This window comes from Enterobacter sp. 148H3 (assembly GCF_034107425.1).
Taxonomy (GTDB): Bacteria; Pseudomonadota; Gammaproteobacteria; order Enterobacterales; family Enterobacteriaceae; genus Enterobacter; species Enterobacter vonholyi.
Genome location: NZ_JAWNEI010000003.1, coordinates 285,770 through 401,112, shown reverse-complemented (window position 1 = coordinate 401,112; position 115,343 = coordinate 285,770). Strand labels below are relative to the sequence as shown.

100 protein-coding genes (2 of these 100 running past the window's edge) are annotated in these 115,343 nt (G+C 56.6%); 59 read left to right on the top strand and 41 right to left on the bottom strand.

Features of this window, described 5'->3' with window-relative positions; all coding sequences use genetic code 11:
- The 5 genes from USH94_RS06360 to USH94_RS06340 form a co-directional block, all read left to right on the top strand.
- Positions 1-152, top strand: the 3' portion of a protein-coding gene (locus tag USH94_RS06360; RefSeq protein ID WP_111965753.1) for a YnfA family protein. Its footprint begins 175 nt before the window's first position; the window shows 152 of its 327 coding nt (coding positions 176-327); its start codon lies off the left edge, out of view; it ends in the stop codon at positions 150-152.
- Between the two features lie 110 nt (positions 153-262).
- Positions 263-1,477 carry a D-mannonate dehydratase ManD gene (manD, locus tag USH94_RS06355; protein WP_111965754.1) on the top strand — a complete coding sequence of 405 codons (1,215 nt, stop codon included), beginning with the start codon at positions 263-265 and terminating at the stop codon, positions 1,475-1,477.
- A 14-nt stretch (positions 1,478-1,491) separates the two neighbouring features.
- Positions 1,492-2,511, top strand: coding sequence for a Zn-dependent oxidoreductase (locus tag USH94_RS06350; protein ID WP_111965755.1), 1,020 nt, complete (start codon positions 1,492-1,494; stop codon positions 2,509-2,511).
- A 72-nt stretch (positions 2,512-2,583) separates the two neighbouring features.
- Complete coding sequence (locus tag USH94_RS06345; RefSeq protein WP_111965756.1) at positions 2,584-3,951, top strand: MFS transporter; 1,368 nt, start codon at positions 2,584-2,586, stop codon at positions 3,949-3,951.
- Positions 3,952-4,171: 220 nt separating this feature from the next.
- Complete coding sequence (locus tag USH94_RS06340) at positions 4,172-5,635, top strand: mannitol dehydrogenase family protein (protein WP_111965757.1); 1,464 nt, start codon at positions 4,172-4,174, stop codon at positions 5,633-5,635.
- Between the two features lie 43 nt (positions 5,636-5,678).
- Here USH94_RS06340 and ydfZ read toward each other — a convergent pair whose 3' ends face one another.
- The gene (gene ydfZ / locus USH94_RS06335; protein WP_111965758.1) at positions 5,679-5,882 is read right to left on the bottom strand and encodes a putative selenium delivery protein YdfZ; all 204 of its coding nucleotides are present in this window, start codon (positions 5,880-5,882) and stop codon (positions 5,679-5,681) included.
- A gap of 287 nt (positions 5,883-6,169) precedes the next feature.
- Between ydfZ and USH94_RS06330 the strand changes: the two genes are divergently transcribed.
- Positions 6,170-6,601, top strand: a complete 432-nt coding sequence (locus USH94_RS06330) for a universal stress protein (RefSeq protein WP_111965759.1) — start codon at positions 6,170-6,172, stop codon at positions 6,599-6,601.
- Between the two features lie 33 nt (positions 6,602-6,634).
- Here the strand turns inward: USH94_RS06330 and USH94_RS06325 are convergent, their stop codons facing one another.
- Together USH94_RS06325 and ydfG are read right to left on the bottom strand one after the other, a co-directional pair.
- Positions 6,635-7,321, bottom strand: coding sequence for a GntR family transcriptional regulator (locus USH94_RS06325; protein WP_014883681.1), 687 nt, complete (start codon positions 7,319-7,321; stop codon positions 6,635-6,637).
- A 91-nt stretch (positions 7,322-7,412) separates the two neighbouring features.
- Positions 7,413-8,159, bottom strand: coding sequence for a bifunctional NADP-dependent 3-hydroxy acid dehydrogenase/3-hydroxypropionate dehydrogenase YdfG (gene ydfG, locus USH94_RS06320; RefSeq protein WP_023292548.1), 747 nt, complete (start codon positions 8,157-8,159; stop codon positions 7,413-7,415).
- A 142-nt stretch (positions 8,160-8,301) separates the two neighbouring features.
- Here ydfG and dcp point away from each other — a divergent pair, with 142 nt between their 5' ends.
- Both dcp and USH94_RS06310 read left to right on the top strand, forming a co-directional pair.
- Positions 8,302-10,335, top strand: coding sequence for a peptidyl-dipeptidase Dcp (gene dcp, locus USH94_RS06315; RefSeq protein ID WP_111965760.1), 2,034 nt, complete (start codon positions 8,302-8,304; stop codon positions 10,333-10,335).
- Between the two features lie 315 nt (positions 10,336-10,650).
- A complete protein-coding gene (locus tag USH94_RS06310; protein WP_111964733.1) occupies positions 10,651-13,233 on the top strand; it encodes an EAL domain-containing protein in 2,583 nt (860 codons plus the stop codon).
- A gap of 101 nt (positions 13,234-13,334) precedes the next feature.
- On the opposite strand, the gene uspF is transcribed toward USH94_RS06310, so the two are convergent.
- Together uspF and USH94_RS06300 are read right to left on the bottom strand one after the other, a co-directional pair.
- On the bottom strand, positions 13,335-13,769 hold the full coding sequence (uspF, locus tag USH94_RS06305) for a universal stress protein UspF (protein ID WP_023292544.1): 435 nt from the start codon (positions 13,767-13,769) through the stop codon (positions 13,335-13,337).
- A gap of 245 nt (positions 13,770-14,014) precedes the next feature.
- Positions 14,015-14,686 carry an MgtC family protein gene (locus tag USH94_RS06300; RefSeq protein ID WP_111964732.1) on the bottom strand — a complete coding sequence of 224 codons (672 nt, stop codon included), beginning with the start codon at positions 14,684-14,686 and terminating at the stop codon, positions 14,015-14,017.
- A gap of 456 nt (positions 14,687-15,142) precedes the next feature.
- Here USH94_RS06300 and USH94_RS06295 point away from each other — a divergent pair, with 456 nt between their 5' ends.
- Positions 15,143-16,351: an MFS transporter gene (locus tag USH94_RS06295; protein WP_111964731.1), complete on the top strand. Its 1,209-nt coding sequence runs from the start codon at positions 15,143-15,145 to the stop codon at positions 16,349-16,351.
- A gap of 19 nt (positions 16,352-16,370) precedes the next feature.
- On the opposite strand, the gene USH94_RS06290 is transcribed toward USH94_RS06295, so the two are convergent.
- Positions 16,371-17,360 (bottom strand): 2-hydroxyacid dehydrogenase, encoded by a 990-nt coding sequence (locus tag USH94_RS06290; RefSeq protein WP_111964730.1) that lies wholly within the window; start codon positions 17,358-17,360, stop codon positions 16,371-16,373.
- A 326-nt stretch (positions 17,361-17,686) separates the two neighbouring features.
- On the opposite strand from USH94_RS06290, the gene USH94_RS06285 reads away from it, so the two are divergent.
- From USH94_RS06285 to USH94_RS06270, 4 genes are all read left to right on the top strand, one after another.
- A complete protein-coding gene (locus tag USH94_RS06285; protein WP_111964729.1) occupies positions 17,687-18,010 on the top strand; it encodes a hypothetical protein in 324 nt (107 codons plus the stop codon).
- Between the two features lie 215 nt (positions 18,011-18,225).
- Positions 18,226-20,865, top strand: coding sequence for a YdbH family protein (locus USH94_RS06280; protein ID WP_111964728.1), 2,640 nt, complete (start codon positions 18,226-18,228; stop codon positions 20,863-20,865).
- On the top strand, positions 20,862-21,053 hold the full coding sequence (locus USH94_RS06275) for a YnbE family lipoprotein (RefSeq protein ID WP_014169918.1): 192 nt from the start codon (positions 20,862-20,864) through the stop codon (positions 21,051-21,053). The genes USH94_RS06280 and USH94_RS06275 overlap by 4 nt, the downstream gene beginning before the upstream one ends.
- 7 nt (positions 21,054-21,060) lie before the next feature.
- Positions 21,061-21,378, top strand: a complete 318-nt coding sequence (locus USH94_RS06270) for a YdbL family protein (protein WP_111964727.1) — start codon at positions 21,061-21,063, stop codon at positions 21,376-21,378.
- Here USH94_RS06270 and feaR read toward each other — a convergent pair whose 3' ends face one another.
- The gene (feaR, locus tag USH94_RS06265) at positions 21,379-22,287 is read right to left on the bottom strand and encodes a transcriptional regulator FeaR (RefSeq protein ID WP_111964726.1); all 909 of its coding nucleotides are present in this window, start codon (positions 22,285-22,287) and stop codon (positions 21,379-21,381) included. It lies immediately after the preceding gene.
- Between the two features lie 241 nt (positions 22,288-22,528).
- Between feaR and USH94_RS06260 the strand changes: the two genes are divergently transcribed.
- On the top strand, positions 22,529-24,028 hold the full coding sequence (locus tag USH94_RS06260; RefSeq protein WP_111964725.1) for an aldehyde dehydrogenase family protein: 1,500 nt from the start codon (positions 22,529-22,531) through the stop codon (positions 24,026-24,028).
- Between the two features lie 41 nt (positions 24,029-24,069).
- Here the strand turns inward: USH94_RS06260 and USH94_RS06255 are convergent, their stop codons facing one another.
- The 3 genes from USH94_RS06255 to paaZ form a co-directional block, all read right to left on the bottom strand.
- On the bottom strand, positions 24,070-25,176 hold the full coding sequence (locus tag USH94_RS06255) for a diguanylate cyclase (protein WP_111964724.1): 1,107 nt from the start codon (positions 25,174-25,176) through the stop codon (positions 24,070-24,072).
- A 118-nt stretch (positions 25,177-25,294) separates the two neighbouring features.
- Positions 25,295-27,568: a primary-amine oxidase gene (gene tynA, locus USH94_RS06250; protein ID WP_111964723.1), complete on the bottom strand. Its 2,274-nt coding sequence runs from the start codon at positions 27,566-27,568 to the stop codon at positions 25,295-25,297.
- A gap of 608 nt (positions 27,569-28,176) precedes the next feature.
- A complete protein-coding gene (gene paaZ / locus USH94_RS06245) occupies positions 28,177-30,219 on the bottom strand; it encodes a phenylacetic acid degradation bifunctional protein PaaZ (RefSeq protein ID WP_111964722.1) in 2,043 nt (680 codons plus the stop codon).
- Between the two features lie 285 nt (positions 30,220-30,504).
- Between paaZ and paaA the strand changes: the two genes are divergently transcribed.
- The 14 genes from paaA (at position 30,505) to USH94_RS06175 (ending at position 42,505) form a co-directional block, all read left to right on the top strand.
- On the top strand, positions 30,505-31,434 hold the full coding sequence (paaA, locus tag USH94_RS06240; RefSeq protein ID WP_063616970.1) for a 1,2-phenylacetyl-CoA epoxidase subunit PaaA: 930 nt from the start codon (positions 30,505-30,507) through the stop codon (positions 31,432-31,434).
- A 12-nt stretch (positions 31,435-31,446) separates the two neighbouring features.
- Positions 31,447-31,734: a 1,2-phenylacetyl-CoA epoxidase subunit PaaB gene (gene paaB / locus USH94_RS06235; protein ID WP_003857353.1), complete on the top strand. Its 288-nt coding sequence runs from the start codon at positions 31,447-31,449 to the stop codon at positions 31,732-31,734.
- Positions 31,735-31,742: 8 nt separating this feature from the next.
- Positions 31,743-32,489 carry a 1,2-phenylacetyl-CoA epoxidase subunit PaaC gene (gene paaC / locus USH94_RS06230; RefSeq protein WP_111964721.1) on the top strand — a complete coding sequence of 249 codons (747 nt, stop codon included), beginning with the start codon at positions 31,743-31,745 and terminating at the stop codon, positions 32,487-32,489.
- An 11-nt stretch (positions 32,490-32,500) separates the two neighbouring features.
- Positions 32,501-32,998, top strand: a complete 498-nt coding sequence (gene paaD, locus USH94_RS06225; RefSeq protein WP_111964720.1) for a 1,2-phenylacetyl-CoA epoxidase subunit PaaD — start codon at positions 32,501-32,503, stop codon at positions 32,996-32,998.
- A gap of 7 nt (positions 32,999-33,005) precedes the next feature.
- Positions 33,006-34,076 (top strand): 1,2-phenylacetyl-CoA epoxidase subunit PaaE, encoded by a 1,071-nt coding sequence (paaE, locus tag USH94_RS06220; protein ID WP_111964719.1) that lies wholly within the window; start codon positions 33,006-33,008, stop codon positions 34,074-34,076.
- A complete protein-coding gene (gene paaF, locus USH94_RS06215; protein ID WP_111964718.1) occupies positions 34,073-34,840 on the top strand; it encodes a 2,3-dehydroadipyl-CoA hydratase PaaF in 768 nt (255 codons plus the stop codon). The genes paaE and paaF overlap by 4 nt, the downstream gene beginning before the upstream one ends.
- Complete coding sequence (gene paaG, locus USH94_RS06210; RefSeq protein ID WP_111964717.1) at positions 34,840-35,628, top strand: 2-(1,2-epoxy-1,2-dihydrophenyl)acetyl-CoA isomerase PaaG; 789 nt, start codon at positions 34,840-34,842, stop codon at positions 35,626-35,628. Before paaF ends, paaG begins: the two co-directional genes overlap by 1 nt.
- Before the next feature lies 1 nt (position 35,629).
- Positions 35,630-37,054, top strand: a complete 1,425-nt coding sequence (gene paaH / locus USH94_RS06205) for a 3-hydroxyacyl-CoA dehydrogenase PaaH (protein ID WP_111964716.1) — start codon at positions 35,630-35,632, stop codon at positions 37,052-37,054.
- Positions 37,044-37,466 carry a hydroxyphenylacetyl-CoA thioesterase PaaI gene (gene paaI, locus USH94_RS06200; protein ID WP_008502373.1) on the top strand — a complete coding sequence of 141 codons (423 nt, stop codon included), beginning with the start codon at positions 37,044-37,046 and terminating at the stop codon, positions 37,464-37,466. Before paaH ends, paaI begins: the two co-directional genes overlap by 11 nt.
- Complete coding sequence (gene pcaF, locus USH94_RS06195; protein WP_111964715.1) at positions 37,466-38,671, top strand: 3-oxoadipyl-CoA thiolase; 1,206 nt, start codon at positions 37,466-37,468, stop codon at positions 38,669-38,671. The genes paaI and pcaF overlap by 1 nt, the downstream gene beginning before the upstream one ends.
- A 27-nt stretch (positions 38,672-38,698) precedes the next feature.
- The gene (paaK, locus tag USH94_RS06190; protein WP_024908034.1) at positions 38,699-40,015 is read left to right on the top strand and encodes a phenylacetate--CoA ligase PaaK; all 1,317 of its coding nucleotides are present in this window, start codon (positions 38,699-38,701) and stop codon (positions 40,013-40,015) included.
- A 102-nt stretch (positions 40,016-40,117) separates the two neighbouring features.
- Entirely contained in the window at positions 40,118-41,053 is a 936-nt protein-coding gene (paaX, locus tag USH94_RS06185; RefSeq protein ID WP_028016008.1) for a phenylacetic acid degradation operon negative regulatory protein PaaX, read from the top strand.
- 9 nt (positions 41,054-41,062) lie between these two features.
- On the top strand, positions 41,063-41,659 hold the full coding sequence (gene paaY, locus USH94_RS06180) for a phenylacetic acid degradation protein PaaY (protein WP_111964714.1): 597 nt from the start codon (positions 41,063-41,065) through the stop codon (positions 41,657-41,659).
- A 102-nt stretch (positions 41,660-41,761) separates the two neighbouring features.
- Positions 41,762-42,505: an SDR family oxidoreductase gene (locus tag USH94_RS06175; RefSeq protein WP_111964713.1), complete on the top strand. Its 744-nt coding sequence runs from the start codon at positions 41,762-41,764 to the stop codon at positions 42,503-42,505.
- A gap of 16 nt (positions 42,506-42,521) precedes the next feature.
- On the opposite strand, the gene USH94_RS06170 is transcribed toward USH94_RS06175, so the two are convergent.
- Positions 42,522-43,763, bottom strand: a complete 1,242-nt coding sequence (locus USH94_RS06170) for a serine hydrolase domain-containing protein (protein WP_240168088.1) — start codon at positions 43,761-43,763, stop codon at positions 42,522-42,524.
- Positions 43,764-43,900: 137 nt separating this feature from the next.
- Between USH94_RS06170 and USH94_RS06165 the strand changes: the two genes are divergently transcribed.
- The 5 genes from USH94_RS06165 to USH94_RS06145 all read left to right on the top strand — a co-directional run bounded on the left by USH94_RS06165 (position 43,901) and on the right by USH94_RS06145 (position 49,978).
- A complete protein-coding gene (locus tag USH94_RS06165) occupies positions 43,901-44,383 on the top strand; it encodes a glutathione peroxidase (protein ID WP_111964712.1) in 483 nt (160 codons plus the stop codon).
- Between the two features lie 366 nt (positions 44,384-44,749).
- Entirely contained in the window at positions 44,750-46,402 is a 1,653-nt protein-coding gene (locus tag USH94_RS06160) for a hypothetical protein (RefSeq protein ID WP_111964711.1), read from the top strand.
- Positions 46,402-47,892, top strand: a complete 1,491-nt coding sequence (locus tag USH94_RS06155; protein ID WP_111964710.1) for a hypothetical protein — start codon at positions 46,402-46,404, stop codon at positions 47,890-47,892. The genes USH94_RS06160 and USH94_RS06155 overlap by 1 nt, the downstream gene beginning before the upstream one ends.
- Before the next feature lie 174 nt (positions 47,893-48,066).
- Positions 48,067-48,921 (top strand): ETEC_3214 domain-containing protein, encoded by an 855-nt coding sequence (locus USH94_RS06150; protein WP_258525039.1) that lies wholly within the window; start codon positions 48,067-48,069, stop codon positions 48,919-48,921.
- A 190-nt stretch (positions 48,922-49,111) separates the two neighbouring features.
- On the top strand, positions 49,112-49,978 hold the full coding sequence (locus tag USH94_RS06145; RefSeq protein ID WP_111964709.1) for a hypothetical protein: 867 nt from the start codon (positions 49,112-49,114) through the stop codon (positions 49,976-49,978).
- 125 nt (positions 49,979-50,103) lie between these two features.
- Here the strand turns inward: USH94_RS06145 and USH94_RS06140 are convergent, their stop codons facing one another.
- Both USH94_RS06140 and USH94_RS06135 read right to left on the bottom strand, forming a co-directional pair.
- Positions 50,104-50,541 (bottom strand): VOC family protein, encoded by a 438-nt coding sequence (locus USH94_RS06140; RefSeq protein WP_111964708.1) that lies wholly within the window; start codon positions 50,539-50,541, stop codon positions 50,104-50,106.
- A gap of 82 nt (positions 50,542-50,623) precedes the next feature.
- Complete coding sequence (locus tag USH94_RS06135) at positions 50,624-51,784, bottom strand: MFS transporter (RefSeq protein ID WP_111964707.1); 1,161 nt, start codon at positions 51,782-51,784, stop codon at positions 50,624-50,626.
- A 130-nt stretch (positions 51,785-51,914) separates the two neighbouring features.
- On the opposite strand from USH94_RS06135, the gene USH94_RS06130 reads away from it, so the two are divergent.
- Together USH94_RS06130 and USH94_RS06125 are read left to right on the top strand one after the other, a co-directional pair.
- Complete coding sequence (locus USH94_RS06130; RefSeq protein WP_111964706.1) at positions 51,915-52,451, top strand: MarR family winged helix-turn-helix transcriptional regulator; 537 nt, start codon at positions 51,915-51,917, stop codon at positions 52,449-52,451.
- A 24-nt stretch (positions 52,452-52,475) separates the two neighbouring features.
- On the top strand, positions 52,476-53,399 hold the full coding sequence (locus USH94_RS06125) for a LysR substrate-binding domain-containing protein (protein ID WP_111964705.1): 924 nt from the start codon (positions 52,476-52,478) through the stop codon (positions 53,397-53,399).
- 47 nt (positions 53,400-53,446) lie between these two features.
- Here the strand turns inward: USH94_RS06125 and USH94_RS06120 are convergent, their stop codons facing one another.
- Entirely contained in the window at positions 53,447-53,917 is a 471-nt protein-coding gene (locus USH94_RS06120) for a hypothetical protein (protein ID WP_111964704.1), read from the bottom strand.
- 182 nt (positions 53,918-54,099) lie between these two features.
- Between USH94_RS06120 and USH94_RS06115 the strand changes: the two genes are divergently transcribed.
- Both USH94_RS06115 and USH94_RS06110 read left to right on the top strand, forming a co-directional pair.
- Positions 54,100-54,885 carry a phosphotransferase family protein gene (locus USH94_RS06115; protein WP_111964703.1) on the top strand — a complete coding sequence of 262 codons (786 nt, stop codon included), beginning with the start codon at positions 54,100-54,102 and terminating at the stop codon, positions 54,883-54,885.
- A gap of 136 nt (positions 54,886-55,021) precedes the next feature.
- Positions 55,022-55,498 carry a WbuC family cupin fold metalloprotein gene (locus USH94_RS06110; protein ID WP_111964702.1) on the top strand — a complete coding sequence of 159 codons (477 nt, stop codon included), beginning with the start codon at positions 55,022-55,024 and terminating at the stop codon, positions 55,496-55,498.
- 65 nt (positions 55,499-55,563) lie between these two features.
- On the opposite strand, the gene USH94_RS06105 is transcribed toward USH94_RS06110, so the two are convergent.
- Positions 55,564-56,106: a cysteine hydrolase family protein gene (locus USH94_RS06105; protein WP_111964701.1), complete on the bottom strand. Its 543-nt coding sequence runs from the start codon at positions 56,104-56,106 to the stop codon at positions 55,564-55,566.
- Between the two features lie 387 nt (positions 56,107-56,493).
- Between USH94_RS06105 and USH94_RS06100 the strand changes: the two genes are divergently transcribed.
- Entirely contained in the window at positions 56,494-56,796 is a 303-nt protein-coding gene (locus tag USH94_RS06100; protein ID WP_032651739.1) for a hypothetical protein, read from the top strand.
- A gap of 114 nt (positions 56,797-56,910) precedes the next feature.
- On the opposite strand, the gene USH94_RS06095 is transcribed toward USH94_RS06100, so the two are convergent.
- From USH94_RS06095 to USH94_RS06070, 6 genes are all read right to left on the bottom strand, one after another.
- Positions 56,911-57,510 carry an NAD(P)H-dependent oxidoreductase gene (locus USH94_RS06095; protein WP_111964700.1) on the bottom strand — a complete coding sequence of 200 codons (600 nt, stop codon included), beginning with the start codon at positions 57,508-57,510 and terminating at the stop codon, positions 56,911-56,913.
- Between the two features lie 74 nt (positions 57,511-57,584).
- Positions 57,585-58,178, bottom strand: a complete 594-nt coding sequence (locus USH94_RS06090; RefSeq protein WP_111964699.1) for a TetR/AcrR family transcriptional regulator — start codon at positions 58,176-58,178, stop codon at positions 57,585-57,587.
- 34 nt (positions 58,179-58,212) lie between these two features.
- Entirely contained in the window at positions 58,213-61,302 is a 3,090-nt protein-coding gene (locus USH94_RS06085; protein ID WP_111964698.1) for an efflux RND transporter permease subunit, read from the bottom strand.
- Positions 61,299-62,408 carry an efflux RND transporter periplasmic adaptor subunit gene (locus USH94_RS06080; protein WP_111964697.1) on the bottom strand — a complete coding sequence of 370 codons (1,110 nt, stop codon included), beginning with the start codon at positions 62,406-62,408 and terminating at the stop codon, positions 61,299-61,301. Before USH94_RS06080 ends, USH94_RS06085 begins: the two co-directional genes overlap by 4 nt.
- Before the next feature lie 74 nt (positions 62,409-62,482).
- On the bottom strand, positions 62,483-63,097 hold the full coding sequence (locus USH94_RS06075; RefSeq protein ID WP_111964696.1) for a TetR/AcrR family transcriptional regulator: 615 nt from the start codon (positions 63,095-63,097) through the stop codon (positions 62,483-62,485).
- 133 nt (positions 63,098-63,230) lie between these two features.
- Positions 63,231-64,142: a LysR family transcriptional regulator gene (locus USH94_RS06070; protein WP_111964695.1), complete on the bottom strand. Its 912-nt coding sequence runs from the start codon at positions 64,140-64,142 to the stop codon at positions 63,231-63,233.
- 99 nt (positions 64,143-64,241) lie between these two features.
- Between USH94_RS06070 and USH94_RS06065 the strand changes: the two genes are divergently transcribed.
- The 3 genes from USH94_RS06065 to USH94_RS06055 all read left to right on the top strand — a co-directional run bounded on the left by USH94_RS06065 (position 64,242) and on the right by USH94_RS06055 (position 66,677).
- Entirely contained in the window at positions 64,242-65,357 is a 1,116-nt protein-coding gene (locus USH94_RS06065) for an alkene reductase (RefSeq protein WP_111964694.1), read from the top strand.
- Entirely contained in the window at positions 65,354-66,073 is a 720-nt protein-coding gene (locus USH94_RS06060) for an SDR family oxidoreductase (RefSeq protein ID WP_111964693.1), read from the top strand. Before USH94_RS06065 ends, USH94_RS06060 begins: the two co-directional genes overlap by 4 nt.
- Before the next feature lie 64 nt (positions 66,074-66,137).
- Positions 66,138-66,677, top strand: a complete 540-nt coding sequence (locus USH94_RS06055) for an ester cyclase (RefSeq protein WP_111964692.1) — start codon at positions 66,138-66,140, stop codon at positions 66,675-66,677.
- A gap of 39 nt (positions 66,678-66,716) precedes the next feature.
- On the opposite strand, the gene USH94_RS06050 is transcribed toward USH94_RS06055, so the two are convergent.
- On the bottom strand, positions 66,717-67,184 hold the full coding sequence (locus tag USH94_RS06050) for a DUF1348 family protein (RefSeq protein WP_111964691.1): 468 nt from the start codon (positions 67,182-67,184) through the stop codon (positions 66,717-66,719).
- A 103-nt stretch (positions 67,185-67,287) separates the two neighbouring features.
- Between USH94_RS06050 and USH94_RS06045 the strand changes: the two genes are divergently transcribed.
- A complete protein-coding gene (locus USH94_RS06045; protein WP_111964690.1) occupies positions 67,288-67,866 on the top strand; it encodes a TetR/AcrR family transcriptional regulator in 579 nt (192 codons plus the stop codon).
- A gap of 49 nt (positions 67,867-67,915) precedes the next feature.
- On the opposite strand, the gene USH94_RS06040 is transcribed toward USH94_RS06045, so the two are convergent.
- Positions 67,916-68,695 (bottom strand): SDR family oxidoreductase, encoded by a 780-nt coding sequence (locus tag USH94_RS06040; protein WP_049121983.1) that lies wholly within the window; start codon positions 68,693-68,695, stop codon positions 67,916-67,918.
- A gap of 90 nt (positions 68,696-68,785) precedes the next feature.
- Between USH94_RS06040 and USH94_RS06035 the strand changes: the two genes are divergently transcribed.
- Together USH94_RS06035 and USH94_RS06030 are read left to right on the top strand one after the other, a co-directional pair.
- Complete coding sequence (locus USH94_RS06035) at positions 68,786-69,124, top strand: winged helix-turn-helix transcriptional regulator (protein WP_039024312.1); 339 nt, start codon at positions 68,786-68,788, stop codon at positions 69,122-69,124.
- 70 nt (positions 69,125-69,194) lie between these two features.
- The gene (locus tag USH94_RS06030; RefSeq protein ID WP_111964689.1) at positions 69,195-69,596 is read left to right on the top strand and encodes a VOC family protein; all 402 of its coding nucleotides are present in this window, start codon (positions 69,195-69,197) and stop codon (positions 69,594-69,596) included.
- A 67-nt stretch (positions 69,597-69,663) separates the two neighbouring features.
- On the opposite strand, the gene USH94_RS06025 is transcribed toward USH94_RS06030, so the two are convergent.
- The gene (locus USH94_RS06025; protein ID WP_111964688.1) at positions 69,664-70,452 is read right to left on the bottom strand and encodes a hypothetical protein; all 789 of its coding nucleotides are present in this window, start codon (positions 70,450-70,452) and stop codon (positions 69,664-69,666) included.
- Position 70,453: 1 nt separating this feature from the next.
- Entirely contained in the window at positions 70,454-70,651 is a 198-nt protein-coding gene (locus USH94_RS06020; protein WP_023311615.1) for a hypothetical protein, read from the bottom strand.
- A gap of 257 nt (positions 70,652-70,908) precedes the next feature.
- On the opposite strand from USH94_RS06020, the gene USH94_RS06015 reads away from it, so the two are divergent.
- The 8 genes from USH94_RS06015 to USH94_RS05980 are packed head-to-tail and all read left to right on the top strand — an operon-like array spanning position 70,909 to position 76,783.
- On the top strand, positions 70,909-71,343 hold the full coding sequence (locus tag USH94_RS06015) for a nuclear transport factor 2 family protein (RefSeq protein WP_111964687.1): 435 nt from the start codon (positions 70,909-70,911) through the stop codon (positions 71,341-71,343).
- Positions 71,340-72,059 (top strand): SDR family NAD(P)-dependent oxidoreductase, encoded by a 720-nt coding sequence (locus USH94_RS06010; RefSeq protein WP_111964686.1) that lies wholly within the window; start codon positions 71,340-71,342, stop codon positions 72,057-72,059. The genes USH94_RS06015 and USH94_RS06010 overlap by 4 nt, the downstream gene beginning before the upstream one ends.
- A complete protein-coding gene (locus USH94_RS06005; RefSeq protein ID WP_111964685.1) occupies positions 72,056-73,315 on the top strand; it encodes an NAD(P)/FAD-dependent oxidoreductase in 1,260 nt (419 codons plus the stop codon). The genes USH94_RS06010 and USH94_RS06005 overlap by 4 nt, the downstream gene beginning before the upstream one ends.
- Before the next feature lies 1 nt (position 73,316).
- Positions 73,317-74,039, top strand: coding sequence for a DUF1365 domain-containing protein (locus tag USH94_RS06000; protein WP_111964684.1), 723 nt, complete (start codon positions 73,317-73,319; stop codon positions 74,037-74,039).
- Positions 74,036-75,256: an SAM-dependent methyltransferase gene (locus USH94_RS05995; RefSeq protein ID WP_111964683.1), complete on the top strand. Its 1,221-nt coding sequence runs from the start codon at positions 74,036-74,038 to the stop codon at positions 75,254-75,256. Before USH94_RS06000 ends, USH94_RS05995 begins: the two co-directional genes overlap by 4 nt.
- Positions 75,253-75,738 carry a DUF2878 domain-containing protein gene (locus USH94_RS05990; RefSeq protein ID WP_111964682.1) on the top strand — a complete coding sequence of 162 codons (486 nt, stop codon included), beginning with the start codon at positions 75,253-75,255 and terminating at the stop codon, positions 75,736-75,738. Before USH94_RS05995 ends, USH94_RS05990 begins: the two co-directional genes overlap by 4 nt.
- Entirely contained in the window at positions 75,735-76,259 is a 525-nt protein-coding gene (locus tag USH94_RS05985) for a hypothetical protein (RefSeq protein WP_111964681.1), read from the top strand. Before USH94_RS05990 ends, USH94_RS05985 begins: the two co-directional genes overlap by 4 nt.
- Positions 76,256-76,783, top strand: a complete 528-nt coding sequence (locus USH94_RS05980; RefSeq protein WP_111964680.1) for a DUF3833 domain-containing protein — start codon at positions 76,256-76,258, stop codon at positions 76,781-76,783. The genes USH94_RS05985 and USH94_RS05980 overlap by 4 nt, the downstream gene beginning before the upstream one ends.
- Positions 76,784-76,785: 2 nt before the next feature.
- Here USH94_RS05980 and USH94_RS05975 read toward each other — a convergent pair whose 3' ends face one another.
- Positions 76,786-77,244 (bottom strand): DMT family transporter, encoded by a 459-nt coding sequence (locus USH94_RS05975; protein ID WP_111964679.1) that lies wholly within the window; start codon positions 77,242-77,244, stop codon positions 76,786-76,788.
- Positions 77,245-77,247: 3 nt separating this feature from the next.
- On the bottom strand, positions 77,248-77,682 hold the full coding sequence (locus tag USH94_RS05970; protein WP_045910475.1) for a DMT family transporter: 435 nt from the start codon (positions 77,680-77,682) through the stop codon (positions 77,248-77,250).
- A 95-nt stretch (positions 77,683-77,777) separates the two neighbouring features.
- On the opposite strand from USH94_RS05970, the gene USH94_RS05965 reads away from it, so the two are divergent.
- Positions 77,778-78,710, top strand: coding sequence for a LysR family transcriptional regulator (locus tag USH94_RS05965; RefSeq protein ID WP_111964678.1), 933 nt, complete (start codon positions 77,778-77,780; stop codon positions 78,708-78,710).
- A gap of 4 nt (positions 78,711-78,714) precedes the next feature.
- On the opposite strand, the gene USH94_RS05960 is transcribed toward USH94_RS05965, so the two are convergent.
- The 4 genes from USH94_RS05960 to USH94_RS05945 all read right to left on the bottom strand — a co-directional run bounded on the left by USH94_RS05960 (position 78,715) and on the right by USH94_RS05945 (position 82,181).
- Positions 78,715-79,743 carry a methionine synthase gene (locus USH94_RS05960; protein WP_111964677.1) on the bottom strand — a complete coding sequence of 343 codons (1,029 nt, stop codon included), beginning with the start codon at positions 79,741-79,743 and terminating at the stop codon, positions 78,715-78,717.
- A 23-nt stretch (positions 79,744-79,766) separates the two neighbouring features.
- Complete coding sequence (locus tag USH94_RS05955) at positions 79,767-80,741, bottom strand: DUF1852 domain-containing protein (protein ID WP_111964676.1); 975 nt, start codon at positions 80,739-80,741, stop codon at positions 79,767-79,769.
- Between the two features lie 173 nt (positions 80,742-80,914).
- A complete protein-coding gene (locus USH94_RS05950; protein WP_111964675.1) occupies positions 80,915-81,406 on the bottom strand; it encodes an Hcp family type VI secretion system effector in 492 nt (163 codons plus the stop codon).
- A 253-nt stretch (positions 81,407-81,659) separates the two neighbouring features.
- Positions 81,660-82,181, bottom strand: coding sequence for a DUF2778 domain-containing protein (locus tag USH94_RS05945; protein WP_111964673.1), 522 nt, complete (start codon positions 82,179-82,181; stop codon positions 81,660-81,662).
- Positions 82,182-82,449: 268 nt separating this feature from the next.
- Here USH94_RS05945 and USH94_RS05940 point away from each other — a divergent pair, with 268 nt between their 5' ends.
- Positions 82,450-82,989 carry a DUF2058 domain-containing protein gene (locus USH94_RS05940; protein ID WP_111964672.1) on the top strand — a complete coding sequence of 180 codons (540 nt, stop codon included), beginning with the start codon at positions 82,450-82,452 and terminating at the stop codon, positions 82,987-82,989.
- Between the two features lie 7 nt (positions 82,990-82,996).
- Here the strand turns inward: USH94_RS05940 and USH94_RS05935 are convergent, their stop codons facing one another.
- Both USH94_RS05935 and azoR read right to left on the bottom strand, forming a co-directional pair.
- Entirely contained in the window at positions 82,997-83,683 is a 687-nt protein-coding gene (locus USH94_RS05935) for an RluA family pseudouridine synthase (protein WP_111964671.1), read from the bottom strand.
- A 90-nt stretch (positions 83,684-83,773) separates the two neighbouring features.
- The gene (gene azoR, locus USH94_RS05930) at positions 83,774-84,379 is read right to left on the bottom strand and encodes an FMN-dependent NADH-azoreductase (RefSeq protein WP_008502313.1); all 606 of its coding nucleotides are present in this window, start codon (positions 84,377-84,379) and stop codon (positions 83,774-83,776) included.
- A 205-nt stretch (positions 84,380-84,584) separates the two neighbouring features.
- Here azoR and hrpA point away from each other — a divergent pair, with 205 nt between their 5' ends.
- Positions 84,585-88,487 (top strand): ATP-dependent RNA helicase HrpA, encoded by a 3,903-nt coding sequence (hrpA, locus tag USH94_RS05925; RefSeq protein ID WP_111964670.1) that lies wholly within the window; start codon positions 84,585-84,587, stop codon positions 88,485-88,487.
- A gap of 70 nt (positions 88,488-88,557) precedes the next feature.
- Here the strand turns inward: hrpA and USH94_RS05920 are convergent, their stop codons facing one another.
- The 5 genes from USH94_RS05920 to USH94_RS05900 form a co-directional block, all read right to left on the bottom strand.
- Positions 88,558-89,217, bottom strand: coding sequence for an O-methyltransferase (locus USH94_RS05920; protein WP_111964669.1), 660 nt, complete (start codon positions 89,215-89,217; stop codon positions 88,558-88,560).
- Positions 89,218-89,292: 75 nt separating this feature from the next.
- Positions 89,293-90,672, bottom strand: coding sequence for an efflux transporter outer membrane subunit (locus USH94_RS05915; RefSeq protein ID WP_111964668.1), 1,380 nt, complete (start codon positions 90,670-90,672; stop codon positions 89,293-89,295).
- Positions 90,672-91,751: an HlyD family secretion protein gene (locus tag USH94_RS05910; protein WP_111964667.1), complete on the bottom strand. Its 1,080-nt coding sequence runs from the start codon at positions 91,749-91,751 to the stop codon at positions 90,672-90,674. Before USH94_RS05910 ends, USH94_RS05915 begins: the two co-directional genes overlap by 1 nt.
- A gap of 22 nt (positions 91,752-91,773) precedes the next feature.
- On the bottom strand, positions 91,774-93,426 hold the full coding sequence (locus USH94_RS05905) for an MFS transporter (RefSeq protein WP_064790983.1): 1,653 nt from the start codon (positions 93,424-93,426) through the stop codon (positions 91,774-91,776).
- Positions 93,427-93,584: 158 nt separating this feature from the next.
- Positions 93,585-94,904, bottom strand: coding sequence for an MFS transporter (locus USH94_RS05900; RefSeq protein WP_111964740.1), 1,320 nt, complete (start codon positions 94,902-94,904; stop codon positions 93,585-93,587).
- 328 nt (positions 94,905-95,232) lie between these two features.
- Between USH94_RS05900 and USH94_RS05895 the strand changes: the two genes are divergently transcribed.
- Positions 95,233-96,027, top strand: a complete 795-nt coding sequence (locus USH94_RS05895) for a YdcF family protein (RefSeq protein WP_111964739.1) — start codon at positions 95,233-95,235, stop codon at positions 96,025-96,027.
- A gap of 55 nt (positions 96,028-96,082) precedes the next feature.
- Here USH94_RS05895 and gap read toward each other — a convergent pair whose 3' ends face one another.
- Complete coding sequence (gene gap, locus USH94_RS05890; protein WP_111964666.1) at positions 96,083-97,084, bottom strand: type I glyceraldehyde-3-phosphate dehydrogenase; 1,002 nt, start codon at positions 97,082-97,084, stop codon at positions 96,083-96,085.
- Between the two features lie 189 nt (positions 97,085-97,273).
- Between gap and cybB the strand changes: the two genes are divergently transcribed.
- A complete protein-coding gene (gene cybB / locus USH94_RS05885; protein WP_111964665.1) occupies positions 97,274-97,804 on the top strand; it encodes a cytochrome b561 in 531 nt (176 codons plus the stop codon).
- A gap of 44 nt (positions 97,805-97,848) precedes the next feature.
- Here the strand turns inward: cybB and USH94_RS05880 are convergent, their stop codons facing one another.
- Positions 97,849-98,916, bottom strand: coding sequence for an oxidoreductase (locus tag USH94_RS05880; protein ID WP_111964664.1), 1,068 nt, complete (start codon positions 98,914-98,916; stop codon positions 97,849-97,851).
- Positions 98,917-98,929: 13 nt separating this feature from the next.
- Positions 98,930-99,673: a DeoR/GlpR family DNA-binding transcription regulator gene (locus USH94_RS05875; protein ID WP_111964663.1), complete on the bottom strand. Its 744-nt coding sequence runs from the start codon at positions 99,671-99,673 to the stop codon at positions 98,930-98,932.
- Positions 99,674-100,415: 742 nt separating this feature from the next.
- Here USH94_RS05875 and USH94_RS05870 point away from each other — a divergent pair.
- Both USH94_RS05870 and USH94_RS05865 read left to right on the top strand, forming a co-directional pair.
- Positions 100,416-101,753, top strand: a complete 1,338-nt coding sequence (locus USH94_RS05870) for a TolC family outer membrane protein (protein WP_111964662.1) — start codon at positions 100,416-100,418, stop codon at positions 101,751-101,753.
- 121 nt (positions 101,754-101,874) lie between these two features.
- On the top strand, positions 101,875-115,343 hold the 5' portion of the coding sequence (locus USH94_RS05865; protein WP_111964661.1) for an Ig-like domain-containing protein. The gene runs 4,537 nt beyond the window's last position; only the first 13,469 of its 18,006 coding nucleotides appear in the window; its start codon is at positions 101,875-101,877; its stop codon lies beyond the right edge, outside the window.

Below are 115,343 nucleotides of genomic sequence, written 5' to 3'. Positions count from 1 at the left end.
TTTACGCGGCTTACGGTGGTGTTTATGTGTGTACAGCGCTGCTGTGGTTGCGCGTCGTGGACGGGGTCAAACTCAGCGCATACGACTGGGCCGGGGCGCTGATTGCCCTGTGCGGTATGCTGATTATTGTGGTGGGATGGGGGCGCGCCTGAGCCCCCGGTTTTGTGATCGTTAGCTGATTTTATGATCTTTATACTTGTATGGTAGTAGTGTAGTTGCGTAAGTTTCCAGCATCACAACGAGCGATGTAAGGAAAGGAATTATGAAGATTGTCGCGGCTGACGTGTTTGTTACCTGCCCGGGACGGAACTTTGTCACCCTTAAAATCACCACCGATGAGGGGATTGTCGGTCTCGGTGACGCTACGCTAAACGGGCGCGAGCTCTCCGTGGCCTCATACCTGAAGGAACACCTTTGCCCGCAGCTGATTGGCCGCGATGCGCACCGCATCGAAGACATCTGGCAGTTTTTCTATAAAGGCGCCTACTGGCGCCGCGGTCCGGTTACCATGTCGGCCATCTCCGCCGTGGATATGGCGCTGTGGGATATCAAAGCCAAAGCGGCCAACATGCCGCTCTACCAGCTGCTGGGCGGCGCCTCCCGGGAAGGGGTGATGGTCTACTGCCATACCACCGGCCACACCATTGACGATGTGCTGGAAGATTACGCCCGCCATAAAGAGATGGGCTTTAAGGCGATCCGCGTGCAGTGCGGCGTGCCGGGCATGAAAACCACCTACGGCATGGCCAAAGGGAAGGGGCTGGCCTACGAGCCTGCGACCAAAGGCGACTGGCCGGAAGAACAGCTCTGGTCCACCGAAAAATACCTCGATTTCACGCCGAAGCTGTTCGACGCGGTGCGCAGTAAATTCGGCTTCAATGAGCATCTCCTGCACGACATGCACCACCGCCTGACGCCCATTGAAGCGGCGCGCTTCGGCAAGAGCATCGAGGAATTCCGCATGTTCTGGATGGAAGACCCAACGCCTGCGGAAAACCAGGCTTGCTTCCGACTGATCCGCCAGCACACCGTCACGCCGATTGCCGTGGGGGAAGTGTTTAACAGCATCTGGGACTGCAAGCAGCTCATCGAAGAGCAGCTCATCGACTATATCCGCACCACCATTACCCACGCGGGCGGGATCACCGGGATGCGTCGCATCGCGGACTTCGCCTCGCTCTACCAGGTGCGTACCGGTTCGCACGGTCCGTCTGATCTCTCGCCCGTGTGCCACGCCGCCGCGCTGCATTTCGACCTGTGGGTGCCGAACTTTGGCGTGCAGGAATTTATGGGCTACTCCGAACAGATGCTGGAGGTCTTCCCGCACAGCTGGCGCTTTGATAACGGCTATATGCATCCTGGGGATAAGCCGGGGCTGGGCATCGAGTTTGATGAAAAGCTGGCGGCGAAATACCCGTACGATCCGGCCTATCTGCCGGTGGCCCGTCTCGAAGACGGCACGCTGTGGAACTGGTAAGCGAGGAGAGAACGATGAAAAGCGTAGTGATTCAGCAGCCGAACGAACTGGTGATTGAAGAGCGGCCACGCCCGGAACCAGGCGCAGGCGAAGTGCGCGTCAAGATTAAACTGGCCGGGATTTGCGGTTCAGACAGCCACATCTACCGCGGGCATAACCCGTTTGCTAAGTACCCACGCGTCATTGGCCACGAGTTTTTTGGCGCGATCGACGCCGTGGGTGAGGGCGTTGATGCTGCCCGCTTGGGCCAGCGCGTCTCGGTTGACCCGGTGATCAGCTGCGGGCACTGCTACCCGTGCTCGGTGGGAAAACCGAACGTCTGTACCTCGCTGGTGGTGCTGGGCGTTCACCGTGACGGCGGCTTCAGCGAATATGCGGCAGTACCTGCACAAAATGCCTGGCCCATTCCGGATGACATTCCTGATAAACACGCCGTTATGGTGGAGCCCTTCACCATCGCCGCCAACGTGACGGGGCAGGCCAGTCCCACCGGGCAGGACGTCGCGCTGATTTACGGCGCAGGCCCGATGGGGCTGGTCACCGTGCAGGCGCTGAAAGGCGTCTATCAGGTGAAGCAGGTTATCGTGGTTGACCGCATAGACGAGCGCCTGGCGATGGCCCGGCGCAGCGGCGCGGATTGGGTCTTTAATAACGGCGAGCAGTCGCTGCAGGCCGCGCTGGACGAAAAGGGCATCAAACCGACGTTAATCATTGATGCCGCCTGCCATCCAGCTATTTTGCAGGAAGCGATAACCCTGGCCTCTCCGGCGGCGCGCATCGTGCTGATGGGCTTTTCCAGCGAGCCGAGCCAGATTGTTCAGCAGGGCATCACCGGCAAAGAGCTGGCGATATTCTCCTCCCGCCTCAATGCCAATAAATTCCCGGTCGTCATCGACTGGCTGAAGAAAGGGCTGATCGACCCGGAAAAACTGATCACCCATACCTTTGACTATCACCATGTAACAGACGCCATCGAACTGTTTGAAAAAGACCAGCGGCAGTGCTGCAAGGTCTTACTGACGTTCGGTCAATAATCAAATACGCGGTAAAGAGCCTGCGCAGACAGGCTCTGGTGGTACGCATCTTACCTTTCAGAGATAGCCATTATGACGCAAGCACAACCTCAAAGAACCACCTCCGATCTGGTGAAAGCCGCCGTTTCCGGCTGGCTGGGCACCGCTCTGGAGTTTATGGACTTTCAGCTTTACTCGCTGGGGGCCGCCCTGGTCTTTCATGAGATCTTCTTCCCGGAACAGTCCGCCGCGATGGCGCTGATCCTGGCGATGGGGACCTACGGCGCAGGCTATATCGCACGCATTGTCGGCGCCTTTATCTTCGGCAGAATGGGCGACAGCATTGGCCGTAAGAAGGTGCTGTTCATCACCATCACCATGATGGGGATCTGCACCACGCTGATTGGCGTCCTGCCGACCTACGCGCAGATCGGTATTTTTGCTCCCGTGCTGCTGGTGACGCTGCGCATTATTCAGGGCCTTGGCGCAGGGGCTGAGATCTCCGGGGCCGGGACCATGCTGGCGGAGTACGCGCCAAAAGGGAAACGCGGCATCATCTCCTCGCTGGTGGCGATGGGCACGAACTGCGGGACGCTCAGCGCCACGGCGATCTGGGCGGTGATGTTCTTTGCTCTCGATCGAGAAGAGCTGATTGCCTGGGGCTGGCGCGTGCCGTTCCTCGCCAGCGTCGTGGTGATGATCTTCGCCATCTGGCTGCGTATGAATCTCAAGGAGAGCCCGGTCTTTGAGAAAGTAAACGATGCACAAAGCGTGCAGCCGGATACCTCGCTGGGTTCCATGGTGAAAAGCAAATCCTTCTGGCTGGCGACCGGCCTGCGGTTTGGTCAGGCGGGTAATTCGGGTCTGATCCAGACGTTCCTTGCCGGGTATCTGGTCCAGACGCTGCTGTTCGATAAGGCCATCCCAACCGATGCGCCGATGATAAGCTCCATTCTCGGGTTTATCTCCATCCCGCTGCTGGGCTGGCTTTCCGATAAAGTGGGGCGCCGTCTGCCGTACATTATTCTCAATATCTCCGCCATTCTACTCGCCTACCCGATGCTGTCGATCATCGTCGATAAGAGCTATGCGCCGGGGACGATCATGCTCTCTATCATCATTATCCATAACTTCGCCGTGCTGGGGCTGTTTGCGCTGGAAAATATCACTATGGCGGAGATGTTTGGCTCGCGAAATCGCTTTACGCGTATGGCCATCTCCAAAGAGGCGGGCGGTCTGGTGGCGGTGGGCTTTGGCCCGGTGCTGGCAGGGATCTTCTGCAATATTACCGGCTCCTGGTGGCCCATTGTTGCCATGCTGGTGGCCTATTCCGCGATTGGACTGGTCTCGGCGATCCTGATGCCGGAAGTGCGCGACCGTGATTTGAGCGCGGCGCATGACGCAGCAGAGTCTGCGCCAGAAGAGAGTGTGGGTTACGGTGCTGTCTCTTCGCGACGCTAGTGGTTTACAGCCTGCGCGACCTGTCACACAACTTTATTTTTATGTCACACCAGATGAGCAAAAGTTAATATATATCAAAAAATCAAACGGCAGTATCGGTATGGTTGATGGCAGTTCTCTTTTTACTCCAGCTGCCATTCTAGTTGGTGTAGTCAGCAGGCGCTGCCGCTTCAGAAAGAGCGGCAGCGATCCACAGCTTTCTAATTAACGAGTCTTAATCATGGAAAACACGTTATTACAGGCCAACGCGACGCTGCCTCAGTACGATCGCGACAGCCTCAAAGCACGCATTGTACATTTAGGCTTCGGCGCATTTCACCGGGCGCACCAGGCGGTGTACGCCGACATCCTTGCCGCTGAACACGGCAGCGACTGGGGCTACTGTGAAGTTAACCTGATTGGCGGCGAGCAGCAGATTGCCGATCTGAAGGCCCAGGATAATCTCTATACCGTGGCGGAGATGTCTGCCGATGCGTGGACTTCCCGCGTAGTTGGCGTAGTCAAAAAGGCGCTGCATGCGCAGGTTGACGGGCTGGAAACGGTGCTGGCGGCGATGTGCGAACCGCAGGTGGCGATTGTCTCGCTGACTATCACCGAGAAAGGGTACTGTCACTCACCGGCAACCGGGCAACTGATGCTCGATCATCCGTTTATCGTCGCAGACCTGCAAAACCCGTACCAGCCAAAATCCGCGCCGGGTGTCGTCGTGGAAGCGCTCGCGCGCCGTAAGGCGGCGGGTCTGCCAGCGTTTAGCGTGATGTCCTGCGACAACATGCCGGAGAACGGTCACGTGATGCGCAATGTCACCTGCGCGTACGCCCGAGCGGTAAACGCTGAGCTGGCGGACTGGATCGAATCCCACGTCACCTTCCCGTCAACTATGGTGGATCGCATCGTGCCCGCGGTCACTCCCGATACGCTGGATAAAATCGAACGGCTGACCGGCGTGCGCGATCCGGCGGCGGTGGCCTGTGAACCGTTCCGTCAGTGGGTGATCGAAGATAACTTTGTGGCGGGTCGTCCTGCGTGGGAAAAAGCCGGAGCCGAGCTGGTGTCGGACGTGATCCCGTTTGAAGAGATGAAGCTGCGCATGCTCAACGGCAGCCACTCATTTCTGGCGTACCTGGGCTATCTGGCGGGCTATCAGCATATCAACGACTGCATGGAAGATAAGAATTACCGTCTTGCCGCGCACGCGCTGATGCTCAACGAGCAGGCGCCCACGCTGAAGGTCAAAGGCGTCGATTTAGGGCGCTATGCCGATCTCCTGATTGCCCGCTACAGTAACCCGGCCCTGCGCCATCGGACCTGGCAAATTGCGATGGACGGCAGCCAGAAGCTTCCGCAGCGCATGCTGGATTCCGTGCGCTGGCACCTGGTGCATCAGAAGCCTTTCCCGCTGCTTGCGCTGGGCGTGGCAGGCTGGATGCGCTATGTCGGCGGCGTGGACGAGCAGGGTAACGCGATTGACGTAAGCGACCCGCAGCTGGCGGTGATTCAGGCGGCGGTGAAGGGCAGTGCGGAAGGGGAAAGCCGGGTCAGGGCGCTTCTCGGCATTGAAGCCATCTTTGGCAAGGAGTTACCGCGTGAAGCCGTCTTTGTTGATGCGGTGATGAAGGCCTACCTGACGCTGCTGCAAAAGGGAGCGAAAGCGACCGTGGAGCAGTATGTGTCTCAGCGGTAATTCAGCACATGCCGCCGTTTGCGGCGGCATGTCCGCGCACCGCTTAGTGCATACCCAGGCGAATCAGCTCAATCGGTTCGAACTTACCTTCGCATCCTTCCACTTCAACCGTTTTGCTGCGGCGCACCTGCGCGGCATCCAGCCCGTCGCTGTGGATCGCTTTAATCACGCCAGTTTTGCCCGTGCCGCTAATCATGACGCGGCAGCCGGTGGTGATTGCATTGCGGTTACGGTCGTATGTCATCATGGTATTTCCTCCTCTCTAACCTGTTCGTTACGGCGTTATTTCAGGGTTGCCGTTCACGGAGCATATAAATACGCCTGTCTGCATCACATGTTTTTGTTTTTGATCAAACTCACACTTTTTTCTTTATTGTGCCGGGCGCTGACGGTTCACTACAGCAATTTACAAAGCAGACCGTTATTTTCATTAAATGATAGTTTCAGCAGGGAAGCGTTGAGGGTTGGTTTATATTACTAATGCCATTCTGGGTACAGGAAATAACCCTTTCATCGGAATAAGGAGTCAGGCTTATGTATAAGAAGATTTTGATGCCTGTTGATGTGTTTGAAATGGATTTGAGCGACAAAGCGGTTCGCCACGCGGCAAACCTTGCGAAGGCTGAGGGCGCCTCGATTACCCTGGTCAATATTCTGCCGGCCAGCAGCCGATCCCTGCTGCGTGGATTTAACGCCGATATTAAAAAGTTCGAAGAGTATATGACGGAGGAATCCGGTAAGAAAATGAACGCGTTAAAAAGACTTTTCGATATTTCGCCGGAGAAAATTGACAGCCTTGTTCGCTTTGGCAACGTCCGCGATGAAATTATCAGACTGAGCAAAGAAGGGGAATATGACGCGATCGTCATCGGGTCGAAAAATCCGGGCATCAGCACCCATCTGCTGGGGTCAAATGCGGAATCTATCCTGCGCTACGCCACTATTCCAGTGTTAGTCGTTCGCTAAACCCATCGCCGCGTCCGAAAGGGGCGGCGAATATTACTCTTCGCTAAACCACTCGCTATTTTCCTGACGAATCAGCTGCACGGATTCGCTAATTTCCTGCAGATGCAGCGTCATCGCTTTTTCCACGCCGTCCGGGTCGCGTTTTTCCAGCGCGCTGAAAATATCATGATGCTGTCGGAGCAGCATTTCCGGCGGGGAGACGTGATCGAGGCTCATATAACGCACGCGGTCGATGGTGGCCTTGATGTTTTCGATGGTGTCCCAGGCAAGCTGGCAATCCGCAATCTGCGCCAGTTTCTGATGGAATTCATCATCAAGCTGGAAGAAATCATTCAGCTGCTTACGGTCAATCGCAATTCGCTGCTGATGCAGGTTTTGCTCCAGCAGATAACACTGGTTGTCGTTGATGAGCGTTGCGGCACGGCGCGCCACCGCGCATTCAATGGCCTGGCGAACAAAACAGCCGTTGCGCACCTGAGAGAGAGAAATTTTGTTCACGTAGCTGCCGCGCTGCGGGCGGATCTGAATCAGACCGTTTTCTGCAAGCTTAATAAACGCTTCACGCACCGGCTGACGGGAAACGTCAAAACGCACGGACACCTCTTTTTCAGAAAGCGGCGTTCCAGGTGGGATCAGGCAATGGACAATATCACGTCGCAAAATGCGATAGATTTGCTGGTTTACGGGCTGGGTGGGGTTGAGTTGCGATTCAGCGGCCATGAGTTGTCATTTCTCAGAGAGTTAGCCTGAACATACTACCATTCTTTTATAGACCGAAACAGACCCGGCCCGCAGGCCGGGAAGGGCAGATTTAGCCACGATGGACGCTAAGTCCGGCAAAACTTTGGCTGACCGGCATCATTTCTACGGTATTGATGTTGACGTGTTTTGGCAGCGTCGCCACCCACCAGACCGTTTCGGTGACATCTTCCGGCGTCAGGGCGTTAGCGTTTTCGTAGGTTTTGTCTGCTTTCGCGTCATCGCCCTTGAAGCGCACGTTGGAAAACTCGGTGCCGCCCACGAGGCCCGGCTCGATGTCGGTGACGCGAATGGCGGTGCCGTGCAGATCGGTCCGCAGGTTAAGGCTGAACTGGCGCACAAACGCTTTCGTCGCGCCGTAGACGTTGCCGCCCGCATAAGGCCAGCTTCCGGCGGTGGAGCCGATATTGATAATGTGGCCGCGATTACGTTCAACCATGCCCGGCAGCACCGCGCGGGTCATATAGACCAGCCCTTTATTGTTGGTGTCGATCATGTTTTCCCAGTCTTCCACGCTGGCTTTATGGGCGGGCTCCATGCCCAGCGCCAGACCGGCATTGTTGACCAGCACGTCGATGGCGCGCCACTCGGCGGGCAGGTTAGCAATCATCTCTTCAATCGCCGCGCGGTTACGCACGTCCAGCTGCGCGGTCAGGATGCTGTCGCCTAATTCGTCCTTCAGCTCCTGCAGACGTTCCTGACGACGGCCGGTCGCAATAACCTTGTGCCCGTTGGCGACGAAGCGACGCGTGATGCTTTCACCAAAACCTGCCGTTGCCCCGGTAACTAAAATAATCATCTCACTGTTCCTCAACGCTTTTTGTGTTGTACTAACATAGCACGGCCGCAGAGGGTGCGTTAAGGCAACATTTGTATGACGGCGTTGCAGGGGATGGCGGCCTGGCCTACTCTGGGAGGATACCCGTACTCAGGAGTGAAAGATGACGGCCACGAATCCCTTTTTTGAAATCAGTCTGCTGCCTTACCAGGCACCCCATTTTGATAAGATCGACGACAGCCACTATCGTCCGGCCTTCGATGAAGCCCTTCGCCAGAAGCGGGCGGACATCAACGCGATTATCTCTCAGGCCGCTGCGCCTGACTTCACGAACACCGTGCTGGCGCTGGAGAAAAGCGGCGCTTTGCTCGCGCGCGTCAGCAGCGTGTTCTTCGCCATGACTTCCGCGCACACCAATCCGTATTTACAGGAGCTGGAAGAACAGTTCTCCACCGAGCTTGCCGCGCTGGCAAACGATATCTGGCTGAATGACGTGCTGTTCGCCCGCGTGGAAAGCGTCTGGCAGGACCGTGCCGCGCTGGACGCCGAATCTCGTCGTCTGGTCGAGGAGACGTATCAGCGGTTTATTCTGGCCGGTGCGCGTCTGAATGAGACGGAAAAGGCCGAGCTGAAGGCACTGAATACCGAGGCGGCCTCCCTGACCAGCCAGTTTAACCAGCGCCTGCTGGCTGCCGATAAGACGGGTGGGCTGGTGGTGGATTACGCGCACCAGCTTGACGGGCTCAGCGCCGGTGAAATCGCGGACGCCGCGCAGGCTGCCGCGGAGCGAGGGCTGAACGATCGCTGGCTGATCCCGCTTCTGAACACCACCCAGCAGCCCGCGCTTTCCGCGCTGCGCAATCGTCAGACCCGCGAGAACCTTTTCAACGCAGGCTGGACGCGCACCCAGAAAGGGGATGAAAACGACACTCGCGCGCTGATCCTGCGTCTGACGGCGCTGCGCGCGCGGCAAGCCCGCCTGCTGGGCTTTGAGGATTACGCCAGCTGGAGTATCGCCGATCAGATGGCGAAAACCCCGGCCGCCGCGCTGGAATTTATGCGCGGCATTGTGCCTGCCGCCCGCGCCCGCGCGGAACGCGAACAGGCCGATATTCAGAAAGTCATTGACGATGAGCAGGGCGGTTTCACCGTCCAGGCCTGGGACTGGGCGTTTTATGCCGAGCGCGTGCGCCAGGCAAAATATGCCCTTGATGAGTCGCAGATCAGGCCCTACTTTGCGCTCAATACCGTGCTGCAGGATGGCGTTTTCTGGGCCGCCAGCCAGCTGTTTGGCATTCGCTTCGTCGAGCGCTTTGATATCCCGGTGTATCATCCGGACGTCCGCGTATGGGAAATTTTCGACCACACCGGTGAGGGCATGGCGCTGTTTTACGGCGACTTCTTCGCCCGTGATTCCAAGCAGGGCGGGGCATGGATGGGGAATTTCGTCGAACAATCCTTCGAGTTTGCTTCCCGTCCGGTTATCTACAACGTCTGTAACTACCAAAAACCGACGAATGGCGGGATCGCGCTTCTCTCGTGGGATGACGTGATCACCCTGTTCCACGAGTTTGGCCATACGCTGCACGGTCTTTTTGCCAGCCAGCGTTTTGCTACGCTTTCCGGCACCAATACGCCGCGTGATTTTGTTGAGTTCCCGTCGCAAATCAACGAGCACTGGGCCAGCCATCCACAGGTGTTTACCCATTATGCGCGCCATTACGAAACCGGGGAGCCGATGCCGGACGCGCTGCGGGAAAGCATGCTCAACGCGACCCATTTCAACAAGGGTTATGACATGACGGAGCTGCTGGCTGCCGCGCTGCTGGACATGAACTGGCACGGCATCGGCGAGGCCGTTTCGGACGTTGAAGGATTTGAAGCGGCAGCGCTGCAAAAAGAGGGGCTGGATCTGCCCGCCGTACCGCCGCGCTACCGCAGCAGCTATTTTGCCCATATTTTCGGCGGTGGCTACGCGGCGGGGTATTACGCCTACCTGTGGACGCAGATGCTGGCGGATGATGGCTATCAATGGTTTGTCGAGCAGGGCGGCTTAAATCGTGAAAACGGGCAAAAATTCCGCGAGGCGATTTTGTCTCGTGGTAACAGCACGGATCTGGCTGAACTTTATCGCAGCTGGCGCGGGCGCGATCCGAAGATTGAACCGATGCTGGAGAATCGCGGGTTGAGCCAATAGAGACAGTCTCGTCAGAAAAAAGAGCCGGGCTTTACGCCCGGTTTTTTAATTTCATCTTGCTGGTAAATGCTTCAGCAAAAAAATTTTACAGGCGTTCTTTATAAATAAAAAATGTGAGATTAAAACGCGCTTCTACCGGTATATATAATTTACCGAGAGTAGTCTGTAAATGAGTGAGTAATTAATACTTTGATCTGGATTGTAAAAATAAAAAAACTTTTAACTGCCAATTTTTAGCTATAAATTTTTATTATTTTGTGCCGATAAATGAAAATGGCATAAGAATCGACGCAGTAGCAGTCAAGAAGGCGAAAGATGACCCTACCTTTGAACAATCCGGGCTTCACGGATACCGAGCCTTCTAAAGGCCTGATAAATAAAACTTTTACCTATATAGTAACGTTGTTGATAAGTATTTTTATTGCAGCAATAATTTCCCTGCTCATAATAAAAGATAATGTTAATAAAATCAGCGACAAGCACGATGAATTTTTGTTAAGGAAGGCCCTGGATACCCGCCAGGAAAACATGCGAAGTCATTTGAAAGACAATGCCGAGTGGGGAGATGCCTACAAACATCTTCATCTGACCACTGACATTCACTGGGCATGGGATAAGCAGAATCTGGGCAAGTCCCTGTATGACAACTTTGGCTACGAAGGGGTGTTTGTTCTCTCTCCTGAAGGGAGCACGCGATACAGCGTGGTTGACGGGAAACTGAAGCTTCAGGATCTGGAGCGCTGGTTAGACAAATCAACCAAAGACCGTTTACTGCGTGAGATAAGCATTAAAAATGGATTGCCGGTTTCTGTGCTAACGCTTATCAATTCGGTCCCGGCCATTGTTTCTGCTGAATGGATAACGACCGGTGATGATACGAGCGTGCAACCCTTACCGGGGAAACCTTCGACAATGGTGTTTATAGATAAGTTAACGGCTAAAAAACTCCTCACGATTGGGCAGGATGCCGGCATTCTGAATGTTCGTACCTCACCGGCTACAGTGACTTCCCAAATAAATAATCAGACGGAATTTACCTTAAGCACCCAGAATGGTGATGTGCAAATTATCTGGGACGGTGAAAATCCCGGCCAGGCGTTGATAATTTATTTTTTGCCATTACTCATTCTTTCAGTCGTTCTGACGATATCAATGACGCTAATATTAATGCGTCATATTATGCACAAGGCGAGAATGCTTGACGAAAATAGCTTTCTCCTTGAGCAGGCGCGATTAAATCTAATTACGAGTGAAAAACGATTCCGGGACGTCAGTGAAACAACCAGCGACTGGTTCTGGGAAACAGATTTATCGTTAAAGATAACATGGCTGTCAGGTCGTTTTACTACAATAACGGGATATGAAAATAGCAAATGGATAGGCCGCAGCCTGGATGAACTCTTTCCGTCGACAAGCGGGTTATCACATGCCTGTGCCAGCCAGCGGGACTTAACTGAGCGCTTTGAATTTAAAAACTGTCCTTATACTCACGCGCATCAAACCACGTCATATTGCACGCTCCTGGCAAAATTTTCTGCTCAGCCTGATGGAACGGTGGTTTTGCGAGGCGCGGCAACCGATGTCTCTCAGGAAGTTGAAGCAACAAAACGTGTGGAGTTTCTGTCACGTCATGATGAATTAACCGGTCTGCCGAACCGCTATCATATTAAGGAATTTCTGGCAGGCCAGCTGGCTAAAGAAGACCTTAACCATTATCCCTTTGCCATGATTTGTCTCGATTTAGACAAGTTTAAACCCGTCAATGATATTTTTGGGCACTCTACTGGGGATGCTCTGCTCGGTGAGGTCGCTTCACGTCTTAAATATTGCGTTCGACGAGGTGATTTTGTCGCACGGCAGGGAGGGGATGAATTTATGATTCTCCTCGGCAACACCAGCCAGCAAGACCAGATTGAAGAGGTGTGTCGCCGCATTGTGCAAGAACTGAACCGACCTTTTTCCATTGAAGGGAATGAGGTAGCGATAGGCGTAAGCATGGGCATTGCACAGGCTCCCCGGGATAGCATCAGCGCAAACGATCTTCTACGCTATGCAGATATTGCGCTGTATCAGGCAAAGCAATCCGGCAGAAACCGATGGGTCTATTATCGCCCGGATATGTCGGAAAAGCTGACCGAACGCAGGAAACTGGAATTAGAGCTGAAGACCGCGATTCGCGAAGAACAACTCTACCTGGTTTACCAGCCCCGTTATAACCTCCGGTATTCTAAAATAGAGGCCGTCGAAGCGCTGGTACGCTGGCAGCATCCGACTCGGGGGACCATAATGCCCGACCAGTTTATTCCGCTGGCAGAAGAAACCGGGCTTATTATTAGCCTGAGCAACTGGGTCATACGCAAAGCGTGTGCGGAAACGAAAGATAAATTGCCGGGATTATCGGTATCCGTAAATATTTCTGCTATCGAATTCCAGGCAAGCGATCTTGCTGAAAGGATAAAAGAGTTACTTCACGAAACAGGGCTTGAATCCAACCGGCTGGAAATAGAAGTGACGGAAAACGTAACGCTTTCCGATCCTGAAAAAACGCTGCAGACCATGAAGTCTCTCAAAAAAATGGGCGTCCGCATTCTGATTGACGATTTCGGAACCGGCTATGCCTCTCTGAGCTATCTGCGAAAGTTTCAGTTTGATGGGCTTAAGCTCGACAAGAGCTTTATTTTTACCCTGGGTGACTCGCCGCAGAACCAGTCAGTCGTGGAGAAAATTATTGACCTGGGGAAAGCCTATTCCATGGCGGTAACCGCAGAAGGGGTGGAGACCGCCGAACAGCTCTCTTTTCTTAAAGAAAATAAATGTGATGAGGTTCAGGGCTACCTGCTTGGAAAACCGGCCGCCATTACGGACTTAAATTTAAACGCAAACAGAGTAAATCTCTAAATCGCGCTTTCACTCAGGAAAGCGCAAATGAAAAACCGGGCTTCTCGCCCGGTTGTTGTTATTCGCTCTCCGTTCGTATCCACGATCGTAAACGCCGCTTTCTATCTTACGACCAGGACAGGGCATTTCGCATGCCGAACCACTGCCGCAGCGTTCGAACCCAACAGATACGTAGATATGTCAGGTTTGTGGGAAGCGATGATAATCAGGTCGGCATCGATCGTGTCAGCGAGCTTAAGGATTTGATCCTTTGGAGAGCCCGTCACGGCGTGAGTCTGTATCTTGTCTGGAGGAATTTTGAATTGCTTAACGATCTCATCCAGCTTTGCTAAGGCTGCGTGCTGGAACTCTTTCAGCTTCGGCATTTCGACCGAGTAGGCCAGGCCTAATGATGAATAATACGGAAGCGATGGAATGACAGTAAGAAAGTGAACTTTAGCTGTGTTAAGTGCTGTATGTGCCTGAACGAAGGGGATAACCATGTGCGTCAGGCTATCCTCCGAAATGTCAATTGGAACTAAAATTGAGTTGTACATTTGTCCCTCCTGAGTGTTTTTGACACAATTCAGGGTAGACCGTTAATTTCAGGAAAACAGAGAGCAGGGTGTCATAACGGGGACAAATTTCGGTTATGTGATAGGCGTACATTCGAACCTGTCCGTGATCTTGCCAACGTGGCGTGACAACGAACAGGGACATCCGGGGATGAATCTCTCCGCGTCACGGTCCGTTTTCTGCAAAACGCCAAAGCCTCAACCGGGCGCAATGCCCGGTACCTTGTTCATATTGCGTGACAGCTGACGGACGCGATAATTTTATTCCCGCCCATATTGCCCATAATCAGTTCGAGTAATTTTCGGTATTCTTCACGGGTCATCACCTCAGCCCGAATTTCGGTTTTTCCCTCAGCCTGAGCCGTGGCGGAATAAATCGCTTTCAGACTTAACGTCAACTCTTTCGCCATATTAACGATGCTCTGCCGCACCGCATCTTCATGCTCGTCAGCACAGGTGATTTTCAGAACATAGCTTTTTTCGCCTTCATGGAGCACGGGCAGCTGATTAATCCGCTGCGCGGCTTCGCGAAGCAATATGTTGGCGCAGAGAATAATTAAGCTGGCCATGGCGGCATTCCAGAACTGGCCTAAACCACATAGCACGCCAATTCCGGCCGAGCACCACAGCGTGGCGGCGGTGTTCAGACCACGAATATTCATTCCTTCACGCATAATGACGCCTGCGCCAAGAAAGCCGATACCGGAGACGATCTGCGCTGCGATGCGCCCCGGGCTATCAGGAGAGGTGGATACCGAGCTTAAGATGAACACTGCCGCGCCCGTGGCAACCAGTGCATTGGTACGAAGTCCGGCCATACGCTGGCGCCACTGTCTTTCCGCGCCAATAATTGCGCCCAACAGCATCGCTGCGAGCAGATGAGAGATATAAGGGAACATCAGCCTGTCGCCTGTAAACGTTATTAAATAATAAGCGTCAGTGCCTTGCTAAGCACATTATAACGCCGTTTAAATGCTAAACGTGTCAGGACGACGGTGGCGGAAAGAGTGAATGTGTAAACATGAACATGCGATGCCCCACAAAATGAGTGGTTTTACTATTTCGGGATACAATCGCTTAAAGAGGATTGCTGCCCACCCTTTCAGGTAAGCAGCGAGAAAATTGCGCTAGCTTACCTTCGTATCGACGATAAAATGACTTTCCAACGAAGGTCTCCTGTGAAAATTTATTGCCAGTATAGTCAGGCGAAATAATGAGTAAAGCGAAAAAACAGCCTCCGTTATGAATTGTTTAAGTTCGCAAGGCATATTTTTTAAGACGTCATCTGATTTTAAAAAATACCCGCTATACTACATTTCCTTTTTTACAGGCGATAACAGACAAAGGCAGGAAGTATGTCTCTTCGTTCGCTGCGGGCATTGTGCCTGACAAGTTTTTTCATCGCGGATGTCCGCGATGGCCTGGGGCCTTTTCTCGGTATTTTCCTGACCGAACGCCACTGGACCCCTGATGATATCGGCATCCTGATGACGGCCGGTGGGCTGGCGGGATTACTGGCCACGCTGCCGGCGGGATTCATCACCGACACCTCACGCAGCAAGCGTACCGTGCTGGCGCTGGTGTGCCTGCTCATCACCCTTAGCACGCTCCTGCTCTGGTTTAGCCAGCAGAGCGGCGTTGTCGCCGTGTCGCAAATTGTCTCCGGTATCTGTGCGGCGTTTGTCGGGCCGCTGATCGCCGGGATTACGCTGGGGCTGACCGGCCAGAGCGGGTTCAGCGCACAGATGGGCAAAAATGAGGCATTCAATCACGGCGGCAACTTTGTTACCGCACTGATTGCAGGGGGCATTGCCTGGTACTGGGGCGTCGGCGGAATTTTCCTGCTGATGACCTGTACCACGCTGTTAACGCTCTGCGCGCTGCTTGCCATTCGCAACGGGGATATCGATAACGACGCGGCTAGGGGGCTCTCTTCTTCAGCGAGCCTGCCGGTCCCCGGTTTTGCAGTGCTGATGAAAAACCGGGCGCTGTTTGTGACCGGGCTGACGCTGCTGCTGTTTCACCTGGCGAACGCCGCGCTGCTGCCGATGCTGAGCATGAGGGTGGCCGCCGCGCCCGCCTCGATCAACCCCGGTTTGTACGCGGCGGGCACCGTTATCATCTCTCAGGCCGTGATGATACCCGTCGCCATCTGGGTCGCCCACCGAATAGACCGCTACGGCTACTGGCGCTTGATTATGCTGGCGCTGCTGGTGATGCCGGTGCGCGCCGCGCTGGCGGCGTCTACGGACGCGCCGCTCATGATGATCCCGGTACAAATTCTTGACGGGCTGGCCGCAGGGATCCTGGGCGTCGCGGTACCGTCGTTTATCGTGGTGCTGCTGCGCGGTAGCGGGCACGTCAATGCCGGGCAGAGTGTGGTGATGCTAATGCAGGGGATTGGGGCATCCATGAGCCCGGCGTTAACCGGCACGATTGCAGGTCATTACTCATTTGCCACGGCATTCAGTGTCCTGAGCGCGATTGCGCTGGTGGCCGTCCTGCTCTGGTGGTGCTTTGCGCACCGGACCTGGGAAACGGACAGTACGCCGGGTGGCGCATAGCCGCCACCCGGCGTCACGCTTATGCCAGTTCGTTAGGGCACGCTTCGCCCTTTTCCAGCTGCTGCAGGTTCCCCAGCGTGGTTTCCGAAATGCTGATCAGCGCTTCGGCAGTCAGAAACGCCTGGTGGCCGGTAAACAGCACGTTATGGCAGGCAGAGAGGCGACGGAATACGTCGTCCTGGATCACATCATTCGACTTGTCTTCAAAGAACAGATCGCGTTCGTTCTCGTACACGTCCATCCCCAGCGCGCCAATTTTCTGGGTCTTCAGCGCTTCGATAGCGGCCTGAGAATCAACCAGCCCGCCGCGGCTGGTGTTGATGATCATCACGCCATCCTTCATCTGGTCAAATGCCGCCTGGTTCAGCAGGTGGTAGTTCTCCGGCGTCAGCGGGCAGTGCAGGGAGATCACGTCGGACTGCGAGAACAGCGTCGGCAGGTCGACGTATTCCACGCCCAGATCCAGCGCTGCGGCGCTTGGGTACGGATCGAACGCCAGCAGACGCATGCCAAAGCCTTTCAGAATGCGCAGGGCAGCCACGCCAATTTTACCGGTGCCGATCACGCCGGCGGTTTTGCCGTACATGGTAAAGCCGGTCAGTCCTTCCAGCGAGAAGTTAGCGTCACGGGTACGCTGATAAGCGCGGTGAATACGACGGTTGAGCGACATCATCATGCCAATCGCATGTTCAGCCACCGCTTCCGGGGAGTACGCCGGAACGCGCACCACCTTCAGACCCAGCTCTTTCGCCGCGTCGAGATCCACGTTGTTAAAGCCCGCGCAGCGCAGGGCGATGTACTTCACCCCTTGTTTTTTCAACTCTTCCAGCACCGGGCGACTGCCGTCATCGTTTACGAAAATGCAGACGGCTTCACAGCCGTGCGCCGTTTTGGCGGTTTTTTCGGACAGCAGAAAGTCGAAAAATTCAAGCTCAAACCCGTACGCCTCGTTAACATGTTGCAGATACTTTTTGTCGTACTGCTTTGTGCTATATACCGCGATTTTCATAAGACTTTCTCCAGTGATTTTGCATTCACGTTAGCATGATTAAAATTATCTTACAATTTCTAAAATATTATTGAATTCAATAAGTTCTATGAATTATTCTAGAGCATGTCTACATCCTAACTCCATGATATTGTTGCTACGAGGAATCTTTGGCTTGAATCTGCTCAGGGCATGTAGAGAAAAATGCAGTGGGTTGAGGATGCGAAAAAAGCCTGTCTGAATTACGTTAAAGAATGGCAAGAGGGTGTGAAAACTGCAATCCTTCTGGATGTGATGGGACGATATCAGGAACCGGGTGAGTTTCTGATAAAGAGGGAGAATGATGCATGTCGCAACAGCTGGGGTTGTCCTTATCTCCGCCAATGCTGCCCGCTTTGTACTATTTCATTGTATCTATAGTAGTTTTTTTCTTGTTATATATCGGGAAACAGAAGGTTAACCGGCTACGAAAATACCCACTGTTCATAGCCTATACGCTGTTTGTGATAGCCATTGCAGCCATCCAGATTAACGTTTTTGCCAACGGCTATGAGTTTGTTCGCGGTTTTTTACATATCGATTTTGATCCCTGGCGGTACGATTCGGTGTACTGGGGGTCATTGATATTCGCAATGCTTTACCTGCTGGCAATGCCCAAGAACAGGTATTAGTTTCGCAGTGTTTTCCTTTTTTACGCCTGAAATGATGCGTAACCCACTGAATATAAAATGTGTTCTTTAGGTTACGCATAGCAAAAAAGTTACCTCATACTATTTCCAGCATCTATCCTTAATCCTGGCGTTAACTTCAACTCAACCGCTAAACATGCGACAATGCTCGGCACTGCCGGCTTAATTCTTTCGCTAAATCAGGATATTAACTGCCCATGAAGGGTAAATACAAAGCCGCTCTTGCGCTTTTACTGCTGTTCATACTGTTGCCGCTGACGCTGCTGATGACGCTCGCCCAGTGGGTCCCGACGCTCGCCGGGATCTGGTTGCCCGTGGGGACGCGCATCGCGTTCGAAGAAAGCCCGAAACTGACCCGCCACGCGCTGGTGATCCCCGATCTTCGCTATCTGGTTGAAGACTGCGAAATTGCCCGCATCGATAACGTGACGCTGTCACATCCGAGCCGCTGGAAGCTGGATATCGGCGCGCTGGATTTAAATTCCTTCTGTCTGAGCAAAATTCCCCAGTCAGCGCCCTCAACGGTCGCCCCGAAAACGCTCGCGCAATGGCAGGCAGTATTACCCAATACCTGGCTCACGATTCACCGTCTGACGCTCTCTCCCTGGCAGCAGTGGCAGGGCGAGCTGCGTGCGTCGCTGACCCCGTCCAGTCAGGAGATTGCCTATAAAGGCGAGCAGGTCAGCATTAAAGGCACGCTTCGCGGTCAGACGCTCTCGGTCAGCCAGTTCGATGTACAGCTCCCGGACCAGCCGCAGCCGATTAAGCTGGTGGGCGAATTTACCCTGCCGCTGGTACCGGATGGCGTACCGGTGAAAGGCCACGCGGTCGCGACCTTTAACGTGCCACAGTTGACGTCTCTGGTCGATGCCGATCTGGACTGGGAAGACAATCAGGGACAGCTGGTGGTGATGGCGCGGGACAATCCCGATCCGCTGCTCGACCTGCCGTGGCAGATCACGGCGGAACAGCTGAACATTAGCGACGGGCGCTGGAACTGGGATCTCTCGGGTATGCCGCTGAGCGGGCGGGTGTCCCTTCGCGCCGACAACTGGCAGCAGGGGCTGGATAAAACCACCCTGACCGGACGGCTGAATGTGCTTACCCACGGTGATGCGGGGAAAGGCAACGCGGTACTGAAGATCGGGCCAGGCAGGCTCAGCATGGAAAACAGCGACATGCCTCTGCACCTGAGCGGCGAGGCAAAGCAAAACGATCTCATTCTTTACGCTAAATTGCCCGCAACGCTGACCGGCAGCCTGTATGAACCGCAGCTGGCCTTTGAGCCGGGCGCGCTGCTCCGCTCGCGCGGGCGCATCATTGATTCACTCGATATCGATGAAATCCGCTGGCCGCTGGCGGGCGTGAAGCTCACCCAGAAGGGCGTGGATGGCCGTCTGCAGGCTATCCTGCGCGCCCATGAAAACGAGATGGGCGATTTTGAACTCCACCTGGACGGTCAGGCCAGCGACTTCTTACCCGATAACGGCCTGTGGCAGTGGCGCTACTGGGGGAAAGGCGGTTTTACGCCGATGCATGCCCGCTGGGATGTCGCCGGGAAAGGCGAATGGCGCGACAACCTTATTGAGCTGACGGCGCTCTCCACCGGTTTTGACAAGCTCCAGTACGGTACGATGGAGGTCAGCAAGCCTCGCCTGGTGCTGGAACAACCGGTGCGATGGTTGCGTGACCCCGAAAAACCGACCTTCAGCGGTGCGCTCTCACTTAACGCCGGGCAAACCCGTTTCGCCGGCGGCAGCGTGTTGCCGCCATCGGTCCTGACCTTTAGCGTCGACGGCAGCGACCCGACTATTTTTCAGTTTAAGGGCGACCTCCACGCGGACAAAATCGGTCCGGTACAGGTAAACGGGCGCTGGGATGGCGTGCGCCTTCGCGGGCAGGCCTGGTGGCCGAAACAGTCTCTCACCGTATTCCAGCCGCTGATCCCGCCGGACTGGAAAATGACGCTGCGCGACGGGGAACTGTATGCGCAGGTCGCTTTCTCGGCGGCGGCCGATCAGGGTTTTGAAGCGGGTGGGCACGGCGTGCTGAAATCCGGCAGCGCCTGGATGCCGGATAACCAGATTAACGGCGTCGATTTTGTGCTGCCGTTCCGCTTCAGCGACGGAACCTGGTCTCTGGGCACGCGCGGTCCGGTGACGCTGCGTATCGGCGAAGTGGTAAACCTCGTGACCGCACGAAACATTACTGCCGATCTACAGGGGGACTATCCCTGGACGGAGGACAATCCGCTGCTGCTCACCAACGTGAAGGTGGAAACCCTCGGCGGGAAGATCACCATGCAGCAGCTGCGGATGCCGCAGCACGATCCGGCCCTGCTGCGGGTGGATAATATCTCTTCGAGCGAGCTGATTAGCGCCGTTAATCCGAAACAGTTTGCCATGTCGGGGCCAGTCAGCGGGGCGCTGCCGTTCTGGCTGGACAATGAAAAATGGATCATTGAAGATGGCTGGCTCACCAACCCGGGCCCAATGACGCTGCGCATCGACAAAGATACGGCCGACGCCATCGTCAAAGATAATATGGTCGCGGGTGCCGCGATTAACTGGCTCCGCTATATGGAAATTTCGCGTTCGTGGACGAGAATCAATTTAGATAATCTGGGTGAGTTGACCATGCAGGCGACCATCAAGGGGAACAGCCGGGTGGATGGCAAAAGCAGCTCCGTCAACCTGAACTATACCCATGACGAGAATGTCTTTACCCTCTGGCGTAGCCTGCGCTTTGGGGACAACCTGCAAACCTGGTTTGAGCAACATGCGGCGATACCTGCTCCCCGCAGTTTGACCGGCAAGGAAAGTGAGGAACAACAATGAAAAAGATGGCTGGTGTGCTCACCGTTGCCGTTGCCGCGCTACTGACCGGCTGTACGCCGCGTATTGAAGTCGCTGCGCCAAAGGAGCCGATTACCATCAATATGAATGTCAAAATCGAACATGAGATCCACATTAAGGTCGATAAAGACGTCGAAACCCTGCTGAAATCGCGCAGCGATCTGTTCTGAGGACGCCATGAAACGAGTAGCTCTGATTTTGCTGGCGCTGGGGATGAACGTACAGGCGGCTACGCTCACCCTCAACGATGCCCGGGCCCAGGGGCGCGTGGGGGAAACCCTCAGCGGTTATCTGGCCCCGATTCAACAGGATGCCGAAACGCTGGCGCTGGTCAATCGCATCAACGCGGCGCGCACGGAAAGCTACCAGAAGCTGGCTGACAGCAATAATTTGCCGGTCGATGAAGTGGCCAAAATGGCTGGGCAAAAACTGGTTTCCCGCGCGCAGCCGGGCGAGTACGTGAAGGGTATTAACGGAAAATGGCTGAGAAAGTAGCTAGCGGTAGCGCCTGCGGTATTCACCCGGCGAGACGCCAAAACGCTGCTTAAACGCCGTTGAAAAATGGCTATGGTCGGTAAAGCCCCAGCTGTAGCCAATGCCCGCCAGCTTTTCATCATCGCCTGCAGTGCGCAGTACCTGCGCGCAGAGATCCAGGCGACGGTTTTTAATGTACTGCGCGACCACCAGCCCCTTTTCGGCAAACATGCGGTAGAGGCTGCGCACGGACATACCGCTCTCGGCGGCAATCCATTCAGGACGCAGCGATTCAGACTGAATATGGTCGTCAATCAGCGCCACCACATGCTGGAACTGGCGCTCCTTGCGCGGCTGAATGATTTCACGTTGCTGGAAAGCGGGACGCAGCAGGCAGATCATCGCTTCGAGCGCGGCTTCACTTTCACGATCGCTCAGGTCGGCATTGCTCATACTCTCCATCAACAGGCGATGGCTCAGCTGCACCGTGGGTAAGGTGCGGGAAAGGGCGGTCGCGCAGCTTATCTCCTGGAAACGACACTGCTGCTCAATAATCTGACGCGGAACCAGGAGCGAAATCTGGCGGGATTTTTCCTGCCAGTTGATTGAACAGGGACGCGACGCGTCAATCAGCGTGATATCACCGGTTTTGAGCAGCGCGCGACGGTCATCCTGCTCAATTTCCGCACTCCCTTCGAGCTGGAATACGGTATAGAACCAGGCATCGTTACTCTGAGCGATCTCCTGGCGGGAGCGGAACAGGTTAACGCCGCCTGCGGTCACGGTGCTGAGCTTCAGGCTGCGCGCATAGCTGGTCTCCAGCTCGCCGTAGAATTTACCCTCGGTGGGCTGTGCGTTAAAACGCCCGCAAACCTGGTTAATTTGCGCCAGCCAATGCTGATACTGTTCCTGCTCGCTTGCACACGCCATCGTTTCTCTCACTGCACCGTCAACGTTTTCGCATTGTTGCATTTGTGTTGCATTTTGTCAGAGCTATGAGGCTGACTATAGGAAAGAACACTCACCGGTAACAGCGATATAAGCGGCAATTATCGCGATTTGCGGAGCCTGTCACAGGTGGCAAAGCGAATGTCACAGAGACAAAAGCGAGAATACAAAACCCCTCTTAGACTGGATGAACACCCTGCGAAGAATAACGAAGGAGTATCCTATGTCTGAATCACAGGTGGCTATTCAGCCTGCCGTGCAGCAGTTTTTAGACCGACAGCATGGCCTGTGGATTGAAGGGCGTCAGGCCGCGTCGGACAGTGAAAAGCGGCTGAACGTCTTCAACCCGGCCACGGGCGAGGTCATTGCCTCAACTGCCGATGCCAGCGTCGACGACGTTGATCGTGCCGTCATGTCCGGCTGGCGCGCCTTTTTGGCCCGCACCTGGGCCGGAAAACTCCCGGCGGAGCGCGAGCGGATCCTGCTCCATTTCGCCGATCTGGTGGAACAGCACAGCGAGGAGCTGGCCCAGCTTGAAACGCTGGAGCAGGGCAAATCCATCAACATTTCCCGTATGTTTGAAGTCGGCTGCACCCTGAACTGGATGCGCTATACCGCCGGGCTGACCACCAAAATTTCGGGTAAGACTCTCGATCTTTCTATCCCGTTGCCGCAGGGCGCCCGCTATCAGGCGTGGACGCGTAAAGAGCCGGTTGGCGTGGTGGCCGGGATTGTGCCCTGGAACTTCCCGCTGATGATCGGCATGTGGAAAGTGATGCCAGCGCTGGCAGCTGGCTGCTCTATCGTCATTAAGCCGTCTGAAACCACGCCGCTGACCATGCTGCGCGTGGCGGAACTGGCCAGTGAAGCGGGCATCCCGGATGGGGTGTTCAACGTGGTGACCGGGAGCGGCGCGGTGTGTGGCGCGGCGCTGACCTCGCACCCGCACATTGCTAAGGTGAGCTTCACCGGCTCAACGGCGACGGGTAAGCAAATTGCCCGCGCGGCGGCGGACACGCTAACCGGCGTGACCCTTGAGCTCGGCGGTAAAAACCCGGCAATTGTGCTCAAGGATGCGGACCCTGCGTGGGTGATCGAAGGCCTGATGACCGGCAGCTTCCTGAACCAGGGGCAGGTGTGCGCGGCGAGCTCGCGCATCTACATTGAGGCGCCGCTGTTTGACACGCTGGTCAGCGGGTTTGAACAGGCGGTGAAATCCCTGAGCGTCGGGCCAGGCATGTCGCCGGAAGCGTTTATTAACCCGCTGGTGTCGCGCGCACATTGCGACAAGGTGCAGACCTTCCTCGATGAGGCGAAGTCGCGCCACGCGGAGCTGATCGTCGGTAACCGGGGGCCGGAAGGCAAAGGCTATTACGTTTCACCTACGCTGGTGGTCAACCCGGATGCCTCGCTGCGCCTGACCCGCGAAGAGGTGTTTGGCCCGGTGGTCAACCTTGTGCGCGTCGCCGACGGGGAAGAGGCGCTCCAGCTGGCAAACGACACCGAATATGGCCTGACGGCCAGCGTCTGGACGCAGAATATCAGCAAGGCGCTGGAGTATACCGACCGGCTGCAGGCGGGCACCGTCTGGGTGAACAGCCATACGCTGATCGACGCCAACCTGCCGTTCGGCGGCATGAAGCAGTCCGGTACCGGACGCGATTTTGGCCCGGACTGGCTGGACGGCTGGTGTGAAACCAAGTCGGTGTGCGTGCGGTATTAAAAAGCAAGCCGGGTAAGGCGTAGCCGCCACCCGGCTTTTATCTACAGCGACCACCGATCCCGCCCGGCCTCCTTCGCCCGATACAGCGCCGCATCGGCGCGGGCGATGATCTCGGTGCCCGCTAACCCTTCTGCCATGCTCGCAATCCCCATGCTCACGGTGACATGGTCGCTAACGGTTGACGCGCTGTGTGGTATGGCTTCCGCGCGCAGGCCGTCCTGAATGCGTAAGGCCACCTTTTCCGCAATGTTTGCCGGGCAATTGAAGAGGATGACCACGAACTCCTCACCACCGTAGCGTGACACCACATCGTCAGGCGTGCGCACGGACTGCTTCAGCACGCGCGCCACGCGCGTCAGACAGTCGTCGCCCGCCTGGTGCCCGTAGGTATCGTTGTAGCGCTTGAAGTAGTCTATATCCAGCATGATCACCGAGAAGGTTTTTTTCTGCTCAACCGCGTTCTCCAGCACCACCTCCATTTTCCGGCGATTGGCGGTTTTGGTTAACGGGTCCTGATGCGCCAGCGCGTCCAGCCGCGAAATCAGCAGCTGATTCTGCTGGTTACGTCGCCAGGCTTCGTCAAACCAGCTCAGCAGAATGAAACGCCCGCAGATCAGGATCAGCGTAAACACGCTCCAGATAACAACGAAGTGTAGGTTGAGGCCATCGTTTCTTATCCAGCTTGCTATCGGCAGGGTGATCCAGAGCGGGAGCACAAAGGCGAGCAGCCCTTCAGGGTAAAAATAGAGCGCCGTCAAACCGGCGAGTAACAGAATAACGCACAGCGGCCAGACGTGCGGGAGCAGCAGCTCGGTGATAAACCAGAAGCAGGATACCGACCAGATGGCGCTACAGATAAACAAGACCACGCTGATACCGGCGATACGCCGCCAGGCCATGAGGATCAGCGCGGCCGAGAGGATGATAATACCGAGCATGGAGGCATCAACCATTCTCGTCAGCTGGGGCGAGTGGGGATAAAGAGGATCGCTGGGCTTAAGCAGAACGTGTCGCAGCAGAATCATCACCGCGAAGCTGATATTGACGAAGGCCAGCCACGGCAGGTTCATCGCCAGCCCGTGCATGACCATGGCATGGCGCGTTGGCCAGGTCGCCCGTTCCAGCGACGGTTTTTTTCTTTTTTCCATAAAGCCCTTTCCCGTCCGGGGGATAAATCATGTCGATGAGATATCTGTAACTATAAGCAAGCCAGGACGATCCTCAAACGCCAGGGCAAAAAAAACCGGGCTATTGCCCGGCGGGTGGTTATTTTTCGTCTTTTTTCTTCCCGAGCGTTGGCGTCTCGTCGAAGAAGTTCCACGGCTTAAGCAGGGTATGCACCCATTCCGTTGGCATGATCGGCCACTCTTCCGCGCGCGCCACGTGGGTGGTGCCGGTGGTCATCCAGACTACGTCGTCCCGATCGTTGAGCGACTCGTTATCCTTGCTGTACTGCCCGAGGCCCGTGTCGTGTACGGAGCGGTTAGGGAATTTACCTTCCGGGTAGAGCTCATCAGGGTGGTAGCGGGTCACCCACAGCTGTTTGTCCATAAAGCTCAGGCGATGGTAGATCCACTCGTCCGGGGCAAATTTCGCGCCGGTCGCTACCGGGTGCGTACCGCCCGCATAAGGGATGATCTGGTACGAGACCGGGTTACCCATGCGGTTCTCTTTACTTGTGTTGCTCAGCAGGCGAATCGTGCCCGGGTCGAACTTCTGCGCCGCCTGCTGCTCGGTATCAATATCATACTGATTGATCTGCATGGTGCTGGTGCGCGGACCCCCGGCGGTATTCGGCTTCACTTCCGGATCCATAGCCACCAGCTTGTTGTTGATGCCATCCACGTCCATATCAAGACGGAAGTTGTAGATGTGCTGGTGCGTGGTGCCCACGATGTTGTGGTCGATCAGCGTGCCGTATTTTGTATCGTCTTTGGCGGTGGCATCGTGCATGGTTTTCGCCTGCACGCCTTTCACCGCTTCGATACCCGTCGCACCGGCGTCAATGCCGATGGTGCCATTTTCATGGAACACCCAGTCGAAGATGTAATCGTAATTGCCCACGGTACTCACCCAGCGCACCACCAGCTCGCGGCGCTCGGTGCTGACGTTAGGCTGGCCCATCTCCTGATGCTTATATTCCGGCCCCGCGTAGCGTTCGAAAATGGCGATCGCGCGCGGGATCTCCATCGGCGCGCCGGTGTAATCCGGGATGGTTTCGTTGAGCATCACCGCGTTGGACGGCACGTCTTTCCCGCGCACCAGAGGGGAGGTCAGGGTGCCCATGCCGTAGTCGCCGGAATCAAGATAGGCCTTGAAGTACCAGCCCACGTCCGGATCGCCGTAAGGGACGATCATCCCGCCGAGCGACCCCTGATACATAATCTGACGCTTTTTGCCGTTGTCGTTATACGTGACGGTTGAAATCATCGGACCGACGCGAGAGTCCAGGCTCAGGTGGAAATCCCAGTTCTGCCAGTGCACCATATCGCCGGTAATGGTGTAGTTCTTACCTTCCGGCTCGATGATGTCGAGCGGTTTTTTCGGCGTTTCTATACGATCTCGGCCATCGTAGGGGCGCGGCGTCATAGGGACCGGAACAACGGCGCCTTCTTCAATCTTCTGGATCTTTTTCTGCTCAAGATCGACCACGGCAACCAGGTTCTCAATCGGGTGCGCCCAGTAGTTGCCGTCGCCTACATCCAGATAGCTCACCACCTTCAGCAGGCGATCTTCCTGCTTCAGGCCGTCTTTACCGTCGAAATAGCCGACGGTCAGCGGCGTGGTAATCACTTTTTTCGGGTCGGTGATGCCGTGTTTTTTAAGCACCTCGGCAAATTCCGTACTCTCGTTAACGATCTGCTGTACCGCAGTGAAATCATCCAACAGCACCATGCCGTGCGCATCTTTCACCGGCTCCCAGCGCAGGATTTTTTTATCCTTCAGATCCACCAGGCTTTCGATAACGTGCTTCCCATCGAGCATCACGATCTTCGCCTGACGCGGGGCATCCACAGCCGTACCGTTAAGCACAAAATCCCACACTTCGGCTTTCTCTGGCTCTGCAAGGGCAATCTGGGTAAAGCGGGTATTCGGTTTAAAATCCGCCGATGCTTTTACAATCTCAACGGCCTGCTTAATTTCGTCCGCCGTTAGCGCGTTTAGCGGGTGAGGGCGTTTTTCAACCTGGAAGGTCTGGTCAAGACCGGACTGGAAAACATCGTTGATGAAGGTATCGGAAATAAAGGCTTTCTTGCCTTTCATCACCACCGGCACCTCGAGCCTGAGGGTTTTGCCGTTGACGATGGCGGTTTTAGCGCCCGGTTTGACCTTCACAAAGGCACCGTCTTTCGCAATGGTGAACATCTGTGCGTAATCATCCCACTGCACGTCGGCGCCAAAGTCCTGCAGCGTTTTTTCCATCGGGACCATATGCGCCTCGCTGCCGTGGGCGAAAACAGGGGATTGCCAGGCGCAACACAGCGCAACGGCCATAGCCAGTGCCGTTCTACGGGCAGAAAAAGAAGAATTGCTTCCCATCGTAGACCTCATCTTGTTGTGATTTTTGGGTATATTGTGTTGTGACAGCCTTATCCTGACAGGCGCCTGATAAAAGCGTTTGCCTGCATCTGCCAGATTATTTGTCAGCCTTGCCAGGTTAAAAAAAGAGCGGGGATAAATCACATGCCGGGCCATTTCCTCTCCCCACAAATGATGTCAGCACAGGCGACCCCCTCTCCCTTGAGGGAGAGGGCTGGGGTGAGGGGGAACATACGGCTGTAGTGGTCATTCCGTTCACTTCATGTTCCTTGCTACTCTGTCACGACATGACCAGTGAACGTGCCAGGGCGGCTCAGTCGCCGCCGCCCTGGCGACCCGGGCTCCCGGCGGTAAATCGCCGCTTCGCGGTGCCCTCAGCTTATTCCTTCAGGCTATCGGGTCGGGCATGAGCCTGCATCCCTGCAGGCCACGCCCTCTCGGCGCATCCCTGCGCCTCGCCCCGGCCTTACGGAAACGCTTCGGCGATTTACAGCCGGACCAGGGTATCGCTGTAAGCCATTAATTTTCCTGAAGCAATTTATCGCTTCTGGTTAAAAAAATTATAGGGATTCCTCTCCCTTTGGGGAGAGGGTCAGGGTGAGGGGACCTTAGCTGAAATCTCCCTGCTGGCGCGCCACCAGCGTCAGGATGGAGTAAAGCGCCACGGCCTGCTGGTGCTGGTTGAAGATCTCAACCGCCCATTCCACCACGCCGGTCGGTTTTTCCTCGGCACTGCGCTGTTTCTTCAGCGTTTTGCGCTTGCAGGTCAGACGCACCTGAATGGTATCGCCCGGTTTGACCGGCTCGATAAAGCGCAGGTTTTCCATGCCGTAGTTGGCAATCACCGGCCCGACGCCCGCATCAACGAACAGTCCCGCCGCGGCGGAGATCAGGAAGTAGCCGTGCACCACGCGCTCGCCAAAGATCGACTCTGCCGCGCCGATCTTGTCCATATGGGCGTAAAAGTGATCGCCGCTCAGGCAGGCAAAGTTCACGATGTCCGCTTCCGTCAGGGTGCGGCGCGGCGTCAGCAGGCTGTCGCCCGGCTGCAGCTCCTCAAAGTATTTGCGGAACGGATGCACGCGATCTTCCTGCACCGCTGCGCCACGCACCCACTGCTTGCCGATGGCGGCCAGCATCGTCGGGCTGCCCTGAATCGCGGTGCGCTGCAGGTAGTGCTTCACCGCACGCAGGCCGCCCAGCTCTTCGCCGCCGCCCGCGCGACCCGGGCCGCCGTGCACCAGCTGAGGAAGCGGGGAGCCGTGGCCGGTGGACTCTTTCGAGGCTTCCTCGTTGAGGATCTGAATACGCCCGTGGGCGCGCGCCGCTCCGATAATAAACTCGCGGGCAATGTCCAGGTCTGCGGTGACCAGCGTGCCCGCCAGGCTGCCGCCGCCCGCGCGGGCAAGCTGCATCGCGTGCTGTGCATTGCGATACGGCATCAGCGTCGCAACCGGGCCAAAGGCTTCGGTTGAGTGGACTGCCGGAGTTTCATCCGGCTGCGGGCAGAACAGCAGCGTCGGCGGGAAGAACGCGCCCGCGGCCTGCAAATCCGCTTTGCCACCCAGTCGGACCTGGCAGCCTGCGGCGATCAGGTGATCCACTTTCTCCTGCACGTCCGCACGCTGTTCGGCGTTGACCAGCGCACCCATCTTTACCCCTTCCTGCGCCGGATCGCCCACCAACACCTTTTCCAGGCGGGCAATCAGCGCCTGGCTCACGGCGTCAATCTGGCTCTGCGGGACGATAATGCGGCGAATGGCCGTACATTTCTGCCCGGCTTTGGCGGTCATCTCGCGGACCACTTCCCGGATGAACAGGGCAAATTCCGGCTGCTCTGGCGTGACGTCTTCCCCCAGCACGCAGCAGTTCAGGGAGTCGGCCTCCATGGTGAACGGAATCGAATTCTCCACGATATTCGGGTGCACGCGCAGGCTTTGCCCGGTGCTGGCGGAGCCGGTAAAGGTGACCACGTCCTGGCTGTCGAGCTGGTCGAGCAGATCCCCCGCGCCGCCGCAGATCAGGCTTATAGCGCCGTCCGGCACCAGCCCGCTGTCGAGGATGGATTTCACCATCGCCTGCGTCACCTGGGCGGTGGCGGTGGCGGGTTTGATGATGGCGGGCATGCCGGCAAGCCAGGTCGGGGCCAGCTTTTCCAGCATTCCCCAACAGGGGAAGTTAAAGGCGTTGATGTGCACCGCCACGCCGGACTTCGAGGTCAGGACGTGACGCGCGGCAAAGCCGCCTTCTTTTGACAGCGGAATTAACTCGTCTTCCGGCCACACGGTGTCATCCGGCAGCTCGCGGCTGCCCAGGCTGGCGTAAGTGAAAAGGGTGCCGATCCCGCCTTCAATGTCCACCCAGCTGTCTGCTTTAGTCGCCCCGGTCTGTGCGGACAGGGCATAAAACGTCTCTTTCTCGCTAAGCAGGTGCTTTGCCACCGCCTTCAGCATGGCCGCACGTTCGATAAAGGTCATCTCGTGAAGCGCTTCGCCGCCGCGATCAATCGCATAGCGGCGGGCGGCCGCCATGTCCAGCCCTTCGCTGGTCACGCTCCACAGCGCTTCGCCACTGATGGCGTGATGAATAGTGCGTTCGCGGCCCCGGCCAGACTGCCAGGAACCGGATAAGAAGCTGGCTAACTGCTGCATCGCTTATCTCCAAATGTTACGTAATTTACTCATTAATGGTTTAATCATGAATCATAAAAATCAAGCGGCGTTTTTAATGAATTGTTAATGATGTGATCTGACTGGATGAATTACAGAATACGAAGGTCCGCTTATCAAGGCTTTCAGCAAAAGGCCTGCGAGCAACGTCACAGAATCAGGAAACAATTCTTGGGGTTATATTTAACCTTTGTGTAACTTTTAAAAAACAAAGTGATTCAACATTACGCTTTAATTTGCAAACTAACGAATCATAAAGGTGATGACGTGACGCAAGAACAACGGTTTGAGCAGCGCATAGCGCAGGAGACGGCGATTGAGCCTCAGGACTGGATGCCTGACGCCTACCGTAAGACGTTGATCCGTCAGATTGGCCAGCATGCGCACTCCGAAATTGTCGGCATGCTGCCGGAAGGGAACTGGATCGCTCGCGCCCCGACGCTGCGCCGAAAAGCGATCCTGCTGGCGAAGGTGCAGGACGAAGCCGGACACGGGCTTTACCTCTACAGCGCGGCGGAAACGCTGGGCTGCGCGCGGGAAGACATCTACCAGAAGATGCTCGACGGCAAGATGAAATACTCCTCCATCTTCAACTATCCGACCCTGAGCTGGGCCGATATCGGCGTGATCGGCTGGCTGGTGGACGGCGCGGCCATCGTCAACCAGGTGGCGCTGTGCCGCACTTCCTACGGTCCGTATGCCCGCGCGATGGTGAAAATCTGTAAAGAAGAGAGCTTCCACCAGCGTCAGGGCTTTGAGGCCTGCATGGCGCTGGCGCAGGGCAGTGAAGCCCAGCGCCAGATGCTGCAGGATGCCATCAACCGCTTCTGGTGGCCGGCGCTGATGATGTTCGGGCCGAACGACGACAATTCGCCGAACAGCGCCCGCAGCCTGGCGTGGAAAATCAAACGCTTCGGCAACGACGAGCTGCGCCAGCGTTTTGTCGACAACACGGTGCCGCAGGTGGAAATGCTGGGCATGACGGTGCCCGATCCCGACCTGCGTTTTGATGAAGAGAGCGGTCATTATCGCTTCGGCGAGATCGACTGGCAGGAGTTTGACGAGGTCATTAACGGGCGCGGCATCTGCAACCACGAACGCCTGGCCGCGAAACGTAAAGCCTGGGAAGAGGGCGCGTGGGTGCGGGAAGCCGCGCTGGCGCACGCCGAAAAACAGCGCGCCCGTCAGGCCGCGTAAGAGGAAACAACCATGAGCAATGTCTACTGGCCGCTGTACGAAGTGTTCGTACGCAGCAAACAGGGGTTATCCCACCGTCACGTTGGCAGTCTGCATGCCGCCGACGATCGCATGGCGCTGGAAAACGCGCGTGATGCCTACACCCGCCGCAGCGAAGGCTGTTCTATCTGGGTGGTTAAGGCGAGCGAGATTGTCGCCTCCCAGCCGGAAGAGAGCGGCGAGTTCTTCGACCCGGCAGAAAGCAAGGTTTACCGCCATCCGACGTTCTACACCATCCCCGACGGCATCGAGCATATGTGAGGCAAACAATGAATTCAGTGACTGCCTATGCCCTGCGTCTGGGCGACAACGGTCTGGTGCTTTCCCAGCGTCTCGGCGCCTGGTGTGGCCACGCGCCGGAGCTGGAAATCGACCTCGCGCTCGCCAATATCGGTCTCGACCTGCTGGGGCAGGCGCGCAATTTCCTGACCTATGCCGCGGAGCTGGAAGGCCAGGGCGATGAAGACACGCTGGCGTTTGGCCGCGACGAACGCCAGTTCCGCAACGTTCTGCTGGTGGAGCAGCCGAACGGCAGCTTCGCCGACACCATTGCCCGCCAGTATCTGATGGATGCCTGGAACGTGGCGCTGTACGAACGGCTGACCCAAAGCAGTGACGGCCAGCTTGCGGCCATCGCCGCCAAAGCGGCTAAAGAGGCGCGCTACCACCTGCGCTTCAGCCGCGGCTGGCTGGTGCGTCTGGGCGACGGGACCGAAACGTCCGCGCAAAAAATGCAGCAGGCCATCGACAGCCTGTGGCGTTTTACGGCCGAGCTGTTTGAAGCCGATGACGTCGAGCTGGCGCTGATTGAGTCTGGCGTGGCGGTTGACGCACGCCTCCTGCGACAGCCGTGGGAAAGCGAAGTCTTTGCCGGTCTGAATGAAGCCTGCCTGCAGGTGCCCGCCGAGGTGGCGTACCGCACCGGGGGCAAACAGGGGCTCCATACCGAACATCTGGGCCCGATGCTGGCGGAAATGCAGTATCTCCAGCGCGCGTATCCCGGTCAGCAGTGGTAAAGGAGAACGCTATGCAACGCCTCGTCGACATCGCGCCCGCGCAAATCCCGCAGATCTGGGCGCTGTTAAGCCAGATCCCCGATCCGGAAGTGCCGGTGTTAACCATCACCGATTTAGGCATGGTGCGCAGCGTGAAGGCGCAGGGTGAAGGTTGGGTTATCGGCTTCACGCCCACCTACTCGGGCTGTCCGGCGACGGAACACCTGCTGGGGGCGATCCGCGAGGCGATGACCGCGCACGGCTTTACCACGGTGCACATTGTGCTCCAGCTTGAACCCGCCTGGACCACCGACTGGATGACCCCCGACGCGCGCGAGCGCCTGCGGGCGTACGGCATCAGTCCGCCGGTGGGGCATAGCTGTCACGCGCACGCCCCGGTGGAGGTGAGCTGCCCGCGCTGCGCCAGCACCGACACCGCGCTTATCAGTGAATTTGGCTCGACGGCCTGCAAAGCGCTCTACCGCTGCAATTCCTGCCGTGAACCCTTCGACTATTTCAAATGTATTTGAGGCTGCCATGACAACGTTTCATTCATTAACAGTGGCAAAAGTGGAACCCGAAACCCGCGACGCGGTAACCATCACCTTTGCGGTGCCGCAGGCGCTGCAGGAGGCCTACCGCTTCCGTCCCGGCCAGCACCTGACGTTAAAAACGAAGCTTGGCGGGGACGAGCTGCGCCGCTGCTACTCCATCTGCCGGAGTGCAGCCCCGGGCGAAATCAGCGTGGCGGTCAAGGCGATTGAAGGCGGGCGCTTCTCCCGCTATGCCCGGGATGAGATCAAAGCGGGCATGGCGCTGGAGGTAATGGTTCCTCAGGGGCAGTTTGGCTACCAGCCGCGGGCCGAACGCGAAGGCCACTATCTGGCAATTGCGGCAGGCTCCGGGATCACCCCGATGCTGGCAATTATCTCCGCGACGCTTGAGACCGAACCGAACAGCCATTTCACCCTGATCTACGGCAACCGCAGCAGCCAGAGCATGATGTTCCGCCAGGCGCTGGCGGACCTGAAGGACAAATACCCGCAGCGCCTGCAGCTGGTCTCCATCTTCAGCCAGGAGCGGCTCGACAGCGACCTGCTGTATGGCCGCATCGACGGGGAAAAGCTGCAGGCGCTGGCGAAAACCCTGATCAACTTCCGCCAGTACGACGAGGCGTTTATCTGCGGCCCGTCCGCAATGATGGACGACGCGGAAGCCACGCTGAAGGCGCTGGGGATGCCGGACAAATCCATTCACCTTGAGCGCTTTAACACCTCCGGTATCACCGTTAAGCGCGCGGCGCACGTGCAGGTTGATGGACAAAAAGTGACCGTTCGCCAGGACGGGCGCGACCGTGAAATCACCCTGACGGCGGACGACGAAAGCATTCTCGATGCCGCCCTGCGTCAGGGGGCGGATCTGCCTTATGCCTGTAAGGGCGGCGTCTGCGCCACCTGTAAATGCAAAGTGCTGCGCGGGAAGGTGGACATGGCAACCAACTACAGCCTGGAGCCGGACGAGCTGGCGGCCGGGTATGTGCTGAGCTGCCAGTCGCTGCCGTTAACCGCCGACGTGATCGTCGACTTCGACGCGAAGGGGATGGCATGAGCGAACTGATTGTTACCCGTCATGGCCGCGTGCTGCAGCTGACGCTAAACCGTCCGGCGGCGCGCAACGCCCTCAACAACGTGCTGTTGACCCAGCTTGCGGAACAGCTTGAGGCCGCCGCCGTGGATGCCGAGATTTCCGTCTGCGTAATTTACGGCAGCGAGCGCTGCTTTGCCGCCGGGGCCGATCTCAACGAAATGGCGGAGAAAGACCTGCCCGCCACGCTGAACGATATCCGCCCGCACCTGTGGTCACGCATCAATACGTTCAGTAAACCGCTGATCGCCGCCGTGAACGGCTTCGCGCTGGGCGCAGGCTGCGAGCTGGTGCTGCTGTGCGACGTGGTGATGGCCGGTGACAACGCCCGTTTCGGCCTGCCGGAAATCACACTGGGCATTATGCCCGGCGCGGGCGGCACCCAGCGTCTTATCCGTAGCGTCGGGAAATCGCTGGCCAGCAAAATGGTGCTGACCGGTGAGAGCATTACCGCAGAGCAGGCGCTGAGCGCCGGGCTGGTGAGCGACGTTTTCCCGGCGGCGCTGACGCTGGAGTATGCCCTGAAGCAGGCGGCCCTGATGGCGCGCCACTCGCCGCTGGCGCTGCAGGCGGCGAAGCAGGCGCTGCGCCAGTCTCAGGAGGTGCCGCTTCAGGCCGGTCTGGCCCAGGAGCGCCAGCTGTTTACGCTGCTTTCTACCACCGAAGACCGCCGGGAAGGCATCAACGCCTTCCTTCAAAAACGCACTCCCGACTTTAAAGGACGCTAATTGTGGAATTTATTCTCAGTCATGTAGAACAGGGCGTGATGACCATTACGCTGAACCGTCCGGAGCGTCTGAACAGCTTTAACGACGTGATGCATCGGCAGCTGGCCGAGTGCCTGAAACAGGCCGAGCGCGATGACACCGTTCGCTGCCTGCTGATCACCGGGGCAGGACGCGGCTTTTGCGCCGGTCAGGACCTCAACGACCGCAACGTCGACCCTAACGGCCCGGCGCCGGATCTGGGTATGTCGGTTGAAACCTTCTACAACCCACTGGTGCGCCGCCTGGCAAAGCTGCCGAAGCCGGTCATCTGTGCCGTTAACGGCGTGGCGGCGGGCGCGGGCGCCACGCTGGCGCTCGGGTGCGACATGGTGATTGCGGCGCGTTCCGCCAGCTTCGTGATGGCCTTCAGCAAGCTCGGCCTGGTGCCGGACTGCGGCGGCACCTGGCTGCTGCCGCGCTTGGCCGGACGCGCCCGCGCCATGGGGCTGGCGCTGCTCGGCGACAAGCTCAGCGCCGAACAGGCGCAGGCGTGGGGCATGATCTGGCAGGTGGTGGATGACGAGCAGCTCTCCACCACGGCACAGCAGATGGCCCTGCATTTTGCGTCGCAGCCGACCTTCGGCCTGGGGCTGATCAAGCAGGCGATCAACGCCGCGGAAACCAATACTCTGGACGCTCAGCTCGATCTCGAGCGCGACTATCAGCGGCTGGCCGGGCGCAGCGACGACTACCGCGAGGGCGTCAGCGCCTTCCTCGCGAAGCGCGCGCCGAACTTTACGGGGAAATAAGATGCTGAACATACGTACGGTCGCCGTGATTGGCAGCGGCACGATGGGTGCCGGGATTGCCGAAGTGGCGGCCAGCCACGGGCATCAGGTGCTGCTCTATGACATCTCCAGCGATGCGATATCACGCGCCATCGACGGGATCCGCCAGCGTCTGGCCTCCCGTGTGACGCGCGGAAAACTCTCCGCCGATGCCGGGAGCCAGACCCTTGCCCGGCTGCTTCCCGTCACGGATATCGACGCGCTCTCCACGGCCGATCTGGTGATTGAAGCGGCCTCAGAACGGCTGGAGGTGAAAAAGGCGCTGTTTGCCCAGATGGCTGAGATCTGCCCGCCGCAGACGGTGCTGACCAGCAATACCTCCTCCATCTCCGTCACGGCGATTGCGGCGGACGTCCACCACCCGGAGCGCGTCGCAGGGCTGCATTTCTTTAACCCGGCGCCGGTAATGAAGCTGGTGGAGGTAGTCAGCGGGCTGGCGACCTCCCCGGAAGTGGCCGACGCGCTGTGCGAGCTGGCGCTGAACTGGGGCAAACAGCCCGTTCGCTGCCAGTCAACACCGGGGTTCATCGTCAACCGCGTCGCGCGTCCGTTTTATTCTGAAGCCTGGCGCGCGCTGGAAGAGCAGGTCGCGCCGCCGGAGGTGATTGATGCCGCCCTGCGCGAAGGCGGCGGCTTCCCGATGGGGCCGCTGGAGCTGACCGACATGATTGGTCAGGACGTAAATTTTGCGGTGACCTGCTCGGTATTTAACGCCTTCTGGCAGGAGCGTCGTTTTCTGCCTTCGCTGGTGCAGCAGGAGCTGGTGCTGGCTGGAAGGCTGGGCAAGAAAAGCGGGAAGGGCGTGTACGACTGGCAGGGCGACAAACCTGACGTGCAGTGGGTTGAGTCGGTGAACGACAGCTATAGCCCGATGCGCGTGGAAAAGCGACGTGACGGTGTCACGGAAGTTGATGATGTGTACCTGATTGAAACGCAGGGAGAGACCGCGCAGGCGCTGGCGCTGCGGCTTAACGGCCCGGTGGTGGTTGTCGACCGCATCGAGCGTGACGTGGCGGTCATTGCCGCCGCCGCCAGCAACCCGCATACCGCGACGCAAAAAGCCATCCGCTACCTGCAGCAGCAGGGACACAGGGTGGTGCGAATTGCCGATTATCCCGGCCTGCTGATCTGGCGGACGCTGGCGATGATTGCCAACGAGGCGCTGGATGCCCTGCAAAAAGGGGTCGCCAGCGAGAAGGATATCGACACGGCCATGCGCCTGGGCGTGAACTACCCGAGCGGGCCGATCGCCTGGGGCGAGCGCCTGGGCTGGCAGCGCCTGCTGACGCTGCTGGAGAACCTGCAGCGTCATTACGGCGAAGAGCGCTATCGCCCCTGTTCACTGCTGCGCCAGCGCGCGCTTCTGGAGAGTAGCTATGAGTCATAACGCCTGGCATAACGCCCGCACCATGTACGAACGGGACGCCTGCGCGCAGGCGATGGGGATGGACATTGTCGAGATGGACGAGGGCTACGCGGTGGTAACCATGACCATCACCCCTCAGATGCTTAACGGCCACAAAACCTGCCACGGCGGGCAGCTGTTTTCGCTGGCGGACACTGCCTTTGCCTACGCCTGCAACAGCCAGGGGCTGGCGGCGGTGGCTTCCGGCTGCTCAATTGATTTTCTGCGTCCGGGCTTCGCCGGGGACACGCTCACCGCCACCGCGCGGGTGAAGCATCAGGGCAAGCTGACCGGCGTGTACGACATTGAAATTCAGAACCAGCAACAGAAAACCGTCGCCCTTTTTCGCGGAAAATCTCACCGCATTGGCGGCAGCGTGACAGGAGAGGCCTGATGCGTGACGCATTTATTTGTGATGGCGTTCGAACCCCGGTGGGCCGCTACGGCGGCGCGCTTTCCGCCGTTCGAACTGACGATCTCGGCGCCGTGCCGCTGCGCGCGCTGCTGGCCCGCTATCCGCAGCTCGATCTGGAGCGGATTGACGACGTGATCTTCGGCTGCGCGAACCAGGCGGGGGAAGATAACCGCAACGTGGCGCGCATGTCGTCGCTGCTGGCCGGGCTGCCGCAGACGGTGTCCGGAACCACCATTAACCGCCTGTGCGGGTCGGGGCTGGACGCGATTGGTTTTGCCGCGCGCGCCATTAAGGCGGGCGACGGCGACCTGCTGATTGCGGGCGGCGTGGAGTCGATGTCCCGTGCGCCGTTCGTGATGGGCAAAGCCACCGCCGCGTTTCAGCGTCAGGCGGAGATCTTTGATACCACCATCGGCTGGCGATTTGTGAATCCGCTCATGCATCAGCAATTCGGAACTGACAGTATGCCGGAAACGGCAGAGAATGTAGCTGAATTGTTAAATATCAGCCGTGCCGATCAGGACGCGTTCGCCCTGCGCAGCCAGCAGCGTACCGCGCTGGCACAGCAGAACGGCATTCTGGCGCAGGAGATCGTGCCGGTGCAGGTGCCGGGTAAAAAAGGGGCGGTCACAGCGTTCAGCGTGGATGAACATCCGCGGGCGGACACCACGCTTGAACAGCTTGCCGGGCTGAAAACGCCGTTCCGTAAGAACGGGGTGGTCACGGCGGGGAATGCCTCCGGGGTCAACGACGGCGCTGCGGCGCTGATCGTCGCCAGCGAGAAGATGGCGCTGGCGCAGGGGTTAGTTCCGCGCACGCGGATCGTGGCGATGGCGACGGCAGGCGTGGAGCCACGTCTGATGGGGCTCGGCCCGGTGCCGGCCACCCGCAGGGTGCTGGAGCGCGCCGGACTCAGCATTAACGATATGGACGTCATCGAGCTTAACGAAGCTTTCGCCGCGCAGGCGCTGGGCGTGCTGCGTCAGTTGGGCCTGCCGGATGATGCCGCGCACGTTAACCCGAACGGTGGCGCGATTGCGCTGGGCCACCCGCTGGGCATGAGCGGCGCCAGGCTGGCGCTGGCCGCGGGTAATGAACTGCACCGACGCGGTGGGCGCTACGCGCTGTGTACGATGTGCATCGGTGTGGGTCAGGGCATTGCCATGATCCTTGAGCGTGTTTGAGCATAAAAACAATGTGAGTACCCTACAATGACAAATACAACAAAGCTTGATCCGATTGAAACGGCCTCCCTTGACGAGTTACAGGCGCTGCAGACAGAGCGTCTGAAATGGACGCTGCATCACGCCTACAGCAACGTGCCGATGTACAAACGCAAGTTTGACGCCGCGGGCGTTCACCCTGACGATTTCAAAGAGCTGGCGGATATCCGCAAATTCCCGTGCACCACCAAGCAGGACCTGCGGGATAACTATCCGTTCGATACCTTTGCCGTGCCGATGGAGCAGGTGGTGCGCATTCACGCGTCTTCCGGCACCACCGGCAAACCGACCGTTGTCGGCTACACGCAGGGCGACATTGATAACTGGGCCAACCTGGTGGCCCGCTCCCTGCGCGCGGCGGGCGGCAGCGCGAAGGACAAAATTCACGTGGCGTATGGCTACGGCCTGTTTACCGGCGGGCTGGGGGCGCACTACGGGGCCGAGCGTTTAGGCGCGACGGTGATCCCGATGTCCGGCGGCCAGACGGAGAAACAGGCGCAGCTGATCCGTGATTTCCAGCCGGACATGATCATGGTGACGCCATCCTACTGCCTCAACCTGATTGAAGAGCTGGAGCGCCAGATGGGCGGCGATGCCAGCACCTGTTCCCTGCGCGTGGGCGTCTTCGGTGCCGAGCCGTGGACGCAGGCCATGCGCCGGGAAATTGAAAAACGCTTAGGCATTACCGCGCTGGATATTTATGGCCTCTCCGAAGTGATGGGGCCGGGCGTGGCGATGGAGTGTATCGAAACCGTCGACGGCCCGACCATCTGGGAAGATCATTTCTACCCTGAGATCGTCAACCCGAACGACGGCACGCCGCTCGATGACGGCCAGCAGGGCGAGCTGCTGTTCACCACGCTGACCAAAGAGGCGCTGCCGGTGATCCGCTACCGCACCCGCGACCTGACGCGTCTGCTCCCGGCCACCGCGCGCAGCATGCGCCGTATGGACCGGATCAGCGGCCGCAGCGACGATATGCTGATCATCCGCGGCGTCAACGTCTTCCCGTCGCAGCTGGAAGAGGAGATCGTGAAGTTCGAACATCTTTCGCCGCACTACCAGTTGGAGGTGAACCGTCGCGGACATCTTGATTCACTTTCCGTGAAGGTGGAGCTAAAAGAGAGCAGTCTGACGCTGACCCACGAGCAACGTTGTCAGGTGTGCCACCAGCTGCGCCACCGCATTAAGTCGATGGTGGGGATTTCCACCGACGTGACGATCGTGAACTGCGGCAGCATCCCGCGCTCGGAGGGAAAAGCCTGCCGGGTGTTTGACCTGCGTAAAGCGGCGGCCAACGGCTAAGTTTCCTCTCACCCCGGCCCTCTTCCAAAGGGAGGGGGTTAGGGTGAGGGGCTATCCCATGATCCTATGCTATGATTCATCCAGGACAAAAATAACAACAGAATGAATCACATGAATAAACTCGACGCCTTTATCCAGCACGCGGTCAGCTCCGTTCCCGTCAGCGGGACCTCGCTTATCTCCTCGTTATACGGTGACGCGCTTTCCCATCGCGGCGGTGAGATTTGGCTCGGCAGCCTGGCTGCCTTACTGGAAGGCATGGGGTTTGGCGAACGGTTCGTGCGTACCGCGCTGTTTCGCCTCAACAAAGAGGGCTGGCTGGACGTCTCGCGCATCGGACGACGTAGCTTTTACCGCCTGAGCGATAAAGGGCTTCGCCTGACGCGTCGCGCGGAGAATAAGATCTACCGCGCGGAACTGCCCGCCTGGGACGGAAAATGGCTATTGCTGCTCTCAGAAGGGCTGGACAAAACCACCCTTGCCGACGTCAAAAAACAGCTGATCTGGCAGGGGTTTGGCACGCTGGCGCCGAGCCTGATGGCCTCGCCGTCGCAGCATCTTGCGGACGTGCAGTCCCTGCTTCACGATGCCGGCGTGGCGGAAAACGTGATTTTCTTTGAAGCCCACTCGCCGCTGGCGCTCTCCCGCGCCGCGCTGCGTTCACGCGTGGAAGAGTGCTGGCAGTTAACCGAGCAAAACGCGATGTACGAGTCGTTTATCAGCTCGTTCCGGCCGCTGCTGCCGCTGCTGAAAGAGGCCGCGCCCGAGGAGCTGACGCCGGAACGCTGCTTCCAGATCCAGCTGCTGCTGATTCACTTTTATCGTCGCGTGGTGCTGAAGGATCCGCTACTGCCGGAAGAGTTACTGCCCGCGCACTGGGCGGGGCAAAGCGCCCGACAACTCTGCATAAATATCTATCAGCGTGTCGCGCCGGGAGCGCTGGCGTTTGTCAGCGAGAAGGGCGAAACCTCCGTCGGCGAACTGCCCGTGCCCGGCACGCTCTACTATCAGCGCTTTGGTGGTCTCACAAGCGCATAAGGAGGGAAGATGCCTGTTTATCAAATTGACGGCCTGACGCCGGTCGTGCCTGACGAGAGCTACGTTCACCCAACGGCGGTGCTGATTGGCGACGTGATTCTGGGCAAAGGCGTTTATGTCGGTCCTAATGCCAGCCTGCGCGGTGATTTTGGCCGTATCGTGGTGAAAGACGGGGCGAACATTCAGGATAATTGCGTGATGCACGGCTTCCCGGAAGAGGACACGGTGGTGGAAGAGGACGGGCATATCGGCCACAGCGCCATTCTTCACGGCTGCGTGATCCGCCGTAATGCGCTGGTGGGCATGAACGCGGTGGTGATGGACGGGGCGGTCATTGGTGAAAACAGCATCGTCGGCGCGGCTGCGTTCGTGAAGGCGAAAGCGGAGATGCCCGCCAACCATTTGATTATCGGCAGCCCGGCCAAAGCGATTCGCGAGCTGAGCGAGCAGGAGCTCGCCTGGAAGCAGCAGGGCACGCGGGAATACCAAGTGCTGGTGGAGCGCTGCAAGCTGACGATGCATCAGGTTGAACCGCTGCGCGAGGTTGAGCCTGAACGGAAGCGGCTGACGTTTGATGAGAATTTAAGGCCGAAGTCGGCGGTGTAGGACGGGAAGTCTGCGCCAGGGCACTAACGGGAAGATGTGACCCCGCCTCATCATGCTATAAATCCTCCGACACAGACTCATCACGATAAAGGACGCAGAGTTATGCTGAGAGGAAAACGCGCTGTTATCACGGGCGGCGGCGGGGGATTTGGTCAGGCGCTTTGCGTCTGGCTGGCGCGAGAGGGCGTTGACGTTGATTTTAGCGCCCGTCGCGAGGAGGATATAGAAAAAACTTGCGCCCTCATCGCGGCTGAAGGGGGTGTGGCAAGAGGGTATCTCTGTGATTTAGCCCAGCCGGAATCCGTTTCTCAGTTCTCTTCGCAAGTCTTACATTCAGACAGGCCAATCGATATTTTAATACTGAATGCTGCTCAGTGGCTGTCAGGAACAATAGACGAACAATCGAGCTCTGAAATCGTCAATACCGTCAGTTCAGGCCTGACAGGTTCAATCCTGCTCACCCAGACGCTGCTTTCAGGATTGCGACGCTCAGACGGCGCAGACATCATTGCGATTATATCCGCATGCGGTATTCCGAACTTTACAGATTCCATTGCCCATCCCGCTTTTTTTGCCAGTAAACACGGGCTAAGCGGCTTTCTAACGAAACTGTCAGCACACTTATCCAAAGAAAATATTCGGGTAACCGGGTTATATCCGCCTGATTTTGAACTGACCGGTTTAGATGCACATGTCGATCGTCAAACAAGAATGGGGGAGCGTCTGGTGAATGGTCGGTCCATCTGGGAAACGATGCGTTTTGTGCTGACTCAGCCTCGAAGTTGCCATATTAGTACCATCTACTTTCAGGGGCCGACTCGTGAAGATCTGGCGCATCAGGCCTGAATCTGACGGCGGGCGCTCACCGTAATTGCTGATAAACGCGTTCAGGCATCCCATTATTCGCAAAACGGTTGCCAGAGATAATAAGGCTGTCTTTTTTCGCCATATCCATCAACAGCGCGATGCCAATATAATTACTCCAGTTAAAGGTATTTTGCAGCACCACCACCGCATTGCCTTTTTCTTTGTCATAACCGATAAAGCTGGAGTAGCCGCCGATATAGCCGACCTGATAGGTGATTTTTTCCAGACCGATAAAGTCGGTGGTCCATGCAATACCCTGTACCCCGTCGGGACGTTGAATATCGGTATTTCTGACTTCGGCAAAGACGCTGTCCAGCAAGGGATTGTGGGTCGTCGATACGTGATAGCGCGCATAGGCCGCCAGATCTTCGGCGTTGCTGTATAAGCTCGCTGCCGCCACCATGTTGTTGGAAAAATGCCAGTCCGGCGTGAGCTGTCCGCGCGGGATGAATTTCGGCTGATCGCCCGCGTGGCCGAGGGCGCGCTGCGGGTATCCTTTTAGCTGCTGTGGCGTAAAGCTGCTGTTAGCCATCTGCAGCGGATGGAAAATATAGCGCGAGGCTAAACTCTGGATATCTTCGCCTGTTTTGTGTTTCAGGATATAGCCGATCAGCGCGTAGCCGGTATTGGAGTATTGCGGCACTTTACTCTTTGGCGCTTGCCAGTCGGCGAGGTAACGCAACACGTTATCGCTATCCAGCTCGCCGTAGAAATTATCGCCCGTGCTTAAATAGCTGATGAATTTTCCAAGCATCGGAACATCCATATTCTGACGCGGCAGGCCGGAGGTGTGGGTTACCAGTTCAAGCAGGGTGATTTTTTGTGCATCCACGCTAAGCGGCGTACCCGGCGGTAACAATGTTGCCAGGCTATCGTTCCAGTTCAGTTGCCCTTCATTGACCAGACAAGCCACCACTTCCGCCGTGATCCCTTTGCTGAGCGAGCCGAGTGCAAACAGGGTGTCGGGCCTGACCGGATAACGATTGACCGCATCGGTTACGCCCCAGGTGTAAAACTGCGGTGAGCCGTGATTATGAATGACCGCGACCGTCATTCCTGGAACGGATTTTTGCGCCATGTAGTGACGCACCACGCTGTCAACGTCGCCATCCAGCGAATCATGAGTGAGAAGTTCCTGAGTACCTTCCGGGGAGGACATTTGTGAAAGTGTGCCACAACCGCTGAGGAGTGGGAGAGTAAGCAGAAGCCAGCGAATTTTTTTTGTTATGTTCTGCATACCTGATAGCGAGTGTGGTGGTCATTGGCGCGCCAGGAATGTATCACAAATAGCCTGCTTGAATGTAAACTTTCTACACGGTGACGGCCCTGTGGGTGGTCAACGTGACTTTTCGGCCAGCTTTGAGGGATTTTAGTATGACTCGCTTTTATCAACTTACCGCCACCCGTCTGGATGGACAGCTTACCTCTATGGCCGACTATGCCGGAAAGGTGGTTTTGGTCGTGAATACCGCCAGCCAGTGTGGCTTCACGCCGCAATATACTGGTCTTGAAGCGCTGTACAAGAAGTACGCCGATCGGGGGTTAGTGGTGCTGGGCTTCCCCTGCAACCAGTTTGGTAAACAGGAACCCGGCGGCGCCGACGAAATCTCGAAAACCTGTTACATCAACTACGGCGTGAGTTTCCCGATGTTCGAGAAGGTTGAGGTTAACGGTAGCGCAGCGCATCCGCTGTTTCGTTATCTGAAAAACGAATTACCCGGCGTGCTGGGTGAGCGAATTAAGTGGAACTTTACTAAGTTTCTTATCGGACGCGACGGTAAACCACTGAAGCGCTTTGCTCCGATGACTACCCCAGAGAAAATGGAGGGGGAGATTGTTGAGGCTTTGCGGAGGTGAGAGTTTTGGTGACAGGAATTATCGAGCACCTCTGTTCCCTGCATAAACAACATGTCACTTAAATACACCTGTAGAATGCGCAAATGCAGACGCTGCATCTTGTGTTGACTACATAAGGTTTTACTTAAGTCGCTTATTTAATAGCATGTTATCATTTGATGCCACCCAAACGGTAGAACAGTAGCATAAACTTTTGACTATTTCGTGAATGATTAACTTGCCCGGATGGCATACTCTTCTTTATATTTTTACTCATATCCCATGAGCTAATGACAAAATGTGACACTCCAGGTTGAGATAATCACACTTTGTAAAAATACGGGGTCGATAGTTCGTCGATTCGTTGCAACGAATAAGGAGAAAGTTGTGAATAACGTCAATACCTTCCTTAAGGAAAATTTATCTTCAGTAAGTAAGAATGTTTTTGTTGCTCCAGGTATCCCTGAAAAAAAACTAAATAACGTCGCTAAAGCATTCAATGTCGCTGATAACCTGAATGCTGTGTTGGCCATTTATGACAATACGGTATTTGGTAGTGCAAAAGATGGCATCGTTTTTACCGGCGAAAAACTGGTTATAAAAGAAGCTTTTGAAAGTCCTTATGACGTGTACTACAACAATATTGAAGCCGTAGAATATATAGAAGACGTTACAGTGAATGATAAAGGGAAGGAGAAACGAACAGAATTTGTCTCACTCAAACTAAAAAATGGCGAGGTAAAGCCACTCAAAAGTTTGATGGAGTGCAACTATAAGAAACTGAGCGACATTCTTGAGCATGCCATCAGTGACTTTGATGAGTTTAAAGAAGAAGATCAGCTCATTACCCTTGCTGAAATGTCAGAAGCTCTGAAAGTGGCTTACGTCAAAACCATTGTTAACATGGCGTTCTCAGATGACGGTCAGGTTGATAAAAAAGAGTTTGCCGAAATTCTCCTGCTGATGACGCGACTTGAGTTAACGACCGAATCCCGATTTACACTGCGAAGTTACATCGGTACTGATTCCAGTCTGATACCGGTTGAAGAGTTAATTGCGATAATTGATCGTGAATGCGTGCCTAGCCATAACAAGTCAATAAAGATCTCTCTTGTTAAGGACCTGATTAGCATTTTCATGAGCGTTAATGATGGTGAATATATAAAATTTCCATTTCTTCAGCAAATGCAACCCTTGCTGGGTGTAACTGACGAAGAAATAGAGCTCGCGGTGATGGCTATTCAGCAAGACTTCAAGATGTTACGAGAAGATTTTTCTGACGATGCACTGAAACGCAGCATGAAAGAACTTACGGCGAAAGCCGGTGCGGTAGGTGTGCCGCTCGCTGCAGTCTATCTTTCTGGTTCTGTCATCGGTATGTCCGCTGCAGGCATCACTTCAGGCCTCGCAACGCTTGGACTTGGCGGTGTGCTTGGTTTTTCAAGTATGGCAACGGGTATTGGTGTTGCGGTGTTATTAGGTGTCGGGGCCTATAAAGGGATTCGTCATCTTACGGGTGCTAATGAACTGGATAAATCCAAGCGCCGGGAACTCATGCTCAATGAAGTCATCAAGCAGACACAATCCACATTGTCCGCGTTAATCAATGATCTCAATTATATTTCTGGCAAGTTTAACGACGCTCTGGATGCGCACAACCGGCAAGGTGAAAAAATTCAAAAGCTCCAGAAGATGATGAATGCATTGACCGGTGCGGCGGATGAATTAAATAAAAAATCGAATAAAATGCAAAACAGTGCACTCAAACTTAAGTGTCCTGTCTATCTTGATGAGGCCAAACTCAGTTCTCTGACCCGAGAACCCATCAAAAAACAATTCTACGATATTGTTCTTTCATTCTATGAAGAATGTATTGTCGAAGAGCAACACGATGGTAAGATCGTTGAAGTGAAAAAACGTAAAATTAAAGAAGATACAGCGACTCAGCAATTAGAGAAGCTTGCCGCCATCTTTGAAGGCATCGGCTATTTCAGAGCGGGGGACGTTATCAAAGGCAAACTGACTGGGTTGTTCTCATAATGAAAAAACCGGATACTCAGGTATCGGCCTTGCTGGTGCAGAAGCACCAGCTTGAACAAAGCGAGAGACAATTGAGTGACCTTGATGCCGCTCTTGACGCCCTTAACGCTTTGCAAACTGATACCGATGCTGCTTTAGATGAAATGATTCTTGCGATGGATGGTGTTCTGGAACACGCAGGTATCACTTTTGATGATAATTTCCACATAACGGTTTCCAGTGAATTCAGCGATTACCTTGAATCCGGTTTGACCCCGTCATTGTCCAGTATCAGTAAACTATCGATGATAGAAACGATAGCGTTCACCAGCGATACGGACTGGGAAACTTATTCCCAGTCCGTATCGCACTATGCCCATAAGCACAATATCGATTTAACGGTCGATCCGTTTAGCGCCCTGATGTCGCCAACTCAGAAAATTGCTCTGGAGAAACGCATTCAGGAAGACTTCACCTTAAAGACTGCCCGCTGCGACAAATATGATTACATGATCGCTGGCACCTGTGGCGTTATTGGCGGGCTTATCGATATTTTTCTGGTAGGTGCTCCGGGTGAAGGTAAGCTGACCCAGCTTGCAGATAATGCAGTGGACGGTGCAGTCGAGAAATTCGCCTCTGCCTTTGGGTGGAAAGGGGGCGCAGAAGGAAGTGATCCCACAAAAAGCGCTATCGGTTTTCTGGAGAGAAAATTCAAGGTTAACTATGACCATCGGCATGGTGGTGATGTTGATGGTCTGTTCAGGATGAACACGAAGAATCACCATATTAAAAATCTTGCCCACTCCCCGGACTTAGTCGGTTTATTTTTCTCGATCCTTGATCAATTTACCAGTACGGCACATTTTGTGGCAGACGGAAAACTGATTTCCGTAGATACCGAAACTTTTGAGCTTAAAGGGAATAACCTTGTCTCTAAGGTATTCAGTGGTTTCGTAAACTGGATGGGCCATCTTTTCTCTGATATGGCAGGCTCTTCCGGTGCTGAAGGGAGAGGCTCTGGAATCCCTATACCTTTCTTTTCATTACTTCAGTTTATAAACGTGGGTGAATTTGGTCAGCATCGCCAGTCTTTCGCGACCGTCGCCGTCCAGGTTTTTGAGAAAGGATACGACTTACGGCATGGATTAGCCATGGCGATCCCTGTTCTGATTACTGAACTGCTTGTGAGGATCACCTGGACGGTGAAACAACGTTGCTACCATAAGAAGGGCTGGGGTGAATGTGTCCCTTCTGCGAATAACCCAGAACTCAGGCGAATGTTGCTGGTTGCACATGGAACCTTGTGTTTGATGGATGCAGGTGATGCGGCACTTCGTTCAGGAGGAGAAATTATTCAGTTCCTCCTGAGAACGAACCTCATCGGCTGGGCAAGGTTTGGAACTCTGGCGATTAAAGAACTCCATGTCTGGTATAAAGCCGGTGGAATTGATGCCAGTGCTGTCGATGAATATATGGAACATGAACTTCGACGAATGCTAAAAGCGGGTTAACGTTACGACCTCATTGAATATCGCAAAGCCTGGGTGCATAGCTTTGCGAATCTGTCTACGCAAAGCAGAAAAAGGACCTTCATTGCAAGGCAGAAATATCCTTTGAGGTGCATGACTGCTAAAAGCAGGCCAGTGCCAGCAACTTAAGGTGCTCTAATATTAAAAGTTAAAATCATGCGTAAGATAAGTTTCAATTTAATCATCATTGATATTTGCTTTTTTACGCCGCATTGTTTTACTTTATGGTCAGCAATACGTACAATAGTAAAAAAATGGAATGAGCGACTAAAACTGATGACCCCGGGAAAAACACTTAAAAAATCATTTATTGCTGTTGTTTTGAGCGGTGTTCTTGCCATTTCTGGATACTTTGGAGCGCTAAATACAGTGTTTGACTTGTATCAGAATATCGCAGATAAATTTTTCCAAAAACAAGCGGAAGATAATCTCCACGTAATTTATACCGGGGCATCGATAAAATACATCGAATCAATTTTTGGCGCACCTGTGAAAGAAGAACATTCTGAGGATGGCAAGGTTAATGAGTATATTTACTCGTTCAGGAAGTTCTATCTACAAGTGGTTTATGATAATAAGAATACTGTGATACTCTATTCTGTAACCAGCAAGGATAAGGACTTTCATCCTGAAGTGCCTTATCTGGGTAAAACCCTTGGCCATAAGTTTAAAGACTTTGGAAATCATATTAACTATTTGCATTTTGACCATTCTTCGAAATTCTATCAATATGAAGAAGGGCACTATTTAGGAAATCCTGGTAACTATAGAAACTTTTACCTCGCTTATAATCCTGCTGGCGTTGATTACGTTGAGTTGCAGTCGCTCCCTGATTTTTATAATAACGATGAGCCTTCTCCAAATAAAAAAGATGTTGAAGTGTTCAGAAGCAAAAATGCTCCTAATACATTTGGTGTAGGCGATATAAACGGAGGTCCCGAGGGTCTTGAGTTAAGCTTTAGACTTGGGATTGATTATTACGATGCGAGAGATATTCCAGATAAGGATTAGTGGTGGTAATCAAACATTGTATAATTTTTTATTTCGCTTGAATGTAGGCTATCATCATTAGATTAGCCATTCAGTTCAGATGTCCACTTTTCGCTTGAAGCAGACTCACGATCCATTTCTTCAGCAGCATGGTGACAGGAGCGTAAGTTGTAAGTATTCATCCATAGCAAATGGGTTCATGAATCTGCTGATGGTCGACAGTTTTCATTTTTATACACCTTTGGCATATAAATGGAGTCAGGAAGTGATTTCTATAAAGAACATTCTAAATATGAACATAGCAAAAAACATCTACCTTTCCCTGATAGGGGGCGGTGTGGTGGTGTTTATGATTTACTCTATGAGAATTGGCTTCTTACCTACAGGATTATCACTTTCTGATGTCATATTTTTTCTTCTTGTCATTATCTCTTTTTCAATTTTTCTTACATTCTCTCTTGCAATATGGTATTCAATGTCGGTTGTAACCTCTTATTACTGCTCGATGTTTATTTTACTCCTCGCACCCAATAAAAAAATAAAGCGTAAAGAATGGCGTGGAAAACTGAAAGCAACCCTCAAAGCGGGGAGGATAATGAGGGTTTATGTTGCTTTGTATGCCCATTTAATTATTGCTTTTGTGGGTGCCGTTATTCTTTTTATTGGTGGCGCTAATGGAATGTTTGATGGGAAGTTTGTTTTATTGTCGTTACTATTCACCGCATTTTTTATTACACTGATTATCTATACTTGCATTGATAAAATGGTAAAAAAAGAAGATAAAAGAAGTACCGTTATATCAATTTTAGTTTTAATTTTTGTTCTATTTTTTATGCTTTCAGATATGGCGCCTGTGCTTAGCGATGCAGGCATGAAGTATATCGGCGTGCGCAAAATCAATGTGACAATCCTTCTGAAAGGAAGCGATCTGGAAATGGCAAGACATTTAACCGGCAAACAAGATCAGACCTTCTTTAAAGGGGACGCACTATTTACTGGTGTAGGAACATCTTCTCTGCTGATTATCAACAACAAAAAAATTATCGTGAAAAATGAAAACCTGACCTTGTCATTCTGATCGCCATGATTCGTCTGCTGAGTTGCTAATGCTAATGCTAATTCATACCTAATGAAGTTAATAATGTCTGCTCCTTGCTCAAAGCAGACATTCCCCTAAATAAATCCGCCCAAAGCAAACCCCCATTACCCCCGCAGCCACGGCGTAATCGTCAGCCCGGTAAGCAAACCTTCCGGGCTGAGCAGGCGAGTGACGGTTTGCCCCCACGGCTCTATACGGTTAGCCACCAGCAACCGATAGCCTTTTTCGCTCAGAACGCGGGTAGCCGAGTCCAGATCCTGTACTTCGTACTCAATCCATCCCTGCGGTATCGGGTGCTCCGTGGGCCACTGTTCTTCTTCAAAACAGGACGCAGCCACCTGTGCGAGCGGCCAGACGGCAAAATGCTTCACGCCTTCCAGCTGGCCCGCTTCAGTGAGCAGATATTCGCTATTCCCCTCCATCGGCTTCAGCGGAAGGCCGAGTGCCTGGACATAAAACGCGGCGCTGGACTCCGTATCCCGCGATATGGGCCCGAACCCGGCGACGAACAAGACATCAATACCCGGTAACGTTTGCAACATATCCACTCCTGAATGAGGTGAAATTCACCCTGAAATTATCTCACGATCGGCTGAAATACGACTCTCAATTCTGGTATCGCATTCACCGTGCCTGAACGTCCACGACGGGTTTAAAATTCAGCGCGATGACGATCAGCAGCACGACTCCCGCACTCATGATCAACCATGCGCTGGTCAGCGAGACCGAACTGTCGCGAACGATCCCCGCAATTAACGGCATAAGCGCGGCAATCATATATCCACCTCCCTGAACTTTAGACAGTAACTTCCCGGCCTGCGCGGGCGTTCGCGCATGATCGAACGTGACGATAAGCGACAGCGGGAAGAGGGCGCCGATCCCAGTGCCAAGCAGCAACGTGGATAAGACGGGCGTTGTACCCGGCGAAAAGACCAGGCACAGTAATCCCGCCAGCAGCAGCAACAATACGGCGATCAGCGGCACGCGGCGATCGGGGAATTTACCAATCAGCGCGGAGACGACAAACCCAGCGACAACCTCGGTTAACGTCAGCCAGGCCAGCATGTAGCCGCTGCTGCGTGCGGTCCATCCCGCCTGAATATAGAGCGGGGGCAACCAGGCCAGTACCAGCGTATAGGCTCCCGTTCCCACGCCGAAAAAGAACAACAGTAGTGCCGTACGGGAGGACGAGAGCGTAACGGTTTCGTGGGCTGTTTTTTCCCCGCCAGGATGCTTCACCAGCGTTATCCAGAGCATCAGCGCCAGCAGCGCTAACAGCCCTGCCATTGCCAGCGCGGGCTTCAGCGTTAGCCATGAAAACAACGGCTCAGCGCTGGCGGCGGCGACAGCCGCACCGGCCATAATGCCCGTGCTGAATAGCGACATTATCGTGCTGGCCGTTTGCGTATATGCCTTTTTTACCAGGGCAGGCATTAACGCCTGGATCGTGCCGATGCTGGCCCCGCCCAGTAACGCGGTGCCCATAAGATTCGCCGGTGAAGCGCTAAACCCGCGTAACAAACAGGCCGCAAGAAGGATGAAGAGCCCGAGCATAATTCCCCTGATTGCTCCGACTGTGACCAAAAGCCAGGGACCACACAGGGCGGCGAGTCCCATCATCGCCACCGGCAGGGTAGTCAGCAGGCTAAATTGCGTCGCGGTCAGCCCCGCTTCGCGCTGCAGCACGGAGAACAGTGGTCCAACCGAGGCCAGAACGGGGCGAAGGTTCAGCCCGACGATAAAAGCGATTATTGCGAAGAGTAATGGCGATGTGCGTTTCAACATGGAATCCTTTTCGGGTGTGAATTGCCCGGGCAAATCGCCGCGAGCATTTATCTTAACGTTAAGATAAAATGTGTTTTTGCGTAAGATGTACCGCACAACAGGATAAATACCCACCCCATTAGAGGTGAAAATGAAAGACCATTTAGATTTCGTCGTCGGCCAGTGGGGCCGCGCCATGCCGGAGCTGGACGCCTCGTCGATGAAAATTTTTGGCCGAATGCTCCGGCTGATGAAGCATCTGGGAAAAGAATGGGCTGAGGCGATGGCTCAGTTTGGCTTTCGCGAGGGCGAGTTTGACGTGCTCGCCACGCTGCGCCGCGCCGGTGAGCCGTACTGCCTTTCGCCCACGCAGCTGTATACATCGCTGTTGATCACCTCAGGGGCGATAACGAACCGGCTCAACCGTCTTGAACAACAAGGGCTTATCAGGAGAATTGCCGATCCCGATGACAAGCGCAGCTCGCTCGTCAGCCTGACGCCGCGCGGGCAGGCTCTTATCGAACAGGCGCTGGTCGTGCACACGGAAACGCAGAATGCGCTACTGAGCAGCTTGTCGGACGCGCAACGCGCGCAGCTTGAGTCCCTGCTGAGGGAATTGCTGCTGGCGTTTCCGGCTGAGGAATGGGATGAAACGTCACCGTGTGCCGATAATACAAAAACTGCATGATTACACCTTACAGAAAGGGAACGTATGTCTTTACCGCCACTGTATGCGCTGCGCGCGTTTGAAGTTGCCGCACGGCTGAACTCCTTCAGCAAAGCGGCTGAAGTCCTGAATATCACGCCGGGTGCGGTCAGCAGGCATGTCCAGACGCTAGAAATGTGGTTCGACTGCGAGCTGTTTAAACGACAGGGGCCGAGAGTGGAGGTCAGCGACGCCGGGCGTATTCTGGCCGGTCAGCTTAGCGAAAGTTTCTCGAATATTGAGTGGGCCTGTCGCGCATTTAAAAGTGAAAACCACCTTCTGCGACTCAAAGCACCAAGCTCCCTGACGATGCGATGGCTTCTGAATGTGCTTAAATCCTTTCGCGAGAACCATGCGAAGCCGAAAATCGAAATTGCCAGCGTCTGGATGGACTTCGACACGGTTGACTTCAGCCGGGAACCTTACGATTGCGCGATCCTCCTCGGTAATGGCTATTTCGGCGAGTCGACAGAAAGCAGGCTGCTCTTCAGTGAATGGCTTATTCCGGTTTGTACCCCGTCTTTGCTGGAGTCTGCCCGGCATCAGCTTGCCCAGTGCGAGCTTATCCACCCCTCACCGGACCGACGAGACTGGCGACGCTGGCTTAAAAGGACGGGCTTATTCCCCGGACTCGACATGAGCGGCGGGATCGTGTTCGACACCCTGGAGCAGGGAAGCCTTGCGGCCATGCACGGACATGGTGTTGCTATAGCCGATCTTCGACTCACGCTGGAAGCCCTGAAAAGCGGGCTGCTCGCATTGCCCTTCAGGGAAGCCATCGCAACCGGTGACGGCTACTATCTTGTCTGGCCCAAAAGTTCGCTCAGAGGAGAGAGCATTGAACGGTTGCTGGCCTGGCTTAACCTTAATGCGCCAGTGGTGCCTTCTTTGGATATCGTCTGTATTGATTTCAATGAAAAGCGGGTTTAATAAATAGCGGAATATTAATTGCGAGATATTCCGCATATTGAACGTATTTATGCGTAGGGGATATTTGCCATCTTTTTATATCTATCCGGCAGGGCGCTGTTCAGGTTGAGTAATTTATCCAGTATATAAAGCGCAGGCGTTCCCTTTGCGCGTTCAGCGTCGATCAGCGCAGAGCGTAACAGATTGGCAGCCGATGTCATTTCACGGAAGTACTCCTCAGATTCAGCCGTCTGAACTTCGCCTGACGCGGCGTAATGCACCCTTGGCCAGTCCGCAAAGTCAAGCAGCGGAAGGAGACCATCTTCTTTAGGCAAATGCGCTGAGAGCAACTCTTCAGCGTTACCCGGATTGCTTTGGGCGAAAGACAGAAGATGCAGTCGATGCAAGAAAGGCGAAAGCGCTTCTGAACTTTCTTTTTCTGCTGAAAGTAATGTTATTAACTCATTCATATTTGCATCGGCGCTAAATTTACGCGGCGAGATAATATTTATTACAGGGAATAAAACATCGAGAGTCATAGGTGCTCCATACAAGCTTAGTAATATTTTTTTCTATCCCAGGGATGAGGGGATGGTATTCAGGGCAATCACTTTTTAAAAACGATAAATAGTGGGAATCAATGTGAGTTTTACTCAACCTAGAATGTTGACACATCACGCTATACTTACGTTCTGTAACCAAACGAGTGGCTGAGGATGGTATGGCTGGCGAAAACCTGTCCAGAATGGGGGCAGCAAAAGTCCAATTGATTGCAGATCAACATGGCAACCAGGTAATAGAGAAATGCCCTGTTAGTGATGTTGAATACAGCTTTTATGAACATGCAGCAGATCCACTCTGTGGCGTTATTGAATCCCCTCGACTGTTGCACGCAGATACCCATAGACGCAGCCTGACGCTCGAATACGTTCCTCATAAGATCTCCCAGGAAGAGGTTGCAGGGGACGACATACTGAATCGACTTTCGCGCCTTCACGATTATCCTGCTGAACCGGGATGGATTTATCACAGCCATACCTGGTCTGAGTCAGCGCTTGAAAAATCCTTATCTCTTTTGGAATTACCCGTCCGCGCCGAGCAGCAGATGCGATGTTTTCAGCAGGCGGGCAGGGTTTTGTTTAGTCAGGAAGGTTTAATTTCTGGTGATACCAATGCGGGCAACTGGGGCAGAAGAGAAAACGGCGATGCGGTGCTCTTCGACTGGGAAAGGTTCGGCACAGGCAGCCCGGCTATTGACCTTGCTCCACTGGTGAAGGGGATGGGCTCAAAACATAGCATTTCACAGCTTGCCGAGCGCTACTGTGTTTTTGCCACGCATTCGGCCGCAGGCAGGTTAGCCAGAGAGATTGCTCTCGCTAAAGCATGGATAGTGACTGAAGTCGTATTACTTCTGCACGAAAGGAAAAAGAGTGATTTTCATCGCTACCTGAGCTGGTACAGAGAACATCTCCCCGGCTGGCTGGATGAGTCCATCACACTGCTTTGAGCACGCTGTAACAGAGCATGCGAAAACGTTGCAGCGTTTTGTTTCACAAACGCCATAGCTCATCGGCTTTTCAGGATGGTATAACGTCCTGCGGCAACCGGATTGCCGTCCGCTGATCCCATCCACAAAGGTGTATATGAAACAAATTACTTTCAGTGACCTGCAGCAGCAAAGCGAGCAGGCGGCTAATTCCCCTCGCTTACGCGCGCATCGCAATTTACATCCTGAGCTTAGCGACCCGGTGCAGCGCCTGGCCATTGCAATGGAGCCCGGCACCTATGTTCGTCCCCATCGCCATCCGCACACCTTTGAACTGCTGACGGCGCTGAGCGGTCGCTTTCTGGTGCTGAACTTTGATGACAGCGGTAGCGTGACCCGGCGCGTCGTATTAGGCGAAGAGTGCAAGGTGCTGGAGATGGATGCCGGTACCTGGCATGCCGTGCTGTCGCTGGATAAAGGCGGCGTCATTTTTGAGGTTAAGCACGGGGGGTATCAGCCCGTGCCCGAGCACGATACCGCCCCATGGTCACCGGCAGAAAACGAGCCCGGCACCGGGAAGCTGATGAAATGGTACGCTCAGGCACAGGTGGGTGACGGTGGGTTTACCCTGTAATTATTCTCTTATGTGCCCGGCGCGCGGAAAGGCGAGCCGGGTAAAGAGATAAGCGATCACCTGAGTCAACTCACCGTACTAAAAAGCCAGTCACGAGCAGTCGACAGCGTCACAAACGGGCCTGCCAGCGTGCTGTTGTGATGGGCAATAATGTCGCTGGCGGATAAACAGTCATTATCCATTGTGGTATGCGCATCAGAAATTAATACCGTCCTGAAACCCAGCCCCGGTGCGGCCCGGCAGGTCGTATCGACGCAAAACTCTGTTTTCATCCCGGCAATGACCAGCTGTTTGATGCCTCTCTGATTAAGTTCTCGCAGCAATACCGTATCCCGAAAACAGCTGGGATAGCGCTTGGTGAAAACCATATCCTGCTCCTGGACGTCCAGCTCGGGTATGAGCTGTGTTAACGGCCCATTTTCTGAGAGCGGTGAATCATCTGGTCCAATATGGCGGGCAAAAAAGACGGGCGCCTGAGCGTGTCGCGCGTTGGTGATTAACAGACGGATATTGGCCAGAACGGCATCGGCGGAGCAAGGGGAAACCGGGCCCCGAAAGAGGCCCTGCTGCATGTCGATAATCAAGAGAGCACTGTCAGATGAAACCATTTTCTTTCTCCATTCAGAGGGTGGTGAACGGAGAGAGATTTCCCCGTCCATGTCGGCGGGGATTGAGGTTCTGTTTGTCAGTCGTTTGCTACAGATACGCTCGCACCGCCGAAGGTTCCGGTGGTGGTGAGAGTGGTTGTTGGCTGAACTGACGTAAACATGTTATGACCTTCGCTGATATATCTCGGACGAGCCGTTAAACTTTAACAAATTGCTGCCGATAGTTCTTTTCAATACCATCAATATGCATGTAAAGATGAACAAAATCATATCAGCATATTTGGTAGTTGCGTATTTGTCGGCTCGACTTATTGCACAATCCAACTGTGCGAGAGACTGGATAAAAACCGTTGTGCTTCGATAAAAAATCACAAAAAGGATGTGCATATGTTGAAAAGATTAGTCGCGGGACAGATGAGCTTACCGATGACTTTCTGGGGATGGGGAATTTGCGGTAATTTTCTACTGGGTCTCATTGGGCTTGCTGGAGTGCAGACCGGTCACCCGGCCATGGTGCCGCTTTCCTATATACTAAAAGCCATTCTGTTCAGTGCTGTACTTTCCGGCATAACTTTCATTCTGCGTCGAAAAATCACGGTATTGGGTGGGATCGCTTTTTTTATTATTTTGATTCAGGTGATTATGAGTGTAGTGATGACGATTGGCCTTTTCTCGTTATTTTTTGAATAATCACAAGAAAGAGAGTTCCGGTTTGCCAGCAGGATCCCTGACGGTTAGTAACATCGAGAACTCGTGCCTCCTTATGGCGAAGGAGGCACGCCGTTGCTGGCTGGATAGCCAATATTATTTTAGGTTGCCGATCTCGCTCAGGAATTCGTCAACCTGCTCGGGCGTCGCCGTGTCTGCCTGGTAAAGGATATCGAGCTTGACGTTCTTCAACCCGCAGAAGCCAAACACGCCTTCGATAATCTGCGTCTGAATCGCCGTCGAATAGCCGTGTTTATCAAATCCGGTCAGATCGCTACCGCCAGTGGCAATCAGGCGGACGGGAACATCCCTTAAGTTGCCCACAATCCGGCCGTCTTCGGCCACCTTATACGCCCAGTTCAGGGTTAACACGCGATCGAACCAGCCTTTCAACAGCGCGGGAACCGACCACCAGTACACCGGGAAGACGAATACCAGCATGTCCGCGCGCTCGACGCGCTGCTGCTCGCGCAGAATATCGTCGGGAAGGGCGCTCGGATTGCCGTGATACAAATCAAGATCGGCGCGGGTCATCGCCGGATTAAACCCTTCAGCATGCAGATCGGCGAACTCAACCTGCGTACCTTCCTCGCGTAATTTCCCGGCAATACGGGCTGCCAGCGTATGGGATAACGAATTGTCGATCGGGTGTGCCGTCACGATCAGCGCGTTTTTAATGGCATGTGTTGCAGACATAGCGACCTCCAGATGGGGGAGAAGTGACTCATATATTACTATTGGTAACTTAGGTGTCAATCCGCCCCCGGCGATCATTTTGTGCTATTCGCGTAAGTCTCCAGCACCCCGGTCATGGCGCCGCTGAGCGTATCTTCCGCCACGTTCCGGGCGAGCACGCCGTTGCCCGCCGCGGTGCTGAGCGCCTCCGCCGCGCCAATAATAGCCGTCAGTACCGCTTCCCCCTGAACGCCTTTTAAGACGATAAAAGGGGAAAGCGCGGTGCGCAGGCAGTCGGCACATTCGGCCACGCATGCTTCCCGAAACGTCTGCAGCGCGCGAGAACCGGACAGCGCCGCGGCGATTGGCCCGGTTTCAGGCCCGGCGGCAATCGCACAGTCGATATAGGCCGCGCTGAAAAAGCGGATCGTCTTCTCCAGCGTTTTGCTGTCGACCGCCAGCGTCTCGCGGAATTTCGCGAGCTGCCGATCGCTATAATCCTTGTACAGCGCCATCAGCAACCCTTCACGATCGCCAAAGTGGTCGTAGGGGATAGGTTTGGTCACGTTGGCCCGCTCGGCCAGGTAGCCAAGCGTCAGCGCCTCCGTGCCTTGCTGACGCACGATCCCTCGCGCAACCTCCAGCAGCTGCACGCGGCGATCCTCTTTTCTTAAGCGCTTAACAACCATGTTTTCCTCAGAAGTGTTATCTACTCATGGTAGTTTACACGTTTTCAGCAACGTGCTGCACGCGTTGTTCCGCGGGGCGGATCCGAAACCAGATCGCATACATCGCGGGCAGGAAGACGAGCGTAATGATCGTCCCGCCCAGCGTTCCGCCGATCAGCGTCCAGGCCAGCGTGCCCCAGAATACCGAATGCGTCAGGGGAATGAACGCCAGCACGGCCGCCATGGCGGTCAGTAAGACCGGGCGTGCGCGCTGGACAGTCGCTTCAACCACCGCCTGGAACGGCTCGAGGCCGTCCTTCTGGTTATGATCGATTTGACCGATCAGGATCAGCGTATTGCGCATCAGAATGCCGGAAAGGGCGATCAGACCGACCAGCGCGTTAATGCCAAACGGCTGATTAAATATCAGCAGGGTCGGCACGACGCCAATCAGCCCCAGCGGCGCGGTTAAGAACACCATCACCATCGCGGAGAGTGAGCGCACCTGCAAAATGATGATCAGCAGCGTCAGGGCTATCATGATCGGGAACAGCGGTAACATCGCCTGCGTCGCTTTGCCCGATTCCTCAATCGAACCCGCCATGTCAATACGGTATCCGGCCGGCAGCGCATCAACGATCGGCTGGAGCTGCTTCATGATGGCGACCGACACGTCCGGTGGCTGAAGATTGTCGGCAATATCGCCCCGCACGGTAATTGTCGGGGTGCGATCGCGACGGCGAAGGACCGGGTCTTCCATGCCGACCTCTATCTTGCCAATTTGAGACAGCGGCACGCGCTGTCCCGCATTGCCGACCAGGGTAAAGCCTTCGATTTTTGCCGGGTCAAGACGGATATCGCCCGCCGCGCGGGCAATGACGTCTACCGATCGAATATCTTCCCGCACGGAGGTGACAGGCACGCCTGAAAGCAGAAACTGAAGCTGATCGGCCACGGCGCTGGAGGTTAAGCCGGTCGCCTGCAGGCGGTTTTGATCGAGAGTGAAATGCAGGACGGGAACGCGTGACCCCCAGTCGGTGTTGACGGTTCGCATCATCGGGCTTGCCTGGAGCACGGCTTTCACCTTATCAGCGATGTCATGCACCTGTTCGACATCCGGGCCCGACACGCGCCAGGCAACCGGGAAGGGCGAGTAAGGGCCGAATACCAGCTGCGTCACCCGCACGCGGGCTTCGGGCACAAGACCGCTGGCGACGGCCTCCCTGAGCCTGAACTTGAGCGCCTCGCGTGACGTCTCGCTGTCCGTCAGGATCACGATTTTCGCAAAAGAGGGATCGGGCAGTTCAGGCGCCATTGCCAGATAAAAACGGGGCGACCCCTGACCAATATAGGCAGTGACGATTTTGGCTTCCGGCTGCTGGCCCAGCCACGCTTCTATTTTTGCGGTGGCGGTGCTGGTTTGCGCAATTGAGGTGCCGTAGGGCATCTGTACTTCAACCAGCACTTCCGGGCGATCGGAGGTCGGGAAAAACTGTTTTTTTACCAGCCCCATGCCGAGCACGGCCAGAATGAGAATGGCGACCACGGACCCGGCCACGCGCCACTTTCTGGCGATAACGCGGCCAAGCAGCTGGCGAAAACGGTTATAGCGAGGCGTGTTATAGATGGCGGCATGGCCGCCTTCCATTTTGGGGATCGCCGGCAGGATCTTCACCCCAAGATAGGGCGTGAACACCACCGCGACAAACCACGATGCAATCAGGGCGAGGCCGACAATCCAGAACATATTGCTGGTGTATTCCCCGGCGGTCGACTGGGCAAACCCATTCGGCATAAAGCCAATGGCCGTCACCAGGGTTCCGGCCAGCATGGGCGCGGCGGTATGGCTCCAGGCGTAGGCTGAGGCTTTGATTCTGTCGTAACCTTCCTCCATCTTCACCACCATCATTTCGATGGCGATAATGGCATCGTCAACCAGCAGGCCGAGGGCGAGTATCAGGGAGCCCAGCGTGACGCGGTCAAAGTTTATTCCCGCAGCCTCCATCACCACGAAGACGACCGCCAGCGTCAGCGGGACCGCCGCCGCAACGACTACCCCCACGCGCCAGCCCATGCTGACAAAACAAACCACCATGACCACAAGCAGTGCGACAAAGAATTTGATCATAAACTCATCGACCGACGAGCGAATATTGACGGACTGATCGGTGACTTTGGTCAGGGACATGCCAAGCGGCAGGCTATCATTAATTTTTGCCGTTTCCGCATCCAGCGCTTTACCAAGCGCCAGACCGTTCCAGCCTTCGCGCATTACGATGCCCAGCAGAAGGGCGGGTTCATGCTGATTGCGTATCAGCATCGTCGGGGGATCTTCGTAGCCTCGCTCAACCGTTGCCACATCGGACAGCTTGAGGGTTTTGCCCTGAGCGACAAAAGGCGTATCGCGGATTTTCTTCAGTTCATCGAACGCGCCGTCAAGGCGGATAAAAATCTGCGCTCCTCGGGTCTCAATCGAACCCGCCGCGGTCAACGCGTTCTGGCTGTTGAGGGCATTGAAAATATCCTTGGGTGAGAGCCCTATCGTCGCCAGGCGGTCGTGGGAGAAGGCGACATAAATCCGCTCGGCCTGTTCGCCGATAATGTTCACTTTCTTCACGCCGGGAACGTGCAGAAGCTGCTGGCGCAGGCCTTCGGCATCGCGTACCAGCTGCCGCTGCGGTTCGCCTTTTGCTTTCAGGGCAAAGAGGGCAAAGGTGACATCCGAGAATTCGTCATTGATCATCGGGCCGATGACGCCCGCCGGGAGACGCTGCGATTCATCTCCAAGCTTTTTACGCGCCTGATAGAACTCCTCCTGCACTTCGGCTGGCGGCGTTTTGTCCTGCAACGACAGCGTGATAAATGCCATGCCGGGACGGGTATAGGTTTCGGTACGGTCATACCACTTGAGTTCCTGCAGGCGCTTTTCCAGCGGCTCCGCGACCTGATCCTGGGTCTCCTGCGCGGTCGCACCCGGCCAGACGGTTATCACCGTCATTTGCTTCACCGTGAAGGGCGGATCTTCCGCGCGGCCGAGCCCAAAGAAGGCGTAAATTCCGGCAATCGTCACCAGAACGATCAGAAACAGCGTGATGGAACGTTCGCGGACGGCCAGCGCGGACAGGTTGAAGCGGCTTCCGCTCATGGCGTGTTCTCCGCCAGGGCGTTATTGCGTTGTTTCGCGAGCCTGACGACCTCACCTTCGTGCAGAAGATGTGCGCCTAGCGCAACAATCTTCTCACCGGGCTTCACGCCGCCCGTGACCAGCACGGCATCTTCACCCACGCTCAGCACCTTGACGGGCGTCCATGCGACCTTTGCGGGCTGGGCTGAAATGCGCCAGACGCCGGGACCTTTTCCTGCATCATAGAGTGAGGCCAGCGGGACCTGCATGACCAGACCTTCCGCTTTATTGTCCTGAATGTTCAGCGTGACGGTCGCCCCCAGCGGCGCGTTCGCCAGCAGGCCATCCAGCACGTAGCGGGCTTCATACGTGCGGGTCGCGGCATCGGCCGAGTCAGAAAGCAGGCGCAGCGTTGCGGTGACCGGGTGTTTTTCATTGCCATAAAGCGTGGCCTGCGCTTCGCTGCCGACGGCAGGGCGCAATGTTTCCGGAAGCTGCACGAGCGCTTCACGCTGTCCCGCTCTGGCGAGCCTGATCGTCACCTGTCCGGCACTGACGACCTGACCCGGCTCGGCGAGCGTCTCCATGACCACGCCGTCTGAATCCGCCAGCAGGACGGCATATCCCGTGGCGTTTTGCGCCACGTTGGCCTGCGCGCGGGCGGCGCTGAGATCGGCCCTGGCCGTATCGGCTGCCGCTTTGATCTGGTCATACTCCGAGGCAGAAACGGCGCCGGACGCCACAAGTCCGCGATAGCGCGCCTCATCGCTGGAGGCTTTTCGCGCGCGCGCCTGAGCCGCATCCACCGCACGCTGCTGCGCCTGTGCCTGTAATTTCAGGTCAACCGGATCCAGGCGCAGCAAGGGCTGACCCTGTTTGACGGTCTGGCCCGTATCAACCAGTCGCTCAAGGATTTTGCCCTGAACTCTGAAACCTAAATCGCTTTGCGTTCTTGCGACCACCACGCCCGTGAAGGCGCGGGCGCTATTGTTCGCAAGCTCGACGGATGCGGATCGGACAAGCGGTGGCTTTGTACGCGGATCGTCACTTGCGGAAATATCGCCGCATGCCACCAGGGCAAACGGCATGAGACAAACGGCAACGCGGGCTGAAGTGAGCCTGAGCATGGGAAACCTTTTCGACGTAACAGGACGGTTTCCGCATTCTCTGACTGGTGACCAAAAATGTCAATGGTCACAAATTAGGGGGCAAGGCTTCTTAAAATGAGTGAAGAGAGAAGCACCGCCGCGGTGGGAGCCATTTCGAGATTGTATTGCAGCTGAACGGGATTAATAAAAGGACACATCACCATGTGGATAGCCTGAGTGACCTCATCCAGCGGCGTTTTTCTTTCAAACTCACCGGCCTGCCTGCCTTCGATAATGATGCTCTCAATCAGCTTCATCAGACTTTCTGCATACCGCTCTGTCGACGGCCACTGCTCGCGCGCGGCGACGGCGGCGATGTCGTAAAGCTTACGATCGTGGAAAAACAGCTCGCTTCCCGCCTCGGTGAGCGCCTTGAAAAGGCGGCGGAGTTTTTCGCTTGCTGACGGCGCATCCTCAATGGCGGAAAGCACCGCCGCCATGATCAGCTCCAGGCGGTTAGCGCAGATCACCTCGCCAATAGCCTGCTTGGAATCGAAGAACTTATAAATGTAGGATTTTGAAAAACCAATGGATTTTGCCAGTTCGGCGACGGTGGTTTTTTCATAACCGTAGTGACCGAAGTGCTCAAAAGCCGCTTCGACGATTTGCTCTCTGACAGAATGGTCAAGTGGACCACGTATTGATGGGGCGTTCGTAGTTTTAGTCATTATGTAAGCTTAGCGTGACGGGCCATGGTTGGCAACGAGTGACCATTTTGTATTTTGGTTACAGTTGTGCTACCTTACGCCGTAAAGACGGGACAATCGGCTAGGTGGAGTAAGTGTATCACTGTTTTTTACGTTAATGTTTTTTAAGCCAGTCGAGAAAAAACTGGCTAAACGCCGTTACCTGAAGCGGCTGCAGTTTGCGCTGGGGGTAAACAAGCTGCAGCCCGACATCTTTGCGATCGTATCGGCTAAACCCGGTGAAGCTGTCGGCAAACAGCACCGTGAGCCTTCCGGTTTCAACGTCGTCTTTGACGTCCCACCACGATTTCCCCGCGATGCCCGCTCCGCTGAGCGCCCACTGACGAAGCAATGCTCCGTCGTCGCACACCATGGCGGGCTCAACGCGAACAATGCTTTCCTCACCTTTAGTTTCAAAGCGCCATTCGTTCATCACCACGCCCTGCGACTCCAGCGCCAGGCACCGGTGCCGGGCTAAATCGGCAAACGTGACGGGGACGCCGTGGTCGTTAAGATACGCCCCGGAGGCGACCAGCACCCGACGGTTCGGGCGGATGTTTCTGACAACAAGACTGCTGTCCGGCAGGTTGCCAAAACGCACGCTCATATCCAGCCGGTTAGCGACCAGATCCTCAACGTGTTCTTTTAGCGAGATGTAAAATTTGACGGCAGGATGGTGACGAGAAAATTCAATGACGGCGGGGCTAAGATACTGTCTGCCAAAATCCGAGGGCGCGGAAAGGCGAATATTGCCGCTGAGCACGCCCTCTTTTTGCGTCAGTAACGACTCGGCATGATGCATCTCTTCCAGCACGCGCAGCGCGGCATGGTAAAACTCTTCCCCGGCGCGGGTCAGGGTGAGGGATCGCGTTGAGCGGTGAAACAGGCGCGTCTGGTAACGCTCCTCAATCGCCTTCAGCCTGGCCGTCATGGTAGCGGGGGAAAGCGACAGGCGTCGTCCGGCGGCGGAAAGACTTCCGGCCTCGGCAACTTCCACCAGTAAGGCCATGTCTTCGAGTTTGCCCATTATTCATATTTTCCGAAAAGTGCATCTACTTTTAGCGTAATTATCAAAATCAGATGCCGGCTGTAAAGTGATTTTATCCAAACCATAAGGGTTAAAATCATGCAACGTACCTCACTTTTTGAACGCTACAGGCTGGGTTCGCTGGACCTGAAAAATCGTATCGTCATGGCGCCGATGACCCGCGCGCGCTCCCTTCAGCCGGGAAATATCCCCTCCGCGCTGATGGCAGAGTATTACCGGCAGCGTGCCAGCGCGGGATTAATCATCACGGAAGCCACGCAGATTTCGCCTCAGGGCCAGGGATACTCATGGACACCCGGCATCCATTCGCCTGAACAGGTTTCGGGATGGCAACTCACGACGGGCGCCGTGCATCAGGCGGGCGGAGTGATTTTTTCGCAACTCTGGCACGTCGGGCGAATGTCGCACGCCAGTTTTCACCAGGATGGTCAGCCCGTCGCCCCGTCAGCGCTGGCCCCAGATGCGCAGGTGTGGGTGGTGAATGAGCGTGGGGAAGGCCAGATGGTTGACTGCCCGCAGCCGAGAACGCTCTCGCGCAAGGACATTCAGAACATCGTCGCGGACTATCGCCAGGCCGCTTTGAATGCCGTTCAGGCCGGGTTTGATGGTGTCGAGGTCCACGGCGGAAACGGGTATCTGATAGACCAGTTCCTGCGCCAAACCTCCAATAAACGCACGGATGAGTACGGCGGTACGCTGGTGAACCGCATCCGTTTTGCCCAGGAGGTGTTAAGCGCCATTGCCGAGGCCATTGGTCACGAGCGCACGGGCATCCGCCTTTCCCCATTTATTACCCAGCGCGGGATGAACGACCCGCAGGTCTCTGAAGCCATACTTGCGCTTGCGGCCTGGTGTGAACAAAAAGGTATTGCATTCATCCATCTGGCGGAAGCCGACTGGGATGATGCCCCTCAGGTACCCGAGCGTTTCCGTCAGTCCCTTCGCGAGACCTTCAGCGGAACTCTTATCGTCGCGGGTAACTATGACCTTGATAAAGCAGAAAAGATCCTTGCTGCCGGCTATGCCGATTTGATTGCCTTCGGCCGACCTTTTATTGCCAACCCCGATTTGCCCCACCGGCTGGCAAACCAGCTGCCTCTTGCCCAGGTGCGCGACCCCGCCACGCTGTTTGGCGGTACCGGCACGGGATATACCGATTACCCAACGTACGCTCTACAGGAGGAAACATTATGACCCGTAAAACTTTAATTATCGGCGGCGCTTCCGGCATCGGTTTCGCCGTGGGCAGCCTGCTTGCCGGGCGCGGTGAGGAGATTATTCTTGCCGGACGCGACAGCGCAAAACTGGACACCGCGCGACAGCGGCTGAGCGCCCACGCCGCGTCCGTTCACACCCTCGTGCTGGACATCAGCCGTGAGGAAGAGCTTGTTGCGCTCGGTGAAACGCTGGGCGAGGTCAATAATGTTGTCGTCACGGCGGGTTCACAGGCGCCGGGCGGGTTGCTTTCCGGACTGGATCTCCGTGCGGCAAGGCAGGCCTTTGATACAAAATTCTGGGGAAGCCTCAATGTCGCCCGCTATCTCAGCGGGAATATTGCCCCCCGCGGTACGTTGACGTTCACCAGCGGTTTCGTGGCGCGCCGCACCGTGGCGGGCTCCATCGTAAAAACAACGATGAATGCCGCCATTGAGGCTGCGACAAAAGTGCTGGCGAAAGAGCTTTCACCGCTGCGCGTCAACGTCGTCAGTCCGGGGCTGACCGACACGGAAGCGTATGCGGGGATGGACGCCGCCGCGCGGGAAAAAATGCTCGCCGGCGCGGCGGAAACCCTGCCAGCCAAGGCCTGGGGAAGGGCGGAGGACATCGCGCAGGGGTATCTTTTCGCCATTGATAATCCCTTTGTCACGGGATCGATTATTGATATTGAGGGCGGGGCGTTAATTAACTGACCCTCATTAATTTGATCCGCAGGGCATCGTCTGCGGGTGGCGTAATACTCTATTGAGAAACAACATGAAATATACGACGTGTTTTCGTCCCGCTATCGCGGCGCTTATTTTTGCTGGTCTGTCGGGCAATGCTATTTCCTCGCAGGGGAAATGGCTGCAGCCGAAACAGCTTATTGTGGACAACAGTCTGTCACAGGCACAATTAAAGGCGAATGAAGCTGCTGCCAGAAAATATGCCACGTTCTGGAACACCGGTAATGAAACTCTGGCGCGTGATGCCCTGGCAGTAAACTTTATTGATAAAACGCCCCCGGAAGGACGTAAGCAAGGTCCCGAGGGCGCTATTCTAGCTTCCAGGGCGTTTCGAACAGCCGTGCCTGATTTGCGTTGTGACGTTGAGCAAATGATTATTTCAGGCGATCGCGTGGTTTCGCATCTACATTTTCACGGCACCTTCACCGGGACATTTGGCAAGCTGAAAGGACAGGGGCAGAAAATAGATTTTATCGCCACCGATATTTATGAAGTCGCTGACGGTAAGATTGCGGCAAACTGGCACATTGAGGACAACCTGACGCTGATGAAACAGCTCGGCGCGCTGTAAAGTCACCACTCCGGGGCGGCCCGGAGTGGTGCGAAAATCCTATAAGCCAAGATCGCTCAGCGAAGGGTGATCGTCCGGGCGTCTGCCCAGCGGCCAGTGGAACAACCGCTCGGATTCTTTTATCGGCATATCGTTTACGCAGGCAAAGCGGCGCTTCATCAGGCCGTCCGGCTCGAACTCCCAGTTTTCATTGCCGTAAGAGCGGAACCAGTTGCCGGAATCATCATGCCATTCATAGGCATAGCGCACCGCGATCCGGTTATCCGTAAATGCCCAGAGCTCTTTAATCAGACGATACTCCAGCTCTTTTTTCCATTTCCGCTCCAGAAACGCCTGGGCTTCTTCACGGTTGGTGGCGAACTCTGCGCGGTTACGCCATTGGGTGTCCAGCGTATAGGCAAGCGCGACTTTCGCCGGATCGCGGCTGTTCCAGCCATCTTCTGCTAGCCTGACTTTTTCGATGGCGCTTTCACGAGTGAAGGGCGGTAAAGGAGGGCGTGTGTTCATGGCGATTACCTCAGTGTGATTTATGTAGACAGGTCTGTCTACTTGCGGTAATCTATGCCTGAAAAATAACGCTGTCAACACTCTTTTTGAGGCTGTCGAAAAAATGAAAACCGAACCTGCAGATAACGAGACAAAAATCAGCGTCAGAGATAAAATATTACTCACGGCGCACGATCTTTTTTATTCCACTGGATTCAGGGCGACGGGGGTGGACACGCTGATTAAAGCGTCAAAAGTTACTAAGGTGACGTTTTATCGCCATTTTCCGAGTAAGAGCTTGCTTATTCTCGCCTACTTACACTATCGACATGAAATATGGATTAACTGGTTTGAGGCCACGCTTCGTCGACATCTCGTGGACGGCCAAACGCCTGCAGACGCTCTATCGGCTACCCTTTATGAATGGTTTATTTCGCCCGAGTTCCACGGCTGCGCGTTTATTAATGCCAGCGCGGAAGCCAAATCCGAAGAGATTGAAAGCGAAATAAAAGAGATATGCCGCGATCATAAAATCGAAACAAAGAAGATTATTGCGTTGCTGATGAAGATTGCTGATGAGCGCGTCGTCAATGAAATCATGTTGCTCATTGACGGTGCCATTATTCATGCGCAAATGGGCATGGATACAGAAACGATAATAAATGCGTTAAAAAGGGTCTTAGCGGAACTGACCGGCCAGTGAGATTCCGGTGCTTAATCAACTCTTGCACCAAGTCGATTAAGCATCCGCGTTACACTGTTGGAATGGTGCCGCCATCAATCACAAATTCAGTACCTGTGATACTCGCAGCATGCGATGAAGCGAGGAAGACGATGAGGTTGGCAACCTCAATCGGGCGGGCAGGGCGTCCGAGCGGTATTCCACCTAACGCCTTCATAATGATCTGTTTGCCACCTTCGTAGTCTGTTCCTGCTTGCTTTGCCAGTCTCTCCGCAAGTGCCACCGCCGCTTCAGTTTCGATCCAGCCGGGGGCAACGCGCACCACCCGAACACCTTTCGGCGAGACTTCCTTTGAAAGACTTTTACTGTAGGTTGAGAGGGCTGCCTTAGCCGCCGCATAACCCGTTGTTGAATCCGGTAAAGGCAGTTCGCGCTGGATAGACGTCACGTGAATAATCACCCCATTTCCCTGCTCAAGCATTCCGGGAAGCAGGGCGCGATCTAAGCGTACTGCAGGTAACAAATTAAGATTGAGCTCCTGCTGCCACTCGTCTTCGCCAAGTGCAGCAAAACCGCCACCGGGTGAGGTTGAACCGCCTGCAACATGGATAATTACGTCGACACCTCCCATCTGTTCCTGCACTGCGGATGCGACTGAGGCACATCCAGCGACCGTAGTAAGATCAGCGGCTACGAAAGTATCCGCGATATTTACGTCTGGATCGTGGCGCGCCGTGGTAAATACCGTTGCACCGAGTTGTTTTAAAAGTCCGACGACTGCTTTGCCGAGCCCTTTCGTGCCAGCGGTAACAAGCACGCGCTTGCCTTTAAAATCAATATCTAATGACATGGACTTTCGCTCCCATTATTTACAGTACAGGTATATTTAACATAGACTGAGTAATTAACAAGTACGCACGAAAAAGTGAGTTACTAAATTATGAGTAAGTTATATAGTCCGGAATCTGCCGCAAGCGGCGTGGAGCAAGTATTACGGTTGCTGGAAGGGCGCTGGAAATTAATTATTCTTTTTCATCTTTTCGACGGAAAAGTGCAGCGCTATTCTGATTTCGAAAAATTGATCCCCGGTATTTCCCAAAAGATGCTGGCGCAGCAACTTCGACAACTCGAGTCCGACGGTATCGTTTCGCGGATGGTTTACCCTCAAGTGCCACCGAAAGTAGAGTATCGCCTCACCGATTGGGGGCAGGCATTATGTCCGGCGCTTGATGCCATGCTGAAATGGGCAGAAAAACGTGAGGCTTACGCAAACCTGTAAACCTGGCGGTCAGCACGCTTCAATGGAATAGCGTTATCCGTAACCCATTTGTGCAAAGGAAACGAAAAAAATGAGAACACAGAAACGATGCCTTGGCTGCGTAGCTATTGTGGTTGATGACTACGATCGCGCCATTGAGTACTACACAGATAAGCTGGGGTTTACCCTTGTAGAGGATACGCCGCAACCGGGGAAACGCTGGGTAGTCGTCTCACCCAACCCGGAAAGCGACTGTAATATCCTGCTGGCTCGTGCGTCTAACGAGAGGCAGGAAGGTTTTATCGGTAATCAATGCGGCGGCAGAGTTTTCCTGTTCCTTCAGACTGATGATTTTTGGCGCGATTACCAGGCCATGAAGGCAAAAGGCGTTCATTTCTGCGAAGAACCTCGTGAGGAAGAGTACGGTACGGTGGTGGTGTTTGAAGATATTTACGGCAACCGCTGGGATCTTTATCAGACTGCGCAACCGTGAATACCACCGCAAATGATGTGTCATTCGCCTTTTGTCCTGTACGCTTCCCAGCAGAGCGTACTCAAAATTATGGGGATATCTCTTTAGGGCCAGGGCTCTCGTCCCGCTGTGCCAGCGACAGCGCGCTGGCGCTGGCGGGATCGAACAGCGAGATGCTCTCAATCTGATTGAGTAAAATCACCTTGCGGAATGACATGGCGCTGCGGGGTTCAGAGTCGAGCGTAATGTCATGCTCCGCATACCACCTGCTGTAATTATTCTCGATGCGCAGGTTCATCGTCTTCGCATCCCGGTACCCGCTCAACATCGGGATCAGCACGATATTGGCCGTTTTTTCATATTCCAGAGTTGCGGTGTGGATCATGCCGACGTAAATCCGTCTCGAGCGGAGCGTGACCTGCGCCAGCTCGCCTTGTTCCATACACTGGTATAGCAGTTGTTCGATCCCGCTCGACTGCGCCAGACGTTTGTAGAGCTTTTTCCGGCTTTCGCCGTCCAGCCTGGCGCTGCCCGCCCAGTTAGAGCGGTAGAGGCAAAACAGGATGGCGAACGCCAGCATCACGACCACCGGCGCCTGAATGCCCAAAAAACTCCAGTTCATAAAGTCGATTTGCCAGTCGGTATATTTCGGTGAGGCAAAGTGAAAAGCGTTATTGGCGGCGGAAAGGGCGAGCAGCAGCAGCCAGAGCAGACCCGTGGCAATCACCCCCTGCAGAACGAAAATACAGCCGTACAGCGCCACAAGAAAATAGACGTCCCAGCCAAAGGAACGCTTGATTTTAAAGCGGGTCGACAGGTCGCGGCTGGTGTACCAGTACCCGCAGACCATCAGCACCATAAATATCGCCGTTCCCATATCAGGCCCTCTTCAGCATGTTGACGTGACGCAGAAAATCCTGCCGCACCTCGTTGCTTTTGTAGTTCACGGAGGCGTTTCCGTCCTGGTCGATAATGATGCGGTCGCCATCTTCGACGGCTTCAATAATTTCCTGCTGGCTCATCACCTGCAGTAAGGATTCCGGGCTGGAGAAAAGGGAGAGAAAGAAACGTTTCATGTCAGGCATCCTTATGAATAAAAAGGATAAGCCTGGAAGATGACCGCTGAATTTGCCTTAAGGATAACCTGAAAGTGAAAGCTGGGTGGCGGCTACGCCTTACCCGGCCTACAAAAACGCCAAATGATTGAGTTATCAAGTTCTTGATATTTATAAGTAATAAAAAATAAATTTGCACAAACTTGGACAAATAACGTTAATTGTGTAAGTTTTAAGTATGCGATTACGCCACGTTGTTTACAGCCAGGATGTGACCCATGAGCACTTTGCCCTCTGTCGTGAGTCGGTTTGTTGAGTACTACGCCGCACTGGATAGCCAGCCGCCGTCCGCGCTGGTCGGGCTTTACCATTCAAACGCCACGCTTGTCGATCCGTTCGGCGAGCATGACGGTATCTTTGCGCTCCAGCGCTATTTCACCCATCTGCTGGCCAACGTCGAGAACTGCCGTTTTTCTATCGATCCGCCGCTGTGCAGTGGGAACCGGTTTGTTGTCACCTGGGTGATGCACTGGTCGCATCCGCGCATTGCCGGAGGTGAGCCGCTCGATCTGCCGGGGTGCTCGGTGGTGGATACGGAAAACGATCTCATCACGCGCCAGCGCGACTACTACGATGCGGGAGAGATGATCTACGAGCATCTCCCTCTGCTGGGCTGGGCGGTACGCGGCGTGAAGCGGAGGGTTAAATCATGAAGACGGTGCTGATTACCGGCGCCAGCTCGGGCATTGGCGCCGGGCTGGCAAAATCCTTTGCCGCTGACGGCTACCATGTGATTGCCTGCGGGCGCGATCCGGCGCGTCTGGAAGCGCTGCATCAGACCTGCCCCAATCTCACCGTTCGTCTGTTCGATATGACGGACCGGGACGCCTGTCGCCAGGCGCTGACCGGCAGTTACGCCGATCTGATTATTCTCTGCGCCGGTACCTGCGAATATCTCGACCAGGGCGTGGTGGACGCGGCGCTGGTAGAGCGGGTCATGAACACTAATTTCCTCGGGCCGGTGAACTGCCTTGAGGCGCTACAGCCGCAGCTGGTTGCCGGTAACCGCGTGGTGCTGGTGAGCTCGATGGCCCACTGGCTTCCCTTCCCGCGTGCAGAGGCCTATGGCGCGTCCAAAGCCGCGCTGAGCTGGTTTGCCGAAAGCCTGCGCCTGGACTGGGAGCCAAAAGGGATCACTGTCACGGTGGTCTCGCCGGGCTTTGTCGATACGCCCCTGACGCAAAAAAACGATTTTGCCATGCCGGGCAGGGTGACCGTCGACGAGGCGGTGAAGGCGATCCGTATCGGTCTGGCGGCCGGGAAAATGCACATCGCGTTTCCGTCCGGGTTTGGCTTCATTTTGCGGCTGCTCTCCGGGCTGCCTGCGTTTCTACAGCGCGCGCTGCTGCGCAGGATGGTGCGTTCATGAACATTGCGATTATCGGCAGCGGCATTGCCGGGCTGACCTGCGCCTGGCGCCTGGCCGGGCATCATCAGGTGACCCTGTTTGAAGCGGGATCCACACCGGGCGGCCATACCGCAACGGTTGACGTGACGACGCCCCAGGGCACATACGCGATCGATACCGGTTTTATCGTTTACAACGACCGCACCTATCCGCGCTTTATGGGCCTGCTCAGCGAGCTGGGCATCAGCGGGCAAAAAACGCAGATGAGCTTTTCGGTACACAACCCCGAAACGGGGCTGGAGTACAACGGTCACACCCTGACGTCGCTGTTTGCCCAGCGCCGCAACCTGGTGAACCCGGCGTTCTGGCGTCTGCTCGGCGAGATCGTCCGCTTCAATCGTCTGGCAAAACAGGCGCTGGACGGGGTGGTGGACCCGAACGCCACGCTGCAGACGTTTCTGGACCAGCACGGCTTTACGCCGTTTTTTGCGCGCCACTATATTTTGCCGATGGGAGCCGCCATCTGGTCATCCTCTCTGCAGGAGATGAAGCGCTTCCCGCTGCCGCTTTTCTTACGTTTCTTCCAGAATCACGGGCTGCTGGATATCACCCATCGCCCGCAGTGGTACGTGGTGCCGGGCGGCTCGCGAGAGTATATCCGTGCGATGCTGGACAAATTAGGCGATCGGCTGACGCTGCATCTCAATTCACCGGTGCAGCGGGTGAGCCGCCACGAGCAAGGGGTTACGCTTCAGCTTGAAAACGGCAGCCATACTTTCGATCGGGTGATTTTTGCCTGCCACTCCGCCAGTGCTCTGGCGATGCTTGACGATCCCACCTCCGCAGAGCGCGAGGTGCTGGGCGATATTGGCTGGCAGCGCAACGAGGTCGTGTTGCACAGCGACCCGCGCTGGCTGCCGGTGCGGCCGCGCGCGTGGGCGAGCTGGAACTACCGCCTGAGCGCGCAGGAGCAGGCGAGCGCCTGTGTTACCTACAACATGAACATTCTGCAGGGGCTGCCTGCGGGCAGCCCGCTTTTCTGCGTCACCCTGAACCCTGACGTGCCGGTAGATGAACGCTTCGTTCTGCAACGCTTCGTTTATGAACATCCGCTGTTTAACCCGCAAAGCTGGCGGGCGCAGGCGCGGCGCGGCGAGATCAACGGTCATAACCGGAGCTGGTACTGCGGGGCCTACTGGTACAACGGTTTTCATGAGGATGGCGTGCGCAGCGCGCTGGACGTGGTCAATGCGATAGCGGCCGGAGAGGGGAACTAAGATGAACAGCTGCCTCTACCACGGCGTATTACGCCACCGCCGCCTCCAGCCGAAAAACCACGAATTCAGCTACAGCGTCTTTATGGCCTGGCTGGATCTCGATGAACTGCCGCTGCTGCCGTCCGTCGGCGTACGGCACAATCGCTTTGCCGCCACCTCGTTCCACGACTCGGACTATCCGCTCGGCACGCCGCTTAAAGAGAACGTGCTCAGCAGGCTGGAGAGCCTGACCGGAGAACGGCCGGACGGGCGGGTCATGCTCCTGACGCAGCTGCGCTATTTCGGCTTTCATTTCAATCCGGTCAACTTTTACTACTGCTATGACGAGAAGGAGACGCTGCGCTGGGTGCTGGCGGAGGTCCGCAACACGCCGTGGAATGAACGTCATTACTATGCCGTCAACGGACAGAATGCACAGCCCACGGAAAAAGCGTTTCACGTTTCCCCCTTCAACCCGATGGACATGATCTACCACTGGCGCTTCAACGATCCGGATAACACGCTGCATATGCACATTGAAAATCATCAGGAAGCGAAGGTGTTCGACGCCACGCTCGCCCTGCGCCGGGAGCCGCTGACCCGTCCGGCACTGCGCGCGCTGCTGCTGCGCATCCCGCTTATGACCCTGAAAACCGTTTTCGCCATTTACTGGCAGGCGCTGAGGCTGTGGCTCAAGCGCGTGCCGCTGTATAACCATCCCGTCAGCAGGAGTGAACGCTCATGACCGATCCCGTCTTTGCGTTAGAACCCGATATCCCGCGCAACGCCCGCCTCGCGCGATGGCTGCTGTTTCGTCTGTTAAGCGGCATCCGCGGTGGTTCGCTCACCCTGCGTGAAGGGGCGCAGACCTTCCATTTTGGCGAGACATCCTCCGCGCTGCACGCCGACGTACAAATCCTCACGCCCGGAGTATACTGGCGCGTCTTAACGGGCGGTAGCCTTGCTGCCGCAGAAGCCTGGATGGACGGCGAATGGGAAACCACCCATCTTACGCCGCTTCTGGAACTGCTGGCGCTCAACGGCGAGGTGCTTGGCCGTCTGGAAAACGGGTTCCGCCTGTTCGGCAGGCCGCTGGAGCGTCTGCGCCACTGGACGCGGCGTAACTCCCGCGCGCAGGCGCGTGAAAATATTGCCGCTCACTACGATCTGGGCAATACCTTCTATGCCCATTTTCTGGATAAAGAGCTGCTCTATTCCAGCGCCTTGTTTACGGAGGACGAGCAGGATCTGACGGCGGCCCAGCAGGCCAAAATGGCGCGCCTGTGTGACCAGTTAATGCTAGAACCGAATGACCACCTGCTGGAAATCGGTACCGGCTGGGGCGCGATGGCGGAATACGCGGCCCGTCATTATGGCTGTCGGGTGACTACCACCACGCTGTCACAGGAGCAATACGTCTGGGCGACCGAGCGAATTGCGCGCGCCGGACTGCAGGATCGGGTCGAGGTGCTGCTCTGCGACTATCGCGACCTCACCGGACAGTACGACAAGCTGGTCTCGATAGAGATGATTGAAGCCGTCGGGCAGCGCTATCTGCCCACGTTCTTCCGTACCTGCCAGGCGCGGCTGCGCCCGGGAGGACGGATGGCGATTCAGGCCATCACGATTCAGGACCAGCGCTATCGCGACTACAGCAAAAGCGTCGATTTTATCCAGCGCTACATCTTCCCCGGCGGCTTCCTGCCGAGCATCACCGCGATGAACGAGCTGATGACGCGCCACACCGATTTCGTGGTGCGCAATCTTTTCGACATGGGACCGGACTACGCCCGCACGCTGGCCCACTGGCGGCAGCGCTTTGTCCACGCCTGGCAGGATATTGAAAAGCTCGGCTTCGATGAACGGTTCCGCCGCATGTGGCTGTACTACTTTGGCTACTGCGAAGCCGGGTTTAACGCCCGCACCATCAGCGTGGTGCAGCTGACCGCCGAGCGCGTATGAAACGATATCTTCAGGTCTTTCTGCTGGCCGTCGCGTTCGATCTTTACTGGACGCTGGTGGTGCTCTTTCGCGAAAAGGGCCTGATTATCTGGCTCGCGCTGGCGGTTCTGGCGTGCCTGCTTTTGCCGTCTGTATACCGTTTTTACGCCATTGGGCTGGCCGCGGCGGGAAGTTTGCTGGATACGCTCTGGGCGCTGACGGGACTGATTGCCTTTACGGGCGACTCCCTGATGCCGCTATGGATGGTGGCATTGTGGCTGATGTTTGCCACCGTCTGGACGCAGCTTACGCGCACCACCACGTTGCCTGGCTGGCTGCTGACCCTGCTTGCCGCCGTGGGAGGTCCGGTAGCGTACCTGATTGGCGAGCGGCTGGGTGCCATCACGTTTCTGGAGCCAACCTTTATCGTCGTCAGCTGGATGGCGCCGGGGTGGCTGGTATTGATGCTGTTTTTCCACCTGCTGATGGGGAGACAAAAATGAGAGCTGCATTTTTGCTGCTTTGTCTGACGCTGGTTGTTCCTGTTGCCCAGGCCGCCGACTGGCTGGCGTGGCGGAAGGTGGGCGACGCCACGCTTACCTGGGGGCCGTTCACGGTCTATACCTCCCAGTTGCGTACTCCGGATGGGCGTTACGGTCGGGAGGACCAGGATCAGGCGCTGATTATTACCTATGCGCGCGACATCGATCGCGATGAACTGGTCGAGGCGACCCGCGACCAGTGGCAGGCGCAGGGTATCCTGGCGCAGGAAGCGCAAAGCGAAGCCTGGCTGCGGATGCTCCAGGCGCTGTGGCCTGATGTCCGACAGGGCTCACAGCTGGCGTTTGTTCTCAACGATAAGCAGGGGCAGTTCTGGTATCGCGATCCGACCCTTCAGAAAACCTTTATTCCCCTGGGACCACGCCAGTCAGAAGCGTTCAGCACCCGCTTTCTGGCCATCTGGCTCGATCCCCGCACGCAATACCCTAAACTGCGTCAGCAGTTAATCGGAGGCCAAAAATGAAACGTTTCCTGATGATGGCGCTGGCATTGACGATGCTTCTGGCGGGCTGTAGCACGGAGGTGACCGAGTACCGCCAGCAGCAGCCGCGGCTGGATATCTTCCACTACTTCCAGGGTAAAACTGAAGCGTGGGGGATGGTGCAGGATCGCAGCGGCAAGCAGATCCGTCGCTTTCACGTTGAGATTGCCGGGGATGTGATTGGCGATACGCTGACGCTCAACGAGCACTTCGTTTATGACGACGGTGAGAAGCAGCAACGGGTCTGGCATATCCGGCGCCTGGGGAACGATCGCTACGAGGGCACGGCGGGGGATATCGAAGGGGTGGCGACGGGGCAGGCCGCAGGCAACGCGTTCAACTGGCATTACAGCATGAACGTGAAGGCCAACGGCAGCACCTGGCTACTGAACTTTGACGACTGGATGTACCTGCAGGATGAGAACCATCTGTTTAATAAAACCGAGATGAAGAAGCTGGGCGTCACCGTCGCCACGGTAACGCTGTTCTTTACCCGTAAGACATGAGTCTAGTCGCGGGTGCTGTGAATTTTACTGCTCGAGTAGATGAACCAGAGAGCAATCCCCAGGCAGACTACCGCCCCCAGACGGCTCGGCGAAAAGGGAATAGCGGCATTACCGAGCCAGCCAAAGTTATCAATCAACATGCTCATGGTGAGCTGGCCGAATATGACCGCCACCGTGGCGACGGCGGTGCCGATGCGCTGCACCGCCACGACCATAATCACAATATAAGGCACGCCAAACATTGCCCCGAGAAGCTGCCATTTCGGCACGTCCAGCAGGCTGACGGCCTGCTTAGGCTCAAAGAAGAAAATCAGCAGGGCGGTCACCAGCGCGCCGACGGAGAAGGTCAGAAACGCGCTTTTAAATACCCCCACGCTGCTGCCGAGCTGGCCGTTAATGGCGGCCTGAATGCTCAGCGTTGCGCCGCCGCAGACGGCCAGAAGAATCATAATCAGTGTCATACGTTACCCCTGTGCGACCAGAACCAGTGCTGCAATAATGAACCCCAGTGCAATAATGCGCTTTGCGTTTATCTTCCTGTGCGGCGAACCCAGCAGACCATAGTGGTCAATGATCAGGCTTTTAAAGACCTGGCCGGCCAGAATGCCAATCATCGTCATGGCGATGCCGATGGTGGGTGTCGCCACGGTCAGGATGACCACGTATACCGGACCGAGCACGCCGCCGAGCAGCTGCCAGCCGGGCTGTGCGAAAAACGACGGGCTGTTGCGCGGGCTGAAAAACAGCATCAGCAGAAACGTTAGCGCGGCACCGACGCCAAAAATACTGAACGTCGCCCATAAATCCCCGACCTTTCCACCCAGCGGTCCCAGCAGCCCCGCCTCGACGGAGAGGCCCATCCCGCCAGCAATCACCAGTAAAATCAAAACAAACTGCATTTTTCTTCCTCCCTTTTCAGGCGAAGAAGATTACGTGGGTTGTTCAATGAGAAAAATGCCATAATGCAGTAAACACCTTTGCGAGAAATGCATTAATGGTTGACGCCAGCAACATTAACATCCGCGCGCTGCTGATCTTTATCGACGTGTATGAAGCGCAGAACTTCTCCGTCGTGGCGCGGCGGCAGGGGATATCGGCCTCGCAGATATCGCGCGTGATCCACCAGCTTGAGGATGCGCTCGGGCAGCAGCTTTTCTATCGCAATACGCGGGCCGTCATTCCCACGGAAAGCGGTCATCTGTTTATTCGCTACGCCCGGTCAATGGCGGAAAACCTGGAAGAGGCGCGCCGGGAGCTGGACGCGCGTGCGGTGGAACCGTCCGGTGCGATCCGCATTAACGGACCGGTGTTTTTCGGCCAGAAGCACATTGCGCCCGGCCTTCCCGGCCTGTCGGAACGCTATCCCCGCCTGAGCGTAGAGCTGACGCTGACCGATGATTTTATCGACCCGCACCGGGATGCCGCCGACGTTATCTTCCGGATTGGCGTGCTAACGGACTCATCTTTTCACGCGCGGGTGTTCGGGCAGCAGGTGTATCATCTTGCGGCGTCGCCTGGCTACGTGCGCCGACACGGTGCGCCTGAAGGGCCGGACGATCTGAATCGCCATCACTGTCTGGTCTATCGCGGATCGTCAGGGCCTAACCGCTGGCTGTTGCGCAGGGCGGGCGAGGCGTGGACGCATTATCCCGTGACGCCATTGATGACCTCGAATAATGCGGAAGCGCTGCTGGCTGCGGCGCGGGGCGGGATGGGGATCGTGCTGTTCCCGGACTGGCTGGTGAGCGAGCCGCTCCAGCGCGGTGAGCTGATTCCGCTCCTGCCCGCGCTGGAGTGTGCCATCAATACGGAACAGCAGGCGATCGCGGCGATCTACCCTGATGCCCGACATCCGCCCCTGAACGTCAGGGCGGTAATTGATTATTACGTTGAGCGTTTTGGTACGCCGCTTTACTGGCAAACGTAAGGGATTACGCGCCAAGCTCTTTGCGGATAATCTCTGCGCCAGCGCTGAGTGCTCTCAGCTTGCCGTTAGCAACCTGACGGGAGAGGGGAGCCATGCCGCAGTTGGTTGACGGATAAAGCTTGTCCGCATCGACAAACTGCAGCGCTTTTCGCAGCGTATCGGCCACTTCCTCCGGCGTTTCAACCGTGTTGGTTGCTACGTCAATCGCGCCGACCATCACTTTTTTACCTCGGATCAGCTCCAGCAGATCCATCGGCACGCGGGAGTTGTGGCACTCCAGGGAGATGATGTCGATGTTAGAGGTCTGCAGCTTAGGGAAGGCCTCTTCGTACTGGCGCCACTCGGATCCGAGCGTCTTTTTCCAGTCGGTATTGGCCTTGATGCCGTAGCCGTAGCAGATGTGGACCGCGGTCTCGCACTTCAGCCCTTCGATGGCGCGCTCCAGCGCGGCGATGCCCCAGTCGTTGACCTCGTCAAAAAAGACGTTAAACGCCGGTTCGTCGAACTGGATAATATCCACGCCCGCGGCCTCTAATTCGCGCGCTTCCTGGTTGAGGATTTTGGCGAATTCCCAGGCCAACTTTTCGCGGCTTTTATAGTGCGCGTCGTAAAGGGTGTCGATCATGGTCATCGGCCCCGGCAGGGCCCATTTGATCGGCTTGTCCGTAAGCTGGCGCAGGTACCTGGCATCGTCGACGAAGACCGGTTTCTGGCGCGCAACCGCAGAAACTACGGTCGGCACGCTGGCGTCATAGCGGTTACGAATGCGCACCGTCTGGCGGTTCTCAAAATCCACGCCGCTCAGGTGTTCAATAAAGGTGGTGACGAAGTGCTGGCGGGTCTGTTCCCCGTCGCTGACGATATCGATTCCCGCACGGATCTGCTCATCCAGAGACAGGCGCAGCGCATCCTGCTTGCCCGCCAGCAGTTCCTGATCCTGTAATTTCCAGGGTGACCACAGCGTTTCAGGTTGCGCAAGCCAGGTCGGCTTTGGCAGGCTGCCAGCGGTAGAAGTCGGGAGCAATGTTTTCATAATAAAAGACCTTTTTTAATGTATTAAAGCGTGTAGTTATCAGACCACTGCTCAAGAATGTGTTTGTAAGGCTTAATAAAGTATTCTTCGGTAAATCGACCCTGTTCAATCGCCAGACGGCTTCGCTCTTCCCGGTCATACACAATTTTGGTTAAGGAGTGATCCTGCTGGTTCAGATCCGGTCGGTAGCACAGCCCGGCCGCCGAGTTGGCGTTATAAATCTCCGGGCGATAGATCTTCTGGAACGTCTCCATCGTGCTGATGGTGGCAATCAGTTCGAGATCGGAGTAATCACTCAGCAAATCCCCGGTGAAGAAGAAGGCGAACGGCGCCACGCTGTGTTCCGGCATAAAGTAGCGCACGCTCAGGCCCATCTTCGCGAAGTACTGCTCCGTTAGCGACTCGCCGTCCGGCTGATACTCCACGCCCAGCACGGGGTGCTGGTTGCCGGTGCGGCGATAGGTATCTTTGCTGGATACGCTCAGGCAAATCACCGGTCCTTTTGTGAAGTTCTCTTTGTATTCCGGTGAACTCACAAAATGGCGGAAAATATTACCGTGCAGTTCGCCAAACTTTTCCGGAATGCTGAAGTGCTGCTGGTTCTTGTTGTGCTCCAGCAGCAGGACGCTGAAATCATAATCCCGCACGTAAGACGAGAAGTTATTCCCGACGATGCCAGGGATGCGCAGATTGTTTTTCTTGTCGACAATAGTGGTTTGCAGTATCTCAATAGCCGGGAACGGCTTTTCCGCGCCAATGTTCAAATCGACAGAGATGATTTCAAGCTCAACCGCATAGCGATCGGCGTTTGGGTTATCCCAGCGCGCCAGAGCGTTGAAGCGGTTGTTTATCATCACCAGCGTATTGCGCAAGTTTTCCTGACGTTTTTCCCCGCGCGCCAGGTTGGCAAAGTTGGTGGTCGTACGCGTATTTTCAGACGGGTTGTAATTCTCATCGAAGCAACTGCGCTTAAGGGTATATGTGAAAGCTTTGCTCATTGTGGTTATGTATCCTAAGTTCATGTTGCTAAGAAGTTACCAATGCATAATTTATGCCTGAGCCCGCGGCGCAGGGGAAGTGACTTAATTTCACTGCAACATGAGGGAAGTTCATGAACAGGATTGCGCAAAGGCTGGCATAGTAAGAATAAGGGGCATCGCGCCCCTTAGCGTTATGCTGTAGGACGTTCGTTCCAGGCGTCACTGTGCATGATGTTGCCATCGACAATGCGCCAGGTGATTTTTTCGTACTGCAGACTTACGCTTTCAACATGGTTTATTTTATCGTTAGAAGCGATCTTCACGTTCGGCACGCTGCAGTTAACACCAGTAACCTTTAGGTTCTCCATCAACACGGTGTAATAACAGACTTCCTGTCCGGCATCATTAATATGATAGAACTTGATTTCAGCGCTTTTAAGCGCCTGACCGGTAGATGCTGCTTTATAGAGATAGGGCGTGGAGCTATCAACCTCCTTTTCAATCCGCATGGATGAGTGTTGTCGCGTGCCGGTGATCTTGCCGTTAGCGCTGTCTACCGGTAGGTTAAGGCCATGACTCAGCCCTATGATCTCAATGCTACCTTCACGGTCCTGAACATCAACGGAACCTTTAATATCTGCTCCACCATCGTCTTTTAGCCACATGTAGGGAGGAATTGGCATTCTTTATTTCCTTGTTTTATTGAGTAGCAGTGTTGTTAAGCGATAAATAATAGTCGCGAGGGTCAGTACAATTAAAATATCGATATTGGCATATGTGTCATATATTGTTTCAGCATTCACGTCGCCATAAATAAAATCACATATAAATGAGGCCACGTCATGATCAAGATAGCGTTCAGCGGGCCCCAATATGCGGCCTACTATAATGCTGATGCATAGAAACCAGACCGTTTTGAATAGCCTGATGCCCCATTTACGGACAAGTGTTGGTGTAGCCACTTTCAATCACCTCAACCCAGCCGCGTGCCATCAGTGAACGCATACAGGGAACCTGAATAAGGTCCGTACTCATCAGAGCATTGCGGATCAATGCGTAATCAGAATCATGGGCAATCGTGATACATCCCTCAGATAGCGTACCCGGATGCAGCCGAAATAAACCCCGATAGACGTTATCAATCCAGGTGCCATCATCGATTCCCCAGTCATCCTTGTATAAAGCAAACCACTCATCGCGGCCAAATTCTGCCCCGGATCTAACCTTGTTCCACCGATCCTGAACCTTCGCTTTTAACCCTGAAAAGAAACCTCCAGTCCCTCTGTCAACAATCCAGTATTTCCCTGGAGGAATTGGACCTGAGCCTTTAACAGCACCACATAATCCATTGTTTCTGTAAATTCCCTGCCCGGAATGCGCCATAAACACGCCAACGCCGTGCAGGTTAAAAGGCGCATAGTCAGCACCGTTAAGCAGCATTGTTCCTTTTAAGGCCATATTTTCTCCTTAGTCTTTTAATTAGACAAAGGCAGCCTACGCCTGATGTGGGTACAGATATTCAACTCACATCATATTTCTGCGCTGCTAATTTTTTTTAAGATAATGACCTGACAATTTTTAATCTCTTTTGCGGCTGTAACGTTAGTAAACGCTGAATAAATAATAAACAAGGGTCAGGCAACAAAACGCCATGCCTACTTCTCTGGCACACGCTCCGCAATTCCCGCTATAATCCCCAAAATTTCCAACCGGTTTAGAAACAATCATGACAAAACTCACCTTACAAGAGCAGATGCTGAAAGCGGGCCTGGTCAGCAGCAAGAAAGCGGCGAAAGTGCAGCGCACGGCAAAGAAATCACGCGTTCAGGCGCGTGAGGCTCGGGAAGCGGTAGAAGAGAACAAGAAGGCGCAGATCGAGCGTGACAAACTGCTGAGCGAGCAGCAGAAGCAGGCCGTGATGGCGAAAGAGTTTAAGGCGCAGGTGAAGCAGCTGATTGAGATGAACCGCATCACCGTGGCGAAAGGCAACATCACCTTTAACTTCACCGACGGTAATCTGATCAAAAAAATCGAAGTCGACAAGCAAACCCAGGCTCAGCTGATCAACGGTCGTCTGGCGATTGCCCGTCTGGTGATTAACGCCAGCGGCGACTGCGAATACGCGATTATCCCGGCGGTGGTGGCCGATAAAATTGCCCAGCGCGATGCCGACAGCATCGTGTTAAACAGCGCGCTCAGCCAGGAAGAGCAGGACGAAGACGATCCGTACGCTGACTTCAAAATCCCTGACGATTTGATGTGGTAAAACGCGTTCAGAACGGGGCGGCGTGACGGGCGTTAACCGGCTCTCCGCTCATGGGATGAATAAAATTCAGCTCGCTGGCATGCAGCATCAGCCGGGGCGTTCCTTCAGCGCCCGGTACGTCAAGACCACCATACAGATCGCAGCCCAGAATCGGGTGCCCCAGCCGCTGGCAGTGAATACGCAGCTGATGGGTTCGCCCGGTCTCCGGAGTAAGTTCAACCCGCGTTAACGGCAGTCCCGTCTCCTGATAAAACCGTTCCACCACCCGATAGCGGGAGCGGGCGGGTTTCCCGGTGATGGCGCAGATCGACATCAGCGGGAACAGCGCCGGGTCTTTGGCAATCGGCGCATCGATTACACCTTCGTCATTTTCCACATGTCCGCAAAGCAGGGCGCTGTAGACTTTCTCCACGCTACGCTGGCTGAACTGCTGGCACAGTGCCGCGTTGATGGCCTTATTGCGCGCAACCACCATCAGCCCGGACGTGCCGAAGTCCAGGCGGTGTACCAGCGTGCAGCCGGGGAAGCTCTGGACCAGACGATAGTGAACGGAATCAAGGTTTTGCGGATTTTTGCCCGAGAGGCTGAGCAGGCCGGAAGGCTTATCGATCAGCAGCAGATGTTCATCCTGCCAGAGGATCTGAATGTCATCGTGACACGGTGGGGCAATAAAAGAATCAATGATCGCAGACATCAGGCCGCCCGGCTGGAGAGTGGGAGCGGATGATAACGAAATGCGGGAGAAAAGAAAAACCCTCCCACCGGGCGGTGAGAGGGTGAAGTCTTACGCTGCAACCAGGCTGTCGATAGCGGCTTTCGCGTCGGTCTGCGCTTTGGTCGCCACTTCAGGACCGTAGGCGATGCCTTCAGCGAACACGAAGTTCACGTCAGTGATGCCGATGAAGCCCAGGAACAGGCTCAGGTACGGCGCAACCAGGTCGGTTGGGGTGTCTTTATGGATGCCGCCACGGCTGGTCAGTACGATCGCACGTTTGCCTTTCACCAGACCTTCAGGGCCATTCTCGGTGTAACGGAAGGTTACGCCAGCGCGTGCCACCAGGTCGAAGTAGTTCTTCAGCTGGGTAGGGATGTTGAAGTTGTACATCGGGGCGTTGATGACGATAACGTCGTGCGCCTGCAGCTCGGCAATCAGCTCGTCAGAGAGCGCCAGGGCTTCCTGCTGACGTGGGCTCAGCGGTGCATCGCTTGGGCGCAGCGCGCCAACCAGCTCGCCATCCAGCACAGGAATTGGGTTTGCAGCCAGGTCACGCACGGTGATTTCGTCAGCAGAATGCTGTTCACGCCACTGTTCAACGAAGTAATCAGACAGCTGACCAGACTGAGAGTACCCTGCCAGAATACTGGATTTCAAAACTAATACTTTGCTCATGGGTGATTCCTGTTTTTGCATTTGATTGAAGGGGGTTGCCCCGTTGCTTGTTGACACTCTATTCACAATCCTGCCATAGAGATAGCGCAATATATCGAAGCCTATGTTCGAATTTTTTGAATAAGGCGCGGAAGGCGTCAGTGTGGTACTCTATAGCAATCATTAAAAAGAGAATTTATCAGGGCGTGTACTGCCCTTTAACGCTATGACAGAACAACAAAAATTCACCTTCCCGATGCTCCTGCAACAGCTCGATTCTCTGATGCTGCGCGACAAACAGCGTTTCGCCCGTCGTCTGCACGGCGTTAAGAAGGTTAAAAATCCTGATGCTCAGCAGGCCATTTACCAGGAGATGGCGAAAGAGATTGAACAGGCGGCAGGGAAAGTCTTGCTGCGCGAAGCCGCGCGACCGGCGATTACCTACCCGGAAAACCTGCCCGTCAGCCAGAAAAAACAGGACATCCTTGAGGCCGTCCGCGACCACCAGGTGGTGATTGTCGCGGGTGAAACCGGTTCGGGGAAAACCACCCAGCTGCCGAAAATCTGTATGGAGCTGGGCCGCGGGATCAAAGGCCTGATTGGCCACACCCAGCCGCGTCGTCTGGCGGCGCGCACCGTTGCCAACCGTATTGCCGAAGAGCTGCAGACGGAGCCGGGCGGCTGCATCGGCTACAAGGTCCGTTTCAGCGACCACGTTAGCGATAACACCATGGTCAAGCTGATGACCGACGGTATTCTGCTGGCGGAAATCCAGCAGGATCGCCTGCTGATGCAGTACGACACCATCATCATTGACGAAGCGCACGAGCGCAGCCTGAACATCGATTTCCTGCTCGGCTACCTGAAAGAGCTGCTGCCGCGCCGCCCGGATCTGAAAATCATCATCACCTCCGCGACCATCGATCCGGAGCGCTTCTCGAAGCATTTCAACAATGCGCCGATCATCGAGGTATCAGGACGCACGTATCCCGTGGAAGTGCGCTATCGCCCGATTGTGGAAGAGGCGGACGATACCGAGCGCGACCAGCTGCAGGCCATCTTCGATGCCGTTGACGAGCTGGGCAACGAAAGCGCGGGCGACATTCTGATCTTCATGAGCGGCGAGCGCGAAATCCGCGATACCGCCGATGCGCTCAGCAAGCGCGACCTGCGCCACACCGAGATCCTGCCGCTGTACGCCCGTCTGTCCAACAGCGAGCAGAACCGCGTCTTCCAGCCGCACGGCGGGCGCCGCATCGTCCTGGCGACCAACGTGGCGGAAACCTCGCTGACCGTGCCGGGAATTAAATACGTTATCGACCCGGGCACGGCGCGCATCAGCCGCTACAGCTACCGCACCAAGGTCCAGCGGCTGCCGATTGAGCCGGTCTCTCAGGCGTCCGCAAACCAGCGTAAGGGCCGCTGCGGCCGCGTGTCGGAAGGGATCTGTATTCGTCTCTATTCCGAAGATGATTTCCTGTCGCGCCCGGAGTTTACCGACCCGGAAATTCTGCGCACCAACCTGGCGTCCGTTATCCTGCAGATGACCGCGCTGGGGCTGGGCGACATCGCGGCGTTCCCGTTCGTCGAAGCGCCGGATAAACGCAACATTCAGGACGGCGTGCGTCTGCTGGAAGAGCTCGGGGCGATTACCACCGACGAGCAGGCGGCGGTTTATAAGCTGACGCCGCTGGGCCGCCAGCTCAGCCAGCTCCCGGTCGACCCGCGTCTGGCGCGCATGGTTCTGGAAGCGCAAAAGCACGGCTGCGTGCGCGAGGCGATGATCATCACCTCTGCGCTCTCCATTCAGGACCCGCGCGAGCGTCCGATGGACAAACAGCAGGCGTCTGACGAAAAGCACCGACGCTTCCACGACAAAGAGTCCGATTTCCTCGCCTTCGTGAACCTGTGGAACTACCTCGGCGAGCAGCAGAAAGCGCTCTCCTCGAACCAGTTCCGCCGCCAGTGCCGCGTGGATTTCCTCAACTACCTGCGCGTGCGCGAGTGGCAGGATATCTACACCCAGCTGCGCCAGGTGGTGAAAGAGCTGGGCATTCCGGTGAACAGCGAACCGGCGGAGTACCGCGAAATCCATATCGCGCTGCTGACCGGCCTGCTGTCCCACATTGGAATGAAGGACGCCGAGAAGCAGGAGTATACCGGCGCGCGCAACGCCCGTTTCGCCATCTTCCCGGGTTCTGGCCTTTTCAAGAAGCCGCCGAAGTGGACCATGGTCGCGGAGCTGGTGGAAACCAGCCGCCTGTGGGGACGCATTGCGGCCCGTATCGATCCGGAATGGGTGGAGCCGGTGGCGCAGCATCTGCTTAAGCGCTCGTACAGTGAACCGCACTGGGAGCGCGCGCAGGGCGCGGTGATGGCGACCGAGAAAGTGACCGTTTACGGCCTGCCGGTGGTCGCCGCGCGTAAGGTCAACTACAGCCAGATCGATCCGGCCCTGTGCCGCGAGCTGTTTATCCGCCACGCGCTGGTGGAGGGTGACTGGCAGACGCGGCACGCCTTCTTCCGTGAAAACCTGAAGCTGCGCGCCGAAGTGGAAGAGCTGGAGCATAAATCGCGCCGCCGCGACATCCTGGTGGATGATGAAGCGCTGTTCGAGTTTTACGACCAGCGCATCAGCCATGATGTTATCTCTGCCCGCCACTTCGACAGCTGGTGGAAGAAGGCCAGCAAAGAGACGCCGGACCTGCTCAACTTTGAAAAGAGCATGCTGATTAAAGAGGGAGCGGAGTCGGTCAGCAAGCTCGACTACCCGAACTTCTGGCATCAGGGCAACCTCAAGCTGCGTCTGACCTATCAGTTTGAGCCAGGGGCAGACGCGGACGGCGTGACCGTCCACATTCCGCTGCCGCTGTTAAACCAGGTGGACGAGAGCGGGTTCGAGTGGCAAATCCCCGGCCTGCGCCGCGAGCTGGTGATTGCGCTGATCAAATCCCTGCCGAAACCGGTGCGCCGCAATTTTGTGCCTGCGCCAAACTACGCGGAAGCGTTTTTGGGCCGCGTCACGCCGCTGGAGCTGCCGCTGCTGGACGCGCTGGAGCGTGAATTCCGCCGCATGACCGGGACGACCATCGACCGCGACGACTGGAACTGGGATCAGGTGCCCGATCACCTGAAAATCAGCTTCCGCGTGGTGGATGATAAAAACAAAAAGCTGCTGGAAGGGCGTTCGCTGAGCGAGCTGAAAGAGTCCCTGAAAGGGAAAGTTCAGGAGACGCTTTCTGCGGTGGCGGACGACGGCATCGAGCAGAGCGGGCTGCATATCTGGAGCTTTGGTCAGCTGCCGGAAAGCTACGAGCAGAAGCGCGGCAACTATAAGGTCAAAGCCTGGCCTGCGCTGGTGGACGAGCGCGACAGCGTGGCAATCAAACTGTTTGATAACCCGCAGGAACAGCAGCAGATGATGTGGCGCGGGCTGCGTCGCCTGCTGCTGCTTAATATCCCGTCGCCGATCAAGTATCTGCACGAGAAGCTGCCGAACAAGGCCAAGCTGGGGCTCTACTTTAACCCGTACGGCAAGGTGCTGGATCTGATTGACGACTGCATCTCCTGCGGCGTGGACAAGCTGATCCACGAGGCGGGCGGTCCGGTCTGGACGGAAGAGGGCTTTGCCCAGCTGCATGAAAAGGTGCGCGCGGAGCTGAACGACACCGTGGTGGACATCGCGAAGCAGGTGGAGCAGATCCTCACCACCGTGTTCAATATCAACAAGCGCCTGAAGGGGCGCGTGGATATGACCATGGCGCTCGGGCTGTCAGACGTGAAGGCGCAGATGGCCGGCCTGGTTTACCGCGGCTTTGTGACCGGCAACGGCTTCAATCGTCTCGGCGATACGCTGCGTTATCTGCAGGCGATTGAAAAACGGCTGGAGAAGATGGCCATCGATCCGCACCGCGATCGCGCGCAGATGCTGAAAGTGGAGAGCGTGCAGCAGGCGTGGCAGCAGTGGCTCAACAAACTGCCGCCTGCTCGCCGCGATGATGAAGACGTGCAGGCGATCCGCTGGATGATCGAGGAGCTGCGCGTCAGCTTCTTTGCCCAGCAGCTCGGTACGCCGTATCCGATTTCGGATAAGCGTATCCTGCAGGCGATGGAGCAGATTTCAGCTTAAAACCCTTGCCCGGTTTTCTCCCTCTCCCTGTGGGAGAGGGTCGGGGTGAGGGCATCAGCCCGCACAATTTTCACCCGTTCACAATCGCCAGCGTAAACCCATCCCATCCCTTAACCCCCACCGTTTGCAGCGCGGTGGAGGTTAAACGCGGATTATCCCCTATCATCTCAATAAAACGCCGCACCCCCAGCACGCGCGCGTCGTCGCTTTGCCCGTTAATGACCTCGCCATCGCGCACCACGTTATCGCCGATAATCACCGTACCGGGGCGGGAATAGTGCAGCGCCCACTCCAGATAGCCGGGATTGTTTGGCTTATCGGCATCAATAAAGATCAGGTCGAACGGGGGAACGTTGCCGAAATTTTCCAGCGAACTCAGCGCCGGGCCCTCAATTAATCCAATGCGTTCGTTTAACCCCGCAAGCTGAATATTCTCGCGCGCAACGCGGGCATGCGTGGGATCGGCCTCAAGCGTAATCAGCTTACCGTCCGGCGGCAGCGCACGCGCCATCCAGATTGAGCTGTAGGCACCCAGCGTACCGATCTCAAGTATCCGCCGCGCCTGCGTCATGCGCACGAACAGCGCCAGCAGCTGCCCCTGATTGGCCGCTACGTCGTGCTCGGGGAGCCCGGCGCGTTTGTTGTTTTCCAGAACCTGATTCAGTACGTCATCGTCAGAGATAAGAGAAGAAATCATGTAATTATCTACGGCAGACCATTTTTGTTGCATAGATTGACTCCTTGGGTTTTCTTCCTGGCCCTGTGGGAGAGGGCCGGGGTGAGGGCATCAGCGCCCAAACCGGGTTTACGCGCTATTCCAGCCGCCGCCCAGCGCTCTGTACAAATCAATCTGCGCCAGCAGCAGGTTGTTTTTCACCTGCACGACGCTGGTCTGAACCGAGTACAGCGTGCGCTGGGCGTCCAGCACGTCAAGATACGAGGAGTAGCCGTTGCGATTGCGGTTCTGCGCAATGCTCAGCGTCTCCTGGGCCACCTCCTGCTGGGCAAGCAGCTCCGTCAGCTGTTCCTGATAGCGACTTATCGCATCAAGGCTGTTGTTCACTTCGGCAAACGCGTTACGCACGGTTTTTTCATAGGCGTAGAGCGCCTGGTTACGCTGGGACTGAGAAATATCCACCTGCGCATTCAACGCCTGGCGGTTCAACAGCGGGGCGAGAATACTGCCCCCGACGCTCCAGAGTTGAAGCGGGTTGTCCAGCAGGCCGGAAAGGGTGCGATCCTGTACCGAACCGGTGGCGGTCAGGTTGATCGACGGCAGCAGGCTGGCGCGCGACGCCGCGAGCGAGGCATCCGCCGCAACCAGCTGTCGTTCGGCCTGAACGATATCTGGTCGACGGTTCAGGAGCGTAGAAGGCAGCTGTGACGGCAGCTTCAGGGGCGTCAGCGTCTCATAGCGTTCACTGCGAGCCACCGCGCCAGGATTGCTTCCCAGCAGCAGGCTGAGGGCATTCTCCTGCTGCGCAATCTGATGCTGCAACAAGGGAACTTGCGCCCGCGTTGAGCGCAGTTCGGAATCCGACTGCATTAGCTCCAGGCGCGAGCTGTAGCCCGTCTCAAACTGACGTTTCGCGAGGTTAAACGCCTCTTCGCGCGATTTCAGGGTGGATTCGGTCACGCGCAGCTGTTCGTCAAGCGAGAGCAGGGTGACGTAGCCGGATGCAACGGAAGACGCGACGGTCAAATCCGCGGCCGCGGCGGCGGCTTTTTGCGCCGCCAGCGAAGCCTCAGCGGCATTGGCCGTGCTGCGGTTGACGCCCCAGATATCCACGTCATAGCTCGCCGTCAGGCTACCTCTGTACAGCGTGCCGTAGACCGGCAGTCCGGTCGCGGCGGACTGCGAACGGGCGCGCGTCCCGGTTACGCCCGCGTCAAGTGAAGGAAACAGGCTCCCGTCAGCTGCATAGACCCGCGCCTGATACTCGTTAATTCGTTCGCGGGCGATCAGCACGTCGCTGTTATTCTTAAGCGCCTGATCCACATAGCGGTTGAGGTGGTTGTCATGAAAATTGCGCCACCAGAGCTGCTCCGCCGGGCTGGCAGGGCCAGAGACGGTGCGCCACTGCGCAGGAATTTGCAGCGTCGGCTGCGCCGGTTTTACGTCGACGGACTGGCATCCGGCCAGCATGACCGCCGCCGCCAGCGCGGCAATCGGACGAAGGATCATTACTTCGCCTCCCGCGTATCAATTGTCACCTGTACCGACATGCCCGGACGCAGCAGGGCGGAGTCCTCAGGCTTACCGAGCACCTCAATACGCACCGGAATACGCTGGGCGATTTTGACAAAGTTGCCGGTGGCGTTGTCCGGCGTGATGGCGCTGAACTCCACGCCGGTCGCCGGGGAAATACTCTCCACGCGGCCCTGATACGCTTTGTTGTTCAGGGCATCTACGGTGAACTTCACCGGCTGGCCGACGCGCAGCTCTGCGAGCTGAGTCTCTTTAATATTCGCAATGACCCAGTGCTGAGGCGGCACAAGGGTGGTGAGATGGGTTCCGGCGGTCACATACGCCCCGAGACGCACGGCGATCTGGCCGAGCTGGCCGTCGCGCGGGGCGATGATGCGGGTGTTTTGCAGGTCAATCTGCGCCAGCTCAAGCGCCGCTTTTGCGTTTTCGACATCCGCCTCCAGCGCGCCGCGGTTCACAATCACCGTCTGCAGATCCTGACGCGACATCTCAAGGGCGGCTTTCGCCTGGTCGATGTCGGCGCTGCCCTGGGCGGCACTGGCAAGCGCCGCGTCGCGCTCGCGGATGGAAAGCGAGCCGTCGGAAGTCAGCTCTTTCACCCGCTTTAAATCCGCCTGGCTTTTCAGGCTCTGGGCGCGGGCATTTTTCAGCGCGGCGTCATTTTTGGCGATGACGGCTTCGGCGCTTTTACGCTGCTGCAGGTTGTTATTCAGGGCGGCAATTTTCATCGCCAGCTGCGCCTCGGCCTGATGCACGCGCTGCCGATAGATTCGGTCATCGATCTGCACCAGCAGGTCGCCTTTTTTGACCTGCTCAAAGTCCTGAACCTTGACCTCAGTGATATAGCCGTTTACCTGCGGGCTTATAAACGTCGTCTGACCGCGCACGTAGGCATTATCGGTAAACTGCGCGTGACGGGTGAACGGCGGCAGCTGCCACGCGTAAAGGATCACCAGCACGCCGACGATACCGATGGCGGCGGCGGTGAAAACGGAAACAATGCGCACATTTTTGCGGGTGTTGGCCTGCTCTTTGGCGGCATCCTGCTGACTCATAAACTCTCCAGAACTCTTTCAATTATTTATTGCCGGTGGCGTTCTTCAGCGCCAGACGGGCAGTGATGCGCAGGCGCAGCAAGCGCCATAAAATCCAGACCAGCGTGGCGGCAGCGATGCTCGCCGTCAGCAGATAAGTATCGTTATAAGCCAGAATATTCGCCTCCAGCGTTGTGACCGTTTGCAGCTGCGTTATCGCCTGCGTTCCCAGCAGCGCGCTGTCGCCAATCAAGCTTTTATACATCTGGGTATAAAGCTGAATTCGCTCGTTGACCAGCGGGTTGAGCGTGGTGAGCTGGTCCGCCAGCAGGCTGGAGTGGTACTTCTCGCGCCAGGTCTGGAAGGTGCCGAGGATCGCGGAGCCCAGCAGGCCGCCGAGGTTCTGGCTCATGCCAAACATCACCGAAAAGCTGACCAGGTTGCGCGGGTCGGCGATCACGCCGCCAATGGCGGCCAGCATGGCGGGCGCCAGGAAGAAGGCGCTGCCGAATCCCAGCAGGAACTGGCTTACCATCAGCTGATCCGGGCGGGTCAGGTTGTTGGACTGGCTGTCCAGCAGCGAGGCAACAATCATCAGCGCCAGAGACGTGATGATTGGCCACGCCAGTTTCGTCGGCTTGATGGTGAGACAGCTGGTGACAATTCCGCAGACGATCCCAGCGAAAATAGACCACGCCAGGTGCGTCATCTGCTCGTTCTGTAAGCCTACGTACTGCAGCCAGCCGATGACACCGGTGTTTTGCTCTGCCAGCACGATACGGATCAGCAGCATAATCAGCCCCAGGCGGACGATGCTGCCGCTCGACAGCCAGCGGGTGTTCAGCAGCGGGTTAGTGCGGTTATGTTCAAAGACGATGGCCGCCACAATCAGCACCAGCGATAGCGCCAGCGACCAGCCAATCCACGGCGCTTCGAACCACCAGTCAAGGCGGCCTAACGAGAGTACGGCGCAGAGCAGGGCCATCCCGGGGGCCATTAAAAAGAAGGTGATAAAGTCTTTTTTCTCGAATACCTTGCGCCGGTCGCCCGGCGGCAGTTTTAAGGCTATCACGCAGGCCAGGGAGATCAGCGCCAGCCCCAGCTCGAAGAAATAGAGCCCGCGCCACTCGTCCAGCTGCAGCAGCTCGGTTGAAAACAGGCGCGCCAGCGGGATGGCGAGCGACGACCCGGTGATGCCGATGGTCAGCGCCTTCAGGCGGTGCTTCGCAGGCCAGGCCTGGATCTGGTAGTAAATCCCCAGCGAGCTGAGCGCGGCGGCCACCATACCGTGCGCGGCGCGCACCATCAGCGCCGAGCTGAGGTCGTTTACGAACAGGTGGAAAAAGGTGACCAGCACGTACAGCACCAGAAACCCTTCCGTAAAGGCGCGCAGACCGTACTGCTGGCGGAATTTGACCAGCAGCAGGTTAATGGAGATGTTGGTCATCACATAGACCGCGGGCAGCCATGCGATTTCGGTCGACCAGGCGCCGAATGTCCCCTGCAAATTTTGCAGGTTGGCGGTCACCACCGCATTCCCCAGCGCCCCCGTCAGGCAGACCAGCAGGCCCACGACGCCGTAGGCAATGCGTTTTGGCGTACTGTGTTCGGGCGTGGAGGGCGAACCCAGCAGGGCGGGTTTCTCATGTGGCTGCCACTCGCGAGGAGCATAAGGGTCGCGTTCGGGCAGGCGCATAACGTCGTTTACCTTAGAAATGATTGAATAATTAGCGGGCTAGCGATTCTACGTCTGCCGCAAATGATAATTCAAGTGAATATGATTTACGCATGTTAATCAAATGGTGAAGGGAAATTTAAGGAAAAAGAGCGGCCCGCAGGACGGGCCGGGAACGGTCAGAGACGTTCGGGCTGCGCCTGGATGAGTGTTGCACGCTTAACGCGGCAGGCGCAGAAAATCGCGATTAAGGAAATGGTTACCGTGACGGCAAGATACCATGCCACCGGCACCCAGTCGCCGTCATATTTTGCCAGCAGGCCGGTGGCAATCAGCGGGGCGGTACCGCCGGCCAGCGCGGCACCCAGCTGATAGCCGAGTGTAATGCCGGTGTAGCGCACGTTTGCACTAAAAATTTCAGAGCACAGCGTGCCGAGTACCGCCGTGACAGGGGCCCACAGCACGCCAAAGGCTATGACCGTCGCGAGCACGATGCCCCAGGTTGTACCGGTATTGAGCAGCATAAACCACGGTACGATAAACAGGCCAAGCACGAAGACACTGATTGCGTACATGCGCTGACGGCCTACCTTATCGGAGAGCAACCCCATCAGCGGGATCATTATGGTCGCCACCAGGGCTCCAAGCGTCACGGCTTCCAGCGCCTGTGATTTTTGATAGGTCAGCGTGCTGGTGGCATAGCTCACTACAAACGTAGAGAAGATGTAGAAGGGGGCGGTTTCAACCACCTTCAGACCGGCGGCGATCAGCACTTCACGCCAGTGATGCTTCAGCGTATCGCGCAGCGGGGCCTTAGCCACCTGACCGGACGCTTTGACTCTCTTAAAATCGGGCGTTTCATCAATATCCTTGCGGATCCACAGGCCGAGCAACACCAGAACCGAACTCAGCAGGAACGGGATACGCCAGCCCCAGGAGAGAAAATCCTCCTCGCTGAACAAAGTCATCAGCGAAACGATAAAGGTTGCCATCAGCATGCCGATGGTGACGCCCGCTTGCGGAATGCTGCCGAAGAAGCCTTTACGTTTTTCTGGCGCGTATTCATAGGCCAGCAGCAGCGCGCCGCCCCATTCACCGCCGATGCCCATCCCCTGAATGATACGCATCAGGATCAGCAGAGCGGGAGCCCACAGGCCAATCATCTCATACGTGGGCAGCAGACCAATCATGACGGTTGCACCTCCCATAAGTGAGAGGGTTAGAACGAGGGTTTTTTTACGTCCGATACGGTCGCCAATATGGGCGAAAAGTACCCCGCCAATGGGGCGAATAAAAAAGGTTAATGAGAAAGAGAGATACGAGAGAATGAGACCGATCACCGGATCGACCATCGGGAAAAAGATCTTATTGAAGACCAGCGCGGCCGCCGTACCGTAGAGAAAATAGTCAAACCATTCAATGGCGCTCCCGGTAAGGCTGGCAATTAATACCTTTTTATTTTTTCGTAATACCGTCGTCGTACTTTCATGTTCTGTCATGACCTGAAACCCCGCCACGTTGATGATGAGAGAGAGGTGTCACCTGGCGCGCTTCAGGTGCAACCTGTGATGATGAAAAAGGTTGTGAAATTGTTAAGCAACTTAGGGTTGGATGTTGTTTTTGGCAAGCGAAGGGGGGATAAAACTGGTCAGATCACGGTGAAATAAGCAGCGCCGGGTGCTTTTACACAACGTCTGCACAATACAATGTTTTGTAAGGCTGGGAATCAAAAGCATAATAGACAGGTGCAACCCGATGATTTTTGGATGTTTCTGGTTATTTCAGAAAATGATAAATTCGGCGCTTCAACAACGTGAGGAGTTCATCATGGTTCACCCCCATTTTCCCCTTCTGGCGGATGCCACGCTGGCGGCCATCAATACTGTCGGCGCATGGCTGGCGCAGGACGAACTGAATGTGACGCGTCAGTCCCCGGAGATTGATGCGGTGATTCTGGCTGGAAACGCGGTGATCCCAACCATTGACGCGGCCTGCCGTTTTGCCGCGCAGAGAGAAGTCCCGCTACTGGTTAGCGGCGGCATCGGGCATTCGACCACCTTTTTATATGCTGCCATCGCCAGTCATCCGCGTTACCACACCGTACCGGTCGCAGGGCGGGCCGAAGCAAGCATTCTTGCCGACATTGCGCGGGAGTTCTGGCAGATCCCGCAGGCGCATCTGTGGGTTGAGGATCAATCCACCAACTGCGGTGAAAACGCGCGCTTTAGCTGGAACATGCTGAAACAGCGTCATCGAACGGCCGGGCGGGTGCTGGTGGTGCAGGATCCGACGATGCAGCGCCGCACGATGGCGACGTTTGCCCGCGTTTGTCGGGATGAGTCCGAGTCACCGGAGTGGACAAGCCATCCCGGGTTTACGCCAACGCTGCAAAACGGAAAAGAGGGCGTGGAATTCGGTGAGGGCAACACCGGGCTGTGGCCCGTTGACCGCTATCTTTCTCTAGTTCTGGGGGAACTGCCGCGCCTGTATGATGACGCCAACGGCTATGGCCCGGCCGGGCGGGATTATATTGCTCACGTTGAATTCCCCGAGGCCGTCATGGCCGCATGGAAACAGCTGCAGCAGGATCCGGTCCTGAAGGTGACGCGAAAAATCATCTGAGCACGGAACAATTCCCTCGCCCCAATGGGGAGAGGGTTAGGATGAGGGGATAAAATCACAGCGCCGCAAACTTATCCAGCGTCCGCACCAGTTGCGTCACAAACCCGTATTCGTTGTCATACCAGGCAACGGCTTTCACCAGCTGAAGTTCTCCCGCCTCTGACACCTCCGTCTGCGTGGCGTCAAACACCGAACCATAGTGCGAGCCAATCACATCTGACGACACAATTTCTTCGTCGGTATACCCAAACGATTTATTGCCCTGCGTCGCCTTTTTCAGTGCGGCGTTGATCTCCTCAACGGTGACTTTCTTGCCCAGAAAGGCCACCAGCTCGGTTACCGAACCTGTTTTTACCGGCACGCGCTGCGCGTGGCCCTTAAGTTTGCCGCTGAGCGCAGGGATCACCAGGCCAATGGCTTTGGCGGCACCCGTGGTGTGCGGAATAATGTTCTCTGCCGCCGCCCGGGAGGCGCGAAGGTCTTTCCCGCGCGGGCCATCTACCAGCGCCTGCGTACCGGTATAGGCGTGAATGGTGGTCATGGTGCCCACCTTAATTTCAAACGCATCGTTCAGGGCTTTCGCCAGCGGAGCGAGGCAGTTGGTGGTGCAGGAGGCGACGGAGATGATGGTATCACTGGCGTCAATGGTGTCGTCATTAACGCTGTAGACGATAGTTTTCATGTCACCCGCAGGCGCAGAAATCAGCACTTTCTTCGCGCCGGCGTCCAGGTGCGCCCGTGATTTCTCTTCAGAAGTATAAAAGCCGGTGCACTCCACGACGATATCCACGCCTGCGGCTTTCCACGGAATGTGCTTCGCCTCTTTCTCGGCGTACACCGCAATGGTTTTACCGTCCACAATCAGCGCATCCTCGGTGAAGTCCACGCTCCACGGGAAGCCACCGTAGTTGGAATCATGCCTTAGCAGGTAGGCCAGCACTTTCGGGGAGGTGAGGTCGTTGATGGCGACGACGGTATTACTGTCCTGGGTTTCAAGAAGGCGACGCAGTACAAGGCGCCCAATGCGTCCAAAGCCGTTAATGCCAATTTTACTCATGGTGTTCTCCTGTAAACGTGTCGATGCGACAGTTTGAACTCATCCAGGCTTAGACCATCACGGGCAGGGCGGCAATTGAAGATGCTTCATGCGGGAGGAAGTATTTGAAAAACCATACAGAAAAGTTAATGAATTTTTAAGGAAAGGGGATTATGTTGGCGCGGTAACTGTTTTTAATCGAGAAATCACATGCGCACTAAATATACAAGCCTGCAAATCGGCATCCACTGGCTGGTGTTTCTGTTAATCATCGTCGCCTACTGCGCCATGGAGTTCAGAGGTTTCTTCCCGCGCACCGCGCGCCCGGCGATCAACATGATCCACGTCTCATGCGGTATCAGTATCCTGGTGCTGATGGTGACCCGTCTTCTGGTTCGTCTGAAGTTCCGCGCGCCACCGATTCAACCGAAGCCAAAAGCGATGGTGACGGGGATGTCCCATCTGGGGCATCTGGTGGTGTATCTGCTGTTTATTGCGCTGCCGCTGATTGGCATTGTGATGATGTATAACCGGGGCAGCGACTGGTTTGCTTTTGGCCTGGCGATGCCGCATGCGGCAGAGTCAAATTTTGACCTGGTTGATGTGCTGAAAGAGTGGCACGAAACGCTGGCAAATCTGGGCTATTTTGTGATTGGCCTGCACGCCGCGGCGGCGCTGATGCACCACTATTTCTGGAAAGATAATACCCTTCTGCGCATGATGCCGAAAAAGCGTTCGTAGTCTTAAACGCTTGCCGGGTGGCGATGCGCCACCCGGCTTGTTTTTTAACCCAGCAAAGCACGCTCTTCGGCAGTTAACGCCAGCCCCTGAGTTGACCCCGTCTCCGACGACTTCACCGCCGCTTCCAGGACGGCCATCACCGCTAATGCCTCAACAGGATGGACAGGATTGGCGATTTCCCCGCGTAGCGCATCAAGCACGTTAATATAGTACTGTCGCTGATCGCCTTTTGGGGTAGGGATCGTCTGCGGCGCGCCGTCAGCGCCGAAGAACACCATACTGTCGCTGTCTTCGCCCCAGGACTCACTGCCGGGGATCACCCCAGAGAGCAGCTGTGCTTCCTGCTGATCGATTCTGGCCTTCACCACGCTGCCCTTGTCCCCGTGAACGGCAAAGCGCGCCGTACCGCCTGCCACCAGCATGCTGGCGTGCAGAATCACCTTATGCTCCGGGTAGTTTAAGACCACGTGCGCCCAGTCGTTAATTTCTGCGCCGTCGCGCAGCGTCGCGATATTCCCCTGAACCGACTGCGGCAGGCCAAAGAGCTGTAGCGTCTGGTCGATAAGATGAGGCCCCAGGTCAAACCACAGGCCGCTCCCGGGGACATTCTGCTCGCGCCAGCGCACGCGCACTTCCGGGCGGAAGCGGTCAATGTGCGATTCAAGGTGTTTGACCTTGCCGAGCGTGCCTTGCTCAATAACCTGCTTAATGCCGAGGAAATCGCTGTCCCAGCGGCGGTTGTGGAAGACGGAGAGCAGCAGCTGCTTTTCCTCCGCCAGCGCAATCAGGTCGCGGGCTTCCCGCATGTCGAGGGTGAAAGGCTTATCCACGACCACGTGTTTACCCGAGTTCAGGGCCAGCGTCGCTAGCGGGGCGTGCGTGGCGTTGGGGGAGGCAATCACCACCAGGTCAACATCAGGATGCTGAATAGCCTCTTCAGGGGTGGCGACCACCTGTACGTCCGGCAGATCGCGTTTTACCTTCTCTTCATCGCGAGAAGAGACAACTGCCAGCTTAAGCCCGTCCACAGACTGGATCAGCGGGGCATGGAAGGTTTTCCCGACAAATCCATACCCGATCAGCGCAATGTTGATTGTTTGAACTTTACTCATGACCTTCTCCACGTTAATTCGCGCACACCGTGACCTGCAATGCGCCAGAGTCCCCAAGCTCAGGCCAGGGACGATCTAAAAAGAGTTGTTGAATGTTGGATAACCCGGAAACCAGATACGGCTCGCAGCGGTTAATTTTCAGATGATCGGCGACAATCCAGTGCACGTGGCTTGCGTCGAGCATTGCGCGTTTAACCTCGGCATCTGCTTCTTTACCGGCGCTCAACCCAAGTTCGGCATGAATGGCGCACGCCCCGAGGATGGCGATATCTGCCCGATAGCGGGACAGCAACGACAACGTGGCGCTTCCGGCAAACAGGCGCTGCTGGTGATCCCATTTCCCCCCGAGCAGGATCAGCTCAACGTCTTCCCGGTCGCTAAAGTGCTGGGCGATATCCAGCGACGTGGTTATGACGGTGAGCGGCCCCTGAAGAAAGGTGGCGACGGCCATCACCGTGCTCCCGGCATCCAGAAACAGGGTAGAGCCCGGTGGAACCTGCTGTGCCACCTGCTTACCCAGGCGCTGTTTGGTCTCCGGCAGCAGCGTATTGCGGCCCTGACGGTTCATGGCGGAGAGATTCAACGCGATGGCTCCGCCGTGGTTCTTCTGCGCCAGCCCCTGGTTCTCCAGGTCGGTCAGATCCCGACGGATGGTATCGGCTGAAACCTGCAGCTTTTCGGCCAGCTCGGTGATGCTGGCCTGGCCTTGCTCGCTCAGGATATCCAGAACGTAGCGTTGACGAGCGGTTTTGTGCATGGGGGTACATTCCTGCAAAATGTCGCAATAGTTTGCATAATACAGCATTTTAACGCAGAGAGAAGGGCAATGTCGTTTTGATGTGGGGGAAGTAGCGGGATGATTCAGTTGTGTGATTATTAAAATTTTATTAAACAGGTATAAGAAAGCCGTTTTGAATGTTAATCACAATGTTATTGTTATGTTTTATTTAACGGTTTGGGTTATGTAACCACTGCACTACCATTGAATGGGTTTTAATTCTGTTAAATCGTTTTAGTGTGGTTTTTAATTGCTTTAATTAGTTTATTAATAGCATTAAAGTTTAATTCAGCCTGTTTGGCTACTTAAATTGACACTTCTTTGAAAATCTTTGTGTCTGACCCGCGCGGAAATTAACGCAAAAATGTACAGGGAGCAAATTAAGAATTTTCCTTAAATAACAGTCGGTTTATATGTTTCATCTGAAAGGTCATTTTAAGAGTTTTGTCCAGAAACCCCATGTTTTTTCTTAATTGTAACACCGCCTTAACATTGGGGGTGTAGTGGCCTATAACACATTTTGTTATGCTGCTAACCACTTTAGGAAATAAGTAAATTCTTAATTTAAATAAGACGCAGGCAGATCTCATCTCCAGAGGAAATGGGTATGGGGGAGTTTTACCTAAAATACGGCAAGGATGCTAAATAAGATATTTGTCTAATTATCTATACCTCTTTTTGGGTAATTGCTTCAGTGTCACTCAGAGTCAGGGAGATAACAATGACGATATTACGAAAGCCTATGTTACGCCGATTTACAGCAGCACTGGCATTCATTTCATTAGCCATAAATACTGCGTACGCCAATAGCAGTCAGGTGGGCATTGCCCCGGTTGCCACGACAACCTTAAAAGAAAGCATTCTTTTTGCTATCGATCGCGATCCGTCTATTAGTCAGCAGGCCGCACAATTAGGTATTGGCCAGGCACAAATAGATGAAGCGCGCAGCGGCTGGATGCCGCAAATATCGTTGAACGGGAGTACAGGGCACAGCCAGACCACCGATTCCAGCGGGTCGCTGAAGAATTCGGCCGCCTGGGGGCTGAGCCTGACGCAGCTGCTGTACGATTTTGGCAAGACCAATAACAGCATCAGCCAGTCTTCGGCCCAGCGCGATAGCTATCGCTATCAGCTGATGGGCACGCTCTCTGACGTGGCGGAAAAAACGGCGCTGAGCTACGTCGAGGTCAAACGCTATGCCGATCTGCTGCAGGCGGCAAAGGAGAACGTTCAGGCGCTGAAAAACGTTGAGCAGCTGGCAAAGCTGCGTGCCGACGCGGGCGTGAGTTCGACCTCCGATGAGCTCCAGACCCGCACGCGTATTGCCGGCATGCAGGCGACGGTCGCACAGTATCAGGCCGCCTTAAACAGCGCCCGCGCGCGGCTTGCGGTATTAACCGGTATGCAGGCAGAAAACTATTCGCCTGTACCCGCAAACCTCGCGGTTGAACCTGATTCGCTCAACCGCATTGATTACTCGCTGATACCGGCGGTTATGGCCGCGCAAAACATGGAGCGCTCTGCCCAGTACGGCGTGGAAACGGCGAAGTCCCAGCACTGGCCGACGTTAAGCCTGAAGGGCGGGCGCACCCGTTATGAATCGGACAACCGTTCGTACTGGGACGACCAGATCCAGCTCAATATTGACGCACCGCTTTATCAGGGGGGCGCAGTTTCCGCACGAGTGCGGCAGGCTGAAGGAGCACGGGCGATGGCCTCCTCTCAGGTCGATCAGGCGCGTTTCGACGTCCTGCAAAAAGCCTCCGTCGCGCAGGCGGACTGGACCGGCGCACGGGGAAGAATGGAGGCCGGGAAGCAGCAGCTGGAAAATGCCCTGCGCGCCCGGGATGTTTATAAAAATGAGTACACCCTGAGCAAGCGGAGCATTAACGATCTGCTCAGCGTTGAGCAGGATGTCTGGCAGGCTACTTCGGCGAAAATACTCGCTGAGTATGATGGCTGGAGTTCGGCAATTAATTATGCTTCCGCGGTTGATAATTTAATGCCGCTTATTGGAATAGAGAAAAACGCTGCCGCAAAATTACCCGATTTGAGTTAATAAAAGACGCGCAGTGTTGCGCAAAGTAAGACTGAAAATAATGGGTGTTTTTTCCCAGGGATAGCTACATCCATCTGGTGGACATATCCACAGGAATCCGTACACCTGCAAGGAGAAGAATATGAGTAACATAAAAGTTGTTGATGTCATCATTCGCAAAACGGCGGAGAAAACGAAATTAACCGGCGAAGGAAATCTGTCGGTCTCTATTTCATCCCCGAGCGTGATTGAAATCCAGGGTTCTGCTCAGGATGTGGTGCGCTATGTCCGCCAGGGTAAAGACCTCCTTATTTATATGAAAGATGGCAGCGTTATTCGCTGCAATAACTATTTTGTTGAAGATCCTGAAACGCATACTCAGTCAGAGCTGGTATTCAACGATCGTCAGGAACTGACGCATATTTCTTTTGCCGATGCCGGGGACGCGTCAGGCGCTGCGGTGACCGAGTTAACCGCGCAGGCCACACCGATTAGCAGCATTCAACCTTTCCTTGAACAGGAAAGCGTCTTAAGCGACGCGCCGTGGGGCTGGATTGCGGGAGCTGCATTAGGTGGCGGTGCCATCGGGGCACTGCTGGCAAACGGCGGCGACGGCGAAACTAAGACAAAAGTTATTGATAATACGAAAGAGGTGGAAAGCGCCACGCCAACCTTCCTGCTGTCGGATAAAGCGGGTGACAAGCAGGGCGTGCTGAGCGCAAACGAGATCACGGACGACAGCAACCCAACCTTTAGCGGTACCGGTCAGCCGGGCGCGACCATCCAGGTCAAAGACAGTAGCGGCAGCACCATTGCGAGCACGATGGTCGGCAAAGACGGCACGTGGACGGTAATGTTACCGACGCAAACGGACGGGGAGCATACCTGGTCGGTCGTGCAGATCGACGGCAGTAAAACCACCTCTGCGGGTAGTATCACCGTGACGGTTTCAACCGCCGATGCCGCCATTACGCTTGCCACCACGGCGGGCGATAACGTGCTGAACGCCAGCGAACAATCCGCGGGCTTTACGGTTTCCGGAGCCAGCAAAAACCTGGCGCAGGGTACCTTACTTACCGTAACGCTGAACGGCAAAACCTACGCGGCTGAAGTCGGGGCAGACGGCGCGTGGAGCGTGAACGTGCCTGCAGCAGACGCGCAGGCGCTGGGCGACGGCACCTGGACGGTTAACGTCAGCGGTAAAGACGCGGCGGGTAATACCGTGAGCGGCAGCCAGACGATTGGCGTGGATACCACCGCGCCAACCCTCTCTGTCGATACCCTCGCGCAGGACAACATCATTAATGCGGCTGAGCACAATCAGCCGCTGACCCTGACCGGTAAAACGAATGCGGAAGCCGGTCAGATCGTCACGGTCACGCTGAACGGTAAAAACTATAACGCTACGGTGGGTAGCGACGGCACCTGGTCCGTCACGCTTGCAGCGAACGACGTGCAGGCGCTCAACGAGGGCAATCACAGTCTGACGGTTAACGTTAGCGACAAAGCGGGCAACGGTACGTCCGTGACGGGAGATTTCACGGTTGATACCACCGCGCCGGTCGTCACTATCGATACCGTGGCGGGCGACGATACCCTCAATATCAGCGAGCAGGGGCAGGCGCAGATTATTTCCGGGCAGGCGAGCGGCGCGTCGGCAGGCGATGTGGTCACCGTGACCGTTGGCGGACAGTCCTTCACCGGCGTGGTGCTGGCGGACGGCAGCTGGAGCGTAGGCGTTCCGGCGTCCGTGCTGGGCGCGTTGGGAGAAGGTAACCATACAATTTCAGTTTCCGTGACCGACGCGGCAGGCAACACCGGCAGCGCCACGCACGATATTACGCTGAGCGGAAACCCGCCAGAATTTACGATTGACGCCATCAGCCAGGACAACGTGCTGAATGCTCAGGAGGCAATGCAGCCGCTGAGCCTCACCGGCACCAGCAACCTGCCTGACGGCAGCGCTATCACCGTGACGCTGAACAACGTCAGCTATCAGGCCACCGTTGAAAACGGTATCTGGGCGGTCCAGGTGCCGGTTTCCGACGTGCTGAATCTGGCGAACACCCTTTACACCGTCAGCGTCAGCGGTACCGACAGCGTGGGTAACAGCGGCTCTGCCGGGGCGACGCTGCTGGTGGATACCGTACTTCCGCAGGTCATTATCAATACCTTTGCGGGCGACAACCTGGTCAATAACGCCGAAGCGGGCGTCGATCAAACCCTCAGCGGTCGCGTTACCGGCGCGGCGGCGGGCGATACCGTATCTGTCACCGTGGGCGGCAAGAGCTACACCGCAACGGTTGGCAGCGACCTGACCTGGAGCGTGAAAATTCCGTCAGCGGATCTTCAGGCCTTTGGCGACGGGGATTTAACCTTTACCGCGTCGGTGACCAACGGGCACGGCAATACCGGCACCGGCGAGCGCGATATCAATATCAATGCTGAACTGCCGGGCCTGCGCGTAAACACCATTTCCGGCGATGACGTCATCAACGCGATCGAACAGCAGCAGGATCTGAGCGTCACCGGCTCCAGCACCCATCTGGCTGCCGGCACGCAGATTACCGTTACCATCAACAACGTTGATTACGTTACCGCGGTTAACGCCAGCGGCAACTGGCAGATCGGCGTCCCGGCGGCGGACCTGCAGGCCTGGAGCGCGGGAGGCATCACGGTTAGCGTCAGCGCGGTAGATGCCTGGGGCAACACCGTTGCGGCTGAACACCCGATTGAACTGGATCTGAACGCCGTGGCGGTCACCATTGATACCGTCTCCGGCGACGACCTGCTGAATGCGGCAGAAAAAGGCGCCGATTTAACAATTTCCGGCCAGACGCAGGGCGTGGAGGCGGGGCAGACCGTGGTGGTGAAATTCGCCGACCAGACCTTCACCGCGCAGGTGCAGCAGGACGGCTCCTGGAGCCTGACCGTGCCCGCCAGCGCCATGGAAACACTCATCGACGGGCGCGCGCAGGTGAGCGTCAGCGTCACTAACGTCAACGGCAACAGTGCCGACGCGTCGCGCGTAGTCACGGTGGATACGCAGCCACCGGCGATTACGCTCGATAACCTGACCGCCGATAACATCATCAACGCGGCTGAAGCGCAGCAGGATTTACTGTTAAGCGGTAGCAGCAGTGCGGAACCCGGCCAGACGGTTACCGTGACGCTGAACGGCAAAACGTATCAGACTACGGTCCAGACGGACGGTACCTGGCAACTGAGCGTCCCGGCGGCTGATGTCGGTGCCCTCAACGATGGCATCGTTACCGTGACGGCCACCGTGAGCGACGTGGCGGGCAACACCAGCAGCGCCGACCGCGTGGGTCTGGTGGACGCGACCGTGCCGCAGGTGACCATCAACAGCTTTGTCACCGACACCAACACCGTTAACCAGCTCGCCCATTCACAGGCGCAGGTCCTGAGCGGCTCCGTCACCGGCGCGGCAGCGGGCGATCTGGTGACCATCACTATTAACAGCGTCGATTACACCACCGTGGTGGATGCGGCGGGCAAATGGAGCCTTGGCCTGCCGGCGTCCGTCGTGCAGGGGCTGGCTGACGGCACCTGGACAGTTGACGTCTCCGTGACCGACAGATCCGGCAATACCGGAAGCAGTTCGCTGGATGTGGTGGTGAATACCGTGACGCCCGTCATCGGTATCAACACGCTGGCGGCGGACGACGTGATTAACGCGACCGAGAAAGGCGAAGATCTGCAGATTTCCGGCACCAGCAACCAGCCGGAAGGCACGACTATTACGGTGACCCTGAACGGCATTCAGTACACGGCCACCGCTGACGCCAGCGGCAACTGGAGCGTGACCGTACCGGCGGCAAACGTGCTGGCGCTGGGCGAAGCGAATTACACCGTGACGGCGAACGTCACCGATAGCGTAGGCAACAGCGCCTCAGCCTCACACGATGTGCTGGTAGACAGCTCGCTGCCGGTGGTGACGATTAACACGCTGGCGGGCGACAATATCGTTAACGCGGCGGAAGTGGCGGCAGGGCAAACCCTGTCCGGCAAAGTCACGAACGCGGCGCCAGGTGACACTGTCACGATTATCCTTGGCGGCCAGACATACACGGCTACCGTACAGGACGATCTGACCTGGAGCCTGCCGTTAAGCGAGAGCCAGTTCACCGCGCTCGGCAACGGGGATCTCACCGTATCGGCCAGCGTCACCAACGCGCACGGCAATACCGGTTCCTCTTCGCTCGACTTCACCATCGACGCCCAGCTTCCGGGACTGCGTATTGATACGGTCGCAGGCGACGACGTGATCAACGTGATTGAACACGCGCAGAACCTGATTGTATCCGGAACCAGCACCGATCTGGCGGCGGGCAGCGCCGTGACCGTGACCATCAACGGCAAAGCCTATTCCGCAACGGTGCTGGCGGACGGCACCTGGCAGGCAGCGGTACCTGCTGCGGACGTGTCCCAGTGGGCGGATGGCTCGCTGGATATCAAGGCAAGCGCGCAGGATGCTTCTGGCAACCCGGTAACCATCGGGAGCGTCGTGGACGTCGATCTCGCGCCGGTCGCCATCACCATCAACAGCGTGACCGACGACAACGTGCTTAACGCGGCGGAAAAAGGCCAGGATTTGGTGCTGTCCGGCACCACTTCCAGTGTTAAAGCGGGCCAGACCGTAACCATCACCTTCGCAGGGAAAACCTACACCACGACGGTGGATGGCAACGGCGACTGGACCTGGACCGTTCCGGCTGCCGATCTGAGCGGCCTGAAAGACGGCGACGCCAGCGTTCAGGTCAGCGTCATCAACGTGAACGGCAACGCCGCGTCTTCGGCGCAGGCATTCAGCGTCGACACCACCGCGCCGACGGTTACCATCAACACCATCAGCGGCGATAACATGCTGAATGCGGCAGAGGCGGCGCAGGATCTGACCCTGAGCGGGACCTCTACTGCCGAAGCGGGCCAGACGGTCACCGTGACCTTCAACGGCAACCAATATAGCGCGCAGGTGCAGGCGGACGGCAGCTGGACGCTGGACGTGCCTGCGGCGGATCTGGCAGGCATTACCGATGGCAGCGCGGCGGTAACGGCGACCGTGTCAGATAAGGCAGGTAACCCGGCCAGCGCGGGCTCCTCGGTGCTGGTCGACACCACCGTACCGCAGATTTCATTCAACATCGTTGCGGGCGATGACATCATCAATATTGCCGAGCACGGCCAGGCGCTGATCGTCTCCGGTAAGGTGACGGGCGCGCAGGCGGGTGACGCGATCACCGTGACCCTGAATGGTAAAGATTACACCGCCATGCTGGATGCGTCCGGCAGCTGGAGCGTGGGCGTTCCGGCGGCGGACGTGGGTGCGCTGGTCAACGGTGAGCAGACGATTTCTGCGACCCTCACCGACAAAGCCGGTAACAGCACCACCGCGACGCACGAGTTTGACGTCTCCCTGACCGCGCCGGTCATTGCCATCAATACCCTGGCGGCTGACGACGTGATCAACGCGACAGAGAAAGGCCAGGATCTGCAGGTGTCCGGCACCAGCAACCAGCCGGAAGGAACCGCCATTACGGTGACGCTGAACGGCATCAACTATACGGCCACCGCCGACGCGAGCGGGAACTGGAGCGTGACCGTTCCGGCGGCAAACGTCTCGGCGCTGGGCGAAGCGAGCTACGTGGTGACGGCGAGCGTAACCGACACCGCGGGCAACAGCGCGAGCACCGGTCACAGCGTGCTGGTCGACAGCGCGCTGCCGCAGGTCACCATCAACCCGGTCGCCACGGACGACGTTATTAACGCGGCGGAAGTGGCTGCCGGACAGACCCTGAGCGGGAAAGTGAGCGGCGCGGCGAGCGGTGACACCGTCACGATTTCAATTGGCGGCAATACGTACACCGCGATGGTTCAGGACGATCTGAGCTGGTCGGTCAACGTGCCGTCCACGATCTTAACCGCCATCGGGAACGGCGATCTGACCGTGTCAGCCAGCGTCACCAACGGCCACGGCAACACCGGAACCGGCGAGCGCGAAATCGTGATAGACGCTAACCTGCCTGGCCTGCGGGTCGACACCGTGGCGGGCGACGATGTCATCAACAGCATCGAGCACGCTCAAAACCTGATTATCACCGGCTCCAGCGAAGGCCTGGCAGCGGGCGCGGCGTTAACGGTGACCGTCAATGGTAAAACTTACGCCGCAACCGTGCTGGCGGACGGGACCTGGACGGCGGCCATTCCGGCGGCAGACGTCAGCGCGTTGAATGCGGGCACGGTCACCGTGACCGTGGACGGCCAGAGCGCGGCGGGCAATCCGGTTTCCATTAGCCATGACGTGAAGGTGGATCTGGCGGCAGTCGCCATCAGCATTAACCCGATTGCCTCTGACGACGTGATTAACGCGGCAGAGAAAGGCGCGGACCTGGTGCTGTCCGGCTCCACCACCAACGTGGAAGAAAACCAGACCGTCACCATCACCTTCGGCGGTAAGTCGTACACCGCGACGGTCGATGCCGACGGCAACTGGACAACCACCGTGCCGTCTGCCGATTTGGGCAGCCTGAAGGACGGCGATGCCAGCGTGCAGGTGAGCGTCACCAACGTGAACGGCAACAGCGCCTCCGCGGGCCGCGAGTACAGCGTGGACGCTACCGCGCCGACGGTGTCTATTGAAATCATCAGCGACAACAACATCATCAATGCGGCCGAAGCGCAGCAGGATCTGGTGATTAACGGCGTCACCAACGCCGAAGCGGGTCAGACCGTCACCGTGACCCTGAACGGCGTGGACTACACCACCACCGTTGAGGCTAACGGCAGCTGGAGCGTGACCGTACCGTCCGCCGATCTGGGCGCGATTGCCGACGGAAACTACACCGTCAGCGCCGCCGTATCGGATAAAGCGGGCAACCCGGCCTCCGCGGATCGCGACGTGCTGGTTGATACCACCGTTCCACAGCTGACCATTCACACCGTTTCCGACGACGACGTGATCAACAGCGCCGAGCATGCGCAGGCCCTGATTGTCACCGGTTCCGTGACCGGCGCGGCGGCGGGCGATGTGGTCACCGTCACCCTCAACGGCAAATCGTACACCGCCACTCTCGACGCCTCCGGCAACTGGAGCATTGGCGTGCCTGCGGCGGACGTAACCGCGCTGGCCGCCGGGGATTACACCATCACCGCGGCGCTGACCGATAAAGCCGGCAACAGCAACAGCGCCACGCACGGCGTAGAGGTGAACCTGACCGCGCCGGGGCTGACCATTGACACCGTTTCCGGTGACGATGTAATCAACAATACTGAGAAAACCCAGGATCTGACCCTCTCCGGTACGGCTTCCGGCCTGGCGGCAGGCGCGGTGGTGACCGTGATGCTCAACGGCAAAGCGTACAGTGCGCAGGTGGACGATAACGGAAAATGGACCACCACCGTTCCGGCGAGCGAAGTCGGTCAGCTGGGCGAGGCGCTTTACACCGTCACCGCCTCGGCGACGGACGGCGTCGGTAACAGCACCAGCGCGTCTCACACCGTGAACGTGGAGTCCGTTCTGCCGGGCGTGATCGTTAACACCATTGCGGGCGACGACGTCATTAACGCGGCAGAGCTTGCAGCCGGCCAGACCATCAGCGGTAAGGTGGTGAATGCCGAAGCGGGCAACACCGTGACCGTGACCATTGGCGGTAACATCTACACCGCAACGGTGCAGAGCGATCTCACCTGGTCCGTCGATGTGCCTGAATCTGTTCTGACGGCGCTGGGCAACGGCGATTTGACGGTGTCAGCCAGCGTGACCAACGGCGTCGGCAACAGCGGATCCGCTGAGCGCGATATCACGATCGACGCTAACCTGCCGGGCCTGCGCGTGGATACCGTGGCGGGTGACGACGTGATCAACAGCATCGAACACGGGCAGAACCTGATTATCACCGGTTCCAGCGACGGGCTGATGGCAGGCGCGGCGCTGAACGTGACCGTAAACGGCAAGACCTATCCGGCGATCGTGCTGGCGGACGGCACCTGGAGCGCGGCGATCCCGGCTGCAGACGTCGGCGCATTGAGTGCAGGCACGGTTACCGTGACCGTTGCCGGCCAGAGCAGCGCCGGTAACCCGGTTTCCATCAGCCACGATGTAACGGTGGATCTGGCGAGCGTTGCCATCAGCATTGACGCCATCGCCACCGATGACGTGATTAACGCGGCCGAGAAGGGCGCGGATCTGATGCTCTCAGGCACTACCTCAAACGTCGAAGAAAATCAGACCGTCACCATCACCTTCGGCGGCAAGAGCTACACCGCGACCGTAGGCGCCGACGGCAAGTGGACGACCACGGTGCCAGCGGCCGATCTGGCGGGTCTGAAAGACGGCGACGCCAGCGTGCAGGTGAGCGTCACCAACGTCAACGGCAACAGCGCCTCGGCGGGCCGCGAGTACAGCGTGGATGCGACCGCACCGTCCGTGACCATCAATACCCTGGCGACGGACGACATTCTCAATGCCACCGAAGCGAAGAGCGATCTGACGGTTTCCGGCACCAGCACCGCCGAAGCGGGCCAAACGGTCACCGTATCGCTGAACGGCAAAGACTACACCACAACCGTCAGCGCGGACGGCAGCTGGACGCTGAACGTTCCGGCGGCCGATGTTGCGGCCCTGACGGACGGCAGCGTGACCGTTACCGCATCGGTAAGCGACAAGGCGGGCAACCCGGCGTCGGTGGATCACAACCTGGCGGTAGATATCACCGTCCCGGCGGTGACCATCAATACCGTGGCGGGCGATGACGTGATTAACATCGCAGAACACGGCCAGGCGCAAATCATCAGCGGCACCGCCACCGGCGCGGCAGCGGGCGATAAGGTCACCGTCACCATCGGCGGCCAGACGTACACCACCGTGCTGGACGCGGCGGGGAACTGGAGCGTGGGCGTCCCGGCGAACGTGATTTCCGGCCTCAGCGACGGCACTGTGACCGTCACCGCGTCGGTTACCGACTCGGCGGGCAACACCGGTACTGGCAGCCATAACGTGACCGTCGATACCGGTCTGCCTTCGGTCAGCTTCAACGCCATCAGCGGCGATAACGTGCTGAACGCGGTGGAGAAAGGTCAGGACCTGAGCGTCAGCGGCACCAGCGCCAACCTCGCGGAAGGCACCGTGGTGACCGTGACCCTGAACGGCAAAAACTACGCGGCCACGACGGCGGCAGACGGCACCTGGAGCCTGACGGTTCCGGCGGCGGATCTGGCGGGTCTGGGTCAGGCCAACTACACCCTGAACGCGAGCGCTACCAACGGGGTGGGCAACAGCGTGAGCAACACCGCGAACCTGCTGGTGGACACCGCGCTGCCAACGGTCACCATCCACACCGTGGCGGGCGATAACGTCATTAACGCGGCGGAAGTGGCGGCAGGCCAGACCCTGAGCGGCACCGTGGCGAATGCCGAAGCGGGCAACACCGTCACCGTGACCATTGGCGGCAACACCTACACCGCGACGGTGCAGAGCGATCTGACCTGGTCCGTCAACGTGCCGTCTGACGTGCTGACCGCGCTGGGTAACGGCAGCCTGAGCGTAACGGCGACCGTCACCAACGGCCACGGCAACACCGGTACCGGCGAGCGCGAAATCGCTATCGACGCTAACCTGCCGGGCCTGCGCGTCGATACCGTGGCGGGCGACAACGTGGTCAACAGCATCGAACATACTCAAAACCTGATCGTCAGCGGATCCAGCGACGGGCTGGCGCCGGGCACGGCGCTGACCGTCACCATCAACGGCAAAGACTATGCGGCCACGGTGCTGGCGGACGGCTCCTGGAGTGCGGCTGTTCCGTCTACCGACGTGAGCGCGTGGCCGGAAGGCACCGTCAAAATCAGCGTGACCGGCGACAGCTCAGCGGGTAACCCGATTACCATCAGCCACGATGTGACGGTGGATCTGGCGACCGTTGCCATCAGCATCAATGCGATTGCGACCGACGACGTGATTAACGCGGCGGAGAAGGGCGCGGATCTGGTGCTGTCCGGTGCGACCACCAACGTGGAAGCCGGGCAGACCGTGACCATCAGCCTGAACGGCAAAATCTACACCACCACGGTGGACGACAGCGGCAGCTGGACCTGGACCGTACCGTCTGCGGATCTGGCTGGCCTGAAGGACGGCGATGCCAGCGTGCAGGTGAGCGTCACCAACGTCAACGGCAACAGCGCCTCGGCGGGACGTGAGTACAGCGTGGATGCCACCGCGCCGACCGTCACGATTAATACCCTGGCGACGGACGACATTCTGAATGCCGCCGAAGCGAAGAGCGATCTGACCGTGTCAGGTACCAGCTCTGCAGAAGCTGGCCAGACGGTGACCGTGTCGCTGAACGGCAAAGACTACACCACAACCGTCAGCGCGGACGGCAGCTGGACACTCAACGTCCCGGCGGCCGATGTTGCGGCCCTGACGGACGGCAGCGTGACCGTTACCGCATCGGTAAGCGATAAGGCGGGCAACCCGGCGTCGGTTGATCACACTCTGACGGTGGACGTCACCGTTCCTGCGGTGACCATCAATACCGTGGCGGGCGACGATGTCATTAACCTCGCAGAACACGGCCAGGCGCACATCATCAGCGGCACCGCCACCGGCGCGGCTGCGGGCGATAAGGTCACCGTCACCATCGGCGGCCAGACGTACACCACCGTGCTGGACGCGGCGGGGAACTGGAGCGTGGGCGTCCCGGCGAGCGTGATTTCCGGCCTCAGCGACGGCACCGTGACCGTCACGGCGTCGGTTACCGACGCGGCGGGCAACATCGGTAGCGGCAGCCATAACGTGACCGTCGATACCGGCCTGCCGTCCGTGGCCTTCAACGCCATCAGCGGCGATAACGTGCTGAACGCGGTGGAGAAAGGTCAGGACCTGAGCGTCAGCGGCACCAGCGCCAACCTGGCGGAAGGTACCGTGGTGACCGTGACCCTGAACGGTAAAAACTACGCGGCCACGACGGCGGCAGACGGCACCTGGAGCCTGACCGTTCCGGCAGCGGATCTGGCGGGTCTGGGCGAAGCGAATTACACCCTGAGCGCGAGCGCGACCAACGGCGTGGGCAACAGCGTGAGCAACACCGCGAACCTGCTGGTGGATACCGCGCTGCCGACCGTCACCATCAACACCGTGGCGGGCGATAACGTCATCAACGCGGCGGAAGTGGCCGCGGGCCAGACCCTCAGCGGCAAGGTAACGAACGCGGAGGCGGGCAATACCGTCACCGTGACCATTGGTGGCAACACCTACACCGCGACGGTGCAGGGCGATCTGACCTGGTCCGTGAGCGTGCCGGAGTCCGTCCTGACGGCGCTGGGCAACGGTGACCTGACGGTGTCAGCAACCGTCACCAACGGCCATGGCAACACCGGGACCGGCGAGCGCGAAATCGTTATCGACGCCAGCCTGCCGGGCCTGCGCGTTGATACCGTGGCGGGCGACGATGTGATCAATAGCATCGAACATACTCAAAACCTGATCGTCTCCGGCACCAGCGACGGGCTGGCGGCAGGCACAACGCTCACCGTGACCGTCAATGGCAAAACCTATGCGGCCTCCGTGCTGGCAGACGGATCCTGGAACGCGGCGATCCCGGCGGCAGACGTCGCGGCCTTCGCAGCAGGTACCGTCACCGTGACCGTTGCAGGTCAGAGCGCGGCGGGCAACCCGGTGACCATCAGCCATGACGTGACCGTCGACCTGGCGTCGGTGGCTATCAGCATCGATGCGATTGCCACCGACGACGTGATTAACGCGGCGGAAAAAGGCGCGGATCTGGTGCTCTCCGGCAGCACTTCGAACGTGGAGGAAAACCAGACCGTTACTGTTACCTTTGGCGGCAAGACGTACACCGCGAAGGTGGATGCTGACGGTAACTGGACGGCCACCGTGCCGTCTGCGGATCTCGCGGGCCTGAAGGACGGCGATGCCAGCGTGCAGGTGAACGTCACCAACGCGCACGGCAACAGCGCGTCGGCGGGGCGTGAGTACAGCGTGGACGCGACTGCGCCAACCGTGACCATTGATACGGTTGCAGGCGATAACGTGATTAACGGCAGCGAAGCGGCTGCGGGCGTTGCCATCTCCGGCACCACTACGGCGGAAGTCGGTCAGACGGTCACCGTGACGCTGGGCGGTAAGAGCTATACCGCGCAGGTGCTGCAGGGCGGCATCTGGAGCGTTAACGTGCCGGGCAGCGATCTCTCCACGCTGGCGGATAACGGCTACACCGTGCAGGTTAGCGTGAGCGACGCCGCGGGTAACCCGGGCAGCGCGGGCAAGACAATTACGCTTGATACCACGCCGCCGACCGTCAGCTTTAACGTTGTCGCGGGCGATGACGTCATTAACAGCGTGGAGCACGGCCAGGCGCAGATCGTCAGCGGGTCGGCAACCGGCGCGAACGTCGGGGATAAAGTGGTTATCACCCTCGGCTCGCACCAGTACACCACCACCGTTGACGCCAGCGGCAACTGGAGCGTGGGCGTTCCGGCCAGCGTGATTTCCGCCCTGAGCGACGGCACCGTGACCCTCAGCGCGACCATTACCGACAGCGCGGGTAACAGCAGCACCCAGACCCATGACGTGGTGGTCAACACCGCCTCCGTGGCGCTGACGGTGAACACCCTTAGCGGTGACGACGTGATCAACGCGGCTGAAGCCGGTTCGTCACTGGTGATTAACGGCTCCAGCGCGCAGTTCGCCAGCGGGACTCAGGTCACCGTGACCCTGAACGGCAAGAGCTATACGGCCACCATTCAGAGCGACGGCACCTGGACGACTACCGTACCGGTTGCAGACGTCAGCGCCCTGGCCGATGGCGCCAGCTATCAGGTGTCCGTATCGGCACAGGACAGCGCGGGCAACAGCGCCTCCGCAACGCATACTATCAGCGTGGATACCACTGCGCCGGTGGTGAGCATTGGGACGCTGTCGGTTGACGACATGCTGAACGCCGCGGAAGCGCAGCAGCCGCTGACCGTGCACGGTTCTTCCAGCGCGGAGGCGGGTCAGACCGTTACCGTGACGCTGGGCGGCAAAACCTATACTGCGCTTGTCGGCAGCGACGGCACCTGGACGCTCGACGTGCCGGCGGCAGATCTGGCCGTCCTGAGCCAGGGCGCGCTGACGGTGACCGCCTCGGTCAACGATAAAGCCGGTAATAACGGCCAGACCACGCACACCTTAACGGTAGACACCGTTGCGCCAACCGTGACCATCAGCACCGTGGCCGATGACGATATCGTCAACGACGCGGAGCAGCTGGCGGGCCAGACGATCCGTGGTACGACCACGGCGGAACAGGGCCAGACGGTGACCGTCTCCTTCAACGGGCACAGCTATCAGGCGACCGTCGGGGCGGACGGATCGTGGTCGGTCTTCGTGCCGGGCCGTGATTTCCTCGGCCTGAGCGACGGGCAGTACACCATCACCGCTTCGGTGAACGATAAGGCGGGCAACCCGGGCAGCGCAACGCACGACGTGACGCTGAACGGCGATGTGCCAACCATCACCATCAACACCTTTGCGCAGGATGATATCGTCAACGCCGCCGAGCACGGCACGCCGCTGGTTATCAGCGGTAC

What these genes read in the sequence shown, in the direction of transcription:
- USH94_RS05910 (WP_111964667.1), bottom strand. Translation starts at nt 91,751, where the DNA reads ATGAGTCAGCAGGATGCCGCCAAAGAGCAGGCCAACACCCGCAAAAAT.
- USH94_RS06120 (WP_111964704.1), bottom strand. Translation starts at nt 53,917, where the DNA reads ATGACTCTCGATGTTTTATTCCCTGTAATAAATATTATCTCGCCGCGT.
- USH94_RS06145 (WP_111964709.1), top strand. Translation starts at nt 49,112, where the DNA reads ATGGTCGACAGTTTTCATTTTTATACACCTTTGGCATATAAATGGAGT.
- USH94_RS06050 (WP_111964691.1), bottom strand. Translation starts at nt 67,184, where the DNA reads ATGAACACACGCCCTCCTTTACCGCCCTTCACTCGTGAAAGCGCCATC.
- USH94_RS06100 (WP_032651739.1), top strand. Translation starts at nt 56,494, where the DNA reads ATGTTGAAAAGATTAGTCGCGGGACAGATGAGCTTACCGATGACTTTC.
- azoR (WP_008502313.1), bottom strand. Translation starts at nt 84,379, where the DNA reads ATGAGCAAAGTATTAGTTTTGAAATCCAGTATTCTGGCAGGGTACTCT.
- USH94_RS06300 (WP_111964732.1), bottom strand. Translation starts at nt 14,686, where the DNA reads ATGTTCCCTTATATCTCTCATCTGCTCGCAGCGATGCTGTTGGGCGCA.
- USH94_RS06115 (WP_111964703.1), top strand. Translation starts at nt 54,100, where the DNA reads ATGGCTGGCGAAAACCTGTCCAGAATGGGGGCAGCAAAAGTCCAATTG.
- USH94_RS06175 (WP_111964713.1), top strand. Translation starts at nt 41,762, where the DNA reads ATGCTGAGAGGAAAACGCGCTGTTATCACGGGCGGCGGCGGGGGATTT.
- USH94_RS06070 (WP_111964695.1), bottom strand. Translation starts at nt 64,142, where the DNA reads ATGGGCAAACTCGAAGACATGGCCTTACTGGTGGAAGTTGCCGAGGCC.
- USH94_RS05985 (WP_111964681.1), top strand. Translation starts at nt 75,735, where the DNA reads ATGAGAGCTGCATTTTTGCTGCTTTGTCTGACGCTGGTTGTTCCTGTT.
- paaK (WP_024908034.1), top strand. Translation starts at nt 38,699, where the DNA reads ATGACAAATACAACAAAGCTTGATCCGATTGAAACGGCCTCCCTTGAC.
- USH94_RS05975 (WP_111964679.1), bottom strand. Translation starts at nt 77,244, where the DNA reads ATGACACTGATTATGATTCTTCTGGCCGTCTGCGGCGGCGCAACGCTG.
- USH94_RS06055 (WP_111964692.1), top strand. Translation starts at nt 66,138, where the DNA reads ATGAAATATACGACGTGTTTTCGTCCCGCTATCGCGGCGCTTATTTTT.
- dcp (WP_111965760.1), top strand. Translation starts at nt 8,302, where the DNA reads ATGACGGCCACGAATCCCTTTTTTGAAATCAGTCTGCTGCCTTACCAG.
- USH94_RS06005 (WP_111964685.1), top strand. Translation starts at nt 72,056, where the DNA reads ATGAACATTGCGATTATCGGCAGCGGCATTGCCGGGCTGACCTGCGCC.
- manD (WP_111965754.1), top strand. Translation starts at nt 263, where the DNA reads ATGAAGATTGTCGCGGCTGACGTGTTTGTTACCTGCCCGGGACGGAAC.
- USH94_RS06105 (WP_111964701.1), bottom strand. Translation starts at nt 56,106, where the DNA reads ATGGTTTCATCTGACAGTGCTCTCTTGATTATCGACATGCAGCAGGGC.
- USH94_RS06080 (WP_111964697.1), bottom strand. Translation starts at nt 62,408, where the DNA reads ATGCTCAGGCTCACTTCAGCCCGCGTTGCCGTTTGTCTCATGCCGTTT.
- USH94_RS06310 (WP_111964733.1), top strand. Translation starts at nt 10,651, where the DNA reads ATGACCCTACCTTTGAACAATCCGGGCTTCACGGATACCGAGCCTTCT.
- USH94_RS06340 (WP_111965757.1), top strand. Translation starts at nt 4,172, where the DNA reads ATGGAAAACACGTTATTACAGGCCAACGCGACGCTGCCTCAGTACGAT.
- USH94_RS05950 (WP_111964675.1), bottom strand. Translation starts at nt 81,406, where the DNA reads ATGCCAATTCCTCCCTACATGTGGCTAAAAGACGATGGTGGAGCAGAT.
- USH94_RS05920 (WP_111964669.1), bottom strand. Translation starts at nt 89,217, where the DNA reads ATGCAACAAAAATGGTCTGCCGTAGATAATTACATGATTTCTTCTCTT.
- USH94_RS06290 (WP_111964730.1), bottom strand. Translation starts at nt 17,360, where the DNA reads ATGAAAATCGCGGTATATAGCACAAAGCAGTACGACAAAAAGTATCTG.
- paaB (WP_003857353.1), top strand. Translation starts at nt 31,447, where the DNA reads ATGAGCAATGTCTACTGGCCGCTGTACGAAGTGTTCGTACGCAGCAAA.
- USH94_RS06085 (WP_111964698.1), bottom strand. Translation starts at nt 61,302, where the DNA reads ATGAGCGGAAGCCGCTTCAACCTGTCCGCGCTGGCCGTCCGCGAACGT.
- feaR (WP_111964726.1), bottom strand. Translation starts at nt 22,287, where the DNA reads ATGGCGTGTGCAAGCGAGCAGGAACAGTATCAGCATTGGCTGGCGCAA.
- USH94_RS06280 (WP_111964728.1), top strand. Translation starts at nt 18,226, where the DNA reads ATGAAGGGTAAATACAAAGCCGCTCTTGCGCTTTTACTGCTGTTCATA.
- USH94_RS06255 (WP_111964724.1), bottom strand. Translation starts at nt 25,176, where the DNA reads ATGGAAAAAAGAAAAAAACCGTCGCTGGAACGGGCGACCTGGCCAACG.
- pcaF (WP_111964715.1), top strand. Translation starts at nt 37,466, where the DNA reads ATGCGTGACGCATTTATTTGTGATGGCGTTCGAACCCCGGTGGGCCGC.
- USH94_RS06260 (WP_111964725.1), top strand. Translation starts at nt 22,529, where the DNA reads ATGTCTGAATCACAGGTGGCTATTCAGCCTGCCGTGCAGCAGTTTTTA.
- USH94_RS06125 (WP_111964705.1), top strand. Translation starts at nt 52,476, where the DNA reads ATGTCTTTACCGCCACTGTATGCGCTGCGCGCGTTTGAAGTTGCCGCA.
- USH94_RS06285 (WP_111964729.1), top strand. Translation starts at nt 17,687, where the DNA reads ATGTCGCAACAGCTGGGGTTGTCCTTATCTCCGCCAATGCTGCCCGCT.
- USH94_RS06135 (WP_111964707.1), bottom strand. Translation starts at nt 51,784, where the DNA reads ATGTTGAAACGCACATCGCCATTACTCTTCGCAATAATCGCTTTTATC.
- USH94_RS06150 (WP_258525039.1), top strand. Translation starts at nt 48,067, where the DNA reads ATGCGTAAGATAAGTTTCAATTTAATCATCATTGATATTTGCTTTTTT.
- USH94_RS06090 (WP_111964699.1), bottom strand. Translation starts at nt 58,178, where the DNA reads ATGGTTGTTAAGCGCTTAAGAAAAGAGGATCGCCGCGTGCAGCTGCTG.
- paaH (WP_111964716.1), top strand. Translation starts at nt 35,630, where the DNA reads ATGCTGAACATACGTACGGTCGCCGTGATTGGCAGCGGCACGATGGGT.
- USH94_RS06170 (WP_240168088.1), bottom strand. Translation starts at nt 43,763, where the DNA reads ATGCAGAACATAACAAAAAAAATTCGCTGGCTTCTGCTTACTCTCCCA.
- USH94_RS06130 (WP_111964706.1), top strand. Translation starts at nt 51,915, where the DNA reads ATGAAAGACCATTTAGATTTCGTCGTCGGCCAGTGGGGCCGCGCCATG.
- USH94_RS05875 (WP_111964663.1), bottom strand. Translation starts at nt 99,673, where the DNA reads ATGCACAAAACCGCTCGTCAACGCTACGTTCTGGATATCCTGAGCGAG.
- USH94_RS06025 (WP_111964688.1), bottom strand. Translation starts at nt 70,452, where the DNA reads ATGGGAACGGCGATATTTATGGTGCTGATGGTCTGCGGGTACTGGTAC.
- USH94_RS05970 (WP_045910475.1), bottom strand. Translation starts at nt 77,682, where the DNA reads ATGCAGTTTGTTTTGATTTTACTGGTGATTGCTGGCGGGATGGGCCTC.
- USH94_RS05960 (WP_111964677.1), bottom strand. Translation starts at nt 79,743, where the DNA reads ATGAAAACATTGCTCCCGACTTCTACCGCTGGCAGCCTGCCAAAGCCG.
- USH94_RS06075 (WP_111964696.1), bottom strand. Translation starts at nt 63,097, where the DNA reads ATGACTAAAACTACGAACGCCCCATCAATACGTGGTCCACTTGACCAT.
- USH94_RS05940 (WP_111964672.1), top strand. Translation starts at nt 82,450, where the DNA reads ATGACAAAACTCACCTTACAAGAGCAGATGCTGAAAGCGGGCCTGGTC.
- hrpA (WP_111964670.1), top strand. Translation starts at nt 84,585, where the DNA reads ATGACAGAACAACAAAAATTCACCTTCCCGATGCTCCTGCAACAGCTC.
- USH94_RS06140 (WP_111964708.1), bottom strand. Translation starts at nt 50,541, where the DNA reads ATGTTGCAAACGTTACCGGGTATTGATGTCTTGTTCGTCGCCGGGTTC.
- USH94_RS06350 (WP_111965755.1), top strand. Translation starts at nt 1,492, where the DNA reads ATGAAAAGCGTAGTGATTCAGCAGCCGAACGAACTGGTGATTGAAGAG.
- paaI (WP_008502373.1), top strand. Translation starts at nt 37,044, where the DNA reads ATGAGTCATAACGCCTGGCATAACGCCCGCACCATGTACGAACGGGAC.
- USH94_RS05905 (WP_064790983.1), bottom strand. Translation starts at nt 93,426, where the DNA reads ATGCGCCTGCCCGAACGCGACCCTTATGCTCCTCGCGAGTGGCAGCCA.
- USH94_RS06275 (WP_014169918.1), top strand. Translation starts at nt 20,862, where the DNA reads ATGAAAAAGATGGCTGGTGTGCTCACCGTTGCCGTTGCCGCGCTACTG.
- USH94_RS05990 (WP_111964682.1), top strand. Translation starts at nt 75,253, where the DNA reads ATGAAACGATATCTTCAGGTCTTTCTGCTGGCCGTCGCGTTCGATCTT.
- paaX (WP_028016008.1), top strand. Translation starts at nt 40,118, where the DNA reads ATGAATCACATGAATAAACTCGACGCCTTTATCCAGCACGCGGTCAGC.
- ydfG (WP_023292548.1), bottom strand. Translation starts at nt 8,159, where the DNA reads ATGATTATTTTAGTTACCGGGGCAACGGCAGGTTTTGGTGAAAGCATC.
- paaY (WP_111964714.1), top strand. Translation starts at nt 41,063, where the DNA reads ATGCCTGTTTATCAAATTGACGGCCTGACGCCGGTCGTGCCTGACGAG.
- USH94_RS06060 (WP_111964693.1), top strand. Translation starts at nt 65,354, where the DNA reads ATGACCCGTAAAACTTTAATTATCGGCGGCGCTTCCGGCATCGGTTTC.
- USH94_RS05965 (WP_111964678.1), top strand. Translation starts at nt 77,778, where the DNA reads ATGGTTGACGCCAGCAACATTAACATCCGCGCGCTGCTGATCTTTATC.
- tynA (WP_111964723.1), bottom strand. Translation starts at nt 27,568, where the DNA reads ATGGGAAGCAATTCTTCTTTTTCTGCCCGTAGAACGGCACTGGCTATG.
- USH94_RS06035 (WP_039024312.1), top strand. Translation starts at nt 68,786, where the DNA reads ATGAGTAAGTTATATAGTCCGGAATCTGCCGCAAGCGGCGTGGAGCAA.
- cybB (WP_111964665.1), top strand. Translation starts at nt 97,274, where the DNA reads ATGCGCACTAAATATACAAGCCTGCAAATCGGCATCCACTGGCTGGTG.
- paaE (WP_111964719.1), top strand. Translation starts at nt 33,006, where the DNA reads ATGACAACGTTTCATTCATTAACAGTGGCAAAAGTGGAACCCGAAACC.
- USH94_RS05915 (WP_111964668.1), bottom strand. Translation starts at nt 90,672, where the DNA reads ATGATCCTTCGTCCGATTGCCGCGCTGGCGGCGGCGGTCATGCTGGCC.
- USH94_RS06325 (WP_014883681.1), bottom strand. Translation starts at nt 7,321, where the DNA reads ATGGCCGCTGAATCGCAACTCAACCCCACCCAGCCCGTAAACCAGCAA.
- USH94_RS06040 (WP_049121983.1), bottom strand. Translation starts at nt 68,695, where the DNA reads ATGTCATTAGATATTGATTTTAAAGGCAAGCGCGTGCTTGTTACCGCT.
- paaD (WP_111964720.1), top strand. Translation starts at nt 32,501, where the DNA reads ATGCAACGCCTCGTCGACATCGCGCCCGCGCAAATCCCGCAGATCTGG.
- USH94_RS06010 (WP_111964686.1), top strand. Translation starts at nt 71,340, where the DNA reads ATGAAGACGGTGCTGATTACCGGCGCCAGCTCGGGCATTGGCGCCGGG.
- USH94_RS06110 (WP_111964702.1), top strand. Translation starts at nt 55,022, where the DNA reads ATGAAACAAATTACTTTCAGTGACCTGCAGCAGCAAAGCGAGCAGGCG.
- USH94_RS06045 (WP_111964690.1), top strand. Translation starts at nt 67,288, where the DNA reads ATGAAAACCGAACCTGCAGATAACGAGACAAAAATCAGCGTCAGAGAT.
- USH94_RS05880 (WP_111964664.1), bottom strand. Translation starts at nt 98,916, where the DNA reads ATGAGTAAAGTTCAAACAATCAACATTGCGCTGATCGGGTATGGATTT.
- USH94_RS06155 (WP_111964710.1), top strand. Translation starts at nt 46,402, where the DNA reads ATGAAAAAACCGGATACTCAGGTATCGGCCTTGCTGGTGCAGAAGCAC.
- USH94_RS06095 (WP_111964700.1), bottom strand. Translation starts at nt 57,510, where the DNA reads ATGTCTGCAACACATGCCATTAAAAACGCGCTGATCGTGACGGCACAC.
- USH94_RS06165 (WP_111964712.1), top strand. Translation starts at nt 43,901, where the DNA reads ATGACTCGCTTTTATCAACTTACCGCCACCCGTCTGGATGGACAGCTT.
- USH94_RS05900 (WP_111964740.1), bottom strand. Translation starts at nt 94,904, where the DNA reads ATGACAGAACATGAAAGTACGACGACGGTATTACGAAAAAATAAAAAG.
- USH94_RS06015 (WP_111964687.1), top strand. Translation starts at nt 70,909, where the DNA reads ATGAGCACTTTGCCCTCTGTCGTGAGTCGGTTTGTTGAGTACTACGCC.
- gap (WP_111964666.1), bottom strand. Translation starts at nt 97,084, where the DNA reads ATGAGTAAAATTGGCATTAACGGCTTTGGACGCATTGGGCGCCTTGTA.
- USH94_RS05945 (WP_111964673.1), bottom strand. Translation starts at nt 82,181, where the DNA reads ATGGCCTTAAAAGGAACAATGCTGCTTAACGGTGCTGACTATGCGCCT.
- USH94_RS06330 (WP_111965759.1), top strand. Translation starts at nt 6,170, where the DNA reads ATGTATAAGAAGATTTTGATGCCTGTTGATGTGTTTGAAATGGATTTG.
- paaC (WP_111964721.1), top strand. Translation starts at nt 31,743, where the DNA reads ATGAATTCAGTGACTGCCTATGCCCTGCGTCTGGGCGACAACGGTCTG.
- USH94_RS06345 (WP_111965756.1), top strand. Translation starts at nt 2,584, where the DNA reads ATGACGCAAGCACAACCTCAAAGAACCACCTCCGATCTGGTGAAAGCC.
- ydfZ (WP_111965758.1), bottom strand. Translation starts at nt 5,882, where the DNA reads ATGATGACATACGACCGTAACCGCAATGCAATCACCACCGGCTGCCGC.
- paaF (WP_111964718.1), top strand. Translation starts at nt 34,073, where the DNA reads ATGAGCGAACTGATTGTTACCCGTCATGGCCGCGTGCTGCAGCTGACG.
- USH94_RS05980 (WP_111964680.1), top strand. Translation starts at nt 76,256, where the DNA reads ATGAAACGTTTCCTGATGATGGCGCTGGCATTGACGATGCTTCTGGCG.
- USH94_RS05955 (WP_111964676.1), bottom strand. Translation starts at nt 80,741, where the DNA reads ATGAGCAAAGCTTTCACATATACCCTTAAGCGCAGTTGCTTCGATGAG.
- USH94_RS05895 (WP_111964739.1), top strand. Translation starts at nt 95,233, where the DNA reads ATGGTTCACCCCCATTTTCCCCTTCTGGCGGATGCCACGCTGGCGGCC.
- USH94_RS06000 (WP_111964684.1), top strand. Translation starts at nt 73,317, where the DNA reads ATGAACAGCTGCCTCTACCACGGCGTATTACGCCACCGCCGCCTCCAG.
- USH94_RS06295 (WP_111964731.1), top strand. Translation starts at nt 15,143, where the DNA reads ATGTCTCTTCGTTCGCTGCGGGCATTGTGCCTGACAAGTTTTTTCATC.
- USH94_RS06020 (WP_023311615.1), bottom strand. Translation starts at nt 70,651, where the DNA reads ATGAAACGTTTCTTTCTCTCCCTTTTCTCCAGCCCGGAATCCTTACTG.
- USH94_RS06065 (WP_111964694.1), top strand. Translation starts at nt 64,242, where the DNA reads ATGCAACGTACCTCACTTTTTGAACGCTACAGGCTGGGTTCGCTGGAC.
- USH94_RS05935 (WP_111964671.1), bottom strand. Translation starts at nt 83,683, where the DNA reads ATGTCTGCGATCATTGATTCTTTTATTGCCCCACCGTGTCACGATGAC.
- paaZ (WP_111964722.1), bottom strand. Translation starts at nt 30,219, where the DNA reads ATGCAGCAGTTAGCCAGCTTCTTATCCGGTTCCTGGCAGTCTGGCCGG.
- USH94_RS06030 (WP_111964689.1), top strand. Translation starts at nt 69,195, where the DNA reads ATGAGAACACAGAAACGATGCCTTGGCTGCGTAGCTATTGTGGTTGAT.
- USH94_RS05995 (WP_111964683.1), top strand. Translation starts at nt 74,036, where the DNA reads ATGACCGATCCCGTCTTTGCGTTAGAACCCGATATCCCGCGCAACGCC.
- USH94_RS06270 (WP_111964727.1), top strand. Translation starts at nt 21,061, where the DNA reads ATGAAACGAGTAGCTCTGATTTTGCTGGCGCTGGGGATGAACGTACAG.
- USH94_RS05870 (WP_111964662.1), top strand. Translation starts at nt 100,416, where the DNA reads ATGACGATATTACGAAAGCCTATGTTACGCCGATTTACAGCAGCACTG.
- uspF (WP_023292544.1), bottom strand. Translation starts at nt 13,769, where the DNA reads ATGTACAACTCAATTTTAGTTCCAATTGACATTTCGGAGGATAGCCTG.